The organism is Pedobacter sp. NJ-S-72, assembly GCF_053890575.1.
Genome location: NZ_CM132681.1, coordinates 2,856,571 through 2,966,964 on the forward strand (window position 1 = coordinate 2,856,571; position 110,394 = coordinate 2,966,964).

143 protein-coding genes and 8 pseudogenes (2 of these 151 cut by a window edge) are annotated in these 110,394 nt (G+C 38.2%); 55 read left to right on the forward strand and 96 right to left on the reverse strand.

The genetic code is table 11. The features are described from left to right. The 3 genes in view from ACWYN3_RS19130 to ACWYN3_RS19140 are tightly spaced (at most 55 nt apart) and all read left to right on the forward strand, a layout consistent with a single transcriptional unit that may run on beyond the window. Nucleotides 1-750 carry the 3' portion of a sensor histidine kinase gene (locus ACWYN3_RS19130; RefSeq protein ID WP_456222542.1) on the forward strand. It extends 603 nt beyond the left edge of the window, so 750 of the gene's 1,353 nt are visible here — the last part of the coding sequence; its start codon lies beyond the left edge, outside the window; it ends in the stop codon at nt 748-750. 37 nt (nt 751-787) lie between these two features. After that, entirely contained in the window at nt 788-1,489 is a 702-nt protein-coding gene (locus ACWYN3_RS19135; RefSeq protein WP_456222543.1) for an FAD-binding oxidoreductase, read from the forward strand. A gap of 55 nt (nt 1,490-1,544) precedes the next feature. Beyond that, nucleotides 1,545-1,844, forward strand: a complete 300-nt coding sequence (locus ACWYN3_RS19140) for a 2Fe-2S iron-sulfur cluster-binding protein (protein ID WP_456222544.1) — start codon at nt 1,545-1,547, stop codon at nt 1,842-1,844. A 647-nt stretch (nt 1,845-2,491) separates the two neighbouring features. Here ACWYN3_RS19140 and ACWYN3_RS19145 read toward each other — a convergent pair. The 4 genes and pseudogenes from ACWYN3_RS19145 to ACWYN3_RS19160 form a co-directional block, all read right to left on the reverse strand. Then, a pseudogene (locus tag ACWYN3_RS19145) lies at nt 2,492-3,765 on the reverse strand (glucose-1-phosphate adenylyltransferase). Nucleotides 3,766-3,774: 9 nt separating this feature from the next. Beyond that, nucleotides 3,775-4,317, reverse strand: a pseudogene (locus ACWYN3_RS19150) (glycogen synthase); the annotation flags it as partial. Nucleotides 4,318-4,328: 11 nt separating this feature from the next. Further along, complete coding sequence (locus ACWYN3_RS19155; RefSeq protein ID WP_456222545.1) at nt 4,329-4,931, reverse strand: glycogen synthase; 603 nt, start codon at nt 4,929-4,931, stop codon at nt 4,329-4,331. Next, nucleotides 4,894-5,187: a glycogen/starch synthase gene (locus ACWYN3_RS19160; RefSeq protein ID WP_456222546.1), complete on the reverse strand. Its 294-nt coding sequence runs from the start codon at nt 5,185-5,187 to the stop codon at nt 4,894-4,896. Before ACWYN3_RS19160 ends, ACWYN3_RS19155 begins: the two co-directional genes overlap by 38 nt. A 283-nt stretch (nt 5,188-5,470) precedes the next feature. Between ACWYN3_RS19160 and ACWYN3_RS19165 the strand changes: the two genes are divergently transcribed. After that, a complete protein-coding gene (locus ACWYN3_RS19165; protein ID WP_456222547.1) occupies nt 5,471-5,950 on the forward strand; it encodes a hypothetical protein in 480 nt (159 codons plus the stop codon). 404 nt (nt 5,951-6,354) lie between these two features. Here the strand turns inward: ACWYN3_RS19165 and ACWYN3_RS19170 are convergent, their stop codons facing one another. From ACWYN3_RS19170 to ACWYN3_RS19230, 13 genes are all read right to left on the reverse strand, one after another. Next, entirely contained in the window at nt 6,355-7,095 is a 741-nt protein-coding gene (locus ACWYN3_RS19170) for a BamA/TamA family outer membrane protein (protein ID WP_456222548.1), read from the reverse strand. A 272-nt stretch (nt 7,096-7,367) separates the two neighbouring features. Continuing rightward, nucleotides 7,368-7,646, reverse strand: coding sequence for a hypothetical protein (locus ACWYN3_RS19175; protein ID WP_456222549.1), 279 nt, complete (start codon nt 7,644-7,646; stop codon nt 7,368-7,370). A gap of 92 nt (nt 7,647-7,738) precedes the next feature. Continuing rightward, a complete protein-coding gene (locus ACWYN3_RS19180) occupies nt 7,739-8,953 on the reverse strand; it encodes a hypothetical protein (RefSeq protein WP_456222550.1) in 1,215 nt (404 codons plus the stop codon). Between the two features lie 9 nt (nt 8,954-8,962). Continuing rightward, the gene (locus ACWYN3_RS19185) at nt 8,963-9,958 is read right to left on the reverse strand and encodes a hypothetical protein (RefSeq protein ID WP_456222551.1); all 996 of its coding nucleotides are present in this window, start codon (nt 9,956-9,958) and stop codon (nt 8,963-8,965) included. Next, nucleotides 9,939-11,333, reverse strand: a complete 1,395-nt coding sequence (locus tag ACWYN3_RS19190; RefSeq protein WP_456222552.1) for a hypothetical protein — start codon at nt 11,331-11,333, stop codon at nt 9,939-9,941. Before ACWYN3_RS19190 ends, ACWYN3_RS19185 begins: the two co-directional genes overlap by 20 nt. 48 nt (nt 11,334-11,381) lie before the next feature. Continuing rightward, nucleotides 11,382-12,041: an SdiA-regulated domain-containing protein gene (locus ACWYN3_RS19195; protein ID WP_456222553.1), complete on the reverse strand. Its 660-nt coding sequence runs from the start codon at nt 12,039-12,041 to the stop codon at nt 11,382-11,384. Next, complete coding sequence (locus ACWYN3_RS19200) at nt 12,001-12,252, reverse strand: hypothetical protein (RefSeq protein WP_456222554.1); 252 nt, start codon at nt 12,250-12,252, stop codon at nt 12,001-12,003. The genes ACWYN3_RS19195 and ACWYN3_RS19200 overlap by 41 nt, the downstream gene beginning before the upstream one ends. 110 nt (nt 12,253-12,362) lie before the next feature. Beyond that, a complete protein-coding gene (locus ACWYN3_RS19205) occupies nt 12,363-12,881 on the reverse strand; it encodes a hypothetical protein (RefSeq protein ID WP_456222555.1) in 519 nt (172 codons plus the stop codon). After that, a complete protein-coding gene (locus ACWYN3_RS19210) occupies nt 12,878-13,423 on the reverse strand; it encodes a phospholipase D-like domain-containing protein (protein ID WP_456222556.1) in 546 nt (181 codons plus the stop codon). The genes ACWYN3_RS19205 and ACWYN3_RS19210 overlap by 4 nt, the downstream gene beginning before the upstream one ends. A gap of 22 nt (nt 13,424-13,445) precedes the next feature. After that, nucleotides 13,446-14,414 (reverse strand): hypothetical protein, encoded by a 969-nt coding sequence (locus ACWYN3_RS19215; RefSeq protein ID WP_456222557.1) that lies wholly within the window; start codon nt 14,412-14,414, stop codon nt 13,446-13,448. Between the two features lie 7 nt (nt 14,415-14,421). Then, nucleotides 14,422-15,696 carry a Pycsar system effector family protein gene (locus ACWYN3_RS19220; RefSeq protein WP_456222558.1) on the reverse strand — a complete coding sequence of 425 codons (1,275 nt, stop codon included), beginning with the start codon at nt 15,694-15,696 and terminating at the stop codon, nt 14,422-14,424. A gap of 22 nt (nt 15,697-15,718) precedes the next feature. Beyond that, nucleotides 15,719-16,123 (reverse strand): hypothetical protein, encoded by a 405-nt coding sequence (locus ACWYN3_RS19225; protein ID WP_456222559.1) that lies wholly within the window; start codon nt 16,121-16,123, stop codon nt 15,719-15,721. Nucleotides 16,124-16,151: 28 nt separating this feature from the next. Further along, a complete protein-coding gene (locus ACWYN3_RS19230) occupies nt 16,152-16,307 on the reverse strand; it encodes a hypothetical protein (protein ID WP_456222560.1) in 156 nt (51 codons plus the stop codon). Between the two features lie 598 nt (nt 16,308-16,905). On the opposite strand from ACWYN3_RS19230, the gene ACWYN3_RS19235 reads away from it, so the two are divergent. The 8 genes from ACWYN3_RS19235 to ACWYN3_RS19270 all read left to right on the forward strand — a co-directional run bounded on the left by ACWYN3_RS19235 (nt 16,906) and on the right by ACWYN3_RS19270 (nt 27,558). Further along, nucleotides 16,906-17,979 carry an AMP-binding protein gene (locus tag ACWYN3_RS19235; protein WP_456222561.1) on the forward strand — a complete coding sequence of 358 codons (1,074 nt, stop codon included), beginning with the start codon at nt 16,906-16,908 and terminating at the stop codon, nt 17,977-17,979. A 166-nt stretch (nt 17,980-18,145) separates the two neighbouring features. Further along, nucleotides 18,146-19,012, forward strand: a complete 867-nt coding sequence (locus ACWYN3_RS19240; protein ID WP_456222562.1) for a phosphopantetheine-binding protein — start codon at nt 18,146-18,148, stop codon at nt 19,010-19,012. Further along, complete coding sequence (locus ACWYN3_RS19245; RefSeq protein WP_456222563.1) at nt 19,012-19,977, forward strand: beta-ketoacyl synthase N-terminal-like domain-containing protein; 966 nt, start codon at nt 19,012-19,014, stop codon at nt 19,975-19,977. Before ACWYN3_RS19240 ends, ACWYN3_RS19245 begins: the two co-directional genes overlap by 1 nt. After that, nucleotides 19,959-21,017: an acyltransferase domain-containing protein gene (locus ACWYN3_RS19250; protein WP_456222564.1), complete on the forward strand. Its 1,059-nt coding sequence runs from the start codon at nt 19,959-19,961 to the stop codon at nt 21,015-21,017. The genes ACWYN3_RS19245 and ACWYN3_RS19250 overlap by 19 nt, the downstream gene beginning before the upstream one ends. A 41-nt stretch (nt 21,018-21,058) precedes the next feature. Beyond that, the gene (locus ACWYN3_RS19255) at nt 21,059-22,027 is read left to right on the forward strand and encodes a phosphopantetheine-binding protein (RefSeq protein ID WP_456222565.1); all 969 of its coding nucleotides are present in this window, start codon (nt 21,059-21,061) and stop codon (nt 22,025-22,027) included. 62 nt (nt 22,028-22,089) lie between these two features. Then, nucleotides 22,090-24,981 carry an aminotransferase class III-fold pyridoxal phosphate-dependent enzyme gene (locus tag ACWYN3_RS19260; RefSeq protein ID WP_456222566.1) on the forward strand — a complete coding sequence of 964 codons (2,892 nt, stop codon included), beginning with the start codon at nt 22,090-22,092 and terminating at the stop codon, nt 24,979-24,981. Continuing rightward, nucleotides 24,978-26,486 carry an amino acid adenylation domain-containing protein gene (locus ACWYN3_RS19265; RefSeq protein WP_456222567.1) on the forward strand — a complete coding sequence of 503 codons (1,509 nt, stop codon included), beginning with the start codon at nt 24,978-24,980 and terminating at the stop codon, nt 26,484-26,486. The genes ACWYN3_RS19260 and ACWYN3_RS19265 overlap by 4 nt, the downstream gene beginning before the upstream one ends. Further along, entirely contained in the window at nt 26,434-27,558 is a 1,125-nt protein-coding gene (locus tag ACWYN3_RS19270; RefSeq protein WP_456222568.1) for a thioesterase domain-containing protein, read from the forward strand. Before ACWYN3_RS19265 ends, ACWYN3_RS19270 begins: the two co-directional genes overlap by 53 nt. A gap of 7 nt (nt 27,559-27,565) precedes the next feature. Here ACWYN3_RS19270 and ACWYN3_RS19275 read toward each other — a convergent pair whose 3' ends face one another. Genes ACWYN3_RS19275 through ACWYN3_RS19290 form a run of 4 tightly spaced genes read right to left on the reverse strand, consistent with a single transcriptional unit; the run spans nt 27,566 to nt 29,657 of the window. Next, a complete protein-coding gene (locus ACWYN3_RS19275; RefSeq protein WP_456222569.1) occupies nt 27,566-28,399 on the reverse strand; it encodes a glycosyltransferase family 2 protein in 834 nt (277 codons plus the stop codon). 11 nt (nt 28,400-28,410) lie between these two features. Continuing rightward, nucleotides 28,411-28,737: a hypothetical protein gene (locus ACWYN3_RS19280; protein ID WP_456222570.1), complete on the reverse strand. Its 327-nt coding sequence runs from the start codon at nt 28,735-28,737 to the stop codon at nt 28,411-28,413. A 6-nt stretch (nt 28,738-28,743) separates the two neighbouring features. After that, nucleotides 28,744-28,956: a hypothetical protein gene (locus ACWYN3_RS19285; protein WP_456222571.1), complete on the reverse strand. Its 213-nt coding sequence runs from the start codon at nt 28,954-28,956 to the stop codon at nt 28,744-28,746. Between the two features lie 35 nt (nt 28,957-28,991). Further along, a complete protein-coding gene (locus tag ACWYN3_RS19290) occupies nt 28,992-29,657 on the reverse strand; it encodes a glycosyltransferase family 2 protein (RefSeq protein WP_456222572.1) in 666 nt (221 codons plus the stop codon). A 102-nt stretch (nt 29,658-29,759) separates the two neighbouring features. Between ACWYN3_RS19290 and ACWYN3_RS19295 the strand changes: the two genes are divergently transcribed. From ACWYN3_RS19295 to ACWYN3_RS19320, 6 genes and pseudogenes are all read left to right on the forward strand, one after another. Continuing rightward, the gene (locus ACWYN3_RS19295; protein WP_456222573.1) at nt 29,760-31,295 is read left to right on the forward strand and encodes a hypothetical protein; all 1,536 of its coding nucleotides are present in this window, start codon (nt 29,760-29,762) and stop codon (nt 31,293-31,295) included. Nucleotides 31,296-31,479: 184 nt separating this feature from the next. Continuing rightward, nucleotides 31,480-32,247 (forward strand): beta-1,6-N-acetylglucosaminyltransferase, encoded by a 768-nt coding sequence (locus tag ACWYN3_RS19300; protein WP_456223081.1) that lies wholly within the window; start codon nt 31,480-31,482, stop codon nt 32,245-32,247. Continuing rightward, on the forward strand, nt 32,231-32,482 hold the full coding sequence (locus tag ACWYN3_RS19305; protein WP_456222574.1) for a sugar 3,4-ketoisomerase: 252 nt from the start codon (nt 32,231-32,233) through the stop codon (nt 32,480-32,482). The genes ACWYN3_RS19300 and ACWYN3_RS19305 overlap by 17 nt, the downstream gene beginning before the upstream one ends. A 5-nt stretch (nt 32,483-32,487) precedes the next feature. Beyond that, nucleotides 32,488-32,604 (forward strand): WxcM-like domain-containing protein, encoded by a 117-nt coding sequence (locus tag ACWYN3_RS19310; protein WP_456222575.1) that lies wholly within the window; start codon nt 32,488-32,490, stop codon nt 32,602-32,604. A gap of 10 nt (nt 32,605-32,614) precedes the next feature. Further along, a pseudogene (locus ACWYN3_RS19315) lies at nt 32,615-33,685 on the forward strand (DegT/DnrJ/EryC1/StrS family aminotransferase). Nucleotides 33,686-33,702: 17 nt separating this feature from the next. After that, a complete protein-coding gene (locus ACWYN3_RS19320; RefSeq protein ID WP_456222576.1) occupies nt 33,703-34,515 on the forward strand; it encodes a methyltransferase, TIGR04325 family in 813 nt (270 codons plus the stop codon). An 8-nt stretch (nt 34,516-34,523) separates the two neighbouring features. Here ACWYN3_RS19320 and ACWYN3_RS19325 read toward each other — a convergent pair whose 3' ends face one another. From ACWYN3_RS19325 to ACWYN3_RS19335, 3 genes are read right to left on the reverse strand one after another with little or no spacing between them, the layout of a single operon-like run. Continuing rightward, nucleotides 34,524-35,483 (reverse strand): hypothetical protein, encoded by a 960-nt coding sequence (locus tag ACWYN3_RS19325; RefSeq protein WP_456222577.1) that lies wholly within the window; start codon nt 35,481-35,483, stop codon nt 34,524-34,526. After that, nucleotides 35,473-35,910 (reverse strand): hypothetical protein, encoded by a 438-nt coding sequence (locus ACWYN3_RS19330; protein WP_456222578.1) that lies wholly within the window; start codon nt 35,908-35,910, stop codon nt 35,473-35,475. The genes ACWYN3_RS19325 and ACWYN3_RS19330 overlap by 11 nt, the downstream gene beginning before the upstream one ends. After that, nucleotides 35,910-36,143 carry a hypothetical protein gene (locus ACWYN3_RS19335; RefSeq protein ID WP_456222579.1) on the reverse strand — a complete coding sequence of 78 codons (234 nt, stop codon included), beginning with the start codon at nt 36,141-36,143 and terminating at the stop codon, nt 35,910-35,912. Before ACWYN3_RS19335 ends, ACWYN3_RS19330 begins: the two co-directional genes overlap by 1 nt. Before the next feature lie 432 nt (nt 36,144-36,575). Between ACWYN3_RS19335 and ACWYN3_RS19340 the strand changes: the two genes are divergently transcribed. The 8 genes from ACWYN3_RS19340 to ACWYN3_RS19375 all read left to right on the forward strand — a co-directional run bounded on the left by ACWYN3_RS19340 (nt 36,576) and on the right by ACWYN3_RS19375 (nt 44,313). Beyond that, nucleotides 36,576-36,986 (forward strand): hypothetical protein, encoded by a 411-nt coding sequence (locus ACWYN3_RS19340; RefSeq protein ID WP_456222580.1) that lies wholly within the window; start codon nt 36,576-36,578, stop codon nt 36,984-36,986. Continuing rightward, nucleotides 36,986-38,224: an ABC transporter ATP-binding protein gene (locus ACWYN3_RS19345; RefSeq protein ID WP_456222581.1), complete on the forward strand. Its 1,239-nt coding sequence runs from the start codon at nt 36,986-36,988 to the stop codon at nt 38,222-38,224. Before ACWYN3_RS19340 ends, ACWYN3_RS19345 begins: the two co-directional genes overlap by 1 nt. 11 nt (nt 38,225-38,235) lie before the next feature. Beyond that, complete coding sequence (locus tag ACWYN3_RS19350; protein WP_456222582.1) at nt 38,236-39,420, forward strand: glycosyltransferase; 1,185 nt, start codon at nt 38,236-38,238, stop codon at nt 39,418-39,420. Then, nucleotides 39,410-40,378, forward strand: a complete 969-nt coding sequence (locus tag ACWYN3_RS19355) for a glycosyltransferase family 2 protein (protein ID WP_456222583.1) — start codon at nt 39,410-39,412, stop codon at nt 40,376-40,378. The genes ACWYN3_RS19350 and ACWYN3_RS19355 overlap by 11 nt, the downstream gene beginning before the upstream one ends. A 57-nt stretch (nt 40,379-40,435) precedes the next feature. Then, nucleotides 40,436-40,996 (forward strand): hypothetical protein, encoded by a 561-nt coding sequence (locus ACWYN3_RS19360; protein ID WP_456222584.1) that lies wholly within the window; start codon nt 40,436-40,438, stop codon nt 40,994-40,996. Beyond that, complete coding sequence (locus ACWYN3_RS19365) at nt 40,974-41,420, forward strand: hypothetical protein (RefSeq protein ID WP_456222585.1); 447 nt, start codon at nt 40,974-40,976, stop codon at nt 41,418-41,420. Before ACWYN3_RS19360 ends, ACWYN3_RS19365 begins: the two co-directional genes overlap by 23 nt. 16 nt (nt 41,421-41,436) lie before the next feature. Then, a complete protein-coding gene (locus ACWYN3_RS19370) occupies nt 41,437-42,024 on the forward strand; it encodes a hypothetical protein (protein ID WP_456222586.1) in 588 nt (195 codons plus the stop codon). A gap of 1,011 nt (nt 42,025-43,035) precedes the next feature. Further along, nucleotides 43,036-44,313, forward strand: a complete 1,278-nt coding sequence (locus tag ACWYN3_RS19375; protein ID WP_456222587.1) for a hypothetical protein — start codon at nt 43,036-43,038, stop codon at nt 44,311-44,313. Nucleotides 44,314-44,485: 172 nt separating this feature from the next. On the opposite strand, the gene ACWYN3_RS19380 is transcribed toward ACWYN3_RS19375, so the two are convergent. The 9 genes from ACWYN3_RS19380 to ACWYN3_RS19420 all read right to left on the reverse strand — a co-directional run bounded on the left by ACWYN3_RS19380 (nt 44,486) and on the right by ACWYN3_RS19420 (nt 48,922). Continuing rightward, entirely contained in the window at nt 44,486-44,965 is a 480-nt protein-coding gene (locus tag ACWYN3_RS19380) for an MATE family efflux transporter (protein WP_456222588.1), read from the reverse strand. Nucleotides 44,966-44,973: 8 nt separating this feature from the next. Beyond that, nucleotides 44,974-45,702, reverse strand: a complete 729-nt coding sequence (locus ACWYN3_RS19385; protein WP_456222589.1) for a lipopolysaccharide biosynthesis protein — start codon at nt 45,700-45,702, stop codon at nt 44,974-44,976. Between the two features lie 27 nt (nt 45,703-45,729). Next, on the reverse strand, nt 45,730-45,978 hold the full coding sequence (locus ACWYN3_RS19390) for a hypothetical protein (RefSeq protein ID WP_456222590.1): 249 nt from the start codon (nt 45,976-45,978) through the stop codon (nt 45,730-45,732). Further along, nucleotides 45,962-46,318, reverse strand: coding sequence for a hypothetical protein (locus ACWYN3_RS19395; protein WP_456222591.1), 357 nt, complete (start codon nt 46,316-46,318; stop codon nt 45,962-45,964). Before ACWYN3_RS19395 ends, ACWYN3_RS19390 begins: the two co-directional genes overlap by 17 nt. Continuing rightward, nucleotides 46,318-46,593 (reverse strand): beta-1,6-N-acetylglucosaminyltransferase, encoded by a 276-nt coding sequence (locus ACWYN3_RS19400; protein WP_456222592.1) that lies wholly within the window; start codon nt 46,591-46,593, stop codon nt 46,318-46,320. The genes ACWYN3_RS19395 and ACWYN3_RS19400 overlap by 1 nt, the downstream gene beginning before the upstream one ends. A 49-nt stretch (nt 46,594-46,642) precedes the next feature. Next, nucleotides 46,643-47,410 (reverse strand): GMC family oxidoreductase, encoded by a 768-nt coding sequence (locus ACWYN3_RS19405; protein ID WP_456222593.1) that lies wholly within the window; start codon nt 47,408-47,410, stop codon nt 46,643-46,645. Nucleotides 47,411-47,496: 86 nt separating this feature from the next. Beyond that, on the reverse strand, nt 47,497-48,339 hold the full coding sequence (locus tag ACWYN3_RS19410) for an FAD-dependent oxidoreductase (protein WP_456222594.1): 843 nt from the start codon (nt 48,337-48,339) through the stop codon (nt 47,497-47,499). A 6-nt stretch (nt 48,340-48,345) separates the two neighbouring features. Further along, nucleotides 48,346-48,522, reverse strand: coding sequence for a gluconate 2-dehydrogenase subunit 3 family protein (locus ACWYN3_RS19415; RefSeq protein WP_456222595.1), 177 nt, complete (start codon nt 48,520-48,522; stop codon nt 48,346-48,348). Beyond that, nucleotides 48,479-48,922 (reverse strand): gluconate 2-dehydrogenase subunit 3 family protein, encoded by a 444-nt coding sequence (locus ACWYN3_RS19420; protein ID WP_456222596.1) that lies wholly within the window; start codon nt 48,920-48,922, stop codon nt 48,479-48,481. The genes ACWYN3_RS19415 and ACWYN3_RS19420 overlap by 44 nt, the downstream gene beginning before the upstream one ends. A 166-nt stretch (nt 48,923-49,088) precedes the next feature. Here ACWYN3_RS19420 and ACWYN3_RS19425 point away from each other — a divergent pair, with 166 nt between their 5' ends. Next, nucleotides 49,089-49,916, forward strand: coding sequence for a glycosyltransferase (locus tag ACWYN3_RS19425; protein ID WP_456222597.1), 828 nt, complete (start codon nt 49,089-49,091; stop codon nt 49,914-49,916). 1 nt (nt 49,917) lies between these two features. Here ACWYN3_RS19425 and ACWYN3_RS19430 read toward each other — a convergent pair whose 3' ends face one another. The 17 genes from ACWYN3_RS19430 to ACWYN3_RS19510 form a co-directional block, all read right to left on the reverse strand. After that, nucleotides 49,918-50,793: a glycosyltransferase gene (locus tag ACWYN3_RS19430; protein ID WP_456223082.1), complete on the reverse strand. Its 876-nt coding sequence runs from the start codon at nt 50,791-50,793 to the stop codon at nt 49,918-49,920. Beyond that, nucleotides 50,784-51,050 carry a hypothetical protein gene (locus tag ACWYN3_RS19435; protein WP_456222598.1) on the reverse strand — a complete coding sequence of 89 codons (267 nt, stop codon included), beginning with the start codon at nt 51,048-51,050 and terminating at the stop codon, nt 50,784-50,786. Before ACWYN3_RS19435 ends, ACWYN3_RS19430 begins: the two co-directional genes overlap by 10 nt. A 32-nt stretch (nt 51,051-51,082) precedes the next feature. Beyond that, nucleotides 51,083-51,961: a glycosyltransferase gene (locus tag ACWYN3_RS19440; RefSeq protein ID WP_456223083.1), complete on the reverse strand. Its 879-nt coding sequence runs from the start codon at nt 51,959-51,961 to the stop codon at nt 51,083-51,085. Then, nucleotides 51,895-52,272 carry a hypothetical protein gene (locus ACWYN3_RS19445; protein WP_456222599.1) on the reverse strand — a complete coding sequence of 126 codons (378 nt, stop codon included), beginning with the start codon at nt 52,270-52,272 and terminating at the stop codon, nt 51,895-51,897. Before ACWYN3_RS19445 ends, ACWYN3_RS19440 begins: the two co-directional genes overlap by 67 nt. 6 nt (nt 52,273-52,278) lie before the next feature. Next, the gene (locus tag ACWYN3_RS19450; protein WP_456222600.1) at nt 52,279-52,998 is read right to left on the reverse strand and encodes a hypothetical protein; all 720 of its coding nucleotides are present in this window, start codon (nt 52,996-52,998) and stop codon (nt 52,279-52,281) included. Then, nucleotides 52,964-53,518 (reverse strand): hypothetical protein, encoded by a 555-nt coding sequence (locus tag ACWYN3_RS19455; protein WP_456222601.1) that lies wholly within the window; start codon nt 53,516-53,518, stop codon nt 52,964-52,966. Before ACWYN3_RS19455 ends, ACWYN3_RS19450 begins: the two co-directional genes overlap by 35 nt. Continuing rightward, a complete protein-coding gene (locus tag ACWYN3_RS19460; RefSeq protein ID WP_456222602.1) occupies nt 53,490-54,014 on the reverse strand; it encodes an acyltransferase in 525 nt (174 codons plus the stop codon). Before ACWYN3_RS19460 ends, ACWYN3_RS19455 begins: the two co-directional genes overlap by 29 nt. A 194-nt stretch (nt 54,015-54,208) precedes the next feature. Then, nucleotides 54,209-54,493, reverse strand: a complete 285-nt coding sequence (locus ACWYN3_RS19465) for a hypothetical protein (RefSeq protein ID WP_456222603.1) — start codon at nt 54,491-54,493, stop codon at nt 54,209-54,211. 11 nt (nt 54,494-54,504) lie between these two features. Beyond that, a complete protein-coding gene (locus ACWYN3_RS19470) occupies nt 54,505-55,020 on the reverse strand; it encodes a hypothetical protein (protein WP_456222604.1) in 516 nt (171 codons plus the stop codon). Then, on the reverse strand, nt 54,942-55,388 hold the full coding sequence (locus tag ACWYN3_RS19475) for a hypothetical protein (RefSeq protein WP_456222605.1): 447 nt from the start codon (nt 55,386-55,388) through the stop codon (nt 54,942-54,944). The genes ACWYN3_RS19470 and ACWYN3_RS19475 overlap by 79 nt, the downstream gene beginning before the upstream one ends. A gap of 345 nt (nt 55,389-55,733) precedes the next feature. Beyond that, nucleotides 55,734-56,270 carry a tyrosine-protein kinase family protein gene (locus tag ACWYN3_RS19480; protein ID WP_456222606.1) on the reverse strand — a complete coding sequence of 179 codons (537 nt, stop codon included), beginning with the start codon at nt 56,268-56,270 and terminating at the stop codon, nt 55,734-55,736. A 206-nt stretch (nt 56,271-56,476) separates the two neighbouring features. Next, entirely contained in the window at nt 56,477-57,889 is a 1,413-nt protein-coding gene (locus ACWYN3_RS19485; RefSeq protein WP_456222607.1) for a GumC family protein, read from the reverse strand. 95 nt (nt 57,890-57,984) lie between these two features. Further along, nucleotides 57,985-58,599, reverse strand: a complete 615-nt coding sequence (locus ACWYN3_RS19490; protein ID WP_456222608.1) for a TolC family protein — start codon at nt 58,597-58,599, stop codon at nt 57,985-57,987. Between the two features lie 32 nt (nt 58,600-58,631). Then, nucleotides 58,632-58,988, reverse strand: a complete 357-nt coding sequence (locus ACWYN3_RS19495) for a sugar transferase (protein ID WP_456222609.1) — start codon at nt 58,986-58,988, stop codon at nt 58,632-58,634. A 25-nt stretch (nt 58,989-59,013) separates the two neighbouring features. Further along, on the reverse strand, nt 59,014-59,439 hold the full coding sequence (locus tag ACWYN3_RS19500; RefSeq protein WP_456222610.1) for a sugar transferase: 426 nt from the start codon (nt 59,437-59,439) through the stop codon (nt 59,014-59,016). Between the two features lie 91 nt (nt 59,440-59,530). Beyond that, nucleotides 59,531-59,695 (reverse strand): hypothetical protein, encoded by a 165-nt coding sequence (locus ACWYN3_RS19505; protein ID WP_456222611.1) that lies wholly within the window; start codon nt 59,693-59,695, stop codon nt 59,531-59,533. Beyond that, entirely contained in the window at nt 59,695-60,102 is a 408-nt protein-coding gene (locus tag ACWYN3_RS19510) for a response regulator transcription factor (RefSeq protein WP_456222612.1), read from the reverse strand. Before ACWYN3_RS19510 ends, ACWYN3_RS19505 begins: the two co-directional genes overlap by 1 nt. Before the next feature lie 186 nt (nt 60,103-60,288). Between ACWYN3_RS19510 and ACWYN3_RS19515 the strand changes: the two genes are divergently transcribed. Continuing rightward, nucleotides 60,289-61,872 (forward strand): hypothetical protein, encoded by a 1,584-nt coding sequence (locus tag ACWYN3_RS19515; protein ID WP_456222613.1) that lies wholly within the window; start codon nt 60,289-60,291, stop codon nt 61,870-61,872. 138 nt (nt 61,873-62,010) lie between these two features. Here the strand turns inward: ACWYN3_RS19515 and ACWYN3_RS19520 are convergent. Further along, nucleotides 62,011-62,508: pseudogene (locus ACWYN3_RS19520) on the reverse strand (glycerophosphodiester phosphodiesterase); the annotation flags it as partial. A gap of 133 nt (nt 62,509-62,641) precedes the next feature. After that, a complete protein-coding gene (locus tag ACWYN3_RS19525; protein ID WP_456222614.1) occupies nt 62,642-63,478 on the reverse strand; it encodes a GlxA family transcriptional regulator in 837 nt (278 codons plus the stop codon). A gap of 413 nt (nt 63,479-63,891) precedes the next feature. On the opposite strand from ACWYN3_RS19525, the gene ACWYN3_RS19530 reads away from it, so the two are divergent. Together ACWYN3_RS19530 and ACWYN3_RS19535 are read left to right on the forward strand one after the other, a co-directional pair. Then, nucleotides 63,892-64,044, forward strand: coding sequence for a Dabb family protein (locus ACWYN3_RS19530; RefSeq protein WP_456222615.1), 153 nt, complete (start codon nt 63,892-63,894; stop codon nt 64,042-64,044). Beyond that, a complete protein-coding gene (locus ACWYN3_RS19535) occupies nt 64,028-64,186 on the forward strand; it encodes a Dabb family protein (protein WP_456222616.1) in 159 nt (52 codons plus the stop codon). Before ACWYN3_RS19530 ends, ACWYN3_RS19535 begins: the two co-directional genes overlap by 17 nt. 130 nt (nt 64,187-64,316) lie before the next feature. On the opposite strand, the gene ACWYN3_RS19540 is transcribed toward ACWYN3_RS19535, so the two are convergent. The 4 genes and pseudogenes from ACWYN3_RS19540 to ACWYN3_RS19555 form a co-directional block, all read right to left on the reverse strand. Beyond that, complete coding sequence (locus ACWYN3_RS19540) at nt 64,317-64,700, reverse strand: VOC family protein (protein ID WP_456222617.1); 384 nt, start codon at nt 64,698-64,700, stop codon at nt 64,317-64,319. Between the two features lie 212 nt (nt 64,701-64,912). Next, nucleotides 64,913-65,511 (reverse strand): annotated as a pseudogene (locus ACWYN3_RS19545) (nitronate monooxygenase). Between the two features lie 226 nt (nt 65,512-65,737). Beyond that, the gene (locus ACWYN3_RS19550) at nt 65,738-66,247 is read right to left on the reverse strand and encodes a DinB family protein (protein ID WP_456222618.1); all 510 of its coding nucleotides are present in this window, start codon (nt 66,245-66,247) and stop codon (nt 65,738-65,740) included. Between the two features lie 266 nt (nt 66,248-66,513). Further along, entirely contained in the window at nt 66,514-67,542 is a 1,029-nt protein-coding gene (locus tag ACWYN3_RS19555) for a hypothetical protein (RefSeq protein WP_456222619.1), read from the reverse strand. A gap of 295 nt (nt 67,543-67,837) precedes the next feature. Here ACWYN3_RS19555 and ACWYN3_RS19560 point away from each other — a divergent pair. From ACWYN3_RS19560 to ACWYN3_RS19625, 14 genes and pseudogenes are all read left to right on the forward strand, one after another. After that, nucleotides 67,838-67,999: pseudogene (locus ACWYN3_RS19560) on the forward strand (NADPH quinone reductase MdaB); the annotation flags it as partial. Nucleotides 68,000-68,034: 35 nt separating this feature from the next. Continuing rightward, entirely contained in the window at nt 68,035-68,457 is a 423-nt protein-coding gene (locus ACWYN3_RS19565; RefSeq protein WP_456222620.1) for an NAD(P)H-dependent oxidoreductase, read from the forward strand. Continuing rightward, complete coding sequence (locus ACWYN3_RS19570) at nt 68,429-68,719, forward strand: putative quinol monooxygenase (RefSeq protein WP_456222621.1); 291 nt, start codon at nt 68,429-68,431, stop codon at nt 68,717-68,719. The genes ACWYN3_RS19565 and ACWYN3_RS19570 overlap by 29 nt, the downstream gene beginning before the upstream one ends. A gap of 37 nt (nt 68,720-68,756) precedes the next feature. Beyond that, nucleotides 68,757-69,743 (forward strand): aldo/keto reductase, encoded by a 987-nt coding sequence (locus ACWYN3_RS19575; RefSeq protein ID WP_456222622.1) that lies wholly within the window; start codon nt 68,757-68,759, stop codon nt 69,741-69,743. Nucleotides 69,744-69,877: 134 nt separating this feature from the next. Beyond that, nucleotides 69,878-70,051 (forward strand): hypothetical protein, encoded by a 174-nt coding sequence (locus ACWYN3_RS19580; protein ID WP_456222623.1) that lies wholly within the window; start codon nt 69,878-69,880, stop codon nt 70,049-70,051. 35 nt (nt 70,052-70,086) lie between these two features. Beyond that, a complete protein-coding gene (locus tag ACWYN3_RS19585; protein WP_456222624.1) occupies nt 70,087-70,251 on the forward strand; it encodes a hypothetical protein in 165 nt (54 codons plus the stop codon). A 52-nt stretch (nt 70,252-70,303) separates the two neighbouring features. Continuing rightward, nucleotides 70,304-70,630 (forward strand): hypothetical protein, encoded by a 327-nt coding sequence (locus tag ACWYN3_RS19590; RefSeq protein WP_456222625.1) that lies wholly within the window; start codon nt 70,304-70,306, stop codon nt 70,628-70,630. A gap of 11 nt (nt 70,631-70,641) precedes the next feature. Beyond that, nucleotides 70,642-71,079, forward strand: coding sequence for a DNA alkylation repair protein (locus tag ACWYN3_RS19595; protein ID WP_456222626.1), 438 nt, complete (start codon nt 70,642-70,644; stop codon nt 71,077-71,079). A gap of 149 nt (nt 71,080-71,228) precedes the next feature. Further along, entirely contained in the window at nt 71,229-71,396 is a 168-nt protein-coding gene (locus ACWYN3_RS19600) for a hypothetical protein (protein ID WP_456222627.1), read from the forward strand. 3 nt (nt 71,397-71,399) lie between these two features. Beyond that, the gene (locus ACWYN3_RS19605) at nt 71,400-71,609 is read left to right on the forward strand and encodes a VIT1/CCC1 transporter family protein (protein WP_456222628.1); all 210 of its coding nucleotides are present in this window, start codon (nt 71,400-71,402) and stop codon (nt 71,607-71,609) included. Further along, entirely contained in the window at nt 71,588-72,094 is a 507-nt protein-coding gene (locus ACWYN3_RS19610; RefSeq protein WP_456222629.1) for a VIT1/CCC1 transporter family protein, read from the forward strand. Before ACWYN3_RS19605 ends, ACWYN3_RS19610 begins: the two co-directional genes overlap by 22 nt. Nucleotides 72,095-72,261: 167 nt before the next feature. Continuing rightward, nucleotides 72,262-73,296 carry a glycoside hydrolase family 18 gene (locus ACWYN3_RS19615; protein WP_456222630.1) on the forward strand — a complete coding sequence of 345 codons (1,035 nt, stop codon included), beginning with the start codon at nt 72,262-72,264 and terminating at the stop codon, nt 73,294-73,296. A 313-nt stretch (nt 73,297-73,609) separates the two neighbouring features. Beyond that, nucleotides 73,610-74,083 carry a DUF6266 family protein gene (locus tag ACWYN3_RS19620; RefSeq protein WP_456222631.1) on the forward strand — a complete coding sequence of 158 codons (474 nt, stop codon included), beginning with the start codon at nt 73,610-73,612 and terminating at the stop codon, nt 74,081-74,083. Continuing rightward, nucleotides 74,022-74,261 carry a hypothetical protein gene (locus ACWYN3_RS19625; RefSeq protein ID WP_456222632.1) on the forward strand — a complete coding sequence of 80 codons (240 nt, stop codon included), beginning with the start codon at nt 74,022-74,024 and terminating at the stop codon, nt 74,259-74,261. Before ACWYN3_RS19620 ends, ACWYN3_RS19625 begins: the two co-directional genes overlap by 62 nt. A 114-nt stretch (nt 74,262-74,375) precedes the next feature. On the opposite strand, the pseudogene ACWYN3_RS19630 reads toward ACWYN3_RS19625, so the two are convergent. The 4 genes and pseudogenes from ACWYN3_RS19630 to ACWYN3_RS19645 all read right to left on the reverse strand — a co-directional run bounded on the left by ACWYN3_RS19630 (nt 74,376) and on the right by ACWYN3_RS19645 (nt 77,548). Beyond that, nucleotides 74,376-76,090 (reverse strand): annotated as a pseudogene (locus ACWYN3_RS19630) (protein-disulfide reductase DsbD family protein). A 7-nt stretch (nt 76,091-76,097) separates the two neighbouring features. Beyond that, on the reverse strand, nt 76,098-76,544 hold the full coding sequence (locus tag ACWYN3_RS19635; RefSeq protein ID WP_456222633.1) for a protein-disulfide reductase DsbD domain-containing protein: 447 nt from the start codon (nt 76,542-76,544) through the stop codon (nt 76,098-76,100). An 88-nt stretch (nt 76,545-76,632) separates the two neighbouring features. Further along, nucleotides 76,633-77,091: a pyridoxal-phosphate dependent enzyme gene (locus tag ACWYN3_RS19640; protein ID WP_456222634.1), complete on the reverse strand. Its 459-nt coding sequence runs from the start codon at nt 77,089-77,091 to the stop codon at nt 76,633-76,635. After that, entirely contained in the window at nt 76,985-77,548 is a 564-nt protein-coding gene (locus tag ACWYN3_RS19645; RefSeq protein ID WP_456222635.1) for a PLP-dependent cysteine synthase family protein, read from the reverse strand. The genes ACWYN3_RS19640 and ACWYN3_RS19645 overlap by 107 nt, the downstream gene beginning before the upstream one ends. A 331-nt stretch (nt 77,549-77,879) precedes the next feature. Between ACWYN3_RS19645 and ACWYN3_RS19650 the strand changes: the two are divergent. Continuing rightward, nucleotides 77,880-78,346, forward strand: a pseudogene (locus tag ACWYN3_RS19650) (Lrp/AsnC family transcriptional regulator). 40 nt (nt 78,347-78,386) lie between these two features. After that, entirely contained in the window at nt 78,387-78,824 is a 438-nt protein-coding gene (locus ACWYN3_RS19655) for a GNAT family N-acetyltransferase (protein WP_456222636.1), read from the forward strand. A gap of 3 nt (nt 78,825-78,827) precedes the next feature. Here the strand turns inward: ACWYN3_RS19655 and ACWYN3_RS19660 are convergent, their stop codons facing one another. From ACWYN3_RS19660 to ACWYN3_RS19785, 26 genes are all read right to left on the reverse strand, one after another. Next, a complete protein-coding gene (locus ACWYN3_RS19660; protein ID WP_456222637.1) occupies nt 78,828-79,451 on the reverse strand; it encodes a hypothetical protein in 624 nt (207 codons plus the stop codon). Between the two features lies 1 nt (nt 79,452). Next, complete coding sequence (locus tag ACWYN3_RS19665) at nt 79,453-79,746, reverse strand: hypothetical protein (protein ID WP_456222638.1); 294 nt, start codon at nt 79,744-79,746, stop codon at nt 79,453-79,455. Between the two features lie 10 nt (nt 79,747-79,756). Then, complete coding sequence (locus tag ACWYN3_RS19670) at nt 79,757-80,734, reverse strand: phthiocerol/phthiodiolone dimycocerosyl transferase family protein (RefSeq protein WP_456222639.1); 978 nt, start codon at nt 80,732-80,734, stop codon at nt 79,757-79,759. A gap of 2 nt (nt 80,735-80,736) precedes the next feature. Beyond that, nucleotides 80,737-81,078, reverse strand: a complete 342-nt coding sequence (locus tag ACWYN3_RS19675) for a hypothetical protein (RefSeq protein ID WP_456222640.1) — start codon at nt 81,076-81,078, stop codon at nt 80,737-80,739. Continuing rightward, nucleotides 81,075-82,019 (reverse strand): condensation domain-containing protein, encoded by a 945-nt coding sequence (locus tag ACWYN3_RS19680; protein WP_456222641.1) that lies wholly within the window; start codon nt 82,017-82,019, stop codon nt 81,075-81,077. Before ACWYN3_RS19680 ends, ACWYN3_RS19675 begins: the two co-directional genes overlap by 4 nt. Before the next feature lie 175 nt (nt 82,020-82,194). After that, entirely contained in the window at nt 82,195-83,028 is an 834-nt protein-coding gene (locus ACWYN3_RS19685) for a glycosyltransferase (RefSeq protein ID WP_456222642.1), read from the reverse strand. Further along, nucleotides 83,025-83,249, reverse strand: a complete 225-nt coding sequence (locus tag ACWYN3_RS19690) for a hypothetical protein (protein WP_456222643.1) — start codon at nt 83,247-83,249, stop codon at nt 83,025-83,027. The genes ACWYN3_RS19685 and ACWYN3_RS19690 overlap by 4 nt, the downstream gene beginning before the upstream one ends. Nucleotides 83,250-83,259: 10 nt before the next feature. Then, entirely contained in the window at nt 83,260-83,646 is a 387-nt protein-coding gene (locus ACWYN3_RS19695) for a glycosyltransferase (RefSeq protein WP_456222644.1), read from the reverse strand. Nucleotides 83,647-83,810: 164 nt separating this feature from the next. Beyond that, nucleotides 83,811-84,467 (reverse strand): hypothetical protein, encoded by a 657-nt coding sequence (locus ACWYN3_RS19700; RefSeq protein ID WP_456222645.1) that lies wholly within the window; start codon nt 84,465-84,467, stop codon nt 83,811-83,813. Nucleotides 84,468-84,489: 22 nt separating this feature from the next. Beyond that, nucleotides 84,490-85,251: an alpha/beta fold hydrolase gene (locus tag ACWYN3_RS19705; RefSeq protein ID WP_456222646.1), complete on the reverse strand. Its 762-nt coding sequence runs from the start codon at nt 85,249-85,251 to the stop codon at nt 84,490-84,492. Further along, nucleotides 85,233-85,541, reverse strand: coding sequence for an acyl carrier protein (locus ACWYN3_RS19710; RefSeq protein ID WP_456222647.1), 309 nt, complete (start codon nt 85,539-85,541; stop codon nt 85,233-85,235). Before ACWYN3_RS19710 ends, ACWYN3_RS19705 begins: the two co-directional genes overlap by 19 nt. A gap of 31 nt (nt 85,542-85,572) precedes the next feature. Beyond that, entirely contained in the window at nt 85,573-87,057 is a 1,485-nt protein-coding gene (locus ACWYN3_RS19715) for a 4'-phosphopantetheinyl transferase superfamily protein (RefSeq protein ID WP_456222648.1), read from the reverse strand. Beyond that, nucleotides 87,042-87,578, reverse strand: coding sequence for a hypothetical protein (locus tag ACWYN3_RS19720; RefSeq protein ID WP_456222649.1), 537 nt, complete (start codon nt 87,576-87,578; stop codon nt 87,042-87,044). The genes ACWYN3_RS19715 and ACWYN3_RS19720 overlap by 16 nt, the downstream gene beginning before the upstream one ends. Then, nucleotides 87,575-89,083, reverse strand: a complete 1,509-nt coding sequence (locus ACWYN3_RS19725; RefSeq protein WP_456222650.1) for an acyltransferase domain-containing protein — start codon at nt 89,081-89,083, stop codon at nt 87,575-87,577. Before ACWYN3_RS19725 ends, ACWYN3_RS19720 begins: the two co-directional genes overlap by 4 nt. Continuing rightward, nucleotides 89,062-89,835 carry a beta-ketoacyl [acyl carrier protein] synthase domain-containing protein gene (locus ACWYN3_RS19730; protein ID WP_456222651.1) on the reverse strand — a complete coding sequence of 258 codons (774 nt, stop codon included), beginning with the start codon at nt 89,833-89,835 and terminating at the stop codon, nt 89,062-89,064. The genes ACWYN3_RS19725 and ACWYN3_RS19730 overlap by 22 nt, the downstream gene beginning before the upstream one ends. A 27-nt stretch (nt 89,836-89,862) precedes the next feature. After that, entirely contained in the window at nt 89,863-90,414 is a 552-nt protein-coding gene (locus ACWYN3_RS19735; RefSeq protein ID WP_456222652.1) for an SDR family NAD(P)-dependent oxidoreductase, read from the reverse strand. Between the two features lie 53 nt (nt 90,415-90,467). Continuing rightward, nucleotides 90,468-91,073, reverse strand: a complete 606-nt coding sequence (locus ACWYN3_RS19740) for a hypothetical protein (RefSeq protein ID WP_456222653.1) — start codon at nt 91,071-91,073, stop codon at nt 90,468-90,470. Between the two features lie 225 nt (nt 91,074-91,298). Further along, complete coding sequence (locus ACWYN3_RS19745; RefSeq protein ID WP_456222654.1) at nt 91,299-91,550, reverse strand: hypothetical protein; 252 nt, start codon at nt 91,548-91,550, stop codon at nt 91,299-91,301. Further along, the gene (locus tag ACWYN3_RS19750; protein ID WP_456222655.1) at nt 91,514-92,113 is read right to left on the reverse strand and encodes a phosphopantetheine-binding protein; all 600 of its coding nucleotides are present in this window, start codon (nt 92,111-92,113) and stop codon (nt 91,514-91,516) included. The genes ACWYN3_RS19745 and ACWYN3_RS19750 overlap by 37 nt, the downstream gene beginning before the upstream one ends. Continuing rightward, nucleotides 92,113-92,628, reverse strand: coding sequence for a hypothetical protein (locus ACWYN3_RS19755; protein ID WP_456222656.1), 516 nt, complete (start codon nt 92,626-92,628; stop codon nt 92,113-92,115). Before ACWYN3_RS19755 ends, ACWYN3_RS19750 begins: the two co-directional genes overlap by 1 nt. After that, nucleotides 92,625-93,173 (reverse strand): acyltransferase domain-containing protein, encoded by a 549-nt coding sequence (locus ACWYN3_RS19760; protein WP_456222657.1) that lies wholly within the window; start codon nt 93,171-93,173, stop codon nt 92,625-92,627. The genes ACWYN3_RS19755 and ACWYN3_RS19760 overlap by 4 nt, the downstream gene beginning before the upstream one ends. A gap of 10 nt (nt 93,174-93,183) precedes the next feature. Continuing rightward, nucleotides 93,184-93,492: a hypothetical protein gene (locus ACWYN3_RS19765; protein WP_456222658.1), complete on the reverse strand. Its 309-nt coding sequence runs from the start codon at nt 93,490-93,492 to the stop codon at nt 93,184-93,186. Nucleotides 93,493-93,560: 68 nt separating this feature from the next. Next, on the reverse strand, nt 93,561-95,645 hold the full coding sequence (locus ACWYN3_RS19770; protein ID WP_456222659.1) for a beta-ketoacyl synthase N-terminal-like domain-containing protein: 2,085 nt from the start codon (nt 95,643-95,645) through the stop codon (nt 93,561-93,563). Next, the gene (locus ACWYN3_RS19775) at nt 95,581-96,609 is read right to left on the reverse strand and encodes a nitronate monooxygenase (RefSeq protein WP_456222660.1); all 1,029 of its coding nucleotides are present in this window, start codon (nt 96,607-96,609) and stop codon (nt 95,581-95,583) included. The genes ACWYN3_RS19770 and ACWYN3_RS19775 overlap by 65 nt, the downstream gene beginning before the upstream one ends. After that, complete coding sequence (locus ACWYN3_RS19780; RefSeq protein ID WP_456222661.1) at nt 96,572-96,913, reverse strand: hypothetical protein; 342 nt, start codon at nt 96,911-96,913, stop codon at nt 96,572-96,574. Before ACWYN3_RS19780 ends, ACWYN3_RS19775 begins: the two co-directional genes overlap by 38 nt. A 623-nt stretch (nt 96,914-97,536) precedes the next feature. Next, a complete protein-coding gene (locus ACWYN3_RS19785; protein WP_456222662.1) occupies nt 97,537-97,794 on the reverse strand; it encodes a hypothetical protein in 258 nt (85 codons plus the stop codon). A 105-nt stretch (nt 97,795-97,899) separates the two neighbouring features. On the opposite strand from ACWYN3_RS19785, the gene ACWYN3_RS19790 reads away from it, so the two are divergent. Next, nucleotides 97,900-98,391, forward strand: a complete 492-nt coding sequence (locus ACWYN3_RS19790) for a hypothetical protein (RefSeq protein ID WP_456222663.1) — start codon at nt 97,900-97,902, stop codon at nt 98,389-98,391. A gap of 103 nt (nt 98,392-98,494) precedes the next feature. Here the strand turns inward: ACWYN3_RS19790 and ACWYN3_RS19795 are convergent, their stop codons facing one another. From ACWYN3_RS19795 to ACWYN3_RS19810, 4 genes are all read right to left on the reverse strand, one after another. Then, complete coding sequence (locus tag ACWYN3_RS19795) at nt 98,495-98,656, reverse strand: hypothetical protein (RefSeq protein ID WP_456222664.1); 162 nt, start codon at nt 98,654-98,656, stop codon at nt 98,495-98,497. Then, nucleotides 98,628-98,978, reverse strand: coding sequence for a redoxin domain-containing protein (locus ACWYN3_RS19800; protein ID WP_456222665.1), 351 nt, complete (start codon nt 98,976-98,978; stop codon nt 98,628-98,630). Before ACWYN3_RS19800 ends, ACWYN3_RS19795 begins: the two co-directional genes overlap by 29 nt. Before the next feature lie 124 nt (nt 98,979-99,102). Then, the gene (locus ACWYN3_RS19805) at nt 99,103-99,453 is read right to left on the reverse strand and encodes a hypothetical protein (RefSeq protein ID WP_456222666.1); all 351 of its coding nucleotides are present in this window, start codon (nt 99,451-99,453) and stop codon (nt 99,103-99,105) included. 209 nt (nt 99,454-99,662) lie between these two features. Beyond that, nucleotides 99,663-100,544: an Rpn family recombination-promoting nuclease/putative transposase gene (locus tag ACWYN3_RS19810; protein WP_456222667.1), complete on the reverse strand. Its 882-nt coding sequence runs from the start codon at nt 100,542-100,544 to the stop codon at nt 99,663-99,665. Between the two features lie 161 nt (nt 100,545-100,705). Between ACWYN3_RS19810 and ACWYN3_RS19815 the strand changes: the two genes are divergently transcribed. From ACWYN3_RS19815 to ACWYN3_RS19850, 8 genes are all read left to right on the forward strand, one after another. Next, on the forward strand, nt 100,706-101,146 hold the full coding sequence (locus tag ACWYN3_RS19815) for a hypothetical protein (RefSeq protein WP_456222668.1): 441 nt from the start codon (nt 100,706-100,708) through the stop codon (nt 101,144-101,146). Between the two features lie 90 nt (nt 101,147-101,236). Beyond that, entirely contained in the window at nt 101,237-101,749 is a 513-nt protein-coding gene (locus ACWYN3_RS19820; protein WP_456222669.1) for a TolC family protein, read from the forward strand. Continuing rightward, nucleotides 101,719-102,171, forward strand: coding sequence for a hypothetical protein (locus ACWYN3_RS19825; protein ID WP_456222670.1), 453 nt, complete (start codon nt 101,719-101,721; stop codon nt 102,169-102,171). The genes ACWYN3_RS19820 and ACWYN3_RS19825 overlap by 31 nt, the downstream gene beginning before the upstream one ends. 37 nt (nt 102,172-102,208) lie before the next feature. Further along, entirely contained in the window at nt 102,209-102,607 is a 399-nt protein-coding gene (locus tag ACWYN3_RS19830; protein ID WP_456223084.1) for a TolC family protein, read from the forward strand. 50 nt (nt 102,608-102,657) lie between these two features. Beyond that, nucleotides 102,658-103,179, forward strand: coding sequence for an efflux RND transporter permease subunit (locus ACWYN3_RS19835; RefSeq protein WP_456222671.1), 522 nt, complete (start codon nt 102,658-102,660; stop codon nt 103,177-103,179). Further along, a complete protein-coding gene (locus ACWYN3_RS19840; RefSeq protein WP_456222672.1) occupies nt 103,164-105,161 on the forward strand; it encodes an efflux RND transporter permease subunit in 1,998 nt (665 codons plus the stop codon). Before ACWYN3_RS19835 ends, ACWYN3_RS19840 begins: the two co-directional genes overlap by 16 nt. Continuing rightward, on the forward strand, nt 105,154-105,735 hold the full coding sequence (locus ACWYN3_RS19845) for an efflux RND transporter permease subunit (protein ID WP_456222673.1): 582 nt from the start codon (nt 105,154-105,156) through the stop codon (nt 105,733-105,735). Before ACWYN3_RS19840 ends, ACWYN3_RS19845 begins: the two co-directional genes overlap by 8 nt. Nucleotides 105,736-105,827: 92 nt before the next feature. Further along, on the forward strand, nt 105,828-106,922 hold the full coding sequence (locus ACWYN3_RS19850; RefSeq protein WP_456222674.1) for an efflux RND transporter periplasmic adaptor subunit: 1,095 nt from the start codon (nt 105,828-105,830) through the stop codon (nt 106,920-106,922). 61 nt (nt 106,923-106,983) lie between these two features. Here ACWYN3_RS19850 and ACWYN3_RS19855 read toward each other — a convergent pair whose 3' ends face one another. The 6 genes from ACWYN3_RS19855 to ACWYN3_RS19880 all read right to left on the reverse strand — a co-directional run. Next, complete coding sequence (locus ACWYN3_RS19855) at nt 106,984-107,514, reverse strand: CocE/NonD family hydrolase C-terminal non-catalytic domain-containing protein (protein WP_456222675.1); 531 nt, start codon at nt 107,512-107,514, stop codon at nt 106,984-106,986. A 136-nt stretch (nt 107,515-107,650) separates the two neighbouring features. Beyond that, complete coding sequence (locus ACWYN3_RS19860; RefSeq protein WP_456222676.1) at nt 107,651-108,094, reverse strand: hypothetical protein; 444 nt, start codon at nt 108,092-108,094, stop codon at nt 107,651-107,653. Beyond that, nucleotides 108,095-109,297, reverse strand: coding sequence for a CocE/NonD family hydrolase (locus ACWYN3_RS19865; protein WP_456222677.1), 1,203 nt, complete (start codon nt 109,295-109,297; stop codon nt 108,095-108,097). A gap of 27 nt (nt 109,298-109,324) precedes the next feature. Then, nucleotides 109,325-109,660 carry a LytR/AlgR family response regulator transcription factor gene (locus ACWYN3_RS19870; RefSeq protein ID WP_456223085.1) on the reverse strand — a complete coding sequence of 112 codons (336 nt, stop codon included), beginning with the start codon at nt 109,658-109,660 and terminating at the stop codon, nt 109,325-109,327. After that, complete coding sequence (locus ACWYN3_RS19875; protein WP_456222678.1) at nt 109,650-110,021, reverse strand: LytR/AlgR family response regulator transcription factor; 372 nt, start codon at nt 110,019-110,021, stop codon at nt 109,650-109,652. Before ACWYN3_RS19875 ends, ACWYN3_RS19870 begins: the two co-directional genes overlap by 11 nt. Before the next feature lie 124 nt (nt 110,022-110,145). Then, nucleotides 110,146-110,394, reverse strand: partial view of a sensor histidine kinase gene (locus ACWYN3_RS19880; RefSeq protein ID WP_456222679.1) — the 3' portion only. It continues 531 nt past the right edge of the window; 249 of the gene's 780 nt are visible here — the last part of the coding sequence; its start codon lies beyond the right edge, outside the window — the gene reads right to left on this strand; the stop codon is at nt 110,146-110,148.

Below are 110,394 nucleotides of genomic sequence, written 5' to 3' on the forward strand. Positions count from 1 at the left end.
ATAAACCTTTACAACACCAATTACCGGATCATTTCCTTTCAGAACATCAAGGATGAGATTGAGCAAAAAGAAATAGAAGCCTGGAACAGGCTTATTGGAGTAATTTCCCATGAGATCCTAAATTCCATTACCCCTATCAGTTCCCTTTCCGATACCGTAAACAGTATGGTATCCAACAGAGACTCCCTCAACAAAGAAGAGCTGGAGGATCTCAAGCCCGCCATTCAGGCGATAAAAAGACGCTCCCTTGGTCTGCTCGACTTTGTAAAAGATTACCGTCTGATTGCCGAATTACCAACCCCTGAGCTCGAGTCCCATAGCATTGGCGAGATCCTGCAGCATATTCAGATATTAATGCAGCCATTTGCCTCAGCAAAAAATGTTAAACTATCCATAGGACAGACCTCTTCAAAAATCACGATCAGTGTCGACCTGAAACTAGTAGAGCAGGCCCTGATCAACCTCGTGACCAACAGTATCCATGCTCTGGAGGGTATAGATCAGCCACAAATAGAAATCGATTATCGTTTAGAACAAAACAGGCTTTTCATTGACGTGACCGACAACGGTAAAGGCATTGAATCAGAGCTCGCGGAAAAGATTTTTGTTCCCTTCTTCACCACCCGTAAGAACGGTTCCGGAATAGGTCTGACCATTACCCGTAACATCATGAAAATGCACTACGGCAACCTCGAAGTCAGCTCTGTACCCTATCAAAAAAACTATCTTCTCTCTCGTCTTCAACTATGACTAAGCCCTAAAAAATAAATTAATAGATTTGCAACCTATGACTACCCTGCAATTACGTATTACTGAAATTTCACCGCGTCCCGGAAACAACGTCTTCATTCAATTTGAGCCCGTAGATAAAATCCTGCCCAACTATGAATCCGGGCAATTCCTGACTGTCCTTTTCCAGGTAAACGGCAAAGAAATCAGGCGTTCCTATTCCATTTGCAGTTCACCTGCAATAGACGAACCCCTGAGTATAGCCGTAAAACTCGTAGAAAACGGAGAAATCTCAAAATACCTGCACCATAAAACATCAATCGGCGATATCCTAACCGTTTTACCCCCGGCAGGAATCTTCACCTACACCCCTGTAAAAGCCATCAAACGTACCGTTTTCCTCTTTGCAGCCGGCGTAGGCGTTACCCCCGTTTATTCCATCTTAAAAACAGCCCTTCTCCAGGAAGAAAACTCAAAAATAGTTCTGATTTACAGTAACCGCTCATCTGCAACCACCCTCTTCTACGAAGAGCTAAACCAGTGGCAGAAAAAATACCCCGACCGTTTCAAGCTAATCTACCTGTTCAGTGATTCAAAGAACCTGCAATTTGCCCGCCTGAACAGCTTCGCCTTCCACGATCTCTACAACGCCAACATCCAGTACGATCAATCCGATGCCCTATGCTATACCTGTGGCCCAATCGATCGATTACATGGTCATGTGCCGAATCTCCCTGTTAGGCTTAGGATTCCGGCTTGATCAAATAAAAAAAGAAACCTATTTCATTCCCGAAGACGAAGCAGACGACGATGACATGACCGAAAAAGTCATTAAAGACAAGAACACCTACACCGTCATCCTTGAATTCAATAAAAACGTCTATCAATTAGAAGTACCCTGGTACAAAAGAATCCTTGAGGTGGCCCTATCCCATAACATCAATGTCCCATACAGTTGCGGAGCCGGCATATGCAGTTCCTGTGTTGCATCTTGCACCGAAGGCGGCGTCAGAATGGATTATAACGAGGTCTTAACCGACGACGAAATAGCAAACGGCAGAGTCCTCATCTGCACTGGCCATCCCACCCAAAACAACACAAAAATCATCATCTAGCAAAAGTCAATCAAATAGCTATCCAACAATTATCCAAATAGCAATCCAAAAGTTAATCAAATAGCTATCCAAAAGTCAATATAGCTATCCAATAGCTATCCAAAAGTTAATCAAATAGCAATCCAAAAGTTAATCAAATAGCTATCCAAAAGTTAATCAAATAGCTATTCAAAAGTTAATCAAATAGCTATCCAAAAGTCAATCAAATAGCTATCCAAAAGTCAATCAAATAGCTATCCAACAATTATCCAAATAGCAATTCAAAAGTTAACCAAATAGCAATCCAAAAGTTAACCAAATAGCAATCCAAAAGTTAACCAAATAGCAATTCAAAAGTTAATCAAATAGCTATCCAAAAGTCAATCAAATAGCTATCCAACAATTATCCAAATAGCAATCCAAAAGTTAATCAAATAGCTATCCAACAATTATCCATATAAACCCTGCAAAGTCACCTCCTAACCAACCCCCAACCCAGTTGTAAACTAAGATTGCATAGTCACGTTAACCGGCCAGCATGAGGGGGGGGGGGGAGAAAACCCTAGAAATAAAAAAAAGACGCAGATGTTTTCGGACATTGTTCATCCCTTCAGATGATGAACGCGGTCCGTAAAACACTGCGTTTTTTTTTATTGACTAGAAGAAACTTACCCGATCACTGTCCCATTAACGATTACCGCATCTTTCTTCACAACCACAATACCATCCTTGACCGCATAATCCTCAAAATCCCCATCTTCCAAATGCACCCCGCCATTAATGACCACATCGTTCCCGATCCTGCAATTCTTATCAACTATTGCATTAAAAATCTTGCATCTGTCACCAATCCCTATCAGCGGTCTTCCCGCAGCATTTTCCTCTTCAATTTCAGCAAGTGTCTGGTACCTGTCGCTCCCCATGATATACGTATTCTCAACAGAAGTACCATTACCAATCCTTGATCTGATTCCAATAACAGAATGCTTGATCAGATCTGCATTTAAAATACATCCCTCCGCAATAACCGCTTTCACCAGCGAAGTACTGAGTATCTTGGTCGGTGGCAGCATCCTTGGTCTTGTAAAAATGCTCTGATTACTATCAAACAAATAAACTTAGGAATATCGTCCGTCAGTCCTAAATTCGCTTCAAAAAACGAACAGATATTACCGATATCTGTCCAATACCCCTCATACTGGAAGCTAAGCACCCTTTGCGTCTGTAACACCCTTGGAATAATCTCTTTACCAAAATCCTTTTCATCAGGATTCTCAGCAAAGATCCTCACCAGTAAATCTCTATTAAAAATATAGATCCCCATCGAAGCCAGGTAATTTCTACCTTCAGCCTGCATTTCCGGTCCCGTATCAGAAGCCCAGTCTCCAAGCTGATCAGCACTTGGTTTCTCAATAAAAGAAGTAATTATATTTTCTTCATTTGCTTTCAATATACCAAAACCAGTTGCATCCTTAGCCGTACTTGGAATCGTAGCCAGAGTCACTTCTGCGCCACTTTCCTCATGTGCATTTAACATCTCATTAAAATCCATCTGATACAGCTGATCGCCCGATAAAATCAAGACATATTCAAAATCGTGCTGTAATAAATGATGCATGGTCTGACGAACAGCATCAGCCGTTCCCTGGAACCATGTAGGATTATCAGGCGTTTGCTCAGCCGCCAGAATATCTACAAAAGCATCACTGAAATGACTAAAATGATAAGTATTCTTAATATGCTTATTTAATGATGCCGAATTAAACTGTGTAAGTACAAACATGCGGTGAATACCAGAATTCAGACAATTAGAGATAGGAATGTCTACCAAACGATATTTTCCGGCAATTGGAACTGCTGGCTTGGAACGGGTCTGCGTAAGCGGTGATAATCTGGAGCCCTGGCCACCGCCAAGGATAACTCCTAGTACTTTTTCAGTCATATGGATAAATTACATTTGGTACAGATCTATATATTCTTGCGCAGCCTTATCCCAGGAATGGTCCAGCTGCATGGTATACTTAAGGATTTCTTTCACTTGTTTCTTATTCTGGTAAAGCTCATAAGCTCTTCCTATTGCATGTCCGACATCAATCACACTGGTTTGATCATGACAAATACCAAATCCCCCATCTCCTATATCTATCACGGTATCTTTTAGTCCGCCAATCCTTCTTACAATTGGAATTGTACCATAACGTAAAGCGTACATCTGGTTTAACCCACAAGGTTCTACCCTTGAAGGCATCAATAAAAAGTCCGCTCCTGCATAAATCTGGTGGGAGAGTTTTTCATTGTAACCGATATAAGCATTATAATTTCCATCGAACCATTGCTTTAGTTCAATCAGCTTTCCTTCAACTTCAGGATCACCCGACCCCAGTACAAGAATATTAATATTCCCGTAGCTGTGCGCTAGTGCATTATGGAAAATTTCAGGTAATAAATCCGCACCCTTCTCTCCTACTAACCTGCCGATAAAAGTGAACAATGGTTTAGTTGGATCTAAGTAAAAAAAACATCACACAGGGCAGTTTTGTTTGCTTTCTTACCATTTTCCACTGTCCTTATATTGTAAGTTTTCTCCAGCATAGGATCTTTTTGCGGGTCCCATACCTCATTATCTATTCCATTTAAAATTCCCGATGACTTTCCTCTTTCGCTGGCAAACAGGCTTTCCAGTCCGTTGGCATTGTAACTGATTTCTTCCAGATAACTTGGAGAAACCGTAGTTACTTTCCACGCGCATTTAATTGCAGAAGCTAAAGGGTTAATATCTTTTTTCCATTCCAGTAAACCTGATCTCCACAAATCAAAGGCCGGCAGATAATGTAATTTATCCCATCCAAACTGCCCCTGGTACTGGGCATTATGAATAGTAAGTACCGTAGGAATATTTCTAAGACTTTTATATTTTTCACAATTGCCAGTCATAAATGGAACCAGCCCAGTATGATGATCATGACAATGAATCACATCAGGGCGATGTTCCCATTGGGTGATCCAGTCTAATGTGGCAATCTGATAGGCAAGAAAACGCTCGGTATCATCTTCATATCCATATACTTTATCACGGTCTGTTAAACCAGCTATGTATACGAGATACATACAGGTCAAAACCTAGTTTATTAGTTTTTTCTCTGAATATACGGACAGGAAAATGACGGGTACCAAGATTACCCCATGCGTCATAGACAACTTCAAATTCGTTTTGAAGCATGAATGAATTATTGTAGGCGGGCATAACTACTTTTGAAAAGTGGCCAAGCTTGGTTTGGTATTTTGGTAATGCACCTACGACGTCTCCTAATCCGCCAACTTTAGCTATCGGATAACACTCTGCACTAAGATGAATTATTTCCATAAATTATTTTGCGTATCAGGGTAAAGGGGGCATTTGCAATTTGCTATTAAAATATGAGTTATAACCCAAATAAACACAATTGGTTTGCATTAAAATGTATTATTTTTTTTAGAGCACAAGTGGGAATATCCCAGGAATTACCCTTTAAGGCTCGTTTTGTTACTGTAATAATATTTCTTTAATTATTTAAACATTATTTCCAATAATGGGATTAGTTTTAGTTTTTAATTAAATATAAAATTAATGATGTTATGAGAATTTATATAAGAATTGGTTTTTAGGATTGAGCATTGCTGCGCTTGGTTTTACCGGATGTAAAAAGGGAGAAGGAAGTATCGAAAATCCCGGGAAGATTATTCCTCCGGTTGTTGAAGTTGGCACTAAGTTACTGGTTCCGGTGCAGATAGGAACAGGAAAATCCAAAATGGTGATTAGTTATACGGATGGGCTGGCACTTTCGAAAGTTGAGTTCGGGGATGGAAGAAGTATAGTAATAAATTATACTAAAACAGGTAAACCTATGGGGCTGCAAAGGTTTAAGGATGACAAACTGGTTTCTGCTACTGATTATAGACTGGATGAAAAAGAGCGGGTGATTAGTGGTGAAATGGCTGTGATGAAGGCAGATCGTTATGTTTTAGTGGGACGGTATGATTTGAGGTATAACTCCCTTGATCAGGTGATTGGGGTTGATTATGTTGATCTGAATGACAGGCAGGTTGATCAGCAGGAGAAAAAATATGATGCAGTTAACAATCTCTGATTAGTGAAAAAGGTGGCACGGCCGATTTCACTTATAGCTATGATCTTAAGAATGGTCTGTTTAAGTATGTTAATTATGCATGGCTGCTGACAATTGAGAAAGATCATAGCCTTTTCCTGTCCGCGACTAATAATATTAAAGACTGTACTAATATTTTAAGCCCCGGAGATGAACAGCGTTTTAGCTATGTATATAATGGGGATGGTTATCCCGAAGTCATTCATACTACTTTTAATAGCTCGAAAGGTTCTGCGAAAGTAGTTTATAAAGAGATCAGAACAAAAGATCAGCTGTAATCCGGTTCCTGTGTTTATTGTTTGTTCTGTGTTCAGGGCAGCCGGCTGGTATAATTTACCGCCGGCTGCCTTATTAAGCCTCAGGTTAAATACCCTGTAGATTAGAAATTAAACCCTACAGAGATATATGGCATTGTGCTTTCTTTTGAAAAGCCAACTGCTGCCTGTATGAGAATTAAGTCTGCAGGAACAATGTAACCCACCCCCGTAACCGTGATGCCACTGGTTTGAGGATTGGCCAGGCATCCATACACGGCCAACATCATTAAAGCCCAGCAATCCTAATGATCCGGGTACAATATAAGAGGTAAAGTCAAATAGTTTAACACGCAGATCAAGGTTGTAGTAAAGCATTGATTTGCCTGTAAAACGGTTAGTATGGAAACCACGCAGGTTATGGACTCCACCCAATTGCATTTGCTGGAAAAATTCAGGATTTCCAAGCGTTGTACCTCCGCCTAAACGATTCGCAATCACAAAACCAGAATGTCCGGGATTCAGATAATAGCGGAATTCCGATTGTATTTTTCCATAGCGTTCATGATCTGTGTTAAGCTGCTGGTTAGCGGTAATCCTGGTATTCCAGTACATTCCTTTTTTAGGGATAGAAGTGTTATCCCTTGAATCGTATTTGACTTCGGTAATCATCCCTGCATAAAGACGATCATTAAACACTGATTCTTCAGGATTGGTCTGGTTGAAATCGTTTAGAAACCTATGTTCATTTCCTTTACGGCTGCTGGTATAATATTCAGTAGTTAACCCTCCACCAATTGTCCATTTGTCAATTTTTTTATACAGCTGAAAATCTGCAGTCAGATAATCGTAGCGGTTTCTGTAATAGGACATATCCTTTGGCTCCTCTTTGATAAAGGCAGTTTCATTACCCAGACCAAAAAAGTTACTCAGGTTATTTGGGCCTAACAGGTTCGCATTGATCTTGAAATCTGTATTTCCAATAGCTTTCTTAAAGTCACCGGCGTAGTTTAAAATAAAGGATTTTCTGCCTGTTGAATAGTCAACCCAGAATTCCTGGTGAGATGCATAAGGCGTTTTTCTAAAACCTTGTTTCTCCAGAATCAGCCCTACACCTGCCTGTATACCCTGATCAATGTTGTAATTCAGGTGGAATAACGGGCCGAACTGATCAAATACAAAGCTCTTTTTGTTGTATTGATTAACTGTTGTATCTGTGTAGATAAACGAAGCTTTGCCAGGTTTGAAGATGGCATTTCATTCTCCTGATCTGAACGGTCGTAAATATAAGTATTGGATTTATGACTAAGCTCTTCATTAATCTCAAAACGGTCTTTACCATCCCCCCCAATCATACGTACTGTGATCGGGGACTTTGTCTCTCCCGAAACTTCGAAGATATCGTCTCCTCCCATTCCATACAATCTGATTTCGCGGGTTAGCTGATGATCAAAAGTACGGTGATATAATTTCCGGCCTGTTCCGCCACTCTTTTTAATGTTATTGACTGTGAGTTCTATATTTCCGTTTTTTTCTTGTGTTTGACTTCAAAATACTCTCTTTTATCAGAAGCAGGTATTTCAACCGTAATGGCAAGAAAGCGATAATAAGCCATGGCACTTTTTTCCAGATTGTCTTTTCTGGCTATCATTATTTTGAGCGTTTCCTCTCCACCTTCAGCAAAAATGTTTGCTGGCATTAATAACATTGATTTCCTCAATATCGCTGAAGTCAGTTTTTCCTGTACATATTTGATTTCTTCCTGCCAGTCTTTTTCACTCAATCCACTCAGAAAATATCTGTCAAAATAACGCTGGTTAAAATTCCATTGATCAACGGCCCTGATTTCTGATTCAAAAGGCTGTAAATTAGCTTTTAGCCATTGATGAGAAAGCACCCATGGGAATACACCAGAGGTTTTATAAAAAACCTTGTCTCTGTCACGGGGAACAGGGATATATTCCTTTTCACCTTTGTCTTTATCTTCTATTTTCAACCATCTCCAGTTATCTTCATGTCTGTCCCAGTCACCAACAACAAAATCCAGGAGCCTGGCTCTTAAGACTAATTTCTGCTCAATATGGGTGTCATTGTCTTCTTCAACTTTTCGCTGGGCTTTCAGCGTATTATCACTCTTTTCATAACCTGTCGGCATCCGTTCTTCCAGCAGGTAAGCTGCGTTGGCGAAATCTTTTCTATACTCACCCAGCGCAGGATCATCACCTATATAAACAATCTCAGGATTAGCATGAGGAATATCCAGTGCATCGGCCAAAGGCGGAACAATCAATGCAGAGAATGGATGTCCGGTTGAAATCTGATCCTGTACAATATCTTTAGCAATGGTTGCCCTGAGGTTCCTGGGCAAACCTCTTTCCGGATATTTCTGAATCGTTCTTAGTGCCCATTCACGTCCCGAAGCATCTTCCAGGCGCAAAGAGCGGGTTTGCATCCCTCCGCCCAATTGTACTATTTTCATTCCGCCGTGTTCTTTCTGAAGATCAACAATCCGCATGCGTACGGGGGTAGCCCATAGCTTACGGTAGTTTTCACCCAAAAAGAAACGGTGTGTTTTGGAAACAGAATCATAAGCAGGGGAAATTGCTACTGTAATAGAATCTCTTGTGCGATGCTGTTGTGCATTTGTAGATAGTGGAAAGCTAAAAAACAAGGCAATTAATAATACTGCCGGCCTTGCTTCTATTTTATATTTTTCGGGAATGATGTGCATTAATTTAATTTAATCTGTTTTTATCGCGACTTCTACCCGCAATGCTTTAAGTCCTTCAACACCTTGTAATTCTTCTACATCCAGGTATTCTACCTGGTCTGTCAATAAATGCTGTTCCTGCAATTTATGGATATACTCGATATATTCATCAGCCTCCGAACTATTGAAGTAAACAATCGCAATTTTACCCGGTTGTGTAAGGCGTTCAGTACTGTCTTTGACATGTGCCTTATCAATTCTTTTCTTCACCATCTGATACCGGATATTGTAACTTCCTTCGACATCAAATCTTTGTTCATCAATCCTGAAACTTATGTCAATGATTTTCTCATACACAAAAATCAATTGAGTAGTCTCCATAGGTATAGCCAGTGATGGCTTCAGGTTAGCCGTTATCCTGGTTATCTCAGCAATTGCTTTCAGCTGCCTCAACCTGAAATCGGCCAGCAAATCATCTCTGAAATCTATATCAGGTGCGATGGAATGTCCCAGGTAGATATCAAACTCTACTCCGTCCGTTCTGAATTTCTCAAAATAACAAGGATATTTCTGCTGCAATTCTGCATTGAACTGATCAAGGTGTTTATTCACTGCACGATTAATAGCCTGCATGCTTTTTTCGTAGTTATCCCTGTTTTCAAAGATTTTTCCTCCGGGCTTTGTCAGTTCAAAATATTCATCGATGATCTTTTCGGCCTCAGGGTAAACTTCTTTAAGCACATTCAGATAAGGAGGAAGCTGATGTTGCAGATAATCATCAGTTTTCATAATCTCCCTGTCGGAGATTTCATCAAACCCTTTATGGTCCCATGCGGATTCCTGTCTTGGAAAATCATCCTCCAAAACTTCCGGTATAATAGTTTTAAGATTTCCGAGTGTTATCTCTAAGATCTCAAAATGAGCGAAAAGGTCTTTGCGGATCATCAGGTTCCGTTCAATACTGGAATTCCTGATATCTATCGCCCCATAAAAAGGATGAACATCTTTAAAAAAAAAATTGGTCAATGGCTAGATTTTTTTCCCAGCCACCAGAAGCCATATAATTGTAGGCTGCCTGATTGAAACGCCATTCTACAGAGGATTGCAAAGCCGTAAACTTATCAGTTACAATAGCAGTAATCTCATTGTTAAAATCAATAATAACATTCTGATAAAGCTGGGCTAATAAAGGAAATGCACTCTCAATTCTGGACAAAGTGTTTCCATTGAAAGCACCGCTGTCTTTGGTATAAAGTTCTAAACAGCCTATTAGTTTCGCATTATAGTACAATGGGAAAATAGCATAAGATTTAATGCCAGCATCTGCCACCAGCTTAAGCATAGGATAGGTTGAGTATTCTTCAATATTAACCTCAGGAAAGATGAGCCTGCGTGGATTTGCGACAAATGTTTTAACTAACGCTGTATACTCTGCTTCCTCTACCCCATTTAGTTTTGCCTGCTGAATGATGACGCTTTGAAAACCTTCATGAAAATAGGGCAATGTCTTATTATTCAGTTTCAAATAAGGCAGCAGCAGCCCAAAATCGATCAGGTCACTTCCAACCAAAGATTTTAAAGCCGTAGAAATTGTTGAAGTACTCCAGCCTACCTGGCATTGATTATGAGAAATGATTGCATTTTTAATAGACTCCAGCGCGTATTCTGCTGTAATATCTACTAAACTTACAATAGTAATCCCTTCAACACGGAACATTTCAGAAGGGAGTAAAGTTGTCAGGGTTTCCAGACTGCTGCTTTCATCCTGCATATACTCTTTCACATTTTGAAGGGTAAGCTCCGGTAAAGGTGTATTACTGGTAACTTCTACAAACCTCGTATCTATATTTAATCTGTAATATCTAATTAACTGCGTTTTATGGTCAACAATAGACTTGATAACATGGTTATCTGTTGCTAAACTAAAATTGTAAAACTTCTGCAAAACCAGGTTGTACAGTGTAGTTAGCATAGTATTCTGCAATTCCTTTTGAGAAGGTAATGCTAAGTCTTCATTTAAACTCTCTTTTTTTTTATCATCAAGTAAAACTTTATAGAAAGCATTTGTCCCATAATAAAAGCAGGGACATACCGGTTTGCTCAATGCCCAGAGTTGCTCCCGTTCATCATTAATAATAGGTGATAACGCGGTATATATCAGTTCAAACAGGTGATTGTATTTATTGACATTTGCAGCAGGAATAGGGTCCATCAATTCTGGAAAAACAGAAAACTGCTCCAGCAGATAGTTATAGAAATTTATTTTGGCTGTTTTTTCTACCTTGATCTTTTCAGTAAGAAATGTAATAAATGGTTTTAACGAAAGCCGGATATCAGCTTTCATCCCATTCTCTTCATTCCCGCATACGTACTTGTTAAAGTCAATAGTTATTGCCTGCATTTTTTGTTTTTCAATTAGAAGCGTTAAATTCTTAATTTCCTTAAAGGTCTAAGGTTTGTACTTAAATTTAAGGATATTTCCTGAGCTGAGTTCATCACCTTCATTAGAAATATACAAATTCATTTCGTTATCAAAAGCTAAACCTTCGGGTTGTATAAAGGTAGAGGAATTTAACCGGTGTACACTTTTCACCTTCCAGTCCGGAGTTGCTACAACCAATAATTTATTGACCGATGAAAGAATATACCAGTCTCCGGAGTGTGGGTCTTTTGTTAGTGCTGAGGCTTTTAATCCCGTTTTCAGAATTTGTCCTTTATCAATCAGCGAAGTCATATCCATTGAAAAATGGCCTGAAGCAATTAACTCTTTTTTAGCTGGATTATAAGTAAAAATAGAACCCGACATTGTTTTTTCCTTTTTATCTTCTTTACAGTTTTTGCAAAGAATGTAAACCTGGTTTGTTTGCTGATCTGCGTAAATACTCTCATACTCTCCGTCTGGCAGTATATCGTTCCATTCCTTAATGTTACCTACTTTTGCTTTGATCGCTTCAGTAAAGGGAAACGTGTAAAGCGTACCGTCACTTCTAAGGATAATAACCGTTTCATTTAAAATCGCCAGATCTTCATAATCGCCTTTTTTCCCGAAGGTAGCATGCTGTTGTTTCTTATTCCCCCATGCTTGTCTGAAAAAGACGCCCTTCTTCATCCTGTATAGAATAAATAGTATCACTCTTTCCTTTGTAAAAGGCAATACCAGAAATCTCATGCAGACTTTCAGGCATTGTAAATTTCTCAGGCTTGTTCAAATCGTATCCTTTAGGACTTGTATAAGATTGTCTGGCTGGTTTACAGGCATAAAATCCAATCAGTATCAGAATTGGAAAAAGGTAATTCAGCCTTTTTAAGAGTGCTTTCATCTATTTATTTATTTATTTTTCTGTCAGATGGAGCCTTTGATGACTAAAATAATTATTTCCCTGCGGGTTTAATAATTATTTTAGTCATGTCGGGTTCATAATGCATTATTTTATTCGATGGTATGAGCGGTGGTTTGTTTTAGAAAACCATAAATGGCTTCCTGCGAACGTATATGAACCTCTCCGGCACAATAATTATTTTGTAATTCTTCATTTAATTCAACCGCCTGGACAGTATCCTTTAACTGTAAATTTAAGATTTCTATCAGTCTTATTTTTAATTCCTGATCATAGATTGGAAAACAGACTTCTATTCTTCCATAAATATTTCTGTTCATCCAGTCTGCAGACCCCATAAAAACATCTTTTGAACCATTATTATGGAATAAAAAGATCCTGCCATGTTCAAGATAACGGTCTACAATCCGTTTCACTGTAATATTTTCACTTTGTCCTTCAATCCCCGGAATCAAACAGCATACACTACGTACAATCAGCTGAATTTTAACTCCGGCATTGGAAGCTTCATAGAGTTTAGAGATCAGTACCCGCTCTTCCAGGTTGTTCATTTTGATAACAATACCAGCGGGCAAGCCCTTCTTTACATTGGTTATTTCCCTATCAATCAAATCAATAAAACGCTGTTGAAGATTGAACTGAGCAACCAGCAGATGCTCAAAATTAATAGCATCTTCCAGCAGAGGTTTTTTCTTTTCTTTCTTAAGAAGCCAAAAAGCTGTTCCAGTTCCGCCAGCATAACCTGGTTGGCAGTCAGCAGAATATGATCTGTATAAAATCTTGCTGTTGACTCATTCAGGTTTCCTGTTGCCAGTAAACCGAGATATTGAACCTGGTCTCTGATCTTTCTTTTAACCAGCGCCACCTTTGCATGTACCTTTAGCTCTTTATTACTATAGATAATTTTCACTCCCGAAGCTTTCATCCTGGAAGCCCATTTAATATTATTGGCCTCATCAAATCTTGCTTTCAGTTCTACCATCACCGAAACCTTTTTACCATTTTTGGCAGCAGTCATTAAGGCATTTACAATTCTGGAATTATCAGCAACCCGGTAAAGGGTTACATAAATTTCTTCTACAAAACTATCATTTGCGGCTTCATTGAAAAACCTTAATATCGGATCATAGTTTTGATAAGGGACATGAATCATCAGGTCCTTTTTCTGAATCTGTTCAAATAAAGTGTCTTCTTTTTTTTAGCAGCAGGCTTGGCAGTGCAGGCCATTTAGGGTAATTTAATCCCGGTTCCTGAAGTGGAAAACTACTCAAATCTTTCATGTTGTGGTAATATCCACCCTGCACAACAGAAGAATTTTCTAAATTAAGTGCATAAATAATCTTGTAAAGATATCTGAGGGGTATACCCGGCTGACATAAAAACCGTGTAGCAATACCTAGGTCACGCTTCTTTAATTCCTTTTCCAGTGCAATCGTGATATCTTCGTCCAGATCATCAATTTCATCTTTGATGTTCAGCTCTGCATTCCTGGTGATTTTGATATTAAATACACCTGTTATCTTTTCAGCTGGGAAAAGATAATGAAGGTTATTTCTGATGATATCGTCCAGGAAAACTACATACTTTTGATCGTTTTTATTCACTGCGTATAACCGGGGCAAGTCGTCAGATGGGATCGTAATCAATTCTAAACGCTCTATTCCCGTGGCATCAGATAAAATAAACTGCCTATATAATTTATTGTTTTCAGCAAAAAAACCGTCTTCATCCTTTGCTACTGAAAATAACCTGATATAAGCCAGAACTTCATTAAAGAAAATCCGGGCCACCTGGTCTGCAATCTGCTCAGGAATAGCTTCATTATATAACCAATGTATATGCTCGGCTTTCAATGCAGGTAAAAGCTGGTTGGCCAGTAAATGCCCGAAACGCTGCTGCTGCTGATTGATCAAAAACTGCGCTTTATAATAGCTATTATTTAATCCCGTATTATCGTCAAAATTATCAATTGCCATTAATACTGGCATTCTTACACGATAAAATTCATCCAGATTGGAAGAGTAAATAGACAAAAACCTGATCCGTTCCAGTAATGGAACATGCTCATTTTCTGCTTCCATCAACACGCGTTCATTAAAACTCAGCCAGCTCAGGTCACGATTAAAAAAAGAGTATTCTTCCATGGTATTTTTATAAGGCTACTACCGCACTGGCAATAACAAATGCAAGAACAGAAGCAATAATACCAAACATAAATACATTATAGGCAATTCTTAACAAACGGTATTTACGCCCCAGAACTACACCCTGAGAATATAAATCCCGGATCAGACTGCCATACAGAAAATCTCTGTCTTCCATCATTTTCTGCATCCCGTCAACGTAATCTGGCAGAGCCATCCGGTAAAAATTACCAAAGAATAATAAGTTCACCTTTTTTTCCTGAATATCTTCGGGTGTAAAAGTCCCCGGAGGTACTGTGGGTCTGGTTGCCAGAATAGAAAACACCATGGTAACCACGCAGATGACCAGCAGGATTAAAGTAGGGATAATCAAATGAGGGTTATCTTCCAGCTTACGCAGCAAAACACTCAGTGTAACAGACAGAATGATAGAATTTGTAGAAATCATAATATGTGCCTTATTATCGGCCATATCACTTAAACGCTGATGGTTACCTGAAGAGATCCTGAACATAGTCTCTATCCCCTTATCAGGACGGTCACTTTTTTCTTTTTTTTCTTCCTTTTTATCTTCTTTCTTTTCTTTTTGAACCTTATATGCTGTAGTAGCTATTTCAGTTTTACGTTCAGCATTGACCTGAACTGAATCACCGGTTTTCTCTTCCCTTGTTTTTTCATGTTCATCTTTGATGAGCTTCTCTTTCAATTCGTTCAGGTTCATTTCTTTTTTTCGAGCCAGTAAGTCAATGCAGTAATCGGTATGATAATGATGTGCTTCAAAAAGCATGATTGTTTTCAAACGCCATTCATGCTTATCAATATCTCTTCCTATAAAAGCAATTGCTTCTTTACGGATCAGTTTATTTCTTTCTTTAAAATCCTCACTGCCCAGATGAAAGAGATCGGCATCACATACAATTTCCTCTAACAGGCCAACAGGGCGCTGAGGCATTTGTGTAGCCAGAATACAGTTCATGACCTGGCTGGTTAACTCAGGCTCTGCTCCTTTGGATTCCAGAAATTCTTTTGCCAGTGCAGCTCCACGCTCTTCGTGTTTTTCGCAACTGGTCAGGTAACCTATATCATGGAACCATGCAGCCACGTTTACAATAAAGAAATCATGATCCGACAGTTGATAATGATTAGCTATTTTGACAGTAGCTTTAACTACCTGTTCGGTATGCAATAAGTTGTGGTAGATTAATCTCTCGTCTTTTTTAGTATGAAACAAGTTCGAGACATGCGCTCTGACCTGATCTAATATTTCCAGGTAATTCATCATATAAATATGGCGGTTTAAATTCTTAATTCCCAATACCTTCAATGAGCATATCTATCAGCTCATCAAAATATTCATGGGATTGTATTTCGGAAGGGTTAATGGATAGCGGGAAATGCAACCCCCGAAAAGCGACAATCAGAACGAAAGACATTTTATGAATACTCTCTGCCGAGAGCTCTCTGAACTCGCCGCTTTGCGTACCTCCGAGAAGTATTTCACTCAGCATTCCAAGCTGCATTTGTTCGTATTTTAATCTAAGAGGCAACAACATCCTTCTGGACTCAATCATGTCTTCAAAAATTACTTTATAAAGACTTCTGAACTCGAGGATTGCAGTACTCTGGAAGTTTAAAAAAGCTTTCAGTTTGTCTTCTGAAGAAAGCAACCCGTTTACAGTTTCCCGTAAGTTCTTAATCACTGCTTTCATCTCATCTTTGACAACCGCAGCAAAGATTTCATTTTTTCCGGGAAAATAATAATACAGTGTACTTTTCCTTTTTTCCAGCGGCAGCAGAGATATCCTCTATGGTTGTTTTTTTTAATCCGAATTTCCCAAATAAAGATTTGGCGGCAATTAAAATTTCACTAATTACAATTTCATCTTTATCCATATCAGCAAAACACATTTTGAATTCCAAAAGTATTGAATTTAACTGGGGAAAATAATACCCCAATAAATAAAAAGGAGCCATTTCCAGCTTAGCTGGATCATTATATTATATGGTAACAAAATAATGACAACATGTTTTAAACTTAGGAACCCAACCGTTACCAGTAAAGTCATTTCTTATAGGGAGAAGAGGAACGATCTTTGCTAATTATTCTTAGAATAGCAGAAATAAACGAATTCTTAAATTTATATATAAATAACAGTAATTAATCCAATTCCCTAATTCATAAAATCATGTACATAACAACCTTATAAATATTAGCTTCGCAATTAATAGAATTGTCATTTTTTTTTTTTTAAATTAAAATAACATTAATCAAGAGATAAATTTAACGTGCACTCAATCTTAGCTAATCGTGGCAACTCAATTTATTAAAAGGATGGTAATCATTCTAAAGACAAAACATTTCTTTTCAAAATCAGGAAAAGCCGGGATAAATTAAGGAAAGCTGGCTACGTTTTGGGGCATTCTACTATTGCCATGAAACATTTGTTCATCAGGAAAGATATTTATGATCAGTTAAAAAAATTAGAAGTTAATGCATAATATTACTAAACAGGATTTTATTGGCACTGAATCAGTTCCTTTGGTTTACACTCTTTTTGAAACTGCTGCCAGAAACTTTCCACAGCTGATTGCTCTTTCTTCTGGAAAAGAGCAGATCACTTACGAAATACTTTTGCAAAGGGTTAACGGATTATGTCAAAAAATCACTGAATTAGCACCAAATGAAGATCTTATTGGCCTGAGTACAACCAGGTCTGCTGATATGATTATCGCTCTGCTGGCTATACTCAAGTCCGGCAAAGCTTATCTTCCTTTAGACCCTGCTTATCCTCAGCAAAGATTAGTACAGCTAATTGCAGATTCTGCTATTAAAACCTGTATTTGTCCGGATACTGATCAGGATTTTTTCAGTCTGGCAGGATTGAATATCATGATGAATAACCCGGGCAGTTTAGCCGGGATTTCGCCTCCAGAACATCAGACCGCCAACATCGGGCAAAACCCGAATGCTTACGTGTTATATACATCTGGCTCTACTGGTACCCCAAAAGGGGTATATATGACACAGGCTGCATTAGTCAACCTTATTTTATGGCAGCAGCAGAAAAACTCTGCGGCAGGCCCGGGAAGTAAAACATTGCAATTTGCACCGATTACCTTTGATGTCTCTTTTCAAGAGATATTCAGTACACTCACTACTGGTGCTACTTTAGTATTGATCAATGATGATTTAAGGCTGGATCCTGTAAACCTGCTTCATTTCATCAATGAAACTCATATAGAACGTATTTTTCTGCCTTTTGTAGCGCTCCAGTTTTTAGCGGAAGCTGCAACTGGCAACAAGCAGTTCCCTCAAAGTTTAAAAGAGGTAATGACTGCAGGTGAACAATTAAAAATTACTCCGCAGGTAAAAGAATTTTTCGAAGGACTGGACAATTGTGTCCTTTTCAACCAGTATGGCCCTACTGAGTGCCATGTGGTTACCGAACTTAAATTGCAGGGCGAGCCTAAAAACTGGCCAGCATTACCAAATATCGGTACAGCAATTTCGAATACTGTCATCTACATTCTAGATCAGGATAAAAATCTGCTTCCCTCCCGGTGAAACTGGCGAATTAGGGATTTCCGGCATCAGTTTAGCCGAAGGTTACCTGAACAGGCCCGAATTAACAGCAGAAAAATTTGTACAAATCTCACTAAATGGTGCTCAGACCAGGGTTTACCTGACAGGTGACCTGGCCCGTTACGAGCAGGATGGCACTATAGAATTTTTGGGAAGAAAGGATGATCAGGTAAAAATCAGGGGATATCGAATTGAACTTGGTGAAATCGAAGTACAGCTGAATCATATTGAGGGGATTAAACAGGCCATAGTTATTGCTAAACCTGACCTGAGTGGTCAGCACAGATTACTGGCTTATCTTGCCAGCGATCAGAAAAATATGAATACCACGCTGATCAGAAATCAGCTTGAAGCACATTTACCAGACTACATGATCCCTTCTTCATTCATCTGGATGGAGGATTTCCCCAAAACGACAAGTGGAAAAGTCGATAAAAAAGCGTTACCCATACCTGAGCGTAAAAGACCCGAAATATCTGCTATTTACAGTCCGGCGAAAACCAGCCTGGAAAAAAGAATTGCTGCAATCTGGATTCAGGTACTGGAACTGGATACTGTGGGCGTGAATGACAATTTCTTTGAATTAGGAGGAAACTCTCTTTTGGCATTAAAAACAGTTTCTTTATTAAGAGCTGAATATCATATAGAACTACCAATTACTAAACTTTATCAATTTCCTCAAATCAACCAGATTGTTAATTATATCAACCCGGCATCGGCCGCGCCTAAAAAACCACGAAAAAGGGAACATTCATCAGATCCCGGACAACCAGTCGCAATTATTGGTATGGCTGGTAAATTCCCCGGTGCTGATACAATTGAAGAGTTATGGGAAGTACTGCGTAATGGCAGAGAAACGACTACCTTCTTTAAAGATCAGGAGCTGGATTATTCTATTGCTGATGAATTAAAAAATGATCCACAATACGTAAAAGCGAGGGGTATTATTAAAGATGCTGATTTATTTGATCCTGCATTGCATTTTTTGGTATTAATCCTAAGCTTGCTGAATTAATGGACCCGCAGCAGCGTGTATTTTTGGAAATCAGCAGAGATGTATTGGAAAAATCGGGACATCTGCCAGCTGTTTATGACGGGATTATTGGTGTATTTGCCGGCTCCGGGAATAATAGTTATTTTCCTCATAATGTTGCAGGGAATACAGATTTGATTAACCAGGTTGGAAGTTTCCAGGTGATGACAGTCAATGAGAAGGACTATATTTCTTCAAGAACGGCTTATGAATTGGATTTAAAAGGTCCGGCAGTTAGTGTTTTTTCAGCTTGTTCTACTTCATTACTCGCTGTTTCGCAGGCAGTGGAAAGTTTACGGAAAAATCAATGTGATGTAGCTATTGCTGGTGGCGCAAGTATTTCTTCTCCTATTTACAGCGGACATATTTACCAGGAAGGTGCGATGCTAAGTAAAGATGGCCATTGCCGGTCTTTTGATGAAAATGCAACAGGAACTGTATTCAGTGATGGAGCAGGAGTTGTACTTTTAAAAACATTGTCAGCTGCATTACAGGATGGAGATACAATTTACGCACTGATCAAAGGCTTCGGAGTAAATAATGACGGAGGTGAAAAAGGAAGTTTTACTGCGCCCAGTACCGACGGACAGGCTGCTGCAATTGCAATGGCTATTGAGGATGCAGCGGTAAATCCTTCCACTATTTCTTATGTAGAGACACATGGAACGGCAACTCCTTTAGGCGATCCTATTGAGATTGAAGGCTTAAAACAGGCTTTTGGCGAACAGTCTGAGCAACAGTTTTGTGCGATTGGCTCTATCAAAAGCAATATGGGACATATGACTGCTGCTGCCGGTGTTGCCGGTCTGATTAAAACTACTCTTGCTTTATATTATAAAGAAATCCCTCCTTCTATCAATTTCGAAAAACCCAATCCGAATATATCTTTTGCCGGATCACCATTTTATGTGAATGACCGGTTAACGCCATGGGAAACAAAAAGGTAAGAGCCGGGGTAAGTTCTTTTGGTGTGGGTGGTACAAATGTCCATGTTATTGTCGAAGAATATGACCATTTAGAAGCTGTTAACCAGGATAACGGCAGGCTAAAAAACCTGTTTAGCTGGTCTGCCAAATCCGAAGAGAGTTTACATGCTTATGGATTAGCTTTAAAAACACAATTACACGCACAGCCCGATCTTAACCTGGCTGACATTGCATATACACTGCAAACAACAAGAGCCGATTTTTTACATCGCAATTTTATTGTCGCCGGGACAAAAGATGAGCTGTTACTTGCCCTTACTGATTCGATAGTCCCTTCAGCAAAACTTAAAAGACTGCCCGGTGAAACTGTATTTCTTTTCCCCGGACAGGGTGCTCAATATATTAAAATGGGCGCAGAATTATATGCAAATGAACCAGTATATCAAAGTGCTGTAGATGAATGTGCTGTGATTTTAAATGCTTATCTGGATAAGGATATCAGGACGATTATTTATGCCGGGCCTGATGACTCGCAGGCCGGCACAAATTTGAATCATACAAAATATACGCAACCAGCTTTATTTGTCACTTCCTATGCGCTTGCAACTTTGTGGATGAGCTGGGGAATACAGCCTTCAATCCTTTGCGGGCATAGTATAGGAGAATATGTTGCAGCACATTTAGCTGGCATTTTCACACTTGAAGATGGGCTAAAACTGATTGCTTCCCGCGGTGCAATGGTTAGCGGATTACCATCGGGAAGCATGTTAAGTGTTCGCGCTTCTGCTCTGGAAATTGAAAAAATACTTCCGGAAACCTTATCCATGGCTGCAATAAACAGCCCTAAATTATGTGTGGTAGCCGGGGAAGATGAAGATATCAATGCTTTTCAGTTACAACTTGATGAGAAACTGATTTTACATAAAAGATTAAAGACCAGCCATGCTTTTCACTCTTCGATGATGGACCCTATCCTGAAAGATTTTAGTGAGGTTGTTAGCCAGGTTAAATTAACAGGCCACAAAAACCCATTGTTTCTACGGTCACCGGCCAGTTTCTGACTGATGAGCAGGCACAAGCCCCCGCTTACTGGACAGAACATATGAGAAAAACAGTTAGATTTTCCCAGGCACTGGATACAGTACTTTCACTGGATAACCCGGTATTGATTGAAGCCGGTCCTGGAAATACCTGTACTACCCTGGCATGGCAACACGAAGCTAAAACTCCTTTTACTGCTATTGCCAGTCTGGACAAAAAAGAAATAACTGGTTCATATGATGTACTTTTTAATGCTTTGGGAAAAGCGTGGTTAGCAGGCTTAAATCCGGATTGGAAAGCATTCTATGGAAAGCAGCAGAGAAAACGAATTGATTTGCCTGCCTATAGCTATCATAAAAAGAGATACTGGGTCGAGCCTAAAAATATTGCAGAACAAATAAAATATACAACTATTGATCTACCAAACACAAACACCCTTAAGCTCATGAGGAAAGATACGCTGATTGAAAAAATAAAACATCTGTTGGAAAATGCTTCCGGAATAGAAATGGATGGTGTTACCCCACAGATGAGTTTTATTGAGATTGGCCTGGATTCATTACTGATGACGCAGGTAGCAATTACATTAAAAAAAGAGTTCTCTCTTCCTATTAGTTTCAGACAATTGAATGAAGAATATTCGACTATTGACGCACTTGCTACCTATATAGACAAAAGTTTACCACAGGAAACTGTACCTAAAGTTCCGGCTTTAACACCAGTCTATACAAATGCCACCCTATCAGCCGGATCAGCTGCTTTTTCTCCTGCAGATACAGCTTTAGGATTAATCGCACAGCAATTGCAATTGTTAACTAAACAGGTGGAATTAATGAGCGGTTCTGCTCCCTCGAATTTAAGTGATGCTGGTATATCGGCTCCAATAGCCATGAAGGAAGATAAAACCATTACAGCACTTTCTGCAGAAGAGCTCGCTGAAATAAAGAAACCTTTTGGAGCCACTGCGCGCATTGAAAAAAGTGTGCGACTGAATTACAGCCCGAACAAAAGAGCTTCTTACAGCAATTAACACAACGTTATAATCAGAAAACTGCTGCCAGTAAAGCATATACACAGCAACACAGGTCATACATGGCAGATCCCCGTGTAGTATCAGGATTCAAACCTTATACCAAAGAGATCGTATATTCTATTGTTGCCAATAAATCAAGTGGCAGTCATTTATGGGATATTGATGGAAATGAATATATAGATGCTTTAAATGGTTTTGGTTCAAATTTATTGGGCTATCAGCACCCTGTATTGAAAAATGCTATCCTGGAACAGGTGGAGAAAGGATACGAAATAGGCCCGCAGCATGAACTGGCTGGCGAAGTGAGTAAACTGATCTGCGAATTCACTGGTTTTGACCGTGCTGCTTTGTGTAATACAGGTTCTGAGGCCGTGTTAGGTGCCATGAGAATAGCCAGAACAGTTACCGGACGTTCATTGATTGTTGCTTTTTCAGGTTCATATCATGGAATCAATGATGAGGTAATTATCAGGGGGACTAAAAAACTAAAAAGTTTCCCCGCAGCTCCCGGGATTATGCCCGAAGCTGTACAAAACATGCTGATACTGGACTACGGAACCGAAGAAACTTTAAATATCATCAGGGAAAGGGCTAATGAAATTGCTGCAGTCCTGGTAGAACCGGTACAAAGCAGAAGACCAGAGTTTCAACCCGTAGCATTCCTTAAAGAAGTGAGAGAAATCACCCTGAAATCTGAAACAGTGTTGATTTTTGACGAAGTGATTACCGGTTTCCGTGCACATCAGGGTGGCGCACAAGCTTTATTTGGAATAAAAGCCGATCTGGGAACCTATGGAAAAGTAATTGGCGGAGGTTTGCCTATTGGAGCCATTGCCGGAAAAAAACAATTTATGGATGCACTGGATGGTGGTTTCTGGCAATATGGCGATGCTTCTTTTCCAGAAGCAGGCGTAACTTATTTTGCGGGAACTTTTGTAAGACACCCATTAGCGCTTGCAGCTGGTAAAGCCAGTCTGGAATATATGAAAGCTAAAGGCCCCGAATTTCAGTCCGGCTTAAACAAAAACACAGCTTATCTGGCTGGGTTATTAAATGATACAATTGAGGAACTGGGACTTCCACTATTTGCTGCTCATTTTGGTTCTCTATGGAAAATTAAATTCAAAGAAGAATATCCATATAGTGAATTACTTTTTACTTTAATGCGCTATAAAGGAATACATATCTGGGATGGTTTCCCTTGCTTCCTTACCGAAGCGCATACACTAGATGAAATTAAACAGATCGCTGAGCGATTTAAAGAAAGTGTGTCAGAATTAATGAGAGTAAATCTCATTCCTTTAAATGAATCTCCTGCTTTGACAGCATCTGAGCGCTCTGGAATAAATCCTATACTTCAACCGCCCGTTCCAGGGGCCAGGCTAGGAAGGGACCAGTTGGGAAATCCTGCCTGGTTTATTACAGACCCGGAAAATCCGAAAAATATCTTCAGGTTGAGTCAAACAGTTAAAATGATAGATCGTACAAAAAATATAATATATAAGCAGGTTGATTTTGATCCATTTTTGGGAGGAGAAATTATTCGAACCGCGCCGTCTACAGAGCCTCAGATAGAAATATGGACTTCTTGTATGCTGGGCGGAAATGATGCGAGCAGAGCGTATAACGAGTCAGTTTCCCTTCGTCTTACAGGGAGTATTGACCTCAGCTTATTAAAAGAGACTATAAAAAGAATAGCAGAACGTCATGAAGCCTTAAGATCTGCTTTCAGCAGAGACGGTGCGACCATCCTTATTTTTGATAGGGTGTTTGCAGAACTTACTTATACAGATTTATCAGGTCTAAGTACTAATGATCAGGAAGAGGAAATTAAGAATTATGTTCATAGAGATGCATTATTCCTGTTTGACCTTTTAAATGGACCGTTGTTTAAGACTGGTTTACAAAAGATTTCTGATCAGGATTATCATTTTACTTTACCCGGGCATCATATTATCTGTGATGGCTGGTCACTGGGAATCATTTTACAGGATATCAGTAAAATCTATTCTGCATTGGTCAGAAAAACCGATCCGGATTTAGAAGAAGCTACCTTGCTTACTGATTTTGCGTATGAACAGCTGGATTTTTCAAAGAGTAGTGAACGTAAAACGAATGAGCAGTTCTGGTTAAGTCAGTATGAGCAGGATATACCTGTACTTGACATACCAACTGACCATGAGCGCCCGCAACTCAGAACATTTAAGAGTAACCGGTTAGACTTTAATATCTCTCAGGAACTGATTCATTCTTTGAAAGAAACGGGAAGAGCAGAAGGAAGTAGTCTGGTGATTACTTTCCTAGCCGCCTTTGAGATTTTTCTTCATTTTCTGACCGGACAAAAAAACATTGTAGTGGGTTTACCTGCTTCCGGGCAGGCTGTTACAGGTCATTATGACCTGGTGGGGCATTGTGTAAACTTCCTTCCTTTGAGAAGTTATCCTAATAAAAATTACAGTTTCAAGGAATATCTGAAGATTAGAAAATCAGCCATGCTGGATGCTTTTGATCATCAGCAGATTACCTGGGGTAATCTATTGAAAAACCTTAAAATTGCAAGAGATCCTTCAAGAATCCCGCTGGCCCCAGTTGTTTTTAATGTAGATATGGGTTTAGATGACGGGGTTTCTTTTGAAAATCTGGAGTATAAACTAATCAGTAATCCAAGGGCTTTCGAAAGCTTCGAGCTCTTCATTAATGCAAGTGGTTCTGAAAACTATTTTGTGCTGGAATGGTCTTACAATACTCAATTATTTGAACAGCAGACTATTCAGCAAATGATGGCTGGTTTTGAACAGATTTTAAAGTTCATCACTACTCATCCTGATCAGAAATTAAAAGAACTCATACAGCAGGATAGTGAAAATTTCCTTTCAGCACCTATTTTTAAAAGAAGTATAGCAGTTACTAAAATAAAGACCACTGATTTCAGCGAAGAATTGCTGCCTTGAAAGGGATAACAATCCATAGTCTGTTTGAAAAAGCAGCAACCACTTTTAAAGATCAGATTGCCATTACTTTTCAGGATGAATCTATCAGCTACAGCAATCTGGATATCAGAGCTGATAATCTAAGCAGGGCAATTTTAAACCGTGCTCCTGATCAGCGCATCATTGGCGTCAGTACGACCCGCGGAATAAATATGGTTGTTGCAGTTCTTGCTATTCTTAAAGCAGGAAAAGCATACTTGCCCCTTGACCCTAATTATCCTGAAATCAGGCTAAGCCAGATCATAAATGATTCAAACCTGGAGTTTTGTATTGCGGGAGCTGTAGAGAACAAATTCTTTCAGCAACTGGATCTCCACACGATAGATTTTGACCTGACTTATAGTTTGCCGGCACAAACTATGACCTCTCAAAACACAAATGGATATGTTTTGTATACTTCGGGGTCTACTGGGAAACCAAAAGGCGTGTATATGACGCACCTGGCACTGGTTAATTTAATCCAGTGGCAAATGGCCAGTTCAATTGCCGGTTCCGGAAGTATAACCCTTCAATTTGCACCATTAACTTTTGATGTGTCCTTTCAGGAAATATTCTGCACACTTTGTACTGGTGGACAATTGATTTTAATTGATGATGTATTGAGGCTGAACCCTGATAATTTATTAGATAAAATTGAGCTTAGAAAAATTAACAGGATCTACTTACCTTTTGTTGCTTTACAATTTCTTGCCGAAACAGCCGCCAGTATGGGGAAATTCCCCAGAGCCTTAAAAGAGGTGATGACTGCTGGTGAGCAATTGAAGATTACTCCTCAGATTGAGCAGTTTTTCAGGGCTGTTCCAAATTGCATTCTTTATAATCAGTATGGCCCTACTGAATGTCATGTGGTCACACAATTAAAGCTAACCGGAAATCACTCTCAATGGCCTGCATTACCAAACATTGGAACCCCGGTTTACAATACAACTATTTATATTACTGATGAGAACCAGGAAATCTTAGCCGATGGAGAAACAGGTGAACTATGTATTTCCGGAGCGAGTCTGGCCACAGGTTATTTGAACAAACCTGAGCTGACAGACGAAAAATTCGTCATACTAACCTTACCCAATGGAAATCAGATCAGAACTTATCGTACAGGTGATCTGGCAAGAATTCTTCCGGATGGAAATATAGAATTTCTGGGCCGCAATGATGATCAGGTCAAGATCAGAGGTTATAGAATTGAGATTGGAGAAATTGAGGCTGTATTAAACCGTATTCCGGGCATTGCACAGGTCGTAGTCATTGCAAAAGAGGATCATAACGGACAGAAAAGGCTAATCGCTTATCTAGCTTCTTCTACTGGCAGTCAGGACACTGCTTATGTAAGAAGTGAGATACAGAGCAGATTACCCGCTTTTATGATTCCGTCAGTGTTTGTTTGGGTGATAGAATTTCCAAGAACAAGCAGTGGTAAAATCGACAAGAAGCTGCTGCCTGCTCGATCATCTGCATTCTGGTGACCAGAGTAAATATGCCGCCCCTCAAACGGCTACTGAAACTGCAATTGTAAAATTATGGGAAGAATTACTCCATGTTAAAGAGATTGGTATTGATGACAATTTCTTTGAACTGGGCGGACATTCACTGATCGCCATTCAGTTTATGATACAAATAGAAAAGGCAAATGGGCATGGTTTGCCGCTGGCTACTTTGTTTGAGTATCCTACAATCAGGACTTTAGGTAAATTATTGGACGGACAGAACCGGCCTACAACTTATACTTCTTTGGTTCCTATTAAACCAAGTGGATCTAAAACGCCTATATATATTGTTCATGGAGGCGGATATAATGTTCTTAACTTTAGTGGAATAGGGCTTCATGTAGACCAGGAACAGCCGGTATTTGGTATTCAGGCACAGGGATTGGATGGTGTAGAAGAACCAATGGATAATATGGAGGACATCGCCCGTTACTATATAGAAAATATATTAGCACAAAATCCACACGGGCCTTATGCTTTAGCCGGTTATTCTTTTGGAGGTTATGTAGTCATAGAAATGGCCAGACAATTAAGAGAACTGGGGCATGAAATTAAAATGCTGGGTATATTTGATACTAATGCAAAAAATCTGAATTTCCACGGAAATGATTTTAGTGTTTTCAAAGAAAGAGTAAAAAAGCAATTACCAAAATTCTGGTGGATATTAAAGTCTTTACTTAGAAATCCTGTTCCTACACTTAAATATCAGTCTGATGTATTTAAGCATAAACTCATGCATTTATTTGGTCAAAAAATTCAGCAGAATGAAGAAAAAGGAGGAATTTATGAGATCATGAGAAAAATTGATGAGAAATATGACATAGCATATATGAACTACAAACTGACTCCTTTCGATGAAAAAATATATTTATTCAGAGCCAGAGACAATGTTTATTTCGTAGAAGACTATAAATATCTGGGATGGCAAAAATATGCAATGAAAGGTGTAGAAGTTCATGATGTGAATGGAGATCATAAAACAATGTTACTGGCACCTTATGATAAAGAATTTGCAAGAAAATTACAAGAAGTACTTGATAACGTTTCCTAAAGCTATATTAGCTCTTTCTTTTTGACTTTTCCCACGCTGCACTCTGATTTTTCATGTAATATCTGATGATTCCAGCAATAACTGCATAATTCATAATGCAGAAATAATAAGGAATGAATAATGCCTTTATACGGATATTTCGCTGTTCAAAATAAAAGCCAATTATACTCAGCAAATAGAAAAGTACCTGTAAAGCAAATAATACCTGGTAGAAAACAGCAGGAATGGTAAAAGCAATAAACCCATTAATGACAAAAACAAGAATCAAAAGAAATGGAGTAATTGTCCAGCGCAATACCCTGTGGCTAATATATTGAAAGGTAAAAACTGGCTGATGAAAAGGGTTTGCTGCTTTCTTTAGCCTCAGGATAGACTGTATCCCTCCAGCAGCAATTCTTATTTTCCGTTTCAATTCTTCCTTTACATCAGCAGAGGCAGTTTCCATAGCATAGGCATTCGGTTCATAGGCTATAATAAAACCGTTCTCAGCAATTCGCATGGCTATCATGTGATCATCTATAATGGTATCACTTTCAACAGGCTGATAAAGTGCCGTACGGATACTAAATAACTCTCCGGCGGCACCTACATTAGAGTGCAGGGCATAATCCCATTTTTTCAACTTCGACTCATATTTCCAATAAAAACCCTCTCCTGCTGAACTCGCGTCCGCAGATTTCTCTACCAGGATTCGTTTTTCACCGGCAACAGCTCCAACCTGTGGATTCTGATAATGTTTAACCAACTGGTTAATAGCGTCTTCATTTAAAAAAGTATTCGCATCTGTAAATACAGTAATCTCACCCGTAATATAAGGAATGGCACGTTTAATAGCAGCCATCTTACCCGCCCTTAAGTCTTCATGCAAAAGTAGAACATCGCTAAATCCCCCGACTTTCTCTGCAGTTGATGATCTGAAGAACCATCCGTAATAAAGATAAGCTGAAGATTCGCCTTCGGATATTGAAGAAGAAGTGTATTACTTATTTTCGCCTCAATGATATCTTCTTCATTATAGGCTGCAACAAGTATACTCACAGTCGGTAAGGGTGCATCTGCTTTAAAAACAAAAGGCTTTTTAAACATCTCCTTTATTTTAACCAGTACATATAGTACAAAGCCATACCCAACAAACGTATATACGATCAGAAAAATACTGATCCAGAAAATTATAATCATCTATGCTTAAATTTTAAAACCTAACTCTTTACTGTTCTTTGAATGGGTAAGATTCCAGGCTATTCCACGAAATACCCATTTAATTAAATCCGTTCTTCCCTTTTTCAGATAAAGAATAATCTGTTTCGGAGAGGCAATTCCGATATAATAAATACTAAAAACCAATGTATTGAACCAATTCGTATTTCTGCGGATATATAACATCCGGTTTCTTGTCATAAAATACGTTTTAATTATACTTTCCTTCCCCACGCTCATAGATTCTTTATGAAAAACCCGGGTATTACCAGTAAACCAGATTTTTTTTTTCCAGCCCTTCTAAATTTCTCACACCAATCCAACTCTTCATAATACAGAAAAAATTGTTCTTCCATTAAACCAATTGACAGCAAATCTTCCCTGCGGCACATCATTGCAGCTCCGTGGCAGAACCCTGTTTCCCTGCTGACCCCATTGTACTGACCGTTGTTAATATCCATACTTCCAATACCCCGATTCCTGCACGTGATATAATTCATTTCAGTAAAGCCTGCATATTGAATAACCTCTGGTTGATCATAATAAAGCAGCAATGGAGAAATCAGTCCGATTTTCTCATCATTTTCCAATTCCGTACTCAGTACTGTAATCAGGTTTGGAGTAATTTCTGTGTCGTTATTTAACAAAAGCAAAAACTCTCCTTTTGCCACACCAATTCCAAGATTATTGCCTCCTGCAAAACCAAGGTTCTTTTCAGACCGGATATAAATCAAGCCTGGATAAGTATTTTCAAATTCCTGCTGACAATCTTCCTGACTGCCGTTATCAACTAAAATAACTTCAACCTGAGCTTGTTTAGTATTTACCCTGACTGATTCCAGGAAAGCAATAGTGACCTGCGGCTGATTAAAATTAACAGTTATAATGGAAGTGAGTCTCATCTGATGTAAATGTAATGTTTTGATTGTTTCATTTTAACCATTCCTCAATTCCGCCGATTATTCATATTTTTAACAAATTGTGAAATATCCAGATTATAAAAAATGTTAGCTATCAACATCTTTACCAAAGTCCTGAAATATATTGGAATACTTACTGGCATGACTATTCCTTATTGCAATCATCCTGCAAAAACAACGGACACGATAAACCCGTCTGCCATAGTAGTGCCAAAAATTGATCCTGGCAATACGGCAAGGTATATAACTCTGGAGATGGATGTGAATAAAGGACTTCATCCTTCATTTTATTTTACTGATTTACCTTTCGATAAAAACAAGGGACTAATGTTAATGAAAGATGATGCTTTATTAACTGATTATACCGTTGTCTTTAAAATCTTAAGTGGTGGTATAGTGTATGGAAAAAAGTATCCGGGATTCTATTATACAGATGGGGCAGGTAAAAACATCAATTATAAATATTCGTTTGCAATCAATGCAAATGAAGGACATACTACAGATACAGATAATGCAGCAAGCTGGGCCCAGATTAATGAGATTTTAGCAAAAGGACATGCTTACATGAACCACTCTCTTATGCATGGTGGAACAGACCTGTTCAAAGCAATTAAAGATTCAGAAAAAAACATGTGGGCACACACACATTACCGGATGACTGAAATTGTTCCACCGGGGAATGATGAGGGATATGTAGAAAATGGTCTACAATTGGGGTACCATTTGATGTCTTCAGAATTCGGCGAGCCAGTACCAGATGGAAATAATAATCCCGGAAATGAAAACGTGAGTTGGGGGAGCTATATTCCCATGTTGACACAGAATTTCAATAGGGTATTGATTTCCAGAACAAATCTCGGAGATCAATGGAATAAGACTGAGCTGCAAACATCAAAAGCATATATTGATTATATATTTAATAACCCCAACAAAAATAAGAAACTAGTTGGGGCAGCATTCAGCCATGGCCCTTTTGGTGATAAAAAAGAAGCAGCGGACAATTTCTTTGAGTTCCTGATGTATATCAAGCATCATCCTGCTAACCATGACAGTGCATGGATTACTTCATCCAAAGAATTGATGGATTATGAAAATACAAAAGCTAAAGTCGTAATTACTTCAGAAAATTACAACCCTCAGACTGGTAAGTATAGAATTGTACTCGATATGAATCGTATTGATTCAAACGTCATCTACCGTAATCTTAGTTTAAAAGTAAAAGGGGGGACAATAGCGAATGTAAAAGCAGAAGGAGTTAATGAGATTACATTTAATCCATCAACGGGCTTAATTAATCTTTATAAGACAGACAGATCAAAAGTGATCAACCCTTTTACAGACCCCATTCCTCCCCAAATTGTGAATATTACCGCAAAGGGTAATATCATTTTCTTTAATTACGATAAACCAGTTATACAAACAAAAAAACAGGGTTATGAAATACCAGGAAATAAAGTAATAGCATTAAAAGGCTCAGGTAAGGAATGGCAGCTCATCATGCAAAACCCTGTTGCCTCTGCACAAACCTTTTTTTACCGTATACAATTGGGAGATGCAAAACAAATAAACAAACCTTTATTACGTGTTTGTTCTTACACTGGAACCCCCATAAAGCATTAAATCCACAAATTATAAAATATAATTCCTATTTAAATTACGACATCCTCATTACTGGCACTATATTTTCAGTATAAGAAAAACGAAATCCGACTATGCGCATTGCCCATTTGATCCTAACTTACACAAATCCGAGACAGACTGAGAGAATGATCAAGAAGATGTACCATGAGAATTTGATTTTTATATTCACGTTGATAAAAAATTTGATATCAATCCACATCTCTTCTTAGGCGCACTACCAAACGTCTTTTTTATTAATAATAGAGTGGATGTCAAATGGGCCGGTTTCAGTACAGTACAAGCCACTTTTGAAAGTATTAAGGAAATTGTTGCAACAGGTATCGGCTATAAATTCATAAATTTCCTGAGCGGTCAGGATTATCCCATCAAACCCGCTGGCTATATCTATAACTTTTTCGAAAACAATACAGGAAAAGAATTTTTAAGCTTCAGAGATATAAAGAATGATTGGAAAGAAGGACTGATCAGAATGGAAAACTATTTCCTTTCCAGCTATAATTTTCCTGGAAAACATACACTGGAGAGGTTAATTAATAAAATCCTTCCCAAAAGAAAATTACCTTATGGGTTACATCCATATGGGAAATCTATGTTCTGGATGTTAAGCCCGGAAATAGCTCTGTATGTAGTAAACAAAGTAGAAAAAGATAAGAGACTAAAGGACTTCTTTGCTTTATGCTGGGCCAGTGATGAGTTTGTATTTCAAACTATACTACTGAATTCTCCACATAAAAATAAAATTATTAATAATAACTACAGATATATAGATTGGTCAGCCGGTGGTGCAAACCCTAAAGTATTAAATGAGACTGATATAGAATTAATCAAAAAATCAGAAATGCTGTTTGCAAGAAAATTCAATATGACTGAAAGCCCCGAAATTCTGGATCTGATAGATAAAACCCTATTGACACATGGCACATATAATTAACATACAAACATTTAAGGATAGCAGAGGCATTTTAACCGTTCTTGATCAAGTAATACCATTTGAAATTAAACGCTTATTTTATATCTATTCTGTCGATAACACAGAAAGAGGGGGCCACAGACACTATGAGACTTCTCAGGCAGCCATATGCATTAAAGGAAGCTGTAAAATCACAAATAATAATAATCATTCTATTGAAGTTTTCGATTTAGACAGCCCTGAAAAAAATGCTTAATTTTATTGCCCGAAGACTGGCATGTAATGCATGACTTTTCTGCTGATGCTATTCTATTAGTATTAGCCTCAACCGCATTTGATCCCAAAGATTATATTTATGAGCCTTATGATACCATATGAAAATCTAAAAATGCTAAACGGTCCGTTTGAGGAAAGGTTAAAAAGCAAGTTCTCAGATTTCCTGGCCAAAGGATGGTATATCCTTGGTGAAGAGGTATCAGCCTTTGAAGAGGAATTTTCTGTTTATCATGGCGAAAAATACACGGTAGGGGTAGCTAATGGCCTGGATGCACTGATACTTTCTTTAAAATGCTGCGGATTTAAAAAAGGTACTGAAGTAATTGTTCCTTCAAATACTTATATAGCTACGATATTGGCCATTATTCATTGCGATCTGGTTCCTGTTCTGGTAGAACCTGATAACAGGACTTACAATATAGACCCCACAAAAATCGGACAAGCCGTTACAAAGAATACTGTAGCCATCATGGTTGTTCATTTATATGGCCAATGTTGTGAAATGGATCCTATTCTCGAAATTGCCAGTCAACATGGTCTTAAAATAATTGAAGATTGTGCCCAGGCTCATGGTGCCAGATATAAAAATAAAATGGCTGGTACATTTGGTGATTTCGGTGCCTTCAGCTTCTATCCAACCAAAAATCTTGGGGCACTGGGTGATGCAGGAGCTGTTATTTGTAAATCTGAAAAGGACTATATCAAAATCAGGCAATTAAGAAATTACGGCTCTGAGAAAAAGTACCATAATGGAGTTGTGGGGTATAATTCAAGGCTTGATGAATTACAAGCGTCCTTTCTTAGAGTTAAACTTCCTCATTTAAATGAGATTAATCAGCACAAAAGAAAACTGGCAGATATTTATTTTACACATTTAAATGATTCTTTTATCAAACCCAGGCTTGATACCGACTTTTATAATGTTTATCATATCTATAACATTCTCCATCCTGAAAGAGATAAATTAAAGCAATAATACTTAGCTGATCATCAGATTGGCACTGAAATTCATTATCCGATAGCTCCACAAGATCAACTAGCTATGAAAGATCATTTAACCGGACACGACTACCCTATTGCTACAGAAATTCACCGGACTACTTTAAGTCTCCCCTGTTCATTTGCACATACAGAGGAAGACATTCTTCAAGTTACCAGAATCATGAATCAGTTTCAGGGATAAAACCAAACCGCCTGCCTATGCATTATTTATTGAAAGAACTCGCTCCTCCTTTATTACTTAACTTAAGATGGTATAGTTTTAAATATGGCTGGAAAGGTTCATATAAAAGTTATGAAGAAGCCCAGAAAAAATGTAACGGTTACGATGAAGATCATATCTTAAACCGCATCATTGAAACTACGCTTAAAGTAAAGAATAAAGAAATAGCCTATGAACGTGACGGAATTACTTACGACTCCATAGAAATGAATTTCCCTTTATTAAAAACACTTCTTTATATAGCTTCCAAGAATGATAATGAACTTACGCTTATAGATTTTGGTGGTTCTCTGGGTACTACATATTATCAGAATATCCCTTACCTGAAGCACTTAAAAAAAATACGCTGGTGCATTATTGAGCAGCCAAAATTTGTAGAAGCAGGAAAAAAACATTTTGAAAATGAGCATATTAAATTCTATCCTGATATTCAGCAATGCATGGCTGAAAACAATCCACAGCTTTTTCTAATCTGTAATGTACTCCAATATCTTGAAAAGCCTTATGAACTATTGAACCAGGCAAAAGATTCAGGCGTCCCCTATCTTCTGCTGGACTTTGTAGGTTACAATCATCAAAACAGTGATAGAATAACTATACAACATGTTCCTCCTGTATTTTATGGCGTTGCAGCGTCTTACCCCTGCTATTTCTTAAACAGAGAAAAAGTAGAAAATAAATTACGGGAGAACTACGATAAAAAACACGATTTCATCTCTGCAAATGAAAAATATTATGTTCAGTTAAGACCATTTCGTTATGAAGGAGCTCTTTGGGAGCTCCTTCCATAATTCTATACTTATAAAGCTTCGACAAATACAGGTGTTTCAGTCACATTTACTGTCAGCATCCCGTTAACAGTTCCAAGATCTTTATAAGTCATCTCATCAGCGCCTGGTTTAAGATAATGAATACGCGCTTTTTTAGCTTTATGTAAATTAAGCACATAATCTTCTCTCCTGTCCTTTTCGTCAGGAACTACCAAAACATACATATTTTTATCACGAAACTTATAGACATCTACAAGTGGATCCTGATTGATGGTATTATCATATACATACTCACCCATTAATTTGGTTACCTGCAATAAATAATCTGCAGCTGGCCTTCTTCTGCCGTCACCTAACAGTCCTGAAGTCCCGAATGGATTCTTTGAATCTGCACCTGGGGCATCAGAATCATAAGCTTCATAAAAAAATACTCTGTTCAGCCCATGTCTGGCATACATTAATGAAGTACGCAAAATCCAATCAGCCTGTGTAAGCAAAACCGTTTTCTCTCCTATTGGTTTTACCCCCTGAATACTCTCTTCCTTGAGATCATAACCTGTCTCAGTAGTCCAAACCTGCATGTTTTTCCCTAATTCCGCCGCATATTTGACAAAACCATCTGCAATTTCACCCATGTTATTGTTAGTTTCAGGTGCCACTCCCCGTTTACCGGAAATGAATTTTGCAAACCATTTTGTGTTGTCATTAGAATACATATGAAAATTAATCACATCAAAACACAAATCGACACTTCCATCTGGTTTATACCCACGGTTCTCTTTGCACCACTCCACCATTTCCTGTACAAATTTCACATCTGGCTTTGCCAAACCTCCCATGACTACCTGCATTGCAGGATCCGCAGTTTTCACTCCAACTCCTTTTCCCAGCTTCCCTTTATTACCGTCATAAAACGCGGATAAGTTGGCTGCATATTCTCTGCCTGTCTGCTCAGACTTCTTTCCCTTCCACCATTTGTCAGGTTTCATTGGCACATTCTACATATTTAACCAGATTAAGCCCCACTTTAACGGTATTTACCTGATCACCAGTCCATCTGGGCTTATGATTCAAAATCAATAATGAAGTATCAATATTTTTATTAGCACCATACCTGGCTGCAAATTGATAGATGGCTTTAGCCTGTGCGATGTAAGATTTAGGATCATCTCTTTTTGCACCATATTTAACAGGAATATTATCTGCATCACGCTGACCTGCCGGATAAGTCTTAAATAACCAGTCAGGTGTGTTTTTCAAACATGCAACAACCATTATACCTTCAAGTTTACAACGTGCATAAACTGCATCATAATTCCAGCCGCCTCTTGTTGTTGGATTGAAAGAATAAAGCCCTTCTGAGTCTTCTAACTTTTCCCAGTCCATATAATGGCGCAGCCCCGAAAATGACTTCATCAAATCCAGTTTGGGTTCGTAAATCTTACTTCCATCATTTGGGTTATGGGGGTCCTGCAGAAAGTCCCATTCCCATTCGAAAGCATTGACCCCCCAAACAGATCTTTCATTTTTATCTGTTTATACTTTAATTTATTTACAGGTATTTTCTCCTCCTGATCAGCGCGACAGGAAACTAAAAAGACAGCTGTTACAATCAGTATAAAATATTTGGTTAAGGTAATTGATTTCATTGTTTTTTTTTTTTTTTAAAATACTAAAGATTGATCACTAGAAAGATTATAATATAATCATAGAATCTCCATGTTGCAATATTCAAAACTCGAACCAAAAATACCTTTCCTTATCTTATCTCTAAAAATCATTCCGGTATATGGACTAATTATCTATTAAAAAAACACAGATTAACGGTTTGCAGAAAAATTTGTATAAATTTAAAAAGTAATAAATGACTCAAAACGCCAGAGTCATTTATAGACTGAGCATCAGGAAACTCTTACTATTTTCATGGTTTACACGATCAACCAAAAATTTCAAAATTTCAAAAGTAACTTAAATTTAAAAAGGACTCTTGGCTGATCTGGTCAATTGCTAAAGGATGGACAATACTCTCTATTATCGCAATTATCACTGAGACTTTACTCTTTTTCATCTCTTTTTATTTATTGAAATTACTGGTAGATACCGTATCAAAAAGCAACCTGCCATCTATTGAACATGAACACTTAATCAGGAATTATGTCATTGCTGCTGGTGTAGCGGCTGTTTGCTATGCAATGGTAAAAGGTATATCAAGTTATATCATAGAGGTTCAGGCATCTAAAGTAGCTGCTTATATGGATGATAGAATACATGAAGCAGCTGTAAATCTTGATTATGCCTATTATGAAAGCCCCGACTATTTTGACATTTTAAAACGGGCTAAAGATGCTGGTGCGGATAAACCTAATTTGATCATCACAACCTTAATCGAACTTACAAAAAACGGTTTAAACCTACTTGCTGTGGGCACAATACTACTAACTATCGATTGGTATTTACTCCCTCTGCTTGCCCTTTTTGTGTTACCGACTTAATGGTCAGAATCTATTATGCAAACAAACTGAATCATTGGAGAATCAGCCATACCGCTATGGAACGCCAGTCTGGTTATATCAGCGCATTAATTACTTCCGAAACAGCTGCTAAAGAAATCAGAGGTTATGGTTTGGGTAATTACTTCAAGAATATTTATCTCAAAATAAGACTGGAACTTTTAGATAAAAAACTTAACATCAGCCATAAAAGAACTCAGGGTGAAGTGCTTACCACCGCTATTGCCAGTATAGGTTTCTTTGCCTGTATTGGGGTAATTGCAGTAGGAACTGTTAATGGACGGACAAGTGTAGGTGATATTACCTTGTTTCTGGTAGCTTTTCCTCAGTCTTTCTCGTTAATGCAAAATATCTCGGGTGGTATTTCAATTGTTTATCAAAACAATGTATTTGTGAATAGTATTTTTGAATTATTCGATTTAAAAAACAAATTTGAAGACACACTGTCTCCAATACCTGTTCCCACCGGGGGATCCTCAGATCTGGAATTGAACAATGTTTCTTTTACTTATCCCCATAGCTTGCTGCCTACATTAAAAAATATCTCCCTAAATATCCCGGCGGGAAAAATAATCGCCATTGTGGGGCTCAATGGCGCCGGAAAAAGTACACTGATTAAATTATTATCAAGATTATATGACCCTACTGAAGGAACAATAACACTGGGTGGAGAGGATATTCGTTTATTTAAAACAGATGAGTACCGCAAACAGATAAGTACAGTATTTCAGGATTTTTATAAATATAATGTAAGCGTAAAAGATAATATCCGCTTTGGGGATTTAGAAAAACCTGTTGAACAGACAGCAATAATGAATGCCGCAGTAAATTCAGGAGCAGATGAATTTATCAGGGATCTCCCGGCTGGTTATGATACCATTTTAGGCAGATTATTTGAAGATGGAAAAGAAGTTAGTATTGGTCAGTGGCAAAAACTGGCAATTGCCAGATCTTTCTACAGTGATGCAAATTTCCTGATCTTTGATGAGGCTACCAGTGCAATGGATGCTCATGCCGAGAAAAAACTATTAGATTCTTTTAGAACTATCCTTGGAAACAGGGCAGCAGTGATGATCAGTCACAGGCATTCGGCAATTAAATATGCAGATTATATTTATGTCTTGTCAGAAGGTGAGATATTACAAAAAGGTACAGATAAAGAGCTTCTGGCCATGGAAGGAGATTACTCCCGTTTATTTAAAAACAGTTTAAAAGATTAAGGGGAACAATTTTGGGCAAAGATAAAAAACTAGCAATCGTTACCTGTTGCCTGGATGACTGGGGTGGCAGTGAAGAGCTATGGGCCAAAAGTATAGCCATTTTAGAAAACGAAAATCTCAAACAAATTACCATTTACAAAAACAGGATCAACAAACAACATCCTGAATTTGTAAAACTAAAAGATAGAAACATTTTGTTCAGAGAACTGGTTCCTGAATTTCATCTTTTAAAAAAAGCCGTATTAAAACTGACTGACACCTTTAGTCGTCGTCTGGGAGATAAGATCGGTATCTCAACTTATAACTGGAATAAGCCAGCAGGGAGATTATACAATCTTTTGAAATCAGATCCGCCTGATTTAGTGTTAATTTCTCAGGGAATCAACTTCGATGGATTGGTTTATGCGCAGCAATGTCTTAAACTAAATATCCCTTATCTGATTGTCTCTCATAAGGCCGTGGATTTTTATTGGCCGCAACAGCGTGACCGGTCCTATATGAAAGAAACTTTAAAAAAGGCTGAGAGATGTCTTTTTGTATCCGAACATAATAGAAAATTAACTGAAGAACAGTTCGGCATACGATTACTAAATAGTTCTGTTATTATAAACCCTGTAAAGACCAGAGGCCCGGCTATACCTTATCCTTCTGTATCAAACGGCTATCATTTAGCTTGTATCGGCCGTCTGTTTGTGATTGATAAAGGACAAGACATTTTGCTGAGAATTTTATCACAGCCTAAATGGAAAGCAAGAAACCTCAGTATTTCTTTTATTGGAGAAGGTCCGGATAAAGATGGGTTAAAAGAAATGGCACTTTTGCTCGGGGTCGAAAACATTTCATTTGATGGTTACAGTACAGACTTGAAAAACATCTGGGCAAATCACCATGCATTAATCCTGCCCTCCAGAAGTGAGGGCTTACCGCTCACCATTATTGAGGCTATGTTTTTAGGCAGAGCAATCATTACCACAAATGCAGGAGGAAATACAGAAATCGTTGAAGACCAGGTAACAGGGTTTACTGCGGAGGCCAATGAAAAGGATTTTGAAGAAGCCATGGAAAGCGCATGGCAAAAACGGGGTCATTGGGAATCAATGGGGGTAAAAGCCTCCAGAGCTATCGCTGATGCTATCCCCGAATGCCCCGAACAACAATTTGCCAATCTAATAAACAGTATTTTAAATGAACAATAACCCATTAGTTTCAGTAATCATCCCAACTTACAACAGGGCAAATAAATTACGGACAGCAATTGAAAGTGTATTAAGACAAAGTTATACTCCTATACAGTTGATTGTAATTGACGATGGTTCGGAAGATGAAACCGCTACTTTAATGGAAGATTATAAAGACGTTCAATATATTATCCAGCAGCACAAAGGCCAGGCAGCGGCGAGAAATAATGGCTTGAAACATTCCCTGGGCAGTATTGTAGCGTCACTTGATTCAGATGACCTGTGGAACCCTGATTTTCTGGAACAGTCTGTTCATAAACTTGAAAAAGACAAACTTGACTTTGTCTTTGCTAACTGGACTCAGGATGCAAAAGATGGACAGGCGTGGGACTTTTTAAGTGGAGATCCATTTTTAAAACCCTTCATCAAGGTAACCGAAGATCACTGGATTACACTAACCTATCCAGAATTACGGGGTATATATATTGAAGCCTGCCCTTCTCCTTCTTCATCGGTAGTGATTCGAAAATCAAGCATCGTTTCTGGCTGGGATGAAAGAATAAATATCGGAGATGACTGGTGTATGTATCTCGACGTTATTTTATCTAAAGAATGCCGGGTAGCTTTTACATTGGACAAGCTTTGGAGAAAAAGAATTGATCATATAAATATCTATGATGGAAGAAAAAGAAATGAAGTACTTAAGTACCTTTATATTGCAGATACACTATTGATCATAGAAAAATTTGATAAACTACTGAACCCAGGAGAGCTATTACTGCTTCAAAGAAGGTATATCGCCAGCCTGGTTGAACTCGCCAAACATGAGCTGATCAGAGAATATAATTTAGGAGAATCCTATCGCCTGATAAAAAGATCTCTGGCAGTTAATATTCCATTTACATTAAAGATGATACCGGATATCCTGATGACAGGATTAATCCGGAAGTACAAGGGGCTAAAAGAAAAAAAATGAGACAAATAACTCCAGAAGAAATCACCCTCCATATTGATCATGGTATAGATTACCTGCATGAGCATCAATATCCTAATGGAGAGTTTTGTTGTTATTATCCCCCGACGATCAGATGAAAGAATGGTGTGTGTGCCGGATAGCACTGTCTTCCCCGCTTCATTAATCGCAGCCTGCTTACTGCAGCTTAGAGACTCCCCAAAAGTAAAAGATATGCTTTCTTTAACTGCCCGTTTCTTAAGCTACCAGGTTATGCGTGGAGGAGTCTGGAATTTTTTCACCAAATGGAATCCCCTGTTTAAATATAGTCCTGCAGATACTGATGACACTGTATTTGCATCCTATATCCTAAAGTCATTAAAAGTAGACTTTACTGACAACAGTAAGTTATTAATGGCTAACAGAAATCCAAAGGGCTTATTTTATACATGGTTCGTATTAAGACCCACCATGAACTATAACACCAACTATTGGACTGTGATGTCAAGAGAACTGAAACGCCCCGTAAAATCGCTTCTCTTCTGGTTTAAACATGAAAGCAATAGAAATGATATTGACGCAGTGGTGAATGCAAATATTCTGTTCTACTTTGGATTAAATGATCAGACAAGACGTAGTTGATTATCTTCTGGAAATAATAGAGAAGAATAAAGAGGGGAAATCAGATAAATGGTATAAAAACCCACTCACTTTCTATTATTTTTTGTCCAGAAATTACAAAACAGTAACAGCACTGGAGCCCGCTAAAGAACTAATCATAAAACGCATATATCAAACAATAAAAGAAGATGGCAGATTTGGTAACTCAGCATTTGAAACTGCACTCGCTATTTCTACACTGGCTAATTTCAATCATAGAGATGAACAAATGACTAAGGCCGTAAGTTTTCTATTAAAAGCGCAATGTAAATCCGGATGCTGGGAAAGATATTTGTTTTTTTATTCCGGGCATACTAAAACAGTTGGATGGGGGTCAGAAGAAATCGTTACTGGTTTCTGTCTTGAAGCATTAGCAAACTACCGGAGTTTACTCATTGAGAATTGAAATTTAATCAGAACAGATGAAGCTTTTAAAATTCACAAGATCTTCAGAATGGTGGGAGTATAAGATGGTTCCATTACTATCAGTTGGTTATGCCACCCTTTTGCTTACTAATTATCCGATTGTCCAGGCAGTATTCAAACTATTATTTTTATTATCCGCTGTGATCATCGGTGCAGTATATGTAAGTGTTATCAATGATCTTTCTGATATCAGAGAAGATGCAATAGCCGGAAAGAATAATAGAATGGCAAAAATAAGTTTGCCATGGCAAATAACAATAGTGAGCATATGTCTCATTGCAGGAGTTATTAATAGCTATTTGATCTATCCGGACAGATTAAGCCTTCTTTTTTACATCATGGCGTGGATTGTATTTAGTCTTTACTCTCTCCCTCCTTTCAGACTAAAAAAAAGGGGAATATGGGGATTACTTTGTGATGCTATGGGAGCTCATCTCTTTCCTGCTCTATTCATAACTTCCAGTCTTCTGGAATTTAGTCATGAAGACAAAAATATCATCTGGTATATGGCTATAGGAATCTGGGCTCTATTTTATGGCCTGAGAGGGAATACTATGGCATCAGTTCTTCGACAGAGACAATGATATCAAATCAGGCACAACAACATTTGCCAGCCATATTAAACCGGAACATTTTAAAGTTCAGGAGTTCATGATTTTTAGTGTAGAGATCCTTGCTTTTTTGTGGTTCCTTTCTTTCATCTTCAATCTATACATAACCTGTTCAATAGGCTTATATCTGATATTGATCTGGGTAAGAAAAAGATATTTAAATCATCAGATATGTTTAATTACCACACCTGCCAATGCACCATATCAACTGTTAATGAATGATTATTACCTTATTTTCTTTCCCTTGTCTTTACTCTTCTCTATAAGTTTGAACTATCCTTATGGCTGGCTGGTTCTTTGTTTACACTTCTTATTATTTCCCCGAAAAACACTTTTTGTAATGAAAGATTTAATGGTCATTCTAAAAAAGAGATAAGAAATATCCATTAAATCTCCATATACAGCTCAATTTGGTTTCGTCAGACTAAAATCAAAATTTGATTTGAGTTTTTTCAATCTGCTTTAGGCAGCAACTTTTAGAAATACGACGTTTTTTTGAAATCAGCAATCCAAAAACAACGACAAATCTTACAGTTTACCCGCATAAATCCATTCGAAATATCAAAATTAATAGCTGGTCAGATTATCTGCCAAAAAAATGTGGTCAATTCCTCGACTGCTTATCTCTAAAATTAAAATCAACTTTCAGTTACAAATTTATGGAGTGACAAAAACATTGGTCAGCAAAAAAGCGTCAATCGACAATATTAATAATCATGGCACCGTTATTGACTACGAAAAAATCCACAAGTCATCCAATAATTTAGCTTTTAGTGAGTATTATAATCCCCGTTCTTACTCAATTGCATTCTATATTTCGCACATTTTACTCAATCATATTTTAAATCATTTTTTTTTATTATCATTGGAAAAGACTTCACACAGCTGTCCAAACGTTTTACAAGCAACTGTGCATTAGTTACATAAAAAATATTTATTCCATTAAGAAAAAAAAAAAAGCGCTCAACTCACAGACATAAAAAAATGATAAAAAATCCTCATATACTTATTCTTTCTATTTTACTCTTCATCACTTTTACTGCGTGTAAAAAGGGTGACGGTACAACAGATCCTGTTACGCCACCAGTAGTCACTAAACCAATCGATACTGTTGTTGCCCCCCCTGTTGTAATTGGCCGGGTATTGGTCCTTGGAACCGGATCAGGCGACCTGACGATTGATGGAAATACTATAAATGTTAAGCCCAATGATTTAATTAAGGTCAAAGGCGGTGTGTATACAAGTATTAGTATTAGAAACATTAATACCAGTGGTACTGTTACTGTACAAAATGATGGTCTGGTTGAAATAGCTGGCAGCAATGATCATATTTTACTGACTAATATAAGCAATCTTACAATATCAGGAACAGGCACCCCAGGTGTATCCAGGGGATTCGTTTCGAGAGATAATGCCCAGCACAGATCAATAATTATTACGGGTGCTGCCCAGAATTTAACGATACAAAATATCGCTTTCAAAAACATTGGTGATTATGTAATCTATTTCAATAATGCACAAGGTGTCTACGACGGAAGTAAAGCTTCATTTTCTGACCAGATTCACTTCCTTAATATTGATTGCGATAACACCGGAACTTTTCTACAAATGCAGGGTGGGGTTGATAATGGAGTTATAAAAGGGCTTGTCAAAAACCTGGAAATAGCCTATTTAAACTTTAAGAATTCTGATTGTGGGGCTGCTGTTATTGTTGATAATGCTGACGGGTACAATATCCATCATAATACGGTAACTAATATCAACGGTAATAACAACAACCACAATGGGATCTTTACGCTTAAAGGAACTGGTTCTTTCCATCATAACCTGATTCACGATCACCAGGGAAATGCACTCAGAGCATGGGTAAGAAGCCTTGGCACAACACCAAAACAGGTATTGATTTACAACAATACAGTAATTAATTCCAGAAAATATTCAGCATTCGAAACACAGTCTTTTCAGGCAGAAATTATCTCTGGTGTAACCACTTATGCCAATTGTAAAGTCTACAATAATATTTGTGGAGATCTGAATCTTAGCAAAGACTGGGTAGGTGTAGTTGTTGATGTCTATAATCTTTTTGGGGGAACGTGTGAGGTATATAACAATACCGGGTTTAATTTCCCTGCCCCTAGTTTAAACAGTAATATTGTTAATCAACAATCTTCAACTGTCCCTACTGCTACCAACAATACCTATTTTTCTAATGCGGCTGGTGCTGGAATAACAAATACAGCTAACCTGACTATACAACCCTAGCAATCACAATAAAGAGAAGGCCCTTAACTCTTAATGACCTTCTCTTTATTGAAAAGCGTTGTACTTACTTGTTTTATTAATGAAATAAGCTCCTTATACCCAACAACGTATATGTTCCAGAATCCAAACTTCGAATATTTATTTAATGGATTATAAGCTATAATCACAGCAGCTAAAATAGGAAAAATACATTTGCGAAGGCTATAGAATAAACTGATTTAAACAGACGTAATCCAATATAATCTGCTAGTAGATTTACAGCAAGCATAACCAGTATTTTATAAAAATTTATTTTCGGTTTATGGATCACATCAAGCGTCAAAGCGAAAAAACGATCTGCCGGATATAAAATACAAATACTCATAAAAATTCTGAACAGATTAGGAGCTTCTGTATGGATATACTTTTCTCCTCCAATTAACAGAATAACAGGCTCTGCAAATATGATAGATAGAATGGCTATAAAAACGATGACTATGGAAAGCATACCCACCATCTTTTTCATGACATGCATCATTTCCTCTTTCTGATTATTATTATAATATCCTGCCAAACTAGGCATACCAGAGGCCGCAAAACTCAGTAATGGAATTTCGACAATTTGTATCAGTCTTCCACCAAGATTATAAACAGCCAGGGCAGAAGGACCCAAAAAGAAATTTATAAAAAAAGTATCGGTAACTTAAACAGATTTGAACTTACATTTGTTCCCATACTATATTTTCCAAAATGAAAAAGTTCAAGAAAAGTCTTCCTGGTTACAGATCTGATACTTCCGATCCTTGTCCATCCAAGGAACATAACAGCTAAACTTGCTGCCAGATTAGATAAGATATAAGTAATAATAATCGAAGTCAATGTTGACTTATTTAAGATTGTAAGTGTAATCACCGTACCAGTAAACAATATCTGATTAATCAATCTAAGCCATAACAAACGGTCAAATCTCTTATCGCCCTGCACAATAAGGTTTGCCATAAATGAAGGTAATGTGGCCAGTGATATCAATGAGAAATATTTAAGAAATAAAATCATCCCTTCGTTACTTATATAAGATGATAAGAAGAAAGTAAGCAGATTCAATACGATCGAACCCGCTGTAATGATGAGTGCAAGGCACCATGCTGAGCCTGCAACCTCTTTTGCTTTATCTTCACTTGTTCCAGAATAAAACTTAACAAAGGAAGTAGTTAAAAATCCAGATCTAAGCGTATCAATCAGTGCAAGTATAGTTGTAAAAAAAACATAAATCCCAATTTCCTTAACTGATAATGCACGATATAAAACTGCAACGGTAACCATTCCAAAAACTGCCATTACTCCATTACCAAGAAGAGATTGAAAGTGTATGTTTTTAAAAAGGGAAAGTATCTTTTTGATAAATGACATAGTTTTTTTTTATAAAATATTGAGTAATTAGTTAGCCTCCGCAACATGCAGATCAAGAACATCAAGGACACTGAGATCAACATCCAGATCAAATTTTCTGGCAAATAACATCCCGGATCCAATTATCTCCTGATAATCATTAATTGTCAGAATTTTAGGGTGTGCCTCGTTTTCAGACCAGTTTATATACCTGTGATTTTCATTAATCACCTTATCCTGATATGGTGAATTCATTAAGATGCTGGCAACAACAAACTCATCACAACCCCAGGTCATTCTCAAAAACCTGATCAGTTGGATTAGCCCTGAAATAAGCTGATAAATAAGCAGCACAATCCGGTGTGATCGTCCACCAGCTTGATTTGTTGCCCCCGTATAAGTTCAGTGAAACCGGGAATTTGCGTTTCAATAGAATACTATTGGCAATCTTCTGCACAAAATATTTTCCTTTAAAATTCATGTCTGTGAAATGAAAAATCTCATACCGTCTTACTGCCTCTTTCCACCACAATGTGTTATTTGAGCTATCAAATGATACAAAAGAATAACCTTGATTTTTCTTAAAAAAATCATAGATTTCCCCAATGGGTTTAATCGGATAATCCTGCCCGCTCATCAGGTTAAAAAAAAATCATAGCTTATCCCCGTTTGTTGTACATGATCTATAGATTTAATCGTTGCTTCTACTATAGAGAATCCTCCCCAGTTACAGACAATTCTGTTGATAATAAAATAAACCTGTCCAAATTGCTCCAGATACTCAAATGCTGTTATATCTATCTTTTTATCCACATATATATAAAAGTCAAAATCCGGATGTCTCATTACCCTGATCAGTCTTTCTAACTGAGCCGGATTTTTATGAGCGATAATAATATGGGCTATACGCATAATTATAAAAAAAATCTATCCGAATGTACAAGTTAAATAATAATCAAGTTCATATATTTCCATTTCTCAGCTGCTTCACTGCATAATCACAAGCTCTTGCTGTTAACGCCATATATGTCAAAGAAGGATTCTGACAGGCAGACGAAGTCATGCAGCTGCCATCAGTTATGAATACATTTTTCACTGCATGCATTTGATTATAACCGTTCAATACAGAGCTTTCAGGATCTCTGCCCATTCTGGCTGTTCCCATTTCATGAATAGTAGCTCCACCAGGTTTATGGTAATTAAAAGTATCTATTTCTTTAAACCCAGCATGAGTTAACATCTCTTCTGACGATTGTCTGATATCTTCCATCATCTTGAATTCGTTTTCTCTGAATGAGAAGTCAATCGTCAACTGAGCAGGCAGCCCCCATTTATCGGTTTCGAAAGAATGAAGGTTCACTTTATTGTCATGATAAGGAAGACACTCTCCCCAACCGGCCATCCAGATACTCCATTTACCCGGAGCAGTCAGTTGCTTTTTAAAATCCTCTCCAAAACCCGGTTCAATTCCACGATCACTCCAACCTTGCCTTTCTCCATCACCTTGTATATTATATCCTCTTATAAAATCAAGTCCGGACTCAGGCTTGAGATTTCGGTAGCGCGGAATAAGAAATCCACAAGGTCTCCTGCCTTTGTAATAAGTATCCTGATAACCATCATGTACGCCACTTGCACCAGCAGAGGAATGATGATCCATCAAATTATGTCCCAGCTCACCACTGTCATTACCAAAACCGTTGGGAAATCTATGTGATTTTGAATTCAATAATAAACCAGCAGTCGCAATAGTAGAAGCATTGACAAATATTATTTTCGCATAATATTCAAAGCTTTCATTTGTCAGCGTATCAATTACCTAACTCCTTTTGCCTGTTGTCTATCTGCGTCATATAATAGCTCTGCTACAATAGAATATGGTCTTAAAGTTAAATTACCTGTTTGAAATGCTGCGGGAATAGTTGAGCTGTTACTACTGAAATATCCACCAAAAGGACATCCCCTGGAACACAAATTGCGGTTTTGACAAGGTCCTCTGCTATCCCATCCTTTTGTCAGGTTTGCTACCCTGGCGATAGTCAGTAATCTGCTCTGATCATTTTTTCTAATCGCGTCTGCCAGATGACTCTCTATACAGTTCAATTCCATTGGAGGCAAAAACTGACCATCCGGCAGCTGTGCAAGATGCTCACTCCGGCCACTAACTCCAATAAACCGTTCTACATAATCATACCATGGTGCAAGATCATTATATCTCAAAGGCCAGTCTACCGCTATTCCATCTTTTAAATTCGCCTCAAAATCAAGATCACTTAACCTGTAGCACTGTCTCCCCCAGGTGAGTGACCTCCCGCCCACCTGATAGCCTCTGATCCAGCTGAAAGGTTTTGTTTCAATATATGGGTGATCTTTATCATTTACATAAAACAATTGATCTCCAGCATCTGTATGCGGGCTCTGTACCGGACTATCATGAATTTCTTTAATCGTATGATTTAAGCGGTTGGGAAAGTCCCAGGGATTAAGGTTTGCTGTCGGATAATCTGTAATATGTTTAACATCCCTTCCCCTTTCCAGCAGTAAAGTTTTCATCCCCCTTTTACATAATTCCATTGCCGCCCAACCTCCACTGATGCCAGATCCTATCACTATCGCATCATAAGTAGATTTACTTTCTGAATTCCCCGTTTTGTACATGAATGGTTATTTTGTTGCCCAGGATCTCTGGTTTTTTGTTAATGGAATACACGATGCAAACGTCCGCGGAATATAATCGTAGGCAAGCCCTTTTGTCGCACCTGTCTGAGAAGTACAATATCCTTCTACAGTAAGTTGTTTAAGTATGATAAAGAAGGGTATCCCCAAAAACTTTATGAGCAACTTTATTTATAATCCCCTGTTTATAAAAAGATTTAGCTTCAAAATATTTAAGGATTTCCAGCTTTTCACTTCTTGAACAGGCTATGAAATCGCGCTTATAATTTCTAAATACATATACTTCAAGATCAGCCAGACCACTTAAAAAATTATGCTGGGTTCTGGGTTCTGTACAAGACGTTATCATCTCAATAATAAAATCTTCCACTCGCGCGTCTTTAGCACCAGGAGTATCTGTCCGGGGGATTATTACCTCTGCCAATTCGGATATAAGGATCTTTTTCTGATGAAGCTGACTTACGTCAGCAATAGAATTAATCGCGATCCATTTATAAATTGAAAAGGAAGAAAACCCAACAGATATAAAGACAATCAGACCTTTTATTGTAGTCCTTCTATCCATTTAAAATCATTTAGCTAAATATGCCATAAATATATAATAAAACACGAATTCAAAAAGAATTCCGATGAAACATGCTATTCAAAAAAAGTCCTGCCATAAATAAGATTAATTCAGTAATCCTGCGGCATTTATTATATTAGTCAAATTTTCAGATAGAAAAAACCTAATGAGACCTATAGCCATACCTAAAAACATACTCAAATACAATAAAGGAAGAGTAGAATTGTCCTCTGAAATTTCAGGTATCGCAGAGCGTTTTAATCAGTTAAAGAGCGACAGACCCTTAATTTCAATCATTATACCAGCTTATAATGAAGAAGAAAATATTCTAAAAACACTTTATTCTCTTTCACAAACGCTGACCAAACATTCCCTTGAAGTTATTGTGGTTAATAATAATTCTGCTGACGACACAGAAATGCTTGCCAATGCCTGTAATGTTACATGTATCAATGAAAAAAAACAAGGAATTACCAATGCGCGTAACGCGGGACTGGAGATTGCCAGGGGTGAATATGTGATTAATGCTGATGCCGATACTATCTATCCACAAAATTGGATCGATGATATGGTTAGTCCTTTAATTACAAATCAGTCCATTTGTCTCACCTATGGTAAATTTTCTTTTGTACCAATTGCAAAAACCCCAAGGCTGACTTATTTTTTCTATGAATATATTTCAGACTTCAACAGAACTATTTGTAAACTCTTCAAAGAGGAAGCATTGAATGTTTATGGATTTAATTCCGCATGCCGCAGAGAACAATGTCTCAGTGTAGAAGGATTCAATCATCCTCCCGGAACGAATGAAGATGGGTGGCTTGCTATCAAATTAAGAGAAAAGGGCTACGGACAGTTACATTGGGTAAAATTTACCAGAAGCATTGTTTGGACAACCGACAGAAGAATTCAGATTGACGGAGGCCTGTATAAAGCCACCTATGACAGGCTGGTGAAAAACCTGAACTTCAGTAACCTTAAAAAGAAGAACTAGCTTATTTCCTGCTTCCAAGAACATCAAGGTATGTTGCTTCTACTTTTCTTGTCATTGTTTCTATATTAAAATGCGCCTTTACTACTGCTCCGGCTTCACAACCCAGACCTTTACGTAATTCCTCATCCGATACTAATAGTAGAATAGCTTTGGCCAGTTCATCCGGATCTGAAACAGGAATAAGAAGTCCGTTTTTTCTATCAGTAATCAGATCTCTGGTTCCATCAATTGCTGTTGCAATGATCGCTTTACGCATCGCCATAGCTTCCAGTAAAGCTATAGGAAGCCCCTCCCATAAAGAAGGCAGGCAGAAAATATCTGTTCCATTTAAAATAGCAGGAATATCATCCCGAAAGTCCTCAAAAATCACACGGGTTCCCAATTTCAGTTTTTCAGCCAGTTCCAGCATTTGTCCCTTAAGATCCCCATCTCCTACAATCAGGAATTTCACCTTCACAGTGGGTGGTATCCTGGCTATAGCCTTTAAAAAAGTAAGCGGTTCTTTTTGAGCAGTGATTCTTGCGATATAACTGACCAGTATTTCATCTTCAGGAATCCCAAACGCGGTTCTGATATCCTTATAGTCCTGATCAGGATTAAACTTAACCTGGTTAATTCCATTCACAATAACCTTTGTATCAGGCATTGGAAACTTACTCTTACCCTCTTTAAAATTGCTTTCCGAAACACAAATTGTCTGATTGGCAACTTTAACCAGGAACCTTTCGCTTAAAGTACGGATTAACTTCACGACAGGCTGCTGATCCGGATGAAATGACCAGCCATGAACAGTATACACAATAGGAATTTTTAATTGTTTTGCGGGATAAAATGTGTTTGAGTTAGCCCTGGTGCCATGCGCGTGTATTAAATCAATTTTTTTTCTTCTATCAGAATCCTTTTAACATCTTTCCATACCTTGTAATTAAAAGGCTTTTCCGTATGTACCACATAAGTTTTAAATCCATCAGCTTTTAATTTGTCAACCATTGGGCCATCAGTAAAAGATAAGATCACAGACACAAAGCGCTCCTTATCCAGTTCTTTAACCAGATCCAGTACATGTGTTTCTCCGCCACCAACTTTCCCCTGTCTGATAGTTTGTAATATCCTGATCTTTCCTTGTCCTGCCATGTTCGATAAATTAAAAAAATGTATAGCTGATTTTATTGCGCCGTTTTGTCCACATCATCAATTTTACTTTCGTAATAATGCTGTGTTGCAGTAGAGATTTTATTAGCCTTTTTAGCTTTTAAAAGCGATAAAATCTGGTAAAAGATAAATACCGGAATTCTGACGAGTGATTGATAGATAATTTTTGGGGCCTTGAAATATCTTAATGATACAAAGAATATATAAAAGAAAGACAGCACCGCGAACAACCAAAAAAACAGTTGTTGCGGAAAAAAGAACAAATCAATTAATATGCATAAACCAGAAAGGCCTACAACAATAAAAAGAGGCGGTCTGGAAAAAACAACTCCGCATAAAAACTGATTTCTATTCAGGTTCTTCAATCCCGTACCAACCAGTTTCACGCCTTTACCAGCATATTTAAACCAGGTATTAATCCATCTTGCACGCTGATTGACCAGTTGCCCGGATTTAGAAGTTTTTTCATCATAGACTACCGCCTTTTCAGCGAAAGCAATCCGGTATCCCCTGTTGAGAATTTCCATCTGCAAAACCTTATCAAATCCAGCTCCCTCAATATCAAGATACTCCAGGCATTCTTTATAAAAAACAGTACTAAATGCCATACCCGAACCTGCAAGAGATGCAGATGAGCCCACATCAAACATCAGTTTTCTGTCAATAAAGCGATAATACATATCACCCGCTTCGTCCAGACAGGCATAACTCGTATTCAAATTCTTAGCACTTCTAACTCCCTGTACAGCTATATATCCGGCATCGAAAAATTTATTCAGCTCATTCAGATATCCCGGATCTACCAGATTATCACTGTCAATAATTGTCAGATAATCATGTGCTCTTTTAAAATTATTGATTGCATAAAAATGTGATTTTGTATTACTGGCCAGCGTTTGCTCAGGTCTGAGTAAAACGACCCTTTCATCGTTAAAATCAAACCAGATATATCACATTTATCAGCAACTACATAAATCATATAGTTATGGTAATTCAATTTCAGTATAGAATCTACTACTGAGGGTAAAAGTGTAGTCTGCTCATAAGCAGTTACAATCACTGCATAATCATATACTTCCTGTACTGCAGGATTGAGTATTTCTTTTTTCTTGAAAACACGAAGGATGTACAGGATCAGGGGAAGGACTAAATTAATACCTGCTAAAACCTGAAAAACAATCCAAAAGACAAAAAGAAATTCCATATTTTCTTAAAAAGAGTAATTGTTTAAAGCATTATATATTTTAGCCACACTATTTTCCCAGGTATGCTCCAGAGCAAATTCACGCCGTTTTTCCTGCATCATTTCTGAATTCTCATTCAGCGCTTTTTCAATTAGTAAAATATAATCTTCCTTATTTTGCGCAAGGTAAACGAAATCGCGAAAAGTTTCCATAGTTTTTGTTGCTGTAGCCACTACTGGTTTACCAATATAGCAGGTATATTCATCAATTTTGCGGGGGTAATTCCCGATAGTTATTTCATTAATCAACTGAGGATTGATACATACATCAAAGAAATTGATATAATCTGGTAATTCGCTAATCGGTTTAGCTCCCGTAAACAAAACATTTTCGAACTCATGCAAATTACTTGTTTTAAATAGTTCGTCTTCTGGTCCAACCAATATGATTGTCCATTCTGGTCTGGATGAGGCTATATGAGCAATAATATCCCTGTCTAATCTTATACTTTGCAATGCTCCCACATAACCGACCACAATTCCCTGAACGGCAGCCACATCTACAGGAGCCTCCTTTCGTTTATTTTCAACAAAGATATCAAGATCGCAGCCTTGTCCTACATCAAAAGAATTAGGGTTAAATTGTCCGCAATATTCAGCAAGAAATGTAGAATTGGCAACACAGAGATCATTTTTAGCAATTAATTCTGGCTCAAGTTGCAGCCCGTGTTTTTTCCAGTAATCCACAGCGACCTATATAGTCTCTCGAATAATAAATGCTAACGGAAGGTTTCAAAAAGTCATTAAGGAAAAACCCTTTGAATATCTCGTTATCATTAAAAAGGATAAAATCTTTAAAATCAAGTTTCTTTATAGCCTGTTGAATAGAACAGGCTAATTTCCTGTTATTACGCTTATTAAAAAAATTGAATATTTTCGTATTATTAATCCAGTTGATAGATTCTACTATACAATCAGGATATAAATTCCAGATATTATGTTGAATATGGATCAATCCTTCCTCATTGCCTTTAATTATTGCCAGCCTTCTGCTAGTCTTAGCATCCTGCTTATTTCTCCATAAAGTGATCCTGTCAAGTGGTGAGTTCACATAAAGTACCCTATTATTTTTACTGAATTCTAATGCAATATTCTTACAGTTGCTCCCGATTTCGGTATCCCAGGGCTGCTGTCCGACAACAATAATATCCCGGCCTTTTATACTATCTTTAGTTAATTTACCCGCTCCCATATATACCAGTGACATGATTATACTGTTTGATTACTTTTGCCGGATTACCAACTGCTACTGAAAACTCAGGAATATCCTTCGTTACAACGCTCCCTGCCCCTATGATACAATGTTTGCCCAGAGTTACTCCTGCAGTAATTACTGTATTTGAACCTATCCAGACATCATCCGAAATAGTAATCTGTTTACAGGTTTCTTTTTGCTGCCTCGGAGAAATATGAATATCCTCATAACCATGGTTCAAACCAGAAACAACTATATTTTGGGCAAGCATCACCTCATTTCCAATTAAAACTGGCCCGATAATCACATTCCCCAATCCAATAATAGTCTGATTACCAATAATCACATCCCCCACTCCGTTATTAATGGTTGCAAAATCTTCAATGACTGATTTTATACCTAAGCTAAATTTATTGTAAGGGAACACATCCATTCTGGTCCTTCTTCTTATAATAGATTTTTTCCCTCTCTTGTGGATAAATGGATTAACCAGCAGTCTCTCACCCATAATCTGGGACGATGTTCGTTAGCCGGGATCATTAACCGAAGCGCCAACTGCTTTAATGCAGGATTAGATTTTATTTTTGAAACAAGAGACATGATAGGATAGGTAACTAATTTTTATTCATTACTTTGAATCCCTTGAATATTCCAACAAGGAAACAAATTAAAGCTGGTACAGCAAATATTTCAAATGGCATCTTATACTAAATTTAAGTTTTTATTTTTCTGTTGTCTCAGCTCTTCTTCCAATTTTGGGCTTATTAACACAAAAACCCAGGAGATATAAACCACATAGGAAGAAGGTGCGGTATTGATTACCTCATTCGCATAACTGCAAATTAATATACCTGCATAACCCGAAGTCAAAGCCATGGCTTTTATTTTCAACCCCTTATCTTCTATTCTCCATACTATACCACAGCATTTCCCCAGGATATACATCATTATACAGATCCAAATCGTAAACCCGATGATTCCATACATCGCCCACACTTTTACCCATAACTATCAGGCTGTACAGTAGAAAGGAACTTATCCCTGTTATAGGTTTCACCCCAGACTCCAATTACCCCAAGTCCACCACCTAATGGCCTGCTTCCTAAATAATCACGCAAAATCTGCTGATTCATCAAACGTACATTTAAAGACGCCTCCTTCGGATCAAAAGCAGATCTTAACCTGAAAATCTGATAGTTCGTATTACCTATGGTCGTATATTTAAGAACAAACAAAAGAGAAAATGCGATTAACCCACCAATGATAATAATCTTAAACTGCTTACTTAAAACAATAGCAAGAAACACGCCAATTACCAGTGCGAATAATGCTCCCCTTGTACCAGAAATCAGCATGCCATAAATCATAATCATAGCAGCAATAAATAGAAGTACCCGTTTCCATACCTTAAATGGCCCTAAAGCCAGTACCAAAGCTATGAGTGCGATATGTGCCTGGGATGCACCAAATTGTCCGGCATCACTGTAAAATGAAAAAACCCGCATCTGCCCCATAGTATATGCGTCACATTTCCTCCTTCATCCAGAAATCGCTGTTCACCTGGTGAAGGGCCTACATAGAGTTGTTTGATACCGTTTAACGAAGCCAGTAGAGAAAGGCCAATAATGAGATATAAAAACACGTTTAAGTCTTTGTTCTTTTTTAAAAGCAGGAAACCTAAGGGGACGATCATGAAAGGGTACAAAGCTGCAGCACGAATTTCCTGAAGCCACCCCTGGACACTTGCCCCTGCTGGATTTGCCACTTCAAAAACACTGATAAGAAACCAGATCAGCATCAAAATAACAATATCATTTTTTAATAGCTTCCAATCGTGCTGATCAGCTGTAAAGATCAGTGTTAACCAACCTAACAAAAGCATCCCGTCCTGCAAAGTTCCGAAAGGAAAATGCCCGATCTCTCTGCCAAGAATACCAAAAGTAAAACAATAGAATACCAGTACCCAGATAATTAATTTAGGATTTTTGATAAACGAAATCTGAATTGCAATGCAATCAGACAGGAAATACCAATTACTGCAACAGGCAGAAGAATACCAAGGTCAACGACAAATAAACAAATGCCTAAACAGATTAGTATTACTATTGATAATATAATGATGCTTAGCCTGTTGCTTTTATAAAACGATGCCGCTTTATCCATTCTTTATTTATAATATAAGAAAACCGAATTTCAAGGAGATATCGAAATATCATCCTGCATAAAATTACGACTTAGATTTCTCGTTAAGTTTAATTTTATTCAATACCCACCCGATAAACCCAGGCTGTTCTCTTAAATATACTAACAATTCTTTATCTGTATCTGATAAAGTCCTTCCAGCCTCAAAAACAGCAATATTCTTTTCAGTAAACATCAACCATTCCTTTGCCACACTAATATCCTGTAAGCTGTTAATATCAATAATTATTAAATCAAATCCTTTTCTCAGCACATCAAATCCAGCTCTGAGATTTTTGGAACTCTGAATCTCCAGAAGAGAAGTATTGTCTTTGTTCTTGTTAAGTACGGTAATTAAATCCTGCGTTTGAATTTCTCTTTTAATCAGGAAAGTCTCAAAATTATCTCTGACAGCCAGTTCTTTGGTATCAGCATTCTCAACTTGCTGAGTTTCCCCTCCTATGAGCAAAACTTTCCTTCCCGTCATCGCAAATGCATGAGCAAGACTGGAAGCCATAAAAGATTTCCCTTCACCAGCCGTCAAACTGGTAATCCCAAGAATCCGGCTTTCGTCCGCATCCATAAGATTGGTCAGCTCTAGCCTGAGCGAACGCAGTAAATTTTTAAAGCCTACAAAATTTGGCTTTTCAGTATCATTCCATATACTTTTCAGTGATTTACCTTCTGTATTTACATAGCTTAAATTCCCAATTACCGGTAAATTTGTAGCGTTGATTAGCTGTTTAGAATTGTGAATTGTATTATCTAAAAAGAATAAGGCTACAATCGCTATAAAGCAAAGAGAAAAACTTGAAAAACCAGAAAGCCAATATATAATAAACGTTTAGAAGGCTCTGGAGTTCCTATTAACCCCACCTGTGCAATGTTTAATTTTACCCCGATATTCTGTTCAGTCCTTGTTTGATTATAACGGTTCAAAGCATCCATATAATCTTTTGTTGCCAGATCAGCATCTCTTTCAAAATTTTGTATACCAGCATCAAAAGGCACCATTGTATTATATTTTGCCTTTAATTGCGATAACTCCCTATCAATAGATACGATACTGCTTTTCGCCTGGTTCATCGCCACCTCCAGGTTAGATCTTTGCTGGATCAGATTTTGTTTCGACGCTGTAGGATCTACAATATTATTATCGGAATTCCTTAAAGTTTTTGCATTGAGTATACTCGTTAAAGAATCCATCTTTTTCTTATCAGATACTTTAAAATTGCCGTCAATATAACGGGCATTAGCAACGCTCAGTTGGTTTTTAATATCAATAATTTCTCTGTTATCAGAACCGACGTTACCTCCGCTGTACGCTGTATCTTTACCTCTTAACTTAGATTCTATAGCAGAAATAGCTCCCTGATTTGCTTGAATATCTCTTAAAGCCTGCGCTTTGCGATCTTCATTCTGAGAGATTTGCGTATAAGCAATTTCTGACTGTTTGTCTAGATTAAGCACCCCATTAGCCATTTTAAAGTTCTTCAATGCAGCATTCTTCTGGTTCATCACACCTTCTTTTTTCTTTAGCAGTGAATCCAGTAAGGAAATAGAGTTATTTTGATTGAAATTAACATCCTGACCATAATTCTGAATAAACTCAGTGGTCAGTGTATTAACCAGGAATGCAGATAATACAGGATTCGGGGAAACGTAGGTCACATTAATAAAATCACTGCCGTCACTACGGCTAATCGTCAGATTTTTATTAATACTGGTCTCATCGTAGCCCATAGAGGCCACAAAATTATATAGATCATTATTTCCTTTATCTGAAAGTGTCAGGGTTTCCTTTTTAAGTAGTTTTTCCTGGTACTGTGCAATCAGCTGACCTTTTTTATCAGATGGAATAGAGTCCAGTTTATCACTATATTTTTTAAATGGACTTTTAGGATTTTCTAAGTCATGAAGAATAAGGTGATATGAGAGGATACTCATGATCTTTTTCATCTTTATCTTTTCAATGATATTAGCAAATTGCTGACTCGTTTTAAAGTAATCCATATTCTGATTCTGTCCGGCAGCCAGCTGTTTAGACTGATCTACCAGACCAGTTGAGATCTGGGCTTCAGAACTAAACTGCTTAGGCAGGTTCTTCACCATAAAATATGTAATACATAACGTCACAAGCGGAACAATAATGATAATCCACTTATACCTGTTAATATGTTTTAAAAACGCCTTAAAATCCATCTGAAAAAAATTATTCCTGTTTATTTTATTTAAAATCTGACAATGGTCTTCCAACTATTTCTTCCAACGCATCTTTAGCTACCAGGAGATTTACTTCAGATTGAATTTTTGCTGTATTTGGCAGACGCAAGGTTTATCCTCGACTGATTATAAACATCCAGAGAAAGTTCCCCTTTTTCAAATTTATACTTCAAATTATCAGCTACGTTTTTGTTATCCTGAACACTTTGCGTATTGATTTTCAACTGACTAATCTGCTGAACGTAGTTATAGTATCTTTTCTTCACCTCTATCGCAAGTGTAGTATCATACTCCTGAGATTCTAGTTTTGCCACTTTATATTCCGCTCTGGCTTTTTTTCCTAAATAAGGTTTCTGAAGGAAATTACCCAGGTTAATATTTACACCAAACTGGAATCCATTGACAGAATAAGGGTTTGCAGCATTCAGAACAGTATTTTCACCCGGTCTATAAAAATAAGAAGCGTTAAAAATATCTAAATAAGAAACAGCATTCATAGGTATAGCTGTCTTAGCACCTTCAACTTTAGCCTCGTATATTTTTTTCCTTGGGAAATATTCTTTTGCTGCCTGTATATATTTTTCCAAAAGACCATAATTAACCTCACCAATTATAGTAGTGTCTTGCGCAGAGGATTGAAATCCTATAAAAGCAAAGAGCAGAAATGAGAACACAAATATTTTTTTCATTTTATTTATTTAGTTAGTTGTTTTAGAATTAATTAAACCTTTTCTTTCTGAAAAAGTGCTGGAAAAGTTCCAAGGATAATTTTGATATCAAACCATATCGAATAGTTTCTCGCATAAAAATTATCAAGTTTTTTACGTTCAGTATCCGACATTTCTCCCTTTCCGCGTTTACTTATTTGCCATAAGCCAGTTAAACCAGATGGACCAAGGAAACGCATAGACCATTCATTTGAAGTTAACATCTCTGCTTCGTATAAAGGCAATGGTCTGTTTCCAACCAGTGACATATCCCCTTTCAATACGTTTAGCAACTGAGGTAACTCGTCTAAACTTGAATTTCTCAAAAAATTACCAAGTTTTGTGATTCTCGGATCGTTCTTAATTTTCACAAATGCATTTGTTCCGCTTCCATCGTCAGCGTACTGACTGATTAAGCGCTGATAAATCCTTCAACTGCTGATCGGCACCTGCCCTCATGGAACGAAATTTATAAAAGTCGAAAATTTTATATCCGGTTCCAACACGTTTACTTTTATAAATTACTGCTCCTTTGGAATCTAAACGAATCAAAATAGCAATAATCAGTAATACTGGTGATAGTACTAAAAGAATACCTCCGGCAGCAACAACATCAAAAAAACGCTTTGGTCCTGGAATTTTATATTCTTTTTGCTTCTTTATTACAGAAAGCTGTTCAATATTTGGCTTGATCAGTTTAAACTTGATCAGGAAATTCAATCTATCCTTTAAATCATCCATATTGTAAGGATAAAAATAAAGGTCATGTATCTTTGCCTTAATCGCGCGCGCTCTTAACTTAGCATCAGGAACCTTATTCAACAAGACAATAATCAATCCGCTGGTAAGGGGATTATTTTTAATTTGATGAACAACTGAAAAGACACGCTCTTCATCCTCTATTTCTTCATGATTACATCGGGTGTAAAAAAAGAGACTGCGTATTCAGGTAAGCTTCCAATTTAGAAATATCACCTGCATTAACAATATTATATTCCTGACTGAGCGTTGCAGAAGATTCTTCTGAAAGTTCAGTACCAGAGTAAACTAATCTTAACCCTTTATAGTTATAGTCCATTATTTTTTTTGCAAGACGTTTGATTCATTCAGAACACTTTTTATTTTATTCATCAGCGTTTCCGGGTTAAAAGGTTTAGGAAAATAACCCTCTACTTTAAAAGGTATATTTAACACGATTTTATCAAGATCCTCAGCAGCTGATAATATAATTACCGGAATTTCTCTGTAAAAACCACTGATCTTAATACTCTTTAAGAAAGAGTTCCCGTCAAAATGCGGCATATGCAGATCCAAAATAATAATATCGGGGAAGTTACCTTCTTCTAACCACAAATGAGCTTTATATCCACTCTCCATAGCATGAATCTGATATTCTTTCGACAAAATGAAATGAAGCAGTTTTAAGATGCTTGGCTCATCATCAACGATTAAGATTTGCTTTTTTTCAAATGAGAAGTTATCCATTTTTAAGTTAGAGTAAGTAGATTATTGAAATATTTATTTCCATACCAAAGGTATATTATTAAATAATGTAAACTATAAATGTTTTCCCCATCCGAACCATTGTGCTAAAATATGTTTTGGTAAAAAAAACAATTATTAATTCATAATTTGTTTAATATAGCAGGGTATAATCAAATACTGTTCCATATGTTCAAGTTACCGATTCCATCTTACGCTTTTATAATCCTTCTATTCAGTCCTTTCTCTTGTTTTCAACAAAATTTACCAAAAGAGATTATAATATTAAATACAGTACAGAAAAATACGGCTTCTTTTAAGAATTTTCTGGGCATAAATGGCTTTGAATGGGATTTTTTCAAGGATAATGGAGCTGATGTCGATGATATTAAGATAAAAATCATACAATCTTTTGGTGGTTTCCGTCATTACATGGATTGGGAACGCATAGAGTCAGAAAAGGAAAAATACACCTTTAACCCCACGCATTCGGGCGGATTCAATTATGATAAAGTATATCAGATCTGCAAGGAAAATAATATTGATGTACTGACCTGTTTAAAAAATTGTCCGCCATGGTTGGTGAATACTTACCCCAAAAATCAAAGAGATGTGGATAATGTGCCCGCACCCTATGGATTAAACCGATCTGATCCCGCATCATATATTCAACAGGCTAAGGCAGCATTCCAGTTTACTGCAAGATATGGTAATAACAAAAATATTGATAGTAACTTAATTAGCGTTTATCGTAAACAAAGATGGCATGGTGACCTGGTTAACCAGGTGAAAATTGGTTTAGGCTATGTAAATTACATTGAATGTGACAATGAGAGAGATAAAGACTGGAAGGGCCCAAAGGGCCATCAGAGTCCCGAGGAATATGCAGCAAATTTATCCGCATTCTATGATGGGCATAAAAAGGGATTAGGTAAAAATGCGGGTGTAAAAAATGCCGACCCTACGATGAAGGTCGTCATGGCCGGACTTGCGTCTCCTGATCCGGGATTTGTTATCAGAATGATTAACTGGTGTAAAAAGAACCGTGGATATCATAAAGATGGATCAGTTAATTTATGTTTTGACATCATCAACTATCATTATTATGCAAACGACGCTACACCAGCACATGATCAGCGCACCGTAGGAAAAGCTCCTGAATTATCCTTATCGGGAAAAATTGCAGATGATTTTGTTACCATGTCAAGAAAATATGCAAAAAGAGCGGATGTCTGGGTAACAGAATCTGGTTATGATATTAACCCAAAAAGCCCGCAAAGAGCTATCCGGATAAAGGGTAAATCCGCTTTGATAACTCAGGCTGACTGGATGTTAAGGTCATCATTTCTGTATGCAAGACATGGTTTAAAAAAAAAAAATTTTTTTTTTTATATGTTAGATGATGTAAACACTAATGATCCCACACCATACGCTTCTTCTGGTTTTGCTGATAAAAATAAGAAAAGGCCTGTGGCAGATTATTTCCTGCAAACGAAGCAGTTAATCGGATCATATAGTTACGAACAGACTATTAAGAAAGATCCTATCATCGATATTTATAAAACAGGCAATAAAAAAATGTATGTCTTGTACATTCCGGATGAAGCAGGCAGAAAAACGATCTATCAATTGAATTTACGTGGTGCAAAAGCAATAAAAGTCCATCTTTTGGCACCTGGGTCTGACCGGATGAAAACTGAAACTATTGCTGTCCCTTCAGGAAAGATAAAGTTGCGCATTACAGAAACACCTATTTTTGTGGAAACTTGTTAAAGCTGATTTTTTCACTCCGGATGAAAGATTAAGTCTTATTCCCTACCTGCCCTCAATAAGCTAAAAAGCAGTTCCGGTTCATTAGTAGTGATAAAATCGATCTGGTTATCCAGCAAGGCCAGCATATCTTTTTTATTATTAACCGTCCACGCATTGATAGTCATTCATTCCGAGCTGATGCGCCTTGTCAAACCAATCCTCGGTCTGATAAATATTGAAGTCATAATCAGCCTGCTGAATCTGATCTCTGTTGAGCGCTTCAAGAGGTAGCTCATCATTAATTTCAGCCAGAAATGCCGTTTTCGCTGCAGGGTCATTTTGCAGAACTCTCAATAAAGCTTCATAGCTAAAACTAATATATTCTATCCACGAATCAGCCATCAATTTTTTCACCATTTCAAGTACTGCATCGGTAAGCTTCAATGTACCTTGAAGAGTGGGTGCAACTTTGATTTCCAGGATCAATTTTGTGTGATCCTGTGTCATTCCTTCCTTAAGATAATCCTCAAGCGTTGGAAGGGGTTCCCCATTATGTAGCATTTTTTGCCTCAATTCTGCATAAGTAGAACTTGCAATTGGCATCCCCTGAAAATTATCATCATGATTAACCACAATAATATTGTCTTTTGTGAGATGTACATCAAACTCAGATCCGTAACATCAACCTGATCGCTTCTTTTAAAGAGGCAATTGAATTTTCAGGGAAGTTATTTTTCTTAAAAGCACCACGATGTGCAATGACTTTGTTCTTATTCCAGTTCATTTCAGATCAGGCTCTGGTTCCCAAATAAAATTTATCCCGGTATTCACTGGGTGTCATTCCAACTGTCTTTCTAAAAACTTTTCTAAAAGCCTTTGGATCATTATATCCTGACTTATAAATCACTTCTGTCATTTGTTCAACGGTCTGCTCTAATAATTTCTTCGCAGCCTCAATACGGGTCTGCTGTAAATACTCAATGAGCGTAATGCCAGTCACCTGTTTAAAACGGCGTACGATGTTTCTCCTGCTGGCAGGGATATCTTTTATCATTTCTTCGATAGTTCCGGTATTATGATAAGCAGTTTCTATCTTTTGCTGCGCCATCGCTACCAGGTCATCATTATGTTTCCTTGAAATCTGAAAAGTATTAAAATAAGATTGGTTATGTCTGTCCATATCAATTGCAATTGCAAATAGCTTGGCAATCTTAATAGCGATTAGATTACCACAATGTATCTGCAACAGGTGCAGCATCAAATGAAAACTGGAAGTTGCCCCGCCACTGGTATATAACCTTCCGTCCTGAGTAACAGTTTTATCAGCCTGAAGACTTACTTCAGGAAAAGCACTGGCAAATTCCGCACATGCATCTACATGTGTAGTGGCAATTTTACCATTCAGCAGTCCGGTTGCACCTAATAGAAATGCTCCGGTACAGAAGCTTGCTAATTCTGCTCCTTCTTTATATTGTTGATTTAACCAGGTAACAGCAGAATGATTTTCAGCAATAGCATGTTTGATATCTTCATTGATAAATGAAGGTATCAAAACGAGGTCTTGTTTTGAGGGACCCTGAATAGATAATGGCTGATAACCGTAGAAATATGTTCCGGGGTTACTCAACAGGCTATCATCGCTGCAAAACAGGTCAATTTGAAAGGGCGCGGGATGACCGTCCTGAATGTAAAGTTTGTTTACAGTTCAAAAAAACGTCTAGTATAGCAGCTACACTTAATAATCTATACTGATTCGTAAGGAGGAGACCAAGTTTTATCATTTGATTATCTTTTTTAACAACTAAATATACAAAAAAAAACAAACATATAGTATATGACGGCGGCATTGCCTTCGCTGAAGAGCTCGGAACGCTATGCCGTCATATACTATGTTTTTTTTTTTGCTATATCTGATTGGGGTATTAAAGAAAGATAGTCAGGCTTCATTATTTGTTGCATGGAGGTTATTATATTTGGGTTTAATTTTAGGATTGCATTAGTTTAGAATTACATTATATAAATAAAATTTAAAAAGATACTATGATAGCTCATCACGTTTTATTCTGGTTAAAAGCTGATACCACTGAAGATCAAAAAAATGCATTTAGAAAAGGTCTTCAATCTTTAGAAAAGATTGAGGTTGTGAATTCTTTTCACATTGGGGTTCCTGCTCCTATTGAACGTTCTGTGTGATACGACTTATACGTTTTCGCTGATCTTGTTTTTTGAAGACCTTGCCGGACATGATGTTTATCAGGGACATAGTTTACATGTAGCATTTTTAGATGAATTCAGAGGTTTGTTTGAAAAGGTTGTGATTTACGACGCTATTTAGAAAACTCTTTATTTTAGAGAATGATTGATTAGATGATAAGGGTTTTATTATTTAATAATCGGATATAAAAAGATTGGGGCGCACCCAATCTTTTTATATTAATAGCCACCTATACGAAGGCTACATAATACTATTCTTTTTCAAGAACAGACAGAATATTACCGGAAGGGTCTTTAAACCAGGCGATCTTCGGGCCTCCACCATGAAAAATTCCTTTTGCATCGGTCTTAAAATCTTCTTCATTATAAATGATAAATTCTACGCCACGTTTCCTTAGCTCACCCATCGCTTCTTCCAGATTTTTTACGGGAAAATTAAGGACGGTATAGGTTGCCGGGATATGGTTGGGTTTGGAATAAACAAAAACGGTTCCTCCACCGGCTATATGCAGGACTATCTGTCCCATGGTATAGGAAATCTCCAGTCCCAGTGTATTTCTGTAAAATTCTTCTGCTTTGGGGATTCCGTTAACCGAAAAGCCACTGAAGGCTTTTACTTCTTTGAACATCGTCATAAGCTTGCGTTTTTATAACATTAAATTTACACGTAATTTATTAACCTAAGTTGCAACTATTTTGTGGTTTTGCAGGGGGCCGGATCAGGCAATTTAAGGGGGCAGTTGCGACATTTTAATAAGTAGAAAAAGGTCATCAAGTGCTACCTTTTGACATCATTTAATCTACTTATTCAACTTAATGCGATATGCCAATCAAAAAACAACCCGTTTCAAGGTTGAGTAACCAGTATACTTACGATCCACCTTTTACCAGCGATAAAAAAAATATCGGAAGTTTTCCCTCTTACAGCTTTCGACGCCGATTGCCCTGCCCACATCGAAATAAAGTCTTTCTGATTGTTTTGCTGCGCTGTGATTATATCAACTCCGCTTTGCTCCAGTGCTATAGCTTCCTGTACTGAAGTTGCTGTACCAATAAGTAAACTGTTGTTTTTCTTCAAAGCAGCAACGACAGCCTGATTGAGCACCCCAAAAGTGAAGCTAACAACAGGGATTTTTTCTGCTATTAAAATATCAACCTGATCCTGATAACTATAGAACTGCATTTCTGCCGCTTTTTTAAGTTCAAAAGGAATCTGATTTGCCAAACAAAATACCTGTAAGAATTCCTGCATTTTGTTGAAATTCTGAATATTTATTTCCTTTGGTATATCATGGGCAAAAAGATTAACCGCAAAATTCTTAGTCGTATATTGTTTCGTCTCCCGAATCAGCTGTCTTGTTTTTTCAGGTGATAAACCGCCAAAGAGCCCAAACCACCTGCATTGGACACTGCAGCGGCCATCTGAAGTGTAGATACACCTAACATTGCTCCCTGAACTACTGGATACTCTATTTTTTAATCTCTTTAATAATTGATCAGTATGCATGGTAATAATCCTTTAAAAATGTGATTCTTCTAAAGGTAAAAAGAATATGGGCCCGTTTAAATTTACAGGAGAAAAATAACTGGCAATTAAAAAAGCCCTCAAAATTCAGACAATTTTGAGGGCTTTAAGTCTAAAATTTGGGAACTTGCAGAGTTAATAAGATTATTATTCTATCTCTGACAAATGCTGATAGATATTGTTTAACTGGTGCGTATGTCTTTGTGTATGATAATTTACAAAATAAACAGCTTCAACTCTTGTTAAAAATCCATAACCAGGAAGCTCAAATGTCAGACATAGTTTATCCAGCTCCATAGTCTCTATCAAATGAAGCAAACTGCTTTTTATATTTTCGAGTGTGCCCAGCTGTCTTGATTTACTATAACTGATAGGTAATGGCAAAACAAACTCAGGAGATTCCATTTTAATATCAAAGTTTAAAAAGTCTTTTCTAATCTCCGCTACCAGCTGATCTGGTTTTCTTTCTGCTTCTTTAACCGGCCCCTGCATGACTTCTATAAATCCAGAATTGGAAATGATAAGATGCTGTACAACCTGTCCGGCAGTCCAGCTCCCCTCAAATGGAATATCATTTAGCTGTTCTTCATCAAATAATGAAACCGTTTTGATCAGGTTGGTAAAAGTCTCCTCTATGTCTATCAGAATTGTTTCCATAGTCGTGTGTTTTTTGTTCAGATCTAAGATAAATGATAATACTGATAACACTGCTTGCTTAAAAAGTCAATTTCAGGGGGCAATCAGGACATATTTTTTCATTTACAGCAGATCAATCATCATTTATGGCAGATCAAAAACTGGTGATCCGCTAACTACTTTATAGTTATAAGATTTCGTCTGGAAACTTCCATTTATCTGCTGCAAACGGATTCGTAACTGATAAGGGCCATCATGATTTGTCCGGAACTCACTAAAAGGAATTGCTACATAAAAACTGTCCAGACCAACCGGGGGTTTTTAGTCCATACGGAAGTATCATAATCTTTATTAGTTCCGATATCCTGAATATTTCCGCCGGCATCATAAGTCCCCGGGTCATTATAAAAATTAAGTGAATTTACGGTAGCATTAGCAGTATATTTCCCCGATACTATAATGTTATTGTCCTGTACCTTTGCATGTATCCTGCTGATAGAAGTTACTGGTGCCATATACCAGCCAGTTTTAGTTGTCGCGCTAAAACATTGATTGTTATATAAAGTAGCACAATCGGCAAGCGTAAGAAAAGTTGGCGACTTTAAATAGCTGGTATTTCCTGCTCCCATCAAAGAAGTCCCGTTGGCAGCACAATCAGTCTTTAAACCACCATTATGCGCCAGCCCCAAACCATGTCCCAGTTCATGGAAAAGACCACCTATATAAGCCGTTTTACCAGCTTTCGCATCTTCGAACATCGTTGGATAATCAACAGCAAAACAAGAATTTCCACCTACATAGCCAAAAAAGGCCCTGCCATTCGCGTCATCATGATCTTTACACCCCATAATCATCAATAAGGTTTCACTTGTTTTCTCTGAAGGATGAGCTGCAAAATAGGCATCTACTTCTGATCTGATCACTCCGCTCTTTGCAGAAACATAATAAGCCTGATCATTTACACCCGTTATAGTCGTTATTTTTATCAGATTATTACTGTTTTTCAATAAGCCAAACGTAGTTTTTCCGTATCCGTTTTTATCCATCCATGTCCGGTAAAAATCCTGACATTGCAGCATATAAGAACTAATGCGCTGCTGATAAGCTGTATCCGGGGTACGGTCTTTCCCTATAAAATAGATCACGTTTAAGTTGTAAGGTGAATCAGAGCTATATTCAGCAGTTGAGCCTGTTTGCTGAACAACTTTATGTCCTCCTGCCTCCGGAGATTCGTTCTTTTTACATGAAATGCAACAGAACAACAGCCCGGCCATTAATAAAGCCCTGCTTATTTTTAATTTTTCAAATTGTCTCATAGTTAGTTGGTTATATGTATCTATAAAGATAAATCAACTAATTATTCAGCTATGAGGAGACTAGAAAAAAACAAGAGCGCAACCGTTTGATATTGAATTTCAAACGTTTGAAATACTGCTATTTACCTTAAAAAACAGAACAGAACCTAAGAAATAAATCTTTTAGTACAACCTTCTATCATATCATAATTATAATAGACAACCATGATTCATATTATTTTAATGAACCAAACAGAACGGTTAGTTTTGTATCAGAAATTAAAAGATCTGCAAAAAAAAAAAAAAGAAAATATTTGTGATTAACGGAGGACAAGTCTTTGGACACTCCGGAGGTCGTTTTAATAATACAATTTTCAATGCAACAATAAACTTCTTTCAAAGTCATCCTGATTTTGAAATCAGGTGTACCGATATTAACAATGATTATGACCCTGCACAGGAAGTAGAAAACTATGTCTGGGCAGATGTAGTGATCTATCATACGCCAATCTGGTGGTTTCAAGTACCAAACGGCTTAAAAAAAAATATATTGATGTTGTATTTACTGAAGGTCACCAAAAAGGTATCTATAAGAGTGACGGCCGTTCTTCCGCTAACCCAAACATCAATTATGGTACAGGTGGGTTATTACATGGTAAAAAGTACATGGTTACCAGTTCTTGGAACGCGCCGGCAACAGCTTTCACTCTACCTGGTGAGTTTTTCAATCAGCGTAGTGTAGATGATGGTGTATTATTCGGATTTCACCGGATGAATGCTTTCACTGGCATGACACCTTTAGACGGTATACATTTCCATGATGTGGAGAAGAATGCTGATATTGTAAATGATATGAAATTGTATCAGGAACATTTAACTAAAACTTTTATTAATCAGGAACAAGAAAATGAGTATCTATCTAACAGCTATAATTAAAAGTACACCAGGAAATGCTGAACAATTAAAAGCAATTTTAAAAACTTTAGTATCAGGATCAAAAAGCGAAGCTGCTTGTCTGCAATACGACTTACATCAGGTTCAGGAAGACCCTACCATGTTTATATTCCATGAAGAATGGGCAAGTCAGGAAGATTGGGAATTACATAATGTAACACCACATATCAAAAAATTTGCAGAAGAATCTGCAGCAATACTAGATGGTAAACCCATCATACATATCACTAAAAGAGTAAGCTAAACCCTTCCCCTCTTAGAGATTACAACAATAAATTATTATGGAATACAGGAAATTAGGAAATACAGAATTAAACTTATCAACGATTACTCATGGTGCTTTTGCTATTGGCGGAACAATGTGGGGAGGAAATGAAAAACAAGATTCAATAGACGCTATACATGCATCTCTGGATCATGGAGTAACCAGTATCGATACAGCACCATTTTATGGTTTCGGATTAAGTGAAGAATTAATTGGTGAAGCCATCAAAGGAAGAGACCGTTCAAAAATTCAGTTGCTAAATAAATTCGGCTTGGTATGGGATGGCAGTAATAATGGAAAAGGAGAGTTCTTTTTTGATGCAGGTGCAGACGGTAAAAGTATACCAGTTTATAAATATGCTTCTAAAGCGAATATCATTAAGGAAGTAGAAGAAGGATTGAAACGTTTAGGAACAGATTATATCGATCTTTTACAGTTACACTGGCCTGATGCGACTACGCCGGTTGACGAAACAATGGAGACACTTAATCTATTGATAGCACAAGGTAAAATCAGAGCAGCAGGTGTGAGTAACTATAGCCTTGACCAGTTAAAAGAGGCACAAAAGACTATCAGTCTTGCTTCTAACCAGGTTTCCTACAGTATGCTGAACAGAGAGATTGAAAAAGAAATCGTTCCTTATACAGTCGAAAATAATATCGGGATAATTGTATACAGCCCGCTTGAAAGAGGGTTACTTACAGGTAAATATTTCAAAGACGCCAAACTTAAATCAAACGATCACCGTAACGGTTATTTTGGTCAGTTTGATCCTGAAAAAGTAAAAACATTACTTCATACTATTGAACCAATTGCAGAAAGTAAAAATGCTACTGTTGCACAATTAGTTTTAAGATGGACTACATTACAACCAGGTATCAGTATCGTACTTGCAGGTTCAAGAAATGCTGTTCAGGCAATTGATAATGCAAAAACTATGGATATCACACTGAGCAAAGCTGAACTGGATATCCTTAACAAAGCGATTGAGCAAGTTAAATAGTTCAAAAAAGAATAAAACTGGGTTTATAAAAAGATTAGAAGCCGGCTTCAATGTTTATTAAAACATAGGAGCCGGCTTCTTTTCGTTTACCTGATTTTTCTTTATATTTAAAGAAAAAAGCTAATCTGAACCCTATGAAATCATTAAGCCTTATTTTCTCTTTCGTTCTGCTGTTATTATTTACAAATGCTGCCCATGCACAGAAAACTGACACCTATTTTGTTGGCAATTGGGACGTTCTGATCAAAGGACTTCCTAAAGGAGATACGCAGGCACTGGTAAAATTTGAACTGAAAGAGGGTAATTAACCGGAAGCATAACCGACAAAGAAGAGAAAAAGGACATGCCTTTTACGGCAGTCACCTTAAAAGATTCAACTATTGTGGTTAAATTTGATCACAGTAGTGGCGAAGTAGAAATGAATCTGTTGAAAAAGGATGATGATAATTTAACAGGTCAGATTAACAACCAGTTTGATCTTACTGGTATCAGAAAAAAAGAAAATTAGGTTATAAAACCTGCTATGTCCTCTAAAAAAAACCTGCTATGTCCCCTATTAAATGAGCTTATTAAAAGATATATATTCCGTTCCCTTTTATAATAAATTAGCAGATAATCTGATTCAGTTAAACCCCGAATTCAACAAGACACAGTTTATCAAACAAATCTATGTGGAAGATTTCCAGTTCATGGAGCTTAAACAGCGCATGCACCATACCACATTGGTCATTCATCAGTTTTTGCCAGCGGGATATCCGCAGGCAGTCGAGCATCTATTTTCTCTGATTGAAGAGCTTAGGAAGAGGACGCTGGAGAAAAACTGGCTTATATCTTTTTACCAGACTATATTGAAACCTACGGACAGGAAGATTATGAAACTTCGGTAAAAGCAATAGAATTGATTACTCAATTTATAAGTTGTGAATTTGCCGTCAGACCGTTCTTAGCTAAATATGGCGGACAAATGATGATCCGGATGGAGAAATGGTCTTTACATGAAAGCCATAAAGTACGGAGACTTGCCAGTGAAGGCAGCAGGTCAAGATTGCCATGGGCGATGGCGGTACCCGGACTAAAAAAAGATCCCTCTCCAATACTTCCCATTCTGGAAAACTTAAAGAATGATCCATCAGAATGGGTACGTAAAAGTGTAGCGAACAATTTAAATGATATTTCAAAAGATCATCCTGAAATTGTAATCGCTATTGCAAACCGCTGGAAAGGTCTGAGTAAAGAAACCGATGCAATTATTAAACATGGCTGCCGTAGTTTATTAAAACAGGGCCATGCTAAAATACTACCCATTATGGTCTGGAAAGTACCCATGTTGAGTTAAATAATTTCGAAGTACTGACACCTGAAGTAACCATCGGCGATAGTCTTGAATTTACTATAACTGTTAAAAATACGGCTCAGCGTGTACAAAAAATCCGTTTAGAATATGCTGTTTATTACAAGAGATTAAATGGGTCTTCTTCTAAAAAAGTGTTTAAAATTAGTGAACGCGATTATCAGGTAGCTGAAAGTGCAATCATCAACAGGAAACAAAGTTTTAAAATTATCACGACCAGAAAATTCTATCCCGGCTATCATCAGTTATCAATCATCCTCAATGGCAAGGAAAAAGAACCAAAGGACTTTGAATTGAAATAGAATATGGCACAAACACATCATCAGGAAAAACATTTAAAAAGCTCGGCATTCATCTCTGATATTGTGATTGGAATGAGTGATGGATTAACTGTCCCCTTTGCTTTGGCTGCCGGATTAAGTGGCGCGGTACAAAATAATGCAATCATCATTACCGCGCAGGGCTCGCAGAAATTGTTGCCGGGTGTATTGCTATGGGGCTTGGTGGATATTTAGCGGGTAAAACAGAGCAGGAACATTATCAGAGTGAAAAACTAAGAGAATATAGCGAAGTAGAAAATTTCCGTGAACAGGAAATACAGGAAGTCAAAGAGATCTTTGCCGAATATGGAATTGATGAGCAGGGCCAAACTATCCTGGCTAATCAACTGGCTAAAAACAAAACCAAATGGGTCGACTTTATGATGAAGTTTGAATTGGGTCTGGAAGAACCTGATATCAACAGAGCAAGAAATAGTGCCCTGACTATTGGTCTCGCTTATTGCGTAGGCGGACTGTTACCCCTATCTGCTTATTTTCTGACTTCAGAACCTCATCAGGGTTTATTACTTTCTGCTGTAATTACAACTTTTTGCTTATTTATTTTCGGTTATTTTAAAAGTAAAGTTACTGGCCAGCCTCCTTTAAAAGGTGCAGTCAAAGTTACTGCTATCGGCGGCCTTTTGCCGCTGCTGCTGCTGCTTTTAGCATCGCCAGGTTAATCTCTTAAACTCTTTCTCAGTTTTCCTGTTCAGATTCCCAAAAAACAGCATTAATCACAAAACACTTAATTATCAGCCTGTTGATCAAAAACAATAACTATACTAAATTGTTTTAGCTTAGAAATCTTCCTTTCAAAAAACAACCAATATAAACCTAATGATCAACTATGAAAACAAAATCTTTCATCCAACTCTACAGGGGTATTTTTATCCTTGTGATTTCAATTATTGCCTTCAGCTCGTGTAAAAAAATCACGGATGGCGGAGGCACATCAGGCGGTACGACTTCAGATCCGAATTATCTGAAAAATCTACTGGCCTATAAGAAAAGTGCACACCAGCTCTACCTGGGTTACCTGGTAGCGGATGGGAATGATCCGGCAGAAGCCTCTTCTATGTTAAATGTACCTGACAGTGTAGATATTGTTGTTGCATTTGCCGGATGGGATAAAACTGCTTCACACTGGACAACATTACAGGCCAAAGGCACAAAAATCCTGACCTGTACTTTTCCAGGAAACGATGCTTATTATGATGGATCAGCAAAAGATACCACTACCACTCAAAAGACAACTTTATCCGCAAACAGTACTTATGACCACTGGGCTAAAGCGATGTATGATAAATTTATCACAGGCATGGGATGGGACGGAATTGATGTAGACATTGAAACAGGCACTTTTGGCGGTGATGCACCAGCCAGCAATGCTAAAGCAGTATTACAGTCCGTAGCTAAATACTTTGGCCCTAATGCCCTTGCTGGTAATTTGACCAAAGCGGGTGTGAAACCAATCTTTATTTATGATACTGATGTAGATGTTGCAGGTGGAAGCCTTGGTTATAATACTATCTATACACCATTCAAAAGCAATTATACTTATGTCAATTTCCAATCTTATGTTGGAGGAAGCCGTCGCTGGAGTGGAAGTAAAACTTCTGACCTCAGTCCGCTGCTGACTGCTTTCGACAAGACTAAATTAATTGTACTGACTAACGGAGATGAATTTAAATACCCTAATGGTTCAGAAGATACTCCTGGTGGAGATGCAAAAGCAAATCAGTGGTTATGGGACATTGCGCAATGGACTAAAACTAATGGAACAGCTGGTGTAGGAACTTATCGAATGAGCAGGGACTACAACCATACTCCTACTTTTAACAGCACACGTCGTGCGATTCAAATTATGAACCCACATCAGTAGAATAACCCATTTGGTTGTATAAATGAGGAAAAGATCAAAGAAAAGGCCGGAAGAAATTCCGGCCTTTTTCATTTGTAAATCAGCACGAAAAACGGCCGAAACACATAAACCACAAGCAACTGAGAACAAGCACGTTGCCCCTGCTTTGTTCAGACATCATTCACAGTTCCTGTATAGGTTCTTCAAAGCTCATTTGATTTCTATCAAACAACATTTGAACTTGTTGTAAATTATTTTTCTAAAATAAACTTCAAACGACACTTATTATTATTATTTTAACTATATTAGTAACAGCAACCAACCAGATATAATTATGGCAATCTTACAGGAAGGCACCGTATTAGCAGGTATCAGAGGAAAAATCGGAAACATTGTAATTTATCAATGGAAGAATAAGGTATGCGCCCGTTCTAAACCAAAAAAAGGCCGTAAGAAAGCAGTGAGAAGTGTCAAACAGCAAGCTCAGTCCAATAAAATGAAGGTATTGAGTCCTTTTTTAAACCCCATTTCCGAGTTTCTTCAAATAGGTTTTAAGCAAATAGTAGCAGATCAGGATATCTCTGCCAACAATGCTGCTAAGTCTGTCAACATGAAAAATGCCATTAAAGGAGAGTTTCCGGAGCAGGAGATCAACTGGGATACTATATTGGTTGCAGACGGAGAACTGGTTAAACCCGAAAACGTGGTGGTCACGCTATCAGAAAACACCTTTAATTTCGTATGGGATGAAGATCAAACAGGCATGGGGTCTCCAAACGACCCGCGCCATTATTCTTTTATACGATAAAACTTTCGGGAATGTACATGCCAATTATAGTGGCGCGCGCAGAGACGAATTAAAAGATACTTTCCGCCTTAATCCTCTTTATAGTAAAGAGCGGACTTATGAAGTGTTTATAGCCTTTAAAGATGTAATGAGTGATCACGTTTCCAAAAGTGTGTATTGCGGAAGATTCATCAATTAGTTTTTAAAAAAAGGGCCGGAATAAATTCCGGCCGCGACCGGTTTGAATCACCTGTCTTTTTAACTTAACTTAACCTAGTTCTACCTAATGGCATCCACCATAATGATAAAATTCTTATTTATGGTAAGCTTCCAGACCGCTTTTTAAAAATGTCAGGTAATGCGACACTTCGTAATCTGCGCCTTGTGGCTCCACTAATGGTTGTTCTGTTTTTGGATCAAGCAGAACATAAAATGGCTGAGAATTAGCTTGAAATTTAGTCGCTTGTAAGGCACTCCATTTCTTACCGATTGTATATTTAAAACCTTCCCCTTTGAGTCGGTTATGATATCTTTTTCTGCTAATTCTGTTTTATCATCTACATATAACTGTATTAAAACATAGTTTTCACTGATCAGCTTATACACTTCTTTATCAGGCCATACATTTGCTTCCATCTTTCTGCAATTCACACAGGCGTGTCCGGTAAAATCAATCAGTATTGGTTTATTTACCTGCTTTGCATAAGCAATACCTTCATCGTAATCAAAGAAAGCATCAAGATTTAAAGGAGCATGGAAAATCTCCGCATATTTATGTATTCCGGATGATGGTTTTGTACTCGTTCCACCATTTTGACCACCAGATAAAGTTGGGGTATATAAATCGAAGTCCTGTGTTTGTTGCGGAGGCAGAAAAGCAGAAACCGATTTTAGTGGTGCTCCCCATAATCCAGGGATCATATAAATCGTAAATGCCAGTACGATAATTGCCATTAATAATCTCGGAACGGCTATATACTTTACCTCACTATCATGTGCAAATTTCAGCTTACCTAAAAGGTACAATCCCATCAGGCCAAAAATCACAATCCATAAGACCAGAAAAATCTCTCTGTCGAACCATTCCCAGTGATAGGCCAGATCTACGTTACTCAAAAACTTTAAGGCAAAAGCAAGCTCCAGAAAACCCAGTACTACTTTTACGCTATTCAGCCAGCCTCCGGATCTAGGGAGCGCATTTAAAGCAGATGGAAATAGCGCAAACAAGGCAAATGGTATTGCCAGCGCAAAAGAGAAACCGAACATGCCTATAGCAGGGCCTAATAAAGCTCCACTAGTAGCAGCCTGTACGAGTAACGTTCCTATAATTGGCCCGGTACAGGAGAAAGAAACCAGGGCAAGTGTACCAGCCATAAAGAAAAGCCCCGCAATCCCCCCTTTATCGGAGTTTGCATCCATTTTGTTTACCCATGATGAAGGCAATGTGATCTCAAAAGCTCCTAGAAAAGAAATTCCAAAGGCCACCAGGAGCAGAAAAAAAAAAAACAACATATTAAAGATACCATTGGTGGATAGGCTATTTAATGCGTCAGCTCCGAATATAATAGTGACCAGCAGACCAAGAACAACATAAATAAGGATGATAAAAAATCCATACAGCGCTGCTCTTCCAAATGCTTTTCCTTTTTCAGATCCTTTGGTAAAGAAACTTACGGTTAGCGGAAGCATAGGAAAAATACATGGCATGAGTAAAGCAGCGAGCCCACCTACAAAACCAGCAATAAAAACACCCCATAAAGATTGTTGAACTGCAACTGGTTTTGAAGCAATCACAGCTGTTTTTACGTTACCCTCTGATTTATTATTCTCTACCTCTGACGAGCCCTTTACTTCTGCTGATTTAGCTCCATTTTCCGGTACATCACTAATAGTTGTAAATTCAAGGCCTGCTGTAGAAGTAGTATCTGCTGTTTGTACTGCATAAGCATGATTTTTTGGCGTAGCCAGTAGTATGAATATTCCGAAAATGAAAATGAATATCCTAAGGCTTAATTTAAGTCTTTCCATGAGATCTCTACTTTACAGGAATACTGAAATCAACTTGTTCAGGAGGCAGACATTGTTTGTCATTACAAGTCATAAATTCTACCGTTCCTTTAACTATTGCTTTCGTACCTTTCAAGACTACCTTTTGCTGGAATAAAACGCTTTTCTCAAAAAAGCTTACATCCATTTTAAAGGTATCTTCATACCTGTGGATAGATTTTGGTTCGATAGTTTTGCCGCTTAAAGTATAATCTTTAGCAGCAGGGAAAGCAAAAGTAGTCTTAACCGGCCCCCCATCTTTGATATTTTGAGAGTATAAATGCCATCCATCTTCAATAGTCGCTTTGATGTAAACTATAGCTTCTGTTTTACTGGTTCGTTTTGCAGCATAACTCCAGGTTACTGGCTTTAAAAGCTGACTGTGGGCAGCCAGCGTAAATAAGATAATAATGGTTAGTAAAAGTGATCTTTTCATTGTTGTAAGCGATTGATTTGGTTGATTCTTTTTTATTGGTTGATATTTTTTTTTGTTGATATAGTTCTTTATTATCGTACAGGCTTTCTTATTTAAGCCTGCATATTGGGTGATAATTAATAAATTCCGTATCAGGGGCTAAATAACCTTCTTTAACTGGCTCCTCTCTCATTAAATCAGTACTTAGATATTTCTTATTACTGTCAGAGAAGATAGTTACGACACAGCTATCTATTCCTAATTCCTGCTGCAATTTGATCGCACCAATTACATTGGCTCCCGAAGAAATCCCAACTGCCAAACCTAACTGGCTGCCTAATTTCTGGGCCATTAATATAGCATCCCCATCATTTGCCTGGATCACCTGATCCATTTCATCCAGTTTTACGATTTCAGGAATAAACTCATCTGATATGCCTTGTATCCTGTGACTTCCCACTTTATAACCAGTAGTCAGTGTTGGAGATTCTGCTGGTTCTAATGGGTGGATCTTTATATCCGGATTTTTGAACTTTAAATATCGGGCCGACTCCCATGATAGTTCCACCTGTGCCTACGCCGGCTACAAAGGCATCTGGCACCAGGTTATTCAACCTAAGCTGTTCCCAAATCTCGACACCTGTAGTTTCCTGATGTGCTTTCGGATTATCTGTGTTTTCAAACTGACGGGGTAAAAAAGTATGGTCATTCTCTAAAGCCATATCTTCAGCTAATTTAATACTCCCTAAAAATCCGCCCTGCTCTTTGCTCACCAATACGACTTCAGCACCTAAACTTTTGATAATATCAATTCTTTCTTTGCTCAACCAGTCTGGCATAATAATTTTCACCGGATGCCCCATTGCTTTACCGATTGCGGCAAAAGCAATCCCCGTATTACCACTGGTCGCCTCAATAATTTCATCCCCAGGCTTGATCATACCATTTTTATAAGCATGGTATAAAGTAAATAAGGCAATCCTGTCTTTAATACTTCCGGTTAGATTATAGTGTTCGCATTTCACATATACTTTGCCTGCTTTGCCTTTATAAGTAAGTATAGCGCAATTCCAACATTGGCGTATTACCAACCAAATGCCATAAATGCTCAAATTTCTTTTCAAGATCTGCTGTTAAACCATTTATTTTTGCTGTGCTCACTAACATAATTATCTTATTTAATTTTACCTGATATTTCAGTAAAACTCTGCAATTCAAATTTTAAGAACAATACTTATCTATAAATCCGAAAATTTTACGGAAAATGACAGATAAACTTTATCTTTTTACATTCAAGCCCTTCTATTCAGCGAATTAAATAGTATTTTTCCATTCACAATTTTATCCCCTAAAAAGATGCATGCAGAATTAGACCCGACAGATCTGGAGATTTTAAGAATTTTACAGAAAGATGCAATGCTGACCAATAAAGAGATAGCCTTTAAATTGCACAAGTCAATAGCTACCGTTCACGACAGAATAAAGAAACTAAAAGAGAAAGGTTATATCAAAAGAGTTGTTGCTATTCTGGATAGACAGAAGATTAATAAGAGAGTCTGATTGCCTTCTCACAGGTCTTATTAAAAGAGCATACAGCCGACTCATTAAATGAGTTTGAGCGTGAGGTAGCAAAATTCAACGAAGTGATGGAATGTTTTCAAATGACCGGGGCATTTGATTTTATTCTTCGCATCGCAACCAGTGATATGGAAAGTTATCATTTATTTCTGCGTAATAAACTGGCAATACTACCAAATATCAGCACTGTTCAAAGTTTTTTCGTCTTATCTGAGACTAAGAGTGATACGGCATACCCGTTATAAATAAAACCAGATCTATTGTAATTTAAAAACACCCACAATTATGCCTTTGTATATTAGAAATCTAAAAATTGAAGATTCGGAAGCAATTACCAGCTTATCAAAACAACTGGGTTACCCGGGTACAAAATCAGAAACGGAAGCGAGAATAAATGCTGTATTAATACATGCTGACCACTGTGCATTTGTTGCTGTGATAGAACAAACAATTATCGGATGGATCCATGGGTTCTATACAATCAGGTTAGAATCAGAACCATTTATTGAGATTGGAGGGTTGGTTGTGGATGAAAACTATCGCAATCAACAGGCTGGAAGAAAGTTAGCGGAGCAAGTGAAAGAATGGGGAATAAAAAAAGGGAGTAGCAAACTAAGGGTAAGATGTCAGACTAAAAGAACTGAAACACATCGGTTTTATCAAAAAATAGGTTTTGCACAGACTAAAGAGCAAAAAGTATTTGATCTGGATATGCTAAAGTAAAATTCAGTCCTTTAATAAAAGATGCCGGTCACCTCCCTTATAGTGATCTGCGTGATGATCCTCCCTGGGTTGATCAATGTGATTATCTTCGTTAGATTGATCAGACTGCTCCTCCTCAGGATAAGGCAAATGATGCTTTTTTTTTAACTTTTTGATTGGTAAATAGGTAAAAAGAACGGAAAACACCCCGGCAGTCATTCCCAATAAAACTGCAAGAATAGTACCATTATAATTATAAAGCTCAGGTAAACCAAAATAAAGCCCTAACATCACCGCAAAAACAAATGACAACGTACAAAAACCATTAATACCGGCCATTTGAAAGATAAATTTGTTCTTTTTAAAGCCTTCCGGCAAAATGATTTCTGAATGGCCTTTCTCTGAAAGTGTAATTGTTTTTTTCAGAATATCAAAAGTGATGATAAAAGGTAAGAAGAATGCCATTGGCAAAATGAACCTCGCCAGGTTCTGTTCTCCGGCAAACAAATGAACTGCATTCAGATCCGAAAAACTGAAGTATGGGATAATTGTATTAAAGACAACATTAGGAACGATATAATACAGCAAATTCTTGCGTAAAAAACGCTTTAGCGTAATCTCCTTTTTTTTACTCTCTGTGGTTAACATATCAGGCAACAGATAATTGTTTATGATCTTCAAATATTAAATTCATCGCTTCTGTTTTGATCTGCCCGGCTTCCTGCTCAGTCAGGAAAGTATCATTGGATACAAACGTAAAATCCATTCTGTTTTTGAAAGTACTCGCTACTAAGGTGTTCGGGTTTCTCCACGGAAAAGCGACCGTCGGGCTATGAATAGCAACGACTTCGAAAGTTTGATAGATCTCTGCAATCCTGAGTTTGCCCATATTGGAAAGGGTAACATCATGTGTACCATCAGTAGCCTTTAAAAATTTGATCATTTTTTACTCACTACCGGAAAAAATATTCACTCATCCATAACAATTCTTCTACTTTCAAGGCTTTTACTTTGGTATTCAGATCGGCTTTCAATGTTCTGGCCATCGTCCAGAAATCTGTCTCCGTCTTCTTATCTATATCCAGTTCTACAATTGGTGCAAAGGCAAACATCGTATCATTTTTAATCTCAGGGATAAACTGTCTGATATCGACAGGACAGATTACTTTTCCATGCGCTTTTGTTCCCCTCACCTGCTGAAAAGCCTTCATTACTGCAATGCATAAAGTAGCATGCACCGAAGTTCCCGCAGCTTTACTCAGTTCAACCAGCTCTGTAGTCTGCTGCTGATCAAGGCTCCAGTGCAATGCATAATTATTTCCTGCTGCTATTTTTCGATGAGTCGGCTTAAAGTAAAAGAAAGCTTTCCCCAATAAAGAGAACATACGGGCTTTAAGTATTTTTGCCTGGGAAACAGCAAAACCAGGCGTTAAAAGTTCTTGTACAGAATTAAAAGAAGCGTATGGAACAAGCTGCATCTCCGGCTGATCCAGCAGATATAACATCTCCTGCATCAGGGTTACTAGCGTAGATCCATCACAGACACAATGCGGAAGTACCCACAACAGATCTGATGTTTCGGCCGATCTCAACCAGACTATTCTTGCCAATGGTTCATTTTCATCATCAAAAAGTTTATTCCATTCTGCTTTCGATTCATCCAGCCAGTCATTCTCGCTCTTGCGTTCAGTAATCCGCACAGGGATCTCTTTTATATTTTCGTTTAAAATGAAATATGGTCCTCCGGTTTGTTCATCATCAATCTGCATCCTTAAGAGCGGATGCGGATGTTTCTGCTGTATTTTATGCAATGCTGAACGTAAAAATTCCGGATCAATAACTCCACGAATTTTTACGGCGAAAATGCAGTTAACTGGTGTTAATGCATCCACATACATAATCCTTTCTCCGATGATCAACTTTCTTTTCATTTTTATGCGGGTTGAAGCTGTGTTTGTAATTGTTCTTTAAGAATTGACATGATCCTGCCCTGTATAGCCTCTCCTTCTGCATAGGGCACAAATCCTTCGCTTGCTACGAACGAAAAGTCCATTTGCCCGCGGTAGATAGAGGTCATCAGTGAAGTTGTATTGCCCAAAGGGCCAATCACAGTAGGTGTGTATATCGTTTCTATTTCAAATGTTTTGTACTGATGAGGAATAGGCATCCTGCCGATATTAGAGAACATGCAATCATTACTTGATTTGCCATGTTTTAAAAAGCGACTGAATTTATTGAGTATAGGGTGTGCTTTTTCCAATACCATCAGCATCAAAAATATGGATCAAGCTTTTTAACCTTTTGTTTGATATCTTTTTGTATAGCCTTTGCATTACTCATAAAATCAAGTTCCGGATAAGAACTAACCACGAACATGGAGCCAAAAGCAAAGATGTTATCCTTTTTTATATTCCGATTAAGTGTACGCAGGTCAACCGGGCAGGAAATTTTATTATGTGAATTTTCTTTTCTTACATCTTTAAAAGCCTGTAGCAGCACTGCACATAAAAGTGTATTGATAGTTACACCAGCACTTTTACAGAAACTGGATATTTGTGTAGTCATCTCTTCTTCCAGTTTCCAGCTCAGCATATAGTCCTTTTGTCTATCTACAGCTTTTCTGCCAGCTGGCATCAGCCATAAGGCTAAAACTGCAAAGCCACCAATCAGACTTGCTTTGAATTTTTTATTTCTATTATCGAGAATCTCAGGGGGTACGATATCCGAGAGCCCTTTAATGGGATTTTCCTGACCAACATCAGCATCTCCATTGTCAATCAATTCGCATAATAATGCAGCCAGAATAGTCAGTATAGAACCACCATCAATAAGACAGTGGTGAATAACCATAAAAAGCTCAGAAACCCCGTCACCTTTAACCCAGATTATCCGCATCATTGGTTCCAGATCTGTTTTAAATGGCACCAACCATTGATTTATTGCCTCGCTTTGCCAGTGATCATCACTCTCTCGCGGAATGATTTGCACCGGAATTTTAACAGGTCTGTCAAGATCTGTTGTAAAACAAGGACGGTTGTTTTTATCATAGGTGATTACTGCATTGAGCCATGGGTGCTTTTGCTGTAATCTCAATAAGGCATGATGCAAACTTGCTGTAGAAAATTCTCCGCGGATTTTCACAGGAACAACTCCGTTGAACGGCGTATATCCATCACCCAGCATCAGCCTTTCCCCAAATAATAGTCTTCTGTTCATCGGCGTTAATTATTTTTTTCAACTAATTGCTCCGCCTCAGCAAAATCCTCCAGCAGTTGTACTGCTTTATCATTCCCTCCTGCGGAGATAAAGGTTTCATTGATTTTCAATGCAGCATTCTTGTATTTTGGGTTCTCCAGCAACTCGAAAACACTACTTTTCAGATCTGCTATTTTTAATCGTTTATAACGGATACTGATTCCACCACCCGATTTTTTTCTATCAGTTTGGCCGTATGGAAATGGTCATAGGCAATTGGTGTGATTAACATGGGTAAACCGTTGGTAAAAGTATCATTGACTGTATTAAAGCCACCATGGCAGATTACGGCATCCATATGGGGCATCAATTCTGTTTGTGGCACAAAACCATTCACAATAAAATTATCCGGCCATACTTCAAAAATATCGGGGTTGGTAGCCGCTATAATAGTCACCGGTTCATTTGCAAAAGCATCAATCAGTTTCTGAAAAAATGCGGCCCTGATATCAACCAGTAAGGTCCCTAAAGACACAAAAACCTTTGGTGTTTTTGCCTGAGCCAGTCTTTCCCAGTCAAAAGCAGCATTATTTGGTCTTCCTTTGACCGGACCTACAAATCTCATATGCGAAGGCACCTCCTCAAATCCGGCGAAAGCCTGAGAAGTAAAAACAAGGTTCAACTTAGAAGAGTGGATAAAAATCCCATCTTCTGTTATACCCAATTCCTGTTGCAGACCTTTAATTAATTGTTGCTGCCATTCAAATATTTTAGGGGCACTATTTGCTGTATCTCCCATTACATCTGGTGGAACCGGTGTCGTAGTTACCGATGGAATCCCTTTCATATGTGCACATAATGCGCCTGCAAAAGTAATGCAGTCATTGACGATCACATCTGGTTTCCACTGATCCACAAAATTGTTCAAACCTTTAATCATCATCCTGGCAAAAGGAACATAAGTTTCTTCCAGGGCCAGTTTCATAACTTCAGGACCAGAACACGAAGGCCCATCATCCTGACGTTTCAAAATCCGGGTAATCTCTTCCTTATATTCCAGTAAATCTGCTTCAGGGTAAATAAACTCCCAGGGTAAATAAACTCCCCTCCTTCAGGTATGTGCTTGTCCGCAAGCGGTGTAATTCCTATCCATTTCACTTCATGCCCACGGGCGATTAAAGTAGAGCCTATGCTAAGAGTTGGGCTGATATGACCAAAAAAAGGGGGTACGACGAATAAAAATCTTGACATAATTCCTGTTTTAACTATTTAATAAAAACAAAGGTTCATTGACACTAAACTGCTCCAGTAATGTGGCGGCGGTTTCTGTACCGCCTGCATCTATAAAAGATTGTTTGATTTTAAGGGCCGCAGCTTTGAAAGCCGGCTCCAGAAGAATTTCTTTGACTGCTTCCTGGAGATGTCTCGCTTTGAAACGATTGAAGTTCAAGCGTAAACCAGCGCCTACACGCACTACCCTGCCGGCCACATGTGACTGATCATAAGCGATTGGGATCACCACCATTGGCAAACCATTCATTAAGGTTTCACAAACGGTATTATGTCCGCCATGACAAACCACGGCATCTAAATGAGGCAGCAGTTCCAATGCGGAACCACACGCTGTACAATAAAGTTCTCTGGCCATACTTCAAAAAGTGAAGGGTCTGAGACTACGACCACAGTCAGATCTTCTTCTCCAAAAGCTTCAATTACTTTGGCAAAAAAGTTCTTTTTATGTTCGTGGTCAAAAGTAGTACCGATACTGACTAATATTTTGGGCCTGTTATTTTTTTTTGCAGCACCTCCCAGTCAAAAATATATTTTTACCGGTTTACGGTTAATAACCGGTCCTACAAAACGATAATAATCTGGAAGTTCGAGTTCTCCAAAAAATGCTTTTGAAGTCAAAACCATCGTTAAGAGACAAGAACAGGCAATAGAGGTTGATTTATCAATACCGAGTTCTTTCTGCAGGGCGACAATCTGGTTCACCTCCCATTCATGAACTTTAGGTAACTCGTCCATTATTTTGATAGCAGCTGGCGCAGTAACTGACGTTGCATAGGGCATTTTCTGGTTAACCGCAGCTATAGCTCCGGCAAACATCTGGTGATCTGTAATGACCAGGTCTGGCTTATATTTCTCCAGCCAATCCACTATACCTTCATAACTGTGACGGTTTAATGGGATTAATACCTCTTCATACAAAAACTTAATACTGTCTATTCCATAGACAATTTTTTTGGTGATGATATCAAGATATTGTTCGCTATCCTGTTTCTGCTGATCACTCTCATTATATTTGATCAATAATAATTCACCACCTTCCGGTAATTTGGAACCCAGATCAGGATCAAGTGTAATCCAGCCAACCTGGTGTCCACGCTGAATCAAAACAGCACCCATACTTAAGGTAGGATTAATATGACCTGTTAAAGGAGGAACAATAAATACAAATTTTGCCATTGAGCTTAGGTAAGGTTGACAATTAATTCTTAAAAAATCCGGAAACAAGCTCCGCGATCATTACGGGTTCCTGAATCGGGATATTATGATCACCATCCAAAGGAATCAGATCAGATCTGCTGATTTTTCTATTGAGCTGTTTACCCGCTTCCAGACAATTGGAAGCCGATCCATAAAGTAAAAGGGTATCCTTTTTCATCGCATTAATTTCAGGCGCGTTAAAGAACCCGCTTTCCTGAATCATATCTCTTTTGATACTGGTTTGATAAAACAGGTATTCATACATGCGGTGATTACGATCCATCTGTCTTTTACCCATTTTCACTTTAGTGGTATCTGTAAAATTAGCTACGTAATGTTCCAGAAACTCCCGGCTGTATTCTTCAATAATACCACGGGTTTGAGCATCATTGGGGTCCGGGGCTTCTATCAAAACCAGTTTCCTCAATCTTTCGGGGAAACGTAAGGCCATTTTCAAAGCAATGAGACCACCAAAACTATAGCCTGCCAAATGCACCTTATCCAGGTTCAGCACTTCCATCAAAGCATAAAGATCATCAGTCATACTGTTCAGGTCATAACCTTCCAGTGCGCGTTCACTCATTCCATGACTCTTCAAATCGTACATCACCACATGAAAATGCGCTGCCAGTACCGGAGCAATATTGAAGTAATAAACAGAGAGGTTACTGAACATCCCATGAATTAAAAGAACGGTTTCGGCCGCTCCTTTATTAAGTTCCTGAATGTGCACATCCCTGTGATTTACTTTGATGACTGGCATTCGTGTATATAATTAATAATCATTTCCAGATTCAGATTAATCAGCTGATCAAGATCCATTGCGGATAACCATCCTGTAAAATCAATTTGTTCGCCAAAGTGTGTTTTGATCTTTTCTGAGAAAGACACAATTTCTATACTGTCCATTTCAAGATCTTTAGTAAAAGAGCTTTTAGGCGTGATATCCATTTCTTCCACAAATTCTTCTCCTATGACCTCTGTGATAAATTGCTTCATCAAATCAAAGATCTCGTCGTTATTTAACTGTCGATTTTTCGCTATTGTGTCCATCCGATTATATAATTATTGTGTTTAATGGTCTTTATGAATATGTCTTTAATGCGTAACTCTTCGCCCCGATCTCTTCTACTACATAGGCTTTAGGATTACCCTGTAAACCTTTGCCCAGGTATTTACCATAAGCTTCTTTGGCTGTCCAGAAACGGGTTGCCCACTCGGCTTTGTCTTTTCCCTCCAGTAAGGCCATTTCGGTATCGTCAAATGCGAGATCAAAAAAGCCTGTACTGCGCTCTTCAATACTTTCTATATCAATACCTACGGGCCTGTCTAAGCGCGCAACCCCCACGGCATCAGTTCCTTTATGTGCTAAAGAAACATGAATACCAGCAGTTTGACCTCCGTGAGGGTAAGGTTTTTGCCGCTCGTCTGACTTGATTTCAAACGTGATCGGATAACAGGCTTGTTGTTTTTCTTTATTAAGCAGATTTCTTACTGCATCTTTTACGGCCACCCGGCTGATCATCCAGGCTTTTCTTTTATTAGGCATCAGCGAATTATGGTATTTTTTCTCCTCCTGATTGAAATAACGTTTCAGGATAAAATCCCATGAAACACACTCTTGAGAGTAAGCATTATGGAACATAAAAATACCTGGTGCAATTTCTTTCGATAAACGGTTATGAAGCGGTGACATCGATACGCTCCATAAAGCATCGTCTATTTCCAGTCTTCTGTTCTGCCAGCCTGAAATAATTGCCCACACCCGGTTGTTACGTTTAATAATAAAATCGCCTGTGGCAAATTCTCCGTTCATTTCTGTCAGTACGCAAGTACATTCAAACTCACCCTGCTGATCATGCATATTTTCAAAAAACTCGATCTCTTGTATTTTTACCGGAAAAGCAATTCTGTCTTTGGTCAGGATTAATTGTAACCAGAGTCCAAAGAGCTGACCTGCATTATCCAGCAGGGACCCTTTTCCGGCACCACTTTCAATGATACCTGTAATTCCTTTTTCGCCAACGGCTTTGAGTGATTTTATCCCCTGATAACCTGGCCCGTGAAACATATGATTTTCATAAATCTGCTCCGGAGTTCTCTGTATATCCAGCACTTTACCAATATCAAATGATTGATGACCCGGTATACCCAATTGCGTAGATAAAATGACTTCAGCATTTGCAAAACGCTCTAAATTGAGATATACCCTTTGCTGATCTTTCCACTCACCTGTAATGGTTTCACGGAAAGGTTTAATCACATTCATCCATTGAAATACCTTAATATTCAGTATTTTCTGTACCTGTTCCCCTAGAGACTGTTCTTCAGCAATCTCTCCGAACAATTCAAAAATCATCGTCATTGGAATAACCGGGTCCATATCATCGACACAATGCCAGTCTTTTGGCTGTCTTAACAGGGCGTGATCTTTCAGATAAGGACAATTTTCGAGTGTAATGTCTAACTGCTTAGAGAAAGGAATTCTTACAGGAGTTGATATAACCGGTGCTGATACCCCAGGTGATGCCTGAACAGGGGCTGATGTATAATTTACAGGTGCAGACACATAGTTTGCCGGTTGTAAAACCCTGTTTTTAAATAGCTGCTGTATCTCAGCCTGATATTGACTATTTCCAGCATATTTTCATTAAAGGCCTGCAACACAGGATCAGCCACATCTTCCAATAACTCTTTAGCATAAACTAACGGATTTGGCTGTGCATAAACTGATGATTGTACAGCTAGTTCTTTAAGCGTAGTTAAACCACTAATTATTGGTAAGCCTAGTTCTAATTTGATGCCTTTCCCTTTTAAAACAGGACCAGATCTGGTTTTACCTATAAAGCTCAATCCAGCTTCTTTCCCTTCTACAAATAAAGCGGCAATAACACGCTGTAACTGAGTTATTCCAGACCTGATTGGTACGTTTGAAGAGATCGTACTGAAGCTTTTTCCTTTCAATGTATCATCTATAAAACCAACTAATCCGCCCGATCCGATCTGTATAAATACTCTTGCACCCTGTTCATAAAGCTTCTCGGTCAGTTCACGGAACCTTACTGGTTTGATCAGGTGTTCTGCACTCAAATGCCTGATCGCTTCAAAGCCTTCAGGATAAATTCTAAAGTAGTAGTAGTAGCTGACCACAACGGCGTGGTTGTTTTACGAAATTGCATATCCTTCATTCCTTCGAGGATCACTTCCAGCTTATCAGCGATAAACGGAGAGTGGAAACCTGATTGAAATGGTAATATCTGATGAAAGATTTGTTTCGCTTTTAAAACAGGGGTTAGTTCTTCCAGCGCATTCTTACTTCCACACAGGATAACCTGCTGCGGACAATTATCATTTGATAGATATAAGTCGTTAATATCAGCTATGATTGGCAGAAGCTGTTCTATTCCGCAACCCACGGCAATAAATCTGGAACCTTTCAACTCAAAGGTTTCCGGGTTAAGCACTTTCAGCAATTGTAAAACTGAGCTTTCTTCGGCCAGTTCTGACGATCTTGCGGCCAGCCATTCACCTAAACTATGCCCTGCATTCATGTCAGGCTGTACGCCTAATTGTTTCAGCGCTATATCTAATACACTGCTTTTACCCAGTGTTTTTAAAGCCTCACTCAGCAAACCATCGGCTTTAATATGCTGATCTGTTTCTATATCAAAATAATCAGCTACGGTTAACACTTCGCCACCGGCCAGTCCATCTAAACCAGGAAATACAAAGGCAATTTTTCCGCCATTGCTGATTAATGGTTCATTAGTATACCAGATATCCTGTTTATTACGCCACGGATTATTTTTCGAAGCAATCTTGATTGCCTTTTGCATTCTTTCTGGCGTTGGATCAAATACTGCGATACGGTAATTCCCCGTACCTGTACTATAATTCTGATTTTCTAAAGCACTAATCAGCTCTTCATGCGTTGGACGCGCCAGTAACAGCACCTCATCTTTTTTAGCCGCATTAAAGCCTTCCAATACCACGTGGGCATTGATCCCGCCAAAACCAAAGGCATTGACCCCGGCAATTTTAGGCAAACCGGATTTCTCCCAGCTTAATGGTTCCTGCACAGCTAAAAAGCGTGTTTTCTCTAGTTGTGCCAAAGGATTTTCACAATGAAAGGTTGGCGGTAAGGTGTCATGGTACAAGGCTAAACAGGTTTTAATTAAACCTGCAATTCCTGCTGCTGGCATCGCATGGCCGATATTTGATTTTACCGTTCCGATACCTGCTTTTGGTAATTCATGATCAGAACCAAAAAACTGTGTCAGTGTTTCCAATTCTGTTTTATCTCCCAGAGGCGTACCTGTACCATGTGCTTCAATATAACCGATAGTTGAGTGAGATACTCCTGAGTTCTCCCAGGCCTGTTCTATAGCCCGGAGCTGACCTTTTACTGAAGGGCTCATTACACTTGTGCCACTTCCGTCACTGCTGATCCCTACCCCCTTGATGACTGCATAAATCCGGTCTTTATCTTGTATCGCATCTTCAAGACGCTTTAAAACAACAAACCCACAACCTTCACCAATAATTAAACCATCAGCACCCTGATCAAAGGGTTTTATCTTTTCTTGTTTAGACAATGCACCAAGGTTGGAGAAGATACTCCAGAAACTGCATTCTGCCCAACATGTACACCACCAGCAATCACCATGTTACAGCGTCCACTATTTAACTCCTGAACAGCGTGATCTATAGCAATTAGTGAGCTGGCACATGCTGCATCCAGTGTAAAAGCAACGCCCCCCAGATTTAAGCGGTTAGCGACCAGTGAGGCTACTAAATTCGGAATCAATCCCATGGCAGTATCAGGCCCGAAACGGCCTTTACGCGACTGGAATTCATGTTTTACTTTTTCTATATCTTCTGTTCCCAGATGAGGCAGTAAATCTTTCAATACCGCTGCAATCTGTTCACCAGTTCTTACAATTTCTATGGCTCTTGTAGCACCAGGACCTGCATAATTACCTTTTCCAATGATAATACCTGTTTTTTCCAACGAAGTATTCTTCTCAAAGACACCTGCATCTTCCAGCGCGCTGTAAACCAGATCCAGCGTTAACAAATGATCGGGTTCTGTACCATTCACAGCTACAGGAAGGATACCAAAACGCTGAGGATCGAAGTTATATTCAGGAATAAAGCCTCCCCTGTTGCAATAAAAACGGTCCACCCCGGTTTCATCTTTATCGAAGTGTACCGGATCGATACGATCCGGCGGCACAACTTGAGTAGAATCAACCTTATTTATTATATTTTTCCAGAATGTATCCAGATCTCCCGCACCAGGGAAAATACAAGACATTCCAACTACAGCTACATCCGTTTTCTTCATCAGGGCATATTATTTAAACCAATCCAGCTACCAGTTATTTCCTGCCATGATGAGTACCTGACTCTCTTTCCCATACTTCAGCTCATTTAAGAAAGTTTCCATACCATCTTGTAATGGGATCAATGCGATGCCTCTTCTCTCGTATTCTTTTTCTAAGGTTGGAGAAACCATTCCGGCCCCTTTCCATGGTCCCCAGTTAATCGCTAACACCTTTCCGTTGATTTTTTGTTTCAAAGCCCAGGCGTATCTGTCCATTACACTATTAGCAGCTGCATAATCTGTTTGTCCGCGGTTACCATAAACCGAAGCAATACTTGAAAAAAGAATCACAAACTGAGTTTCAGATCTTAGTTTTTCTGCCAGTACTCTTAAGGGAGTAACTTTAGTATCAAAAACCCTTTCAAAAGACGCTGATGTTTTGCTATGGAACAATTTATCTTCTAACAAACCTGCACCATGTACAACGCCATCAATACGCCCATGTTTTTGGTAAACACTATCCACAAAACGGCTCAGTCCGTCTTCATCTCTCAGATCGAGTGATTCATAGACCACTTTAGATCCGCCATTCTCCAGCATAGCGATACTATTCAGGATTTGGTTGTTCTTATAAATTCTCGCTGTTTCCTGTTCTATTTCTGCTGGTTTTTTTTAATCTCGCCCTGCTGAATCAGATAGCTTCTGATTTCATCTTTTGTCTTTAACAATGCTGCTTTACCCTGAACTGCTGATTTTGGATCAGCTGAGCGGCCAACAAGGATATAATTGCAAGGATAGTCTTTCGCAAAATGGATCATCAGCTCAGCAGTTATTCCCTGAGCACCACCCAGAACTAATACAACTGCATCTTTATCCAGTTGAATATGGGAATCTTCCAGTCCGGTTATCAGTTCAGCAGGAATCAGTTCCATAATATGTCTTTTATCTCCGTGATAGATGATTTCTGATGGGGTATCCGGGTTTAATATCTCGTTCAAAGTGATACCGGCGATCTCTTCTGCCGACATACTAGTTTCCAGACTTACCAGTCTGCATTTCGTATTTTCATACTCCCTGTCCAGACTTTTGAAGAAGCCTGAATACCCCTGATAAAGTCTCAGCATTTCTACATCAGTACTATCAGTCAGATAAGTCCTGACATCAGAGATCATATAAACCCATTTCGCTTTTTCAAAATCCAATTGTTTGATCATTTCAAAATGCTCAATGATCACTGATTTTTTTTCTGTGCTAAACATATTCAGGATAATCAGCCCCTGGTAGCTCTGTAAATCGTCTCCAGCGGATACAACACATCGACAACAGCGCCATGTTTTTTAAACAGGTTTTTAATTTTAATTGCCTGTCCATGACCATCATCAGTAATTGCGAAACGCTGTCCTTTAAGGATCGCAGCCTCAATATCAGCTAATGCAGCAGGGGTAAGTTCAAATCTCAGTCTTGATAACTTCTCTAAACCCGCATCATCGCCTACGCTTTCTTCTATAATTTTTTTTTGCTTCAGTCAGTACTTCATCAGTACCTGATTCAATTTCCGAAATCCAGTTAACCAAACCGTTAAGTGTTTTGATAGCTGCAAGTTTCTCCATTAAATCATCACTCTGCTCTTCTCCTTTACTAAAGCCAATTTTCAATTTCAGCTCTCCGATTATTTCCATTCTTTTGATCGAATCGATACTCAGGTCTGCTTCAAGGTCAAGATCCATACCCAGCATTTCTTCAGGATATCCTGTTTTTTTTCACTTACAACGGACAGGATAGCTGCTCTTAGTTCTTCGGTTGAAAACTTTAGCTGCTGATTATTATTGTTTACTGTTACTTCTATATTAATTGTGGTAGAGATATTAGTCCCGGCCGGCACTGCATTCTCTGTGATCCAGTTAACCAGTCCGTTTAGGGTCTTTATGCCTGCCAACTGTTCCATCACTGTGTCTTCACTGTGTGTACTGCTAAAACCGCCTAATTCGGTGCGTAAAGCACCTATTATTTCCAAACGTTTAATTGAATCAATACTCAGATCAGCTTCCAGATCCATCTCCATACCCAGCATTTCTTGCGGATACCCGGTTTTATCACTTACAATCTGCAATAAAGCCAGTTTAACATCCTTTTGTTCTGCTACAGCTTTCACTGCGGTAGCAACGGGTTGTTGTAAAACAGGCTGTGCTACTGGTGCTGGTGCATAATGAGTTGCTTGTGGTATTGATTGCGCTAAAACTGGTTGCGGGTTACTCAGTCCATTATTTAAAGGGACATGCTGACCTAAAAACGTAAGCATTACATCACGCGTGCCTGGATTAGCAATTTCATACTATTCAAATACTCCTGCATCATCAGATCACTGGCAGATTGTGCTGCCTGCATAGGTTCCGATCTTAATTCTCTATTTTTCATTTGTATAGGTTCTATGATAGGTAACGCCCCATTTGCTGGTAGTTTTCCGTTCGACGGAATTGCATGCTGACCGTTGACGAACCAGACTGTGGGACTTTTTTTATACAATGCCGGTTCATTAAGATTTAATAATCTTGCGCCACGGCCTTCAAATAATTTCTCGATATGGATATCACGTCCGGTAGAGATATAAGTTGCCAGCATACATAAAAGATGGGTCAGTTTATTAAGACCATTATCTTCTGCATGCATTAAAAGTTCGTCTTTACCTAAACAAGCTTTTGTTAAGCCCGACAGCACTTTACCTGGGCCAACCTCTATAAAGATTCTGGCCCCTGCTGCATACATTTCCTGTACCTGATCTACAAACTTCACCGGTTTGATTAAGTGGTCTGTCATCTTTTTTTGATCTGATCTGCCTGTACCGGATATTCCTGTGCAGTCGTGTTTGACCATACTGGTAAAGTCAAATCGTTGAAAGTAACCCCTTCCAGTACCTGCTGATAAAGTTCTTTTGATTTAACAACCAGCGGACTGTGGAATGCACACGCAACTTCTAATTGTCTGAAAGATATTTTCGCTGTTTTAAGCACCTCCATCAACTGGGTTATAGCTGGCGTAGAACCTGCCAGTACACATTGCATAGGTGAATTATAGTTAACTGCGTAGATATCCGTTAAACCTGAAATAATTTTCTGCAATTCTTCCTGTTTCGCATTTACGGCAACCATAGCGCCCGTATCGCCGCCTTCAACAGCATCCAGAATAGATTTTGCTCTTGCTGCACTTAAATTTACCAGTTGATTTTCGGCAAATGCACCAGCAAAACATAAGGCTGGAAGTTCTCCGTAACTATGCCCTGCCACCATATCAGGGACAATACCAAGAGTTCTCAGGAAGTTGGCTATAGCCAGATTAACAATCCCCAGTATAGGCTGAGCCATACGGGTATCTTTAATATTTTTTTTTTTGTTCTTTCAATAATGCAGCATCAAATACAGCATTCGGGAACAATACTTTTTCATATTCTGGCAAGTCTTTCAATAACTCACGCATAGCCGGGAAGATGACAAAAAGGTCTCTTGCCATATTAATGCGCTGACTGCCTTGTCCGGGGAACATAAAGACCACTTTACCATCTCTTTTTTTAGTGGCATAAGTATCTTTACTTTCTATACCAGAAAGGGTTAGCTCTAGCTTCATGTTAAGATCTTCCGCGCGGTCTGCTACAATACATAATTGTACGGGCTTGTTGTCGGCCATTGCCAGACTGTAGGCGATATCTTTTAAATCTATCTGAGCGTTACTGTCCAGTAATGTTTTGACTGACGTTAATTTAGTTTTCGCTTCTTCATAAGTATCACCTCTAAAAACGAATAGTTCTGATGGCCATGACTTAATAATGTTGGCACTTCAGCATTTACTGGGTTGCTATTCTCAATCACGGCATGGAAATTCGTTCCTCCAAATCCAAATGCACTTACTCCTGCATAACGTTTATTTTCCATCCATAATCCAGCTTCTGTATGAAAAGCAAATGGACTTGTTGTAGCATTATAATAGCTATTTGGGTTTTTCAAATGGATAGTTGGTGGTTTAATACCGTGATAAACCGATAACGAGGCTTTAATTAAACCAGCCAGACCTGCGGCACATTTGGTATGTCCGATCTGGGTCTTTACAGATCCCAGATGCGACTGACCAGCAATTGCCCCTGCTTGTATGAATTTATCCGTCAAAGCACTTAATTCTGTACGGTCACCGACAACGGTTCCTGTTCCATGTGCTTCAACTAAACCAACAACAGATGGGGTTATACCCGCCTGATCATAAGCACGTTCCAATGCCTGTACCTGCCCGTTTTTACGCGGCGCGGTCAAGCCTAAACTTTTACCATCACTAGAACCACCAACACCTTTGATCACAGAATAAATCCGGTCTCCGTCTCTTAGCGCATCTTCGTGTCTTTTTAAAACGACCATTGCAATTCCTTCACCTAATGCAATTCCGTCAGCTTCTGAATCAAAAGTTGCACATCTGCCTTTACGTGAAAGTGCGTGTGTACTTGAAAACATCAGGTAATCGTTGATTCCGTTATGTAAATCGGCCCCGCCTGCAAGTACCATATCAGACTTTCCAAGAAACAATTCCTGACAGGCAAGATCGACTGCTGCAAGTGAAGAGGCACAGGCCGCATCAACTGTAAAGTTACGCCCGCCCAAATTCAAGCGGTTTGCTACTCTTCCGGAAATTACGTTGGCCAGGATACCAGGAAACGAATCTTCGGTCATTTTTGGTAATGCCTGATCTATTTCAGATGGCATCTCTCCAAATACTTGTTTATAGAAACACCTGAATCCATAGCTGTTTGCCAGGTCATTACCACCTTCGGCACCTATAATTACAGATACATTTTCCTGATCAAAACCACCATCCTGATAACCTGCATTTTCCATTGCTTGTTTAGCAACCATCAGGGTTAACAATTGTGTAGGTTCTATCGCAGCAAGTGATTGTGGAGGAATACCAAATTCCAGCGGATCGAAATCTATTTTCGGAATAAAGCCCCCCCACTTAGAGTGAGACATATCTCCTGCGGCAGATTCCGGATTATAATATAATTCTTTGTTCCAGCGCTCATCAGGGACTTCGGTCACACTGTCTTTCCCTAAGATAATATTGCGCCAGTATTCTTCGATATTTTTAGCACCAGGAAAGATACAAGCCATACCTACTACAGCAATATCCAGTGATTTCCCTGTTTTTTCTGGCGGCGAAGAAAGTTCAGCATTTAAGATATGCTGATAATTTCCTTCGGCTACCTCCTGATGCAATTCAAGCAAGGACACTACTTTATTTTGCATCGCAGCTATCTGGCCAATCATATACATACCCAGGGTAAGCTGTTCGGCTTCATTAATCGTAACCAACTCATCCCCCCTGCGTTCTATACCTTTGGCAGCAATTCTTAAACGTCCTACGTTAAGCGTTTCCAGTTTTGCCCAGATTTCTTTCTTATCAATCCCTTCTTTTTGAAGTTTTTCTTTTTCTTCGCTAAAAAATTCCGAAAATGGAGATTTAAGACATCTTGTTTCATGACCGGGAGCAGTTTCCAGTAATATAGTATCACTAGCACTTACTGCCTGTTGCTGAAATTTTTCTTGAATAGCACCTGTACTTACTGCTTCTTTCGTATATAAATACGCAGTTCCCATCAGTACACCTACTTTTACGCCTTTTGCTGCAAGTGGTGCAGCCATAACGGCGATAAAGGCAGCAGAAAAAGAATCGTGGATACCACCTGCAAAAAACACGCTAATCTGTTCTGGATTATCTTCTTTCAATAAACGTTCAATTTGTTTTTCCCAAAGCACCATGCTTGATAAAGGACCAACGCCCGCATTCTCTGCCTTCAAAAACAAATCTCCGGGCTCCTTCTTTTAAGAACATATCTAAAAGAGATGCTGAAGGTACATGAAGGAATGTTTTTATTCCTGCTTTTTCAAGTGGTTTTGCTTGTGAAGGACGACCGCCGGCAATTAAAACTACCGGTGGTTTTTCTTCCAGAATATATTGCATTTGTTCGTCCCGTAATTCTTGCGGGGCAAAACCAAGAATACCTACACCCCAGGTCTTTTTACCTGCAAGCCTTTTGGTTTCTTTAATCAGATTTTTTGCCGTTTCTCCTTTGAGTAAGGATAAGGCTATAAAAGATAAGGCCCCTGCACCAGATACAGCATCTGCAAATTGTGCAACATCACTTACTCTTGTCATTGGGCCCTGTGCTATAGGGTACACAAGGTTTAGTTCTTTAGCTAATGGATTTTCAGGGCTGATTACATTGAGTGATTTCGCCTGGTTTAAATGTCCGTATACTGCCTCCTGAAGACCAAATGCAAATTTACCAAGTTTTTTATATCTGTTAAAAAGATCTGATGCGAGGGCGATATCCTGTCCTAAAGGAAGATAACTCTTTTCAAGATCGAAATCGACAAAATAAGCTGTGAGTTCTTTATTGGATATGTTATGTGCAATAGCTGGTGAATTTGGACGGGATAAAACACGGTAGCTGTCAACCAGCTTTGTTTCTGTACCGCTCAATTTGGTACAGATATCTTTGATTGATTTGGGGCCACTGCATTCCGGGAATAAAACCAGCTGGCTATCTAATATAACCCCCGCAGCACCCTGAGCCATTAAAGCCGCCGCAGTATGTACACCTACGCCGCCCTGTATCCAAACAGGAATATCTTTTATTTCTTGTATAATACGTTGAAACAGAACGAATGAAGATTCGTTACCAACTCTTCCGGCTCCCTCATTACCTTTCACGATGATCCCATCAGCAAGCGAAGCTTTTGCCAGTTTTGCCGACTCCATATCGTAAACCTGATTGATTGATCAGTTTAACTCCTGGTTTACATTGAATCTCTATATCATAAGGTATAATAATCAGACTTACCTGAGCAGGAAGTATGATAGATATAAAATCAGAAGATGGGAAACACACTCCAAAATCTGTCACACCACGCTGTATTAATTCATTAACCGCATGAACAGCAGCATCCTGCTGATATCCAAGGTTAATCACAGGAAAAATCCCCGCTTGTATTAAAGCAATTGCAAGTTCTGTATCGGGCTTCTCAAATGGGGTTATTCCGATTATCTTAAGATTTTCCATCATAGTAGTAGGTAGATAAATATTAAACTTTATAGATATTACGCTGTCAAAAACATCAATTACAAATTGGACCCTTACGTCAAAGAATACACCTCGGCTATCGCCAGAATAATTAGAATTAAGCCAATAAATTAGCTAAATCGAAAAAACAATAATCGAGGTGAGTCTTAATTCTTTCAATAGGACAAATTTACGACTCTGCCCATAGGTTTTCTGCCTCAGAAAGAGGAATGAACAAAAAGAATAAAACAGGTATTATTTATTCATCATATAATAACATGAAAGAAATAAAAACCAGAAATCTGATAAAACAAAATGAAATGAAAATAACCGAACGATCAGCAATTAAGACGATTTCCCGGGATTTCACACCGATATGAAGGAGAAGTATCAAATTTATCAGCCTCAATTCAAAAACACAAAACCCTAACAATGAGGCACTTTTAAAGTAAAATAGCCACCACAGAGTTGTGGCAGCTATATTTTTGTATGGTTCACTATTTATTTTAAGTAATGAATTTTTATACTAATTACAGGAAAATAGTATTTTAAGGTATTTTTATCTTCTATTTTAAGTTAATATCCGACTTCTCAACATAATGAACAAGCTTTCGGAGCATAAGTTGTTAAACTGACGGTTCCCATCTCACAACGTCTCCCCACATGTCGTAAATATCGCCTTTTGAAATGCGTATATATTCAGCTTTTGCAGCTTTTGCATTATAAATTCCCTCCTCCTGCCAGGTTTCATATTCCTCATCAATTACTGTCTGAAATAGAACCTGCTGCCCATGCTGAGGCAACGTGGTTTTGTCGAGTTTAACTTCCATGTTGTAAACATATAAACTTGCATCGACATTCCCTATATGTTTAAAGTCATTCAAACATTCTCAAAACTATGTTGCTGTCTGTCTGCATCCAAGAAAAAACCGGCTTTTTAGCCAAATTTCGGTGATTAAGGTGTTATTTATTTATCTACTTATTAAATTATGACTAAATCAATTCGCAAATTAACTGACAAATCCCCAGCGTTTTTTTTTTTTGAGCGTTTATCATGGAGCTCAGTATTCGCAGGTGCATTTATTGCGATTGCTGTTCAATTATTATTAAGTTTATTAGGCCTGAGTATAGGTTTTGGAAGTATTAATCCTTTAGAAGATGCAAAACCTTTTAGTGGATTAGGAACAGGTGCACTGATCTGGTGGATCATAACTATGTTGATTTCATTATTTGCAGCAGGCGGCTTGGTAGCTGGCTGGTTTTCTAATCAGATACAAAAAACAGATCTGATTTTACATGGTTTAATTACCTGGCGCCTGCTGACTTTCCTGAATATTTATCTGGTTACATCTTCAGTAAGCAAAATTGCTGGAGGTGCTGGTTCAGTGATTACCAAGGGACTTTCAATGGCAGGGAAAGGTATTGAAAGTATAGCACCAGAGGTATTGCTGCACGTAAACGTGAAGCAATACATACAATAGTTGTAGAAGACTAAAAAAACGAAACCCTTTCTGATTGTTAATTCAATCGGAAAGGGTTTTATGTTAATGATGATTCTAAATATTCGGGTTTATAAATATTCTGTTAAGGATTGATCAGCTTAAAAAACTTAGGTACATCATTTTGATTACTTGAGGTGAATACCAGACTTTTATCCGGATTATACAGATAAATAGCCGGATATTGTTTTGGGTGGAAAGCCATGATAAAAACATGATCACGATCCTGCACTACTTTTACATTCATTCTTTTGCTGTAAAAATGGTTTCCCGAAATTGGTCATAAAATAATCTATAGATCTGTATTCATCCTGTGAAATCATGTAAACATTTATATTTTTCAGTTCTTTAGTCCTTTTGCTCATTTGCGCAACTACCTTTTGACAATGATCACAGGTTGCATCAAAAAAGATAATCAGTGACTTTTTTCCTTTAGGAATGTTATAGGTAGAAAACGGTGTATTATCTCTATTGTAAAAGATCGCATTTGGCATTGTAGAACCTATATCCTGCGCAGCAGCAGAAAGGGAGAAAAAGATAACAGTAAGGCAGGTTATTAATAACTTCATATGATGATTTAATTTTATACGTGCCGCAAATATCGGTTTCCCCTCCCTGCTTTATGTCAGCTCATTTACAGTTTTTAGAAACATAACCGTTATAAATGGCAAAAATTCAGGCCCGTATTCTTGTTTACGATTTTTCTGCTGATGATGGTTTGGCAAAAAAAAGAGAAATAGAACGCGCATAAAAGATAGCGATGAACCCAACTGCAATTTTAAGTCCTCCAATGATCAAAGGGGTGGTCAAACTACGATCCTGAGCCATACGAAACTCCGTCATTTGTGAAAAATATTTAAAATTCAAGATGAATTCCGGAATACTCCACATAATCATTAGCAGTCCCATCAGGGTTAATGCTATTTCATAAACGACATTTCTTTCTGCAAAAAGCGTTGCATTCTCTTCAAAATCAGCAGGTTTACAGATCTTTTCAACAATCGCATTTGATTTAAATATAAAAAGAGCAGCAAATGCCAGCATAAATACAAAATTAAAGAGACCGACAATAAATATAAGAGCTGTATGATCAGCTCTATCCGGCGGACTTTGTAATGATTGCAGAAGGACAAAAAGATAAGTTAAAAATCTCTCAGCGCATCAATAGATTTTATCAATAAGTGAAGCCCAGAAATCTTAATCGCGATTTCATAAATGTCTGCTTTTTTCATTTTACACGTTTACTATTTTGACTATAATTCTTCTATTTCACCTAATTGTAAATCCATAATATCAGCTATCTGCTGAATAGAAAACCCTTTATTTTTCATGTTGAGAATAGTTACGCGGATTACTTCTTCACGGCCTTCTTTCTTACCCTTCTCCGAGGCCTTCTCACTGGCCTCCTCAATAGCATAATCACTTGCATTCTTATTGTCCCACCTGCGTTTTGCATCGATATCCCACATCGTTTTCTCCTCCTTTGTTAGATTAGTAAATTGAGCAATATTAAATAATTTTTCAAACACTGGCTTACGAAGATAGACTGGTATTTTGTCCATACTACTCATGTTTTTGAGTACAAACAGCCATTTATCCAAACCTGTTTCCAATTGATCTGATGTCTTTACAAATTTATGTAATTCAATGTAAATATAGCCCAGTCTATCGTAAAATATCTCCCCGGTATCCCTGTCACAGAGACAAATATCATGGAGAAACTGATCTTCGGGGAAATCACTAAATACTGAATCTTCCATTAAGGCAATCAGAAAAACTTCAGTCAAATCATATCTCCACTCACTCCTTTTACCTTTTGGCGCCTGATCGCTAATCAAACGGCTGGTGTAAAATAACGAACGCTGTTTAAAATTTGGCTGTTTGCTACGCTGTATCTCAATAATAAAATAGTCATTATTATCCCCCGTGCAAAGTAAATCAAATATGACACCGCCCTCGTTCTTCAAATCGCCCGGATGTTCATTTTTATTGTAAATCAAATCGACAATATGTTTTCTGCCTCTAAAAACTTCATTCAGAAAATCGATCAATAAGTCTTTGTTAGGATCAGTCCCGAAGATCTTTTTAAAAGCAAAATCTATCAGAGGATCTATATATTTTGTGGCCTGCAGCATTTAAATAGGTTTAAAAGAAATATCTATATTTCTTTGCTGCAACTTAATCCCGTTTACGATAATACTGGTAATAAATTTTCATTCTCCTCCACTAGCTCCCGGTTTTCAGTTCTGAATTACAATTCTGCAGCATTAATAAAAAATCACTACTTTAGCCCCCAATGTATAAACAAATCAAATATACAATCGGTAAGTTGACGGCTAAAGGCTTCAGACCTTTTACGGTTTGCCTGTTGATTGTGATTTGTTTACTTTCTTCCTGTACGGTACGGAAAGGCATCCAGTCTTTTTTCTCAGATACAGTTGCTCAAAATAACTTATCTGGTAAACTTGCAAAAAACTTACTGGTTAAACAATCCAGCTTCACTACTGAAACAATTGATTGTTTCAGTGCTCATTTAAATTCATCTGCCGATGAACTAATGTTCAAACAGAGTGCTTTAAAAACAAGTATGGTTATGCTTTTTGCATTTATCCTGCCCGGTTTTATTCTTTCTCTTCTCGTCTCCTTTAAAAAACTTACTCATTTACCTGCTCCTGAATCTCAGTTACGCTGGTCGGTAATCCCCCTGTTTTTACAAAACAGCTTATTGTTGATATAGAAATTATCACCTGATAATTTTCACCGTTTCGCTGGTTTAAACCCTGGCGGATTCAAGGTTTCATTTTATATCCACATTTAATTTTCAAATATGATGAAGTACAATCTTTATCTGATCAGCCTGTTTTTCATGCTGACCAGTGTAAGCGCCTACGCACAACAGCCAGCCGGTCTTACTTTGACAAGAGCCTGGGAACTTGCCTATCAAAACTATGCTGGCCTGATGGCTAAAAATGCACAACTGGAAGAAGCCTCTTATGCACAAAAAGAAACTCAAAGCCGTTCTTTACCACAAATGCAGTTACAGCTGCAAAATTCATATGGAACATTTGCAGGCAGTAATGGTGCTTTTTTCCCGGTTCCCGGTGTATTTAATGTAAATGGTGCCAAAGCCGATCATGGAAATACCTCCGCAGCCAATACATTCGGATCAGTTTTAGTAAACTGGAAGTTTTTTGAATTTGGCAAACAGCGCAAAACTATTGAAGCTGCCGGTTATAAGGTTCTCAGGAAAAAAAAAGCGGCTATGATGCAGCCAGACTGTCTTTACAAGTCAAAGTCACTTCGCTCTATGTGGGAATACTCTATGCAAATTCAAATTTAGGATGGGCGGATCAGCAGGTTAAAAGGGTGAAAGAAATTCTTGATCTGGCAATAAGCCATGCTGATGCTGGTCTGAAACCGGGTGCAGATACTTCTCTTGCTGCATCTTCTTATTTACTGGCAGTAGCATCAAAAAATGAGTGGACAGGAAAATACAATGCTGGAAAAATCAACTTTTCGGAGGTTGTTCCCGGAACAGATATCACATTGCCACAGCAATCCTTTATGCGTTATCAGGCGCTTTATACCCTGCCTGACTCTATCTCACTAAGCCACCCTTATTTACAAATTCTGGATAAGCAGGTCAGATACAATGAGGCTCAAAACAACCTCTCTTCAAAAAAGGCATTGCCTTCTTTATCTCTTCTAGGCGGCTTATCAGCACGGGGAAGCGGTATCAATCGATGGAACAGTCGAACCTGATTTATCAGCAGGATTTAACAATCAGGCACGCAACTACCTGGTAGGCGTAGGATTAACATGGAACATCAGCAATATCTACACTGGTTCTTTAGAAAAAAAACGTACAGCTAAAGTATTGGAAGGTTCCAAATTCACTTATGACTTGCAAAAATTGCAAATGAATACTGCATTACAGGCTGTCACCAGCAGAATTGATCAGCAGCTTAAACAAGTGACCAATACCCGTCTTGCTTTAGGAAAAGCACAGCAAGCTTATGAGTTATATCTATCCAGATATGAAAGTGGTCTGATTAATTTAACAGAGCTGCTTCAAATCCAATCCCTGTTACAACAAGTCGAGAAAAATGCCATTGAGGTTCAGCAGGAATTTTGGAACCTCCTTATTAAAAGAGCCGAACTCTCAGGTGATTTTAGTTACCTGTCTAATCAATTTTAATTACACATTATGAATATGATCCGCTTTGCCTTAAAAAAACCATAACTGTAATGGTCGCTGTACTGGCTATTGCTTACTTCTCTTTCACTGCTATAAAAAACATTAATGTCGATATTTTTCCAAAAGTCGAGTTACCGGTTATCTACATCGCCATGCCATATGGCGGTCTTAGTCCAGCTTATATGGATGGTTTTATGGCCAATGAATTTCAGAAAGTACTGATTTTTGTCAGTGGGGTGAAGGATATAGATTTTAAAAGTGTCCAGGGCTTTACCCTGATGAAAATTACTTTTTATCCAGGTGCCGATATGGCGCAGGCAGCCGGCGAAGTCTCCGCCTACGTCTCCAGAGCAATGGGGTTCCTGCCTCCCGGAGCTGTTCCGCCTATGGTAGTCCGGTTTGATGGCAGCTCCCTCCCCATCGGACAATTAGTTTTTGAAAGCCCGACACGCTCGATTACCGATCTTCAGACACTGGTTCTGACTAAAATCAGACCCATGTTTGTAACTATTCCAGGCGTAACCGCTCCTGCTCCTTTTGTGGAAATGTACGAACAATGGTCGTTAAAGTAAACCCTCAACTCATGCAGTCCTATGGTTTATCCGCAGAAGAAATTACAACAGCAATTGCAAAAAACAACTTTCCTTCACCCGCAGGGAATATCAGGATTGGAGATCAAAACCTGATGAGCCCGGTAAATTCAATCGCAAACGGTCCGGAAGATTTTCTGAATATCCCGGTAAGGGTTGGTTCCGGAACGAATGTCTATGTTAAGGATATTGCCAGTGTAGAAGATGCCGCTGATATTACTACAGGTTATGCCCTGATCAATGGTAAAAGATCTGTTTACTTGCCTGTCATCAAAAAAGCAGATGCTTCTACGCTTAAAGTAGTGGAAAATCTAAAAACATCAATTCCAGTATTAAGAGCGGCTCTGCCAGAAGACGTAGAAGTTAAATATGTATTTGATCAGTCTGGCTATATAGAAAAGTCGTTAGAAAATCTTGTCCATGAAGGTGTACTGGGTGCATTGTTAACCGGACTCATGGTATTTCTTTTTTTGGGAGATTCCAGAGGTGCGTTAATTGTCGTGCTAACTATTCCGATAGCTATTCTTTCTGCGGTCATCATGCTCTATCTGTTTGGTCAGACGATTAATGTCATGACCCTGAGTGGTCTTGCACTTGCCATAGGGATTCTGGTCGACGAAGCTACGGTCACCATTGAAAATATCCATCAGCATTTTGAAATGGAGAAACCCAAACAGCGTGCCATACTGGATGCTTTACTCGAAATTTCTGTACCTAAAATACTCATTTTGTTTTGTATACTGGCTGTGCTTATCCCTTCTTTTCTGATGACTGGAATTCCAAAAGACATGTTTATGCCCTTGTCTTTAGCAGTTGCATTTGCTATGATTGCTTCATTTATCGCCTCACAGACATTTGTGCCCATATTAGCCAACTGGCTGATGAAACCAGAACTATTTCAGCATCATAAGATCAGTTTGCACAAAAAGAAACTGACCCGGTTTGAAAAGTTTAAACGCAGATATCTGCTGTTGATAAGGTATAGTCAGCATAAAACAGGGCAGGTAATCGGAACTTATGCTGTCATTGTGTTATTGATGATTACTGCTGGCGGATTCATCATCGGAACTGATATTTTACCTGCCAGTAATAGTGGTGATATGCAACTCCGTATTGTGGCACCTGAGGGCAGCCGGCTTGAGATCACAGAAGGGTATTTAAAAAAGGTTACTCAATTGATTAAAGAACAATTACCAGCCGAAGCTATTCAAATCAGTTCTGCATATGTTGGGACACAACCATCTTCAAATGCGATCAATCCTATCTTCCTTTTCACAAGTGGTTCACATGAGGCTGTATTACAATTATCCGTTGACCAGAAACTGTTTAAAGGTTCAATGGCCAAACTCAAAGAAAATATAAGAAAAGTAATCCGGAAAGAGTTGCCTGTTTTAAAGATTGGTTTTGAGCCGATGGAACTGGTAGAAAAAATAATGAGCCAGGGGGCGATGAACCAGGTGCAAATCAAAGTTGCAGCAGGGCAATTAAAGGGTGCGGAGAAGTTTGCAAAAAAGATCGAACAGGGTTTATTAAAGGTTCCATTTTTCAGAGATGTCCGTATGGCAGAACCTGTTAATTACCCAAGTGTACAGATTAATGTGAACAGGGAACTTGCTGCTCAGTTTGGTCTAACCATGGACGATGTGACGCGTGCTTTGACTATTGCCACTTCTTCTTCCCGTTTCACCAATAAGAATCTTTGGGTAGATCCCAAGTCGGGCCTGGTTTTTCAGGTTCAGGTACAAATTCCGGAAGCAGATATGCATTCGCTGGATAAACTTCGTGCTTTACCTTTGAAATCTGGTCAGCCAAGACCTTTATTAGAAGATGTCGCTGAGATCAGAATGGTTAAACAACCGGGACAGGTGAACAGACAAGGGCCAAACAGGTACGTAACTCTTTTGGCTAATATCCATCAAACTGATATGGGTGCAGCTTCAAAAGCAGTTCAAAAAGGTGATTAAAGATGCAGGTGCACCACCAAGAGGGATTATCGTTTCTACAGAAGGACTTGTTCAATTGTTAGAGGAAACCCTTTCTGGTTTGCAAACAGGGCTCTTGGTAGCTATTATTGTTATCTTTCTGATGCTAACTGCTTATTATCAATCCTTTGTAGTTTCAGGTCTTATTTTATCAGTTGTTCCCGCTGTTATTGGCGGGAGTTTGATGATGCTGATTTTATCAGGAAGTACGCTAAACCTTCAATCTTATATGGGGATTATTATGTCGGTAGGTGTCTCCGTCTCGAATGCTGTATTAATGATCAATCAGGCAGAAACGAATCGTTTAAAACATGGAATGCAAGCTAAGCAAGCCGCTTTTCTGGCTGCATCTTCAAGGTTGAGACCTATTATTATGACAACTATGGCTATGATTGCCGGAATGATCCCTATGGCTATTGGAATGGGGGAGGGTGCAGAACAGGTTGCTCCTTTAGGTCAGGCTGTGATTGGGTGGTCTTATTTTATCTACCCTAACTGCATTACTGGTTTTACCTCATGTATTCACTTTGGTCATGAAAAACAAAACCAGGAATAGCCCAACTCTTGATCCTGATGATCCTGAGAATAAAAACTTATTGATTAACCATTCAATTATACAAGCTTAACAGCTATAATTATACATTAAATATGAACATTTATAATTTACCAATTTCAATCCTGGTGAGTACTTTAATTTTCACGGCCTGCTCTTCGAATAATGCAAAAGAGAAAACCCCGCAAACTGGTTCTGTTAAAACAGGATCAGTTAAAGTTATTCACCCTATTGCTAACCAGCCCTTTTACCCGCTTTCTCTTCCCGGAGAGCTTAAACCTTATGAGGAAGTAGTCATTTATCCAAAAGTAAAAGGATTTGTAAAAAAGATCTTTGCAGATAGAGGCAGCAAAGTAAAAAAAGGGCAATTACTCGCTATACTGGAAGCTCCAGAAATTAGCCAGCACTACTTATCAGCTAAATCTGATGATGAGAATAAGTTTCACGAAGACTATCTGTATAGTTATCAAACTTATCAGCGTTTAAAGAAAGCAGCTTCAAGAAGCGGAGCTGTTGCAGCTATCGAACTGGATAAAGCAAGAAGTAAATTCAGAAGTGACAGTGCTGCCTATGCGGCTGTAAAAGCAACCACCGGCGCATCTGCTCAATTACAGCAGTATTTAAAAATCACCGCTCCTTTTGATGGAACAGTGATTCATAAAAATGTATCTGCAGGTGCTTTGGTTGGGGATAATGCACAAACTCCATTGTTTTCTATTGCACAAACCAATCGCCTCAGACTTACGGTTGCTATACCAGAAAAACATGCGCAATCTGTTGGCAAAAACACTAAAGTATCATTTACAGTCAGTGATCATCCGGGTCAGTTATTTCAATCAGTTCTTTCCCGTAAAAGTGACTTCTTACAACAAGGAACACGCGCTATTACTGCAGAGTTTGATGTATTAAATCATACTAATAAACTTAGTGGAGGTGAATATGCACAGGTCAGTTTAATATTAAAAAGACCTTATACTACGCTCTGGGTACCATGGATTAGTATTGTACAGGCACAATCAGGTATATTTATTGTTAAAATTGAAAATAATATTGTCAAAAGAATTGGTGTCACTTTAGGTATTCGAAAAGGTGAATTTCAGGAGATATTTGGCCCTGTTAAAGAAGATGACCAGATCGTTTTGAAAGGGACAGAAGAGTTGGTTGAGGGAGCTAAGGTTCTTATCAAATAGAAAGATATTTATACGGTTATAGTCTTTGTAAAGACTATAACCGTATAAATATCAATTAGCATCACTTATATACTGGAATATCCACAAAACTATCAGTAATCCATTTTATCTTTAAAGGAATTCTTCCATCCTTAATATTTTCATCACTAACATCTTTCCCTGTACCATAATTGATCTGGGCAAATGGATTCTTATCAATATTTAATACGACTAATAACCTGCTGCCTTTACTTAACTGACGACGACTAACCAATCTTGTTCTGGAAAAAGGGATAACTTCTTTAATCCCGGGATGAAGCAATTCTCTGACACTCATATCCTTTGCATAACTTGCACGCCCCAGAAAATATGATAACTGAAAAAATTGTCCATCTGGCATAACTTCATAAAGTACAACTCCGATATCCATATCTTTTTTATTAATGATTGCCTTTAGTTCACCAGAGAACATACCACTAACAGATATCGGCTTATCAAATGGTGCACTGATAAAAAATAATCCATTGCTGCGATCGACTGTTTTTTTGATAATCGGATCAGGATAATAATCATTATTTGAGGTTTGCCGGTCTGCCAGATCAATTTCCTGCATTATACTTTTAATCTCCGGTTTTTTCTCCGATAAATTGAATTCGTTTCTTAATTCAGGTAAAGCCTGATTTTTTTCCGGCTCAGTACCCCATGGCTTCTTTCCTGAATATGTATCTGTCAGGTAAAACCGAATGACTTTATTTCATTTTTTCAATTGACGATGCGTGTTTCCAAACATTTGAACCCATTACCTCGTAATTGATTTTGTCCTTCAATATATCTGGCTTCCGACCATTTTTCAGAATATAATCGAGCCATTGGAATGTGATTTCCCTGGTATTAATTAGTGCAACCGGATCGACCTTATATGCTCTGAGTAAAGGGACACCTCCACGCTGGGCTCCAAAATGATCATAAGGGCCAATTATCAGATAATGATTTGCCTTGGAATTGTATCTATAGTGCTCTTTTAAATAATGAATGGCCGAAATTTGTCCATCATCATAATAGCCTGTAACAGTTAACACAGGAATATTAATATTAGAAAAATCCTCCTGATAAGGAACCATATCCTGCCAGTATTTATTTATCATATGATGGATGTTGCAGCCATTTCTGTAGTAAATGATTAGGAGTTCCATCTATACTATCAATTTTGCGATATGCCGCTCCGCTTTCATACCAGTTATTGCGCATATTTCTCCCCGCTGATTATAGGCGTTAACCGCATTATCTACATATTTGTTATTGGTCACATAAAAGCCCCATTGATAATTTGCATTTAAGAACACGTTATTCTCCATTGGCAGTCCTAAACCAGGGATTGCTGCTGCATAAGGAACAATAGTTTTTAGCGCTGGGTGCAGATGTTTAGCAGCTGCCCATTGTGCAAAGCCAGAATAGCTGCCCCCATACATCCCAACCTTACCATTACTCCATGATTGTTTACTGATCCAGTCTATGACCGTATTTACATCTTTACTTTCGTACTCATAAGGGACTATTTGATCCGGACTCAGTCTTTTACCACGGGTATCGGCAACTACACCTGCATATCCATGAGCAGCAGCATATTTTGCTTCAAACAGGCTTCTTTCCAGATTAGAATAAATAAAGAAAAATAAGGCGGCCGGCTCTGGTACGCTCACTCCTCTTTTCCGCACGACCAAGCCGGAGAGTGTTGCCCCATCGTTTGTTTTAATCAGTATACTATCCTGAATAATATATCTCTTTTTATCATCCTGTCTTAATATGGTTCTTGCCGGAGCTTCAATTTCCTGATAAACTTGCAGGGTCTGATAAGTATTGCAAAGCTCAATAGCTTCTTCTATAGTCAGTGTACCTGCCTGCTTTGCACTAAATAATGCTTGCTGAAAATCCCCTTTCAACTCGTCTATACCATTTCCGGAAACAAAAGCAGAAGCTATGTTTAAGGCACTTTGATCATCCAGTTCGCTTAAGAGTTTATAAAATGATGTCGCAAACTCTTCCTTAAAATGGGCATTAATATTTTTAGCTTTTATAAATAATTCATACTGCATATTTGATAACCCGGAGAATTTCGGATCACTGCCTTTAGTAAGATTTCTTAAAACAGCTATACTATTTAGCGCATCTGCTGATTTACCAGCCAGCATCTGAATTCTGAATAAGTTATTCAGTGTAGTTATTTCAGAAACAGAACCTTGTTTATATTTCGACAAAACTTCAATGGCTAGTATTGGCATCTGTTTGGTTAGCGCAATACTGTCGGTTGCCTCTATCTTAGGAAAATACAACTTTTGAGCCCAGCCGTAATTACTAAAAATCAGCCATAGCAATACCATACAAAATCTTTTGTTCATAGTTTTTAGATAAAAATTTATAAGAGATTAGTTTTTTCCCAGGCTTTTCATTTTTACAGACTGGCGGTCAGAGACATCAAGTACCTCTCCGGTATAGAGTGTGACCTGAAGACGGCCATTACTTAACGTCTCTATTTTATTAATAAATTTCAAATTAATCAGCTGTGCCCTGTTGATCCGAAAGAAAGTATTTTCATCCAGTTTCTTTTCTAACTGATTCAATGAGCTTTTCAGAAATACATTTTTTCCTTCAAAATACAGCCTGGCATAATTATCCATTGACTCTATCAAATGAACTTCTGCCCACCGTACAAAATGATAGCTTCCTCTGTCTTTGACAAAGATCTGCTGATCAGCATAAATTACCTGCCCTTAAACGCATTTTTTCAATAGCCTGTAAAAATCTTTCTTCCCTGATAGGTTTCATCAAATAATCCAATGCATTTACTTCAAAAGCTTTTACAGCATATTGATCATAAGCCGTCGTAAATATTACATCAGGCACATTACCCAATGACCCAAGCAATTCAAAACCAGACCTTTCTGGCATTTGTATGTCCAGGAACAGTAAATCAGGCCGTTTAATTTCAATTTGTGATTGTGCATCATCCCCATTTTTAGCTTCCCCGATTATTTCCAGTTCAGGAAAATTCGCAATCAACCTTTTCAGCTCTTCACGGGCATTACGCTCATCATCAATAATTAACACACGTCTTTTGTTCATTTGTGAGGAATTAATATAGTTGCCATAATAAACCCATTCTGCTGATCGATAATATCAAATTCTGCTTCTCCATTAAATTGAAGATGCAGTCTTTCTTTTAAATTTTTCAACCCAATGCCACTCTCTAACTTAAGGAAGGATCAAGTCTGCCCGGGTTCTGAACAGTTATCTTAATAAAATTACTCTCTCTTAAGACTTTGATAGTAATCAATGTAATATCTTTCACCTGAATGACACCATGTTTAATTGCGTTTTCGACTAAAGTCTGAATGCTTAACCTGGGAATTAATTGCTCATCAAGTTCGTTATCCGCTTCAATACAATATTGCAGGCGTTCTTCAAAACGTAATTTCTCCAGCTCTAGATAATCTCT

Bases quoted from the DNA above. Each gene is read 5' to 3' on its own strand.
- ACWYN3_RS19135 (WP_456222543.1), top strand. From the start codon at position 788: ATGACTACCCTGCAATTACGTATTACTGAAATTTCACCGCGTCCCGGA.
- ACWYN3_RS19140 (WP_456222544.1), top strand. From the start codon at position 1,545: ATGACCGAAAAAGTCATTAAAGACAAGAACACCTACACCGTCATCCTT.
- ACWYN3_RS19155 (WP_456222545.1), bottom strand. From the start codon at position 4,931: ATGTATCTCGTATACATAGCTGGTTTAACAGACCGTGATAAAGTATAT.
- ACWYN3_RS19160 (WP_456222546.1), bottom strand. From the start codon at position 5,187: ATGGAAATAATTCATCTTAGTGCAGAGTGTTATCCGATAGCTAAAGTT.
- ACWYN3_RS19170 (WP_456222548.1), bottom strand. From the start codon at position 7,095: ATGTCCTATTACAGAAACCGCTACGATTATCTGACTGCAGATTTTCAG.
- ACWYN3_RS19180 (WP_456222550.1), bottom strand. From the start codon at position 8,953: ATGCACATCATTCCCGAAAAATATAAAATAGAAGCAAGGCCGGCAGTA.
- ACWYN3_RS19190 (WP_456222552.1), bottom strand. From the start codon at position 11,333: ATGCAGGCAATAACTATTGACTTTAACAAGTACGTATGCGGGAATGAA.
- ACWYN3_RS19195 (WP_456222553.1), bottom strand. From the start codon at position 12,041: ATGAAGAAGGGCGTCTTTTTCAGACAAGCATGGGGGAATAAGAAACAA.
- ACWYN3_RS19200 (WP_456222554.1), bottom strand. From the start codon at position 12,252: ATGAAAGCACTCTTAAAAAGGCTGAATTACCTTTTTCCAATTCTGATA.
- ACWYN3_RS19210 (WP_456222556.1), bottom strand. From the start codon at position 13,423: ATGATTCATGTCCCTTATCAAAACTATGATCCGATATTAAGGTTTTTC.
- ACWYN3_RS19215 (WP_456222557.1), bottom strand. From the start codon at position 14,414: ATGGAAGAATACTCTTTTTTTAATCGTGACCTGAGCTGGCTGAGTTTT.
- ACWYN3_RS19220 (WP_456222558.1), bottom strand. From the start codon at position 15,696: ATGATGAATTACCTGGAAATATTAGATCAGGTCAGAGCGCATGTCTCG.
- ACWYN3_RS19225 (WP_456222559.1), bottom strand. From the start codon at position 16,123: ATGAAAGCAGTGATTAAGAACTTACGGGAAACTGTAAACGGGTTGCTT.
- ACWYN3_RS19230 (WP_456222560.1), bottom strand. From the start codon at position 16,307: ATGGATAAAGATGAAATTGTAATTAGTGAAATTTTAATTGCCGCCAAA.
- ACWYN3_RS19235 (WP_456222561.1), top strand. From the start codon at position 16,906: ATGCATAATATTACTAAACAGGATTTTATTGGCACTGAATCAGTTCCT.
- ACWYN3_RS19245 (WP_456222563.1), top strand. From the start codon at position 19,012: ATGGACCCGCAGCAGCGTGTATTTTTGGAAATCAGCAGAGATGTATTG.
- ACWYN3_RS19250 (WP_456222564.1), top strand. From the start codon at position 19,959: ATGGGAAACAAAAAGGTAAGAGCCGGGGTAAGTTCTTTTGGTGTGGGT.
- ACWYN3_RS19255 (WP_456222565.1), top strand. From the start codon at position 21,059: ATGAGAAAAACAGTTAGATTTTCCCAGGCACTGGATACAGTACTTTCA.
- ACWYN3_RS19260 (WP_456222566.1), top strand. From the start codon at position 22,090: ATGGCAGATCCCCGTGTAGTATCAGGATTCAAACCTTATACCAAAGAG.
- ACWYN3_RS19275 (WP_456222569.1), bottom strand. From the start codon at position 28,399: ATGGCTGCTATTAAACGTGCCATTCCTTATATTACGGGTGAGATTACT.
- ACWYN3_RS19280 (WP_456222570.1), bottom strand. From the start codon at position 28,737: ATGATTATAATTTTCTGGATCAGTATTTTTCTGATCGTATATACGTTT.
- ACWYN3_RS19285 (WP_456222571.1), bottom strand. From the start codon at position 28,956: ATGACAAGAAACCGGATGTTATATATCCGCAGAAATACGAATTGGTTC.
- ACWYN3_RS19290 (WP_456222572.1), bottom strand. From the start codon at position 29,657: ATGAGACTCACTTCCATTATAACTGTTAATTTTAATCAGCCGCAGGTC.
- ACWYN3_RS19295 (WP_456222573.1), top strand. From the start codon at position 29,760: ATGTTAGCTATCAACATCTTTACCAAAGTCCTGAAATATATTGGAATA.
- ACWYN3_RS19305 (WP_456222574.1), top strand. From the start codon at position 32,231: ATGGCACATATAATTAACATACAAACATTTAAGGATAGCAGAGGCATT.
- ACWYN3_RS19320 (WP_456222576.1), top strand. From the start codon at position 33,703: ATGCATTATTTATTGAAAGAACTCGCTCCTCCTTTATTACTTAACTTA.
- ACWYN3_RS19325 (WP_456222577.1), bottom strand. From the start codon at position 35,483: ATGAAACCTGACAAATGGTGGAAGGGAAAGAAGTCTGAGCAGACAGGC.
- ACWYN3_RS19330 (WP_456222578.1), bottom strand. From the start codon at position 35,910: ATGAAGTCATTTTCGGGGCTGCGCCATTATATGGACTGGGAAAAGTTA.
- ACWYN3_RS19335 (WP_456222579.1), bottom strand. From the start codon at position 36,143: ATGAAATCAATTACCTTAACCAAATATTTTATACTGATTGTAACAGCT.
- ACWYN3_RS19345 (WP_456222581.1), top strand. From the start codon at position 36,986: ATGGTCAGAATCTATTATGCAAACAAACTGAATCATTGGAGAATCAGC.
- ACWYN3_RS19355 (WP_456222583.1), top strand. From the start codon at position 39,410: ATGAACAATAACCCATTAGTTTCAGTAATCATCCCAACTTACAACAGG.
- ACWYN3_RS19360 (WP_456222584.1), top strand. From the start codon at position 40,436: ATGAGCATCAATATCCTAATGGAGAGTTTTGTTGTTATTATCCCCCGA.
- ACWYN3_RS19365 (WP_456222585.1), top strand. From the start codon at position 40,974: ATGATCAGACAAGACGTAGTTGATTATCTTCTGGAAATAATAGAGAAG.
- ACWYN3_RS19370 (WP_456222586.1), top strand. From the start codon at position 41,437: ATGAAGCTTTTAAAATTCACAAGATCTTCAGAATGGTGGGAGTATAAG.
- ACWYN3_RS19375 (WP_456222587.1), top strand. From the start codon at position 43,036: ATGATAAAAAATCCTCATATACTTATTCTTTCTATTTTACTCTTCATC.
- ACWYN3_RS19385 (WP_456222589.1), bottom strand. From the start codon at position 45,702: ATGTCATTTATCAAAAAGATACTTTCCCTTTTTAAAAACATACACTTT.
- ACWYN3_RS19390 (WP_456222590.1), bottom strand. From the start codon at position 45,978: ATGACCTGGGGTTGTGATGAGTTTGTTGTTGCCAGCATCTTAATGAAT.
- ACWYN3_RS19395 (WP_456222591.1), bottom strand. From the start codon at position 46,318: ATGAGCGGGCAGGATTATCCGATTAAACCCATTGGGGAAATCTATGAT.
- ACWYN3_RS19400 (WP_456222592.1), bottom strand. From the start codon at position 46,593: ATGCGTATAGCCCATATTATTATCGCTCATAAAAATCCGGCTCAGTTA.
- ACWYN3_RS19410 (WP_456222594.1), bottom strand. From the start codon at position 48,339: ATGTACAAAACGGGGAATTCAGAAAGTAAATCTACTTATGATGCGATA.
- ACWYN3_RS19420 (WP_456222596.1), bottom strand. From the start codon at position 48,922: ATGGATAGAAGGACTACAATAAAAGGTCTGATTGTCTTTATATCTGTT.
- ACWYN3_RS19425 (WP_456222597.1), top strand. From the start codon at position 49,089: ATGAGACCTATAGCCATACCTAAAAACATACTCAAATACAATAAAGGA.
- ACWYN3_RS19435 (WP_456222598.1), bottom strand. From the start codon at position 51,050: ATGGCAGGACAAGGAAAGATCAGGATATTACAAACTATCAGACAGGGG.
- ACWYN3_RS19445 (WP_456222599.1), bottom strand. From the start codon at position 52,272: ATGGAATTTCTTTTTGTCTTTTGGATTGTTTTTCAGGTTTTAGCAGGT.
- ACWYN3_RS19455 (WP_456222601.1), bottom strand. From the start codon at position 53,518: ATGTCACTGGTATATATGGGAGCGGGTAAATTAACTAAAGATAGTATA.
- ACWYN3_RS19460 (WP_456222602.1), bottom strand. From the start codon at position 54,014: ATGGGTGAGAGACTGCTGGTTAATCCATTTATCCACAAGAGAGGGAAA.
- ACWYN3_RS19465 (WP_456222603.1), bottom strand. From the start codon at position 54,493: ATGTATGGAATCATCGGGTTTACGATTTGGATCTGTATAATGATGTAT.
- ACWYN3_RS19470 (WP_456222604.1), bottom strand. From the start codon at position 55,020: ATGGGGCAGATGCGGGTTTTTTCATTTTACAGTGATGCCGGACAATTT.
- ACWYN3_RS19475 (WP_456222605.1), bottom strand. From the start codon at position 55,388: ATGCTTTTGTTAGGTTGGTTAACACTGATCTTTACAGCTGATCAGCAC.
- ACWYN3_RS19480 (WP_456222606.1), bottom strand. From the start codon at position 56,270: ATGGATGCGGACGAAAGCCGGATTCTTGGGATTACCAGTTTGACGGCT.
- ACWYN3_RS19485 (WP_456222607.1), bottom strand. From the start codon at position 57,889: ATGGATTTTAAGGCGTTTTTAAAACATATTAACAGGTATAAGTGGATT.
- ACWYN3_RS19490 (WP_456222608.1), bottom strand. From the start codon at position 58,599: ATGAAAAAAATATTTGTGTTCTCATTTCTGCTCTTTGCTTTTATAGGA.
- ACWYN3_RS19505 (WP_456222611.1), bottom strand. From the start codon at position 59,695: ATGGACTATAACTATAAAGGGTTAAGATTAGTTTACTCTGGTACTGAA.
- ACWYN3_RS19510 (WP_456222612.1), bottom strand. From the start codon at position 60,102: ATGGATAACTTCTCATTTGAAAAAAAGCAAATCTTAATCGTTGATGAT.
- ACWYN3_RS19515 (WP_456222613.1), top strand. From the start codon at position 60,289: ATGTTCAAGTTACCGATTCCATCTTACGCTTTTATAATCCTTCTATTC.
- ACWYN3_RS19530 (WP_456222615.1), top strand. From the start codon at position 63,892: ATGATAGCTCATCACGTTTTATTCTGGTTAAAAGCTGATACCACTGAA.
- ACWYN3_RS19540 (WP_456222617.1), bottom strand. From the start codon at position 64,700: ATGACGATGTTCAAAGAAGTAAAAGCCTTCAGTGGCTTTTCGGTTAAC.
- ACWYN3_RS19550 (WP_456222618.1), bottom strand. From the start codon at position 66,247: ATGGAAACAATTCTGATAGACATAGAGGAGACTTTTACCAACCTGATC.
- ACWYN3_RS19555 (WP_456222619.1), bottom strand. From the start codon at position 67,542: ATGAGACAATTTGAAAAATTAAAAATAAGCAGGGCTTTATTAATGGCC.
- ACWYN3_RS19570 (WP_456222621.1), top strand. From the start codon at position 68,429: ATGAGTATCTATCTAACAGCTATAATTAAAAGTACACCAGGAAATGCT.
- ACWYN3_RS19575 (WP_456222622.1), top strand. From the start codon at position 68,757: ATGGAATACAGGAAATTAGGAAATACAGAATTAAACTTATCAACGATT.
- ACWYN3_RS19580 (WP_456222623.1), top strand. From the start codon at position 69,878: ATGAAATCATTAAGCCTTATTTTCTCTTTCGTTCTGCTGTTATTATTT.
- ACWYN3_RS19585 (WP_456222624.1), top strand. From the start codon at position 70,087: ATGCCTTTTACGGCAGTCACCTTAAAAGATTCAACTATTGTGGTTAAA.
- ACWYN3_RS19590 (WP_456222625.1), top strand. From the start codon at position 70,304: ATGAGCTTATTAAAAGATATATATTCCGTTCCCTTTTATAATAAATTA.
- ACWYN3_RS19605 (WP_456222628.1), top strand. From the start codon at position 71,400: ATGGCACAAACACATCATCAGGAAAAACATTTAAAAAGCTCGGCATTC.
- ACWYN3_RS19610 (WP_456222629.1), top strand. From the start codon at position 71,588: ATGGGGCTTGGTGGATATTTAGCGGGTAAAACAGAGCAGGAACATTAT.
- ACWYN3_RS19615 (WP_456222630.1), top strand. From the start codon at position 72,262: ATGAAAACAAAATCTTTCATCCAACTCTACAGGGGTATTTTTATCCTT.
- ACWYN3_RS19620 (WP_456222631.1), top strand. From the start codon at position 73,610: ATGGCAATCTTACAGGAAGGCACCGTATTAGCAGGTATCAGAGGAAAA.
- ACWYN3_RS19625 (WP_456222632.1), top strand. From the start codon at position 74,022: ATGAAGATCAAACAGGCATGGGGTCTCCAAACGACCCGCGCCATTATT.
- ACWYN3_RS19635 (WP_456222633.1), bottom strand. From the start codon at position 76,544: ATGAAAAGATCACTTTTACTAACCATTATTATCTTATTTACGCTGGCT.
- ACWYN3_RS19655 (WP_456222636.1), top strand. From the start codon at position 78,387: ATGCCTTTGTATATTAGAAATCTAAAAATTGAAGATTCGGAAGCAATT.
- ACWYN3_RS19660 (WP_456222637.1), bottom strand. From the start codon at position 79,451: ATGTTAACCACAGAGAGTAAAAAAAAGGAGATTACGCTAAAGCGTTTT.
- ACWYN3_RS19665 (WP_456222638.1), bottom strand. From the start codon at position 79,746: ATGATCAAATTTTTAAAGGCTACTGATGGTACACATGATGTTACCCTT.
- ACWYN3_RS19670 (WP_456222639.1), bottom strand. From the start codon at position 80,734: ATGAAAAGAAAGTTGATCATCGGAGAAAGGATTATGTATGTGGATGCA.
- ACWYN3_RS19680 (WP_456222641.1), bottom strand. From the start codon at position 82,019: ATGAACAGAAGACTATTATTTGGGGAAAGGCTGATGCTGGGTGATGGA.
- ACWYN3_RS19690 (WP_456222643.1), bottom strand. From the start codon at position 83,249: ATGTCAAGATTTTTATTCGTCGTACCCCCTTTTTTTGGTCATATCAGC.
- ACWYN3_RS19695 (WP_456222644.1), bottom strand. From the start codon at position 83,646: ATGGCCAGAGAACTTTATTGTACAGCGTGTGGTTCCGCATTGGAACTG.
- ACWYN3_RS19700 (WP_456222645.1), bottom strand. From the start codon at position 84,467: ATGGCAAAATTTGTATTTATTGTTCCTCCTTTAACAGGTCATATTAAT.
- ACWYN3_RS19705 (WP_456222646.1), bottom strand. From the start codon at position 85,251: ATGCCAGTCATCAAAGTAAATCACAGGGATGTGCACATTCAGGAACTT.
- ACWYN3_RS19710 (WP_456222647.1), bottom strand. From the start codon at position 85,541: ATGGACACAATAGCGAAAAATCGACAGTTAAATAACGACGAGATCTTT.
- ACWYN3_RS19730 (WP_456222651.1), bottom strand. From the start codon at position 89,835: ATGAAGAAAACGGATGTAGCTGTAGTTGGAATGTCTTGTATTTTCCCT.
- ACWYN3_RS19735 (WP_456222652.1), bottom strand. From the start codon at position 90,414: ATGCTGGAGAATGGCGGATCTAAAGTGGTCTATGAATCACTCGATCTG.
- ACWYN3_RS19740 (WP_456222653.1), bottom strand. From the start codon at position 91,073: ATGTTTAGCACAGAAAAAAAATCAGTGATCATTGAGCATTTTGAAATG.
- ACWYN3_RS19745 (WP_456222654.1), bottom strand. From the start codon at position 91,550: ATGCTGGGTATGGATCTTGACCTTGAAGCAGACCTGAGTATCGATTCG.
- ACWYN3_RS19750 (WP_456222655.1), bottom strand. From the start codon at position 92,113: ATGCTTACGTTTTTAGGTCAGCATGTCCCTTTAAATAATGGACTGAGT.
- ACWYN3_RS19755 (WP_456222656.1), bottom strand. From the start codon at position 92,628: ATGACAGACCACTTAATCAAACCGGTGAAGTTTGTAGATCAGGTACAG.
- ACWYN3_RS19760 (WP_456222657.1), bottom strand. From the start codon at position 93,173: ATGGCTCAGCCTATACTGGGGATTGTTAATCTGGCTATAGCCAACTTC.
- ACWYN3_RS19765 (WP_456222658.1), bottom strand. From the start codon at position 93,492: ATGGCCGACAACAAGCCCGTACAATTATGTATTGTAGCAGACCGCGCG.
- ACWYN3_RS19775 (WP_456222660.1), bottom strand. From the start codon at position 96,609: ATGGAGTCGGCAAAACTGGCAAAAGCTTCGCTTGCTGATGGGATCATC.
- ACWYN3_RS19780 (WP_456222661.1), bottom strand. From the start codon at position 96,913: ATGATGGAAAATCTTAAGATAATCGGAATAACCCCATTTGAGAAGCCC.
- ACWYN3_RS19790 (WP_456222663.1), top strand. From the start codon at position 97,900: ATGACTAAATCAATTCGCAAATTAACTGACAAATCCCCAGCGTTTTTT.
- ACWYN3_RS19795 (WP_456222664.1), bottom strand. From the start codon at position 98,656: ATGAATGTAAAAGTAGTGCAGGATCGTGATCATGTTTTTATCATGGCT.
- ACWYN3_RS19800 (WP_456222665.1), bottom strand. From the start codon at position 98,978: ATGAAGTTATTAATAACCTGCCTTACTGTTATCTTTTTCTCCCTTTCT.
- ACWYN3_RS19805 (WP_456222666.1), bottom strand. From the start codon at position 99,453: ATGCTGGCATTTGCTGCTCTTTTTATATTTAAATCAAATGCGATTGTT.
- ACWYN3_RS19810 (WP_456222667.1), bottom strand. From the start codon at position 100,544: ATGCTGCAGGCCACAAAATATATAGATCCTCTGATAGATTTTGCTTTT.
- ACWYN3_RS19815 (WP_456222668.1), top strand. From the start codon at position 100,706: ATGTATAAACAAATCAAATATACAATCGGTAAGTTGACGGCTAAAGGC.
- ACWYN3_RS19820 (WP_456222669.1), top strand. From the start codon at position 101,237: ATGATGAAGTACAATCTTTATCTGATCAGCCTGTTTTTCATGCTGACC.
- ACWYN3_RS19835 (WP_456222671.1), top strand. From the start codon at position 102,658: ATGGTCGCTGTACTGGCTATTGCTTACTTCTCTTTCACTGCTATAAAA.
- ACWYN3_RS19840 (WP_456222672.1), top strand. From the start codon at position 103,164: ATGGTCGTTAAAGTAAACCCTCAACTCATGCAGTCCTATGGTTTATCC.
- ACWYN3_RS19850 (WP_456222674.1), top strand. From the start codon at position 105,828: ATGAACATTTATAATTTACCAATTTCAATCCTGGTGAGTACTTTAATT.
- ACWYN3_RS19855 (WP_456222675.1), bottom strand. From the start codon at position 107,514: ATGCAGGAAATTGATCTGGCAGACCGGCAAACCTCAAATAATGATTAT.
- ACWYN3_RS19860 (WP_456222676.1), bottom strand. From the start codon at position 108,094: ATGGAACTCCTAATCATTTACTACAGAAATGGCTGCAACATCCATCAT.
- ACWYN3_RS19865 (WP_456222677.1), bottom strand. From the start codon at position 109,297: ATGAACAAAAGATTTTGTATGGTATTGCTATGGCTGATTTTTAGTAAT.
- ACWYN3_RS19875 (WP_456222678.1), bottom strand. From the start codon at position 110,021: ATGAACAAAAGACGTGTGTTAATTATTGATGATGAGCGTAATGCCCGT.